The sequence below is a fragment of the Reinekea thalattae genome (assembly GCF_008041945.1).
Lineage (GTDB): Bacteria > Pseudomonadota > Gammaproteobacteria > Pseudomonadales > Natronospirillaceae > Reinekea > Reinekea thalattae.
The window spans coordinates 115,344-230,080 of sequence record NZ_VKAD01000003.1 but is presented as its reverse complement, the minus strand read 5'-3'; the positions used below and the strand labels follow the sequence as shown (position 1 = coordinate 230,080).

At 46.1% G+C, this 114,737-nt stretch carries 126 protein-coding genes, 2 tRNA genes and 1 pseudogene (2 of these 129 cut by a window edge); 45 read left to right on the top strand and 84 right to left on the bottom strand.

Annotated features, from left to right (window positions below):
* From ileS to murJ, 3 genes are all read right to left on the bottom strand, one after another.
* On the bottom strand, positions 1-449 hold the 5' end (the start) of the coding sequence (gene ileS, locus FME95_RS13420) for an isoleucine--tRNA ligase (RefSeq protein WP_147715006.1). Its footprint begins 2,371 nt before the window's first position; the window shows 449 of its 2,820 coding nt (coding positions 1-449); it begins with the start codon at positions 447-449; the stop codon falls past the left edge of the window.
* Between the two features lie 4 nt (positions 450-453).
* Positions 454-1,383 (bottom strand): bifunctional riboflavin kinase/FAD synthetase, encoded by a 930-nt coding sequence (ribF, locus tag FME95_RS13415; RefSeq protein ID WP_147715005.1) that lies wholly within the window; start codon positions 1,381-1,383, stop codon positions 454-456.
* 61 nt (positions 1,384-1,444) lie between these two features.
* Positions 1,445-3,010, bottom strand: coding sequence for a murein biosynthesis integral membrane protein MurJ (gene murJ / locus FME95_RS13410; RefSeq protein WP_246109382.1), 1,566 nt, complete (start codon positions 3,008-3,010; stop codon positions 1,445-1,447).
* A 199-nt stretch (positions 3,011-3,209) separates the two neighbouring features.
* Between murJ and rpsT the strand changes: the two genes are divergently transcribed.
* Positions 3,210-3,476, top strand: coding sequence for a 30S ribosomal protein S20 (gene rpsT / locus FME95_RS13405; protein ID WP_147715004.1), 267 nt, complete (start codon positions 3,210-3,212; stop codon positions 3,474-3,476).
* Positions 3,477-3,584: 108 nt separating this feature from the next.
* On the opposite strand, the gene pepD is transcribed toward rpsT, so the two are convergent.
* Positions 3,585-5,045, bottom strand: coding sequence for a beta-Ala-His dipeptidase (gene pepD, locus FME95_RS13400; protein WP_147715003.1), 1,461 nt, complete (start codon positions 5,043-5,045; stop codon positions 3,585-3,587).
* A 491-nt stretch (positions 5,046-5,536) separates the two neighbouring features.
* Between pepD and FME95_RS13395 the strand changes: the two genes are divergently transcribed.
* Together FME95_RS13395 and FME95_RS13390 are read left to right on the top strand one after the other, a co-directional pair.
* The gene (locus FME95_RS13395) at positions 5,537-7,318 is read left to right on the top strand and encodes a DEAD/DEAH box helicase (protein ID WP_147715002.1); all 1,782 of its coding nucleotides are present in this window, start codon (positions 5,537-5,539) and stop codon (positions 7,316-7,318) included.
* Positions 7,319-7,840: 522 nt separating this feature from the next.
* The gene (locus FME95_RS13390) at positions 7,841-8,641 is read left to right on the top strand and encodes a formate/nitrite transporter family protein (protein ID WP_147715001.1); all 801 of its coding nucleotides are present in this window, start codon (positions 7,841-7,843) and stop codon (positions 8,639-8,641) included.
* A gap of 110 nt (positions 8,642-8,751) precedes the next feature.
* Here the strand turns inward: FME95_RS13390 and FME95_RS13385 are convergent, their stop codons facing one another.
* The 4 genes from FME95_RS13385 to FME95_RS13370 form a co-directional block, all read right to left on the bottom strand.
* Positions 8,752-8,931, bottom strand: a complete 180-nt coding sequence (locus FME95_RS13385; RefSeq protein WP_147715000.1) for a hypothetical protein — start codon at positions 8,929-8,931, stop codon at positions 8,752-8,754.
* A complete protein-coding gene (trpC, locus tag FME95_RS13380) occupies positions 8,931-9,737 on the bottom strand; it encodes an indole-3-glycerol phosphate synthase TrpC (RefSeq protein WP_147714999.1) in 807 nt (268 codons plus the stop codon). Before trpC ends, FME95_RS13385 begins: the two co-directional genes overlap by 1 nt.
* Before the next feature lie 189 nt (positions 9,738-9,926).
* Positions 9,927-10,958, bottom strand: a complete 1,032-nt coding sequence (trpD, locus tag FME95_RS13375) for an anthranilate phosphoribosyltransferase (protein ID WP_147714998.1) — start codon at positions 10,956-10,958, stop codon at positions 9,927-9,929.
* A gap of 14 nt (positions 10,959-10,972) precedes the next feature.
* Positions 10,973-11,569 (bottom strand): anthranilate synthase component II, encoded by a 597-nt coding sequence (locus FME95_RS13370; protein ID WP_147714997.1) that lies wholly within the window; start codon positions 11,567-11,569, stop codon positions 10,973-10,975.
* Positions 11,570-11,701: 132 nt separating this feature from the next.
* Here FME95_RS13370 and FME95_RS13365 point away from each other — a divergent pair, with 132 nt between their 5' ends.
* The 4 genes from FME95_RS13365 to FME95_RS13350 all read left to right on the top strand — a co-directional run bounded on the left by FME95_RS13365 (position 11,702) and on the right by FME95_RS13350 (position 14,766).
* Positions 11,702-11,947 (top strand): Trp family transcriptional regulator, encoded by a 246-nt coding sequence (locus FME95_RS13365; RefSeq protein WP_147714996.1) that lies wholly within the window; start codon positions 11,702-11,704, stop codon positions 11,945-11,947.
* Between the two features lie 8 nt (positions 11,948-11,955).
* Complete coding sequence (locus FME95_RS13360) at positions 11,956-13,335, top strand: anthranilate synthase component I family protein (protein ID WP_147714995.1); 1,380 nt, start codon at positions 11,956-11,958, stop codon at positions 13,333-13,335.
* Between the two features lie 72 nt (positions 13,336-13,407).
* Positions 13,408-14,073 carry an anthranilate synthase component II gene (locus tag FME95_RS13355; protein WP_147714994.1) on the top strand — a complete coding sequence of 222 codons (666 nt, stop codon included), beginning with the start codon at positions 13,408-13,410 and terminating at the stop codon, positions 14,071-14,073.
* Between the two features lie 57 nt (positions 14,074-14,130).
* Entirely contained in the window at positions 14,131-14,766 is a 636-nt protein-coding gene (locus FME95_RS13350) for a LysE family translocator (protein ID WP_222709993.1), read from the top strand.
* Between the two features lie 91 nt (positions 14,767-14,857).
* Here FME95_RS13350 and FME95_RS13345 read toward each other — a convergent pair whose 3' ends face one another.
* The 4 genes from FME95_RS13345 to FME95_RS13330 all read right to left on the bottom strand — a co-directional run bounded on the left by FME95_RS13345 (position 14,858) and on the right by FME95_RS13330 (position 18,544).
* Entirely contained in the window at positions 14,858-15,763 is a 906-nt protein-coding gene (locus FME95_RS13345; RefSeq protein ID WP_222709992.1) for a polysaccharide lyase family 7 protein, read from the bottom strand.
* Positions 15,764-15,952: 189 nt separating this feature from the next.
* Complete coding sequence (gene ppnP / locus FME95_RS13340) at positions 15,953-16,237, bottom strand: pyrimidine/purine nucleoside phosphorylase (protein ID WP_147714991.1); 285 nt, start codon at positions 16,235-16,237, stop codon at positions 15,953-15,955.
* A 126-nt stretch (positions 16,238-16,363) separates the two neighbouring features.
* Positions 16,364-17,626: a serine hydroxymethyltransferase gene (gene glyA, locus FME95_RS13335; RefSeq protein WP_147714990.1), complete on the bottom strand. Its 1,263-nt coding sequence runs from the start codon at positions 17,624-17,626 to the stop codon at positions 16,364-16,366.
* Between the two features lie 219 nt (positions 17,627-17,845).
* The gene (locus FME95_RS13330; protein WP_187265536.1) at positions 17,846-18,544 is read right to left on the bottom strand and encodes a gamma-glutamylcyclotransferase; all 699 of its coding nucleotides are present in this window, start codon (positions 18,542-18,544) and stop codon (positions 17,846-17,848) included.
* A gap of 170 nt (positions 18,545-18,714) precedes the next feature.
* On the opposite strand from FME95_RS13330, the gene ettA reads away from it, so the two are divergent.
* The 4 genes from ettA to FME95_RS13310 all read left to right on the top strand — a co-directional run bounded on the left by ettA (position 18,715) and on the right by FME95_RS13310 (position 22,684).
* Entirely contained in the window at positions 18,715-20,370 is a 1,656-nt protein-coding gene (ettA, locus tag FME95_RS13325) for an energy-dependent translational throttle protein EttA (protein WP_147714988.1), read from the top strand.
* A gap of 157 nt (positions 20,371-20,527) precedes the next feature.
* Positions 20,528-20,612 (top strand) — tRNA-Leu (locus FME95_RS13320).
* Positions 20,613-20,727: 115 nt separating this feature from the next.
* Entirely contained in the window at positions 20,728-21,861 is a 1,134-nt protein-coding gene (locus tag FME95_RS13315) for a hypothetical protein (protein ID WP_147714987.1), read from the top strand.
* Positions 21,862-22,045: 184 nt separating this feature from the next.
* Positions 22,046-22,684 (top strand): NAD(P)H-dependent oxidoreductase, encoded by a 639-nt coding sequence (locus FME95_RS13310; protein WP_147714986.1) that lies wholly within the window; start codon positions 22,046-22,048, stop codon positions 22,682-22,684.
* A 30-nt stretch (positions 22,685-22,714) separates the two neighbouring features.
* Here FME95_RS13310 and FME95_RS13305 read toward each other — a convergent pair whose 3' ends face one another.
* From FME95_RS13305 to FME95_RS13280, 6 genes are all read right to left on the bottom strand, one after another.
* Positions 22,715-23,167: a helix-turn-helix domain-containing protein gene (locus FME95_RS13305; protein WP_147714985.1), complete on the bottom strand. Its 453-nt coding sequence runs from the start codon at positions 23,165-23,167 to the stop codon at positions 22,715-22,717.
* Between the two features lie 52 nt (positions 23,168-23,219).
* Positions 23,220-24,617: a M17 family metallopeptidase gene (locus FME95_RS13300; RefSeq protein ID WP_147714984.1), complete on the bottom strand. Its 1,398-nt coding sequence runs from the start codon at positions 24,615-24,617 to the stop codon at positions 23,220-23,222.
* Positions 24,618-24,683: 66 nt separating this feature from the next.
* Positions 24,684-25,652, bottom strand: coding sequence for an LpxL/LpxP family Kdo(2)-lipid IV(A) lauroyl/palmitoleoyl acyltransferase (gene lpxL, locus FME95_RS13295; RefSeq protein WP_147714983.1), 969 nt, complete (start codon positions 25,650-25,652; stop codon positions 24,684-24,686).
* 167 nt (positions 25,653-25,819) lie between these two features.
* Entirely contained in the window at positions 25,820-26,203 is a 384-nt protein-coding gene (locus tag FME95_RS13290; protein WP_147714982.1) for a RidA family protein, read from the bottom strand.
* 93 nt (positions 26,204-26,296) lie between these two features.
* Positions 26,297-27,181 carry an adenylate kinase family protein gene (locus FME95_RS13285; RefSeq protein ID WP_147714981.1) on the bottom strand — a complete coding sequence of 295 codons (885 nt, stop codon included), beginning with the start codon at positions 27,179-27,181 and terminating at the stop codon, positions 26,297-26,299.
* Positions 27,182-27,406: 225 nt separating this feature from the next.
* On the bottom strand, positions 27,407-27,682 hold the full coding sequence (locus FME95_RS13280) for an HU family DNA-binding protein (protein WP_147714980.1): 276 nt from the start codon (positions 27,680-27,682) through the stop codon (positions 27,407-27,409).
* A 230-nt stretch (positions 27,683-27,912) separates the two neighbouring features.
* On the opposite strand from FME95_RS13280, the gene FME95_RS13275 reads away from it, so the two are divergent.
* The 4 genes from FME95_RS13275 (at position 27,913) to phoR (ending at position 31,565) form a co-directional block, all read left to right on the top strand.
* Positions 27,913-28,482 (top strand): chorismate--pyruvate lyase family protein, encoded by a 570-nt coding sequence (locus tag FME95_RS13275; RefSeq protein WP_246109384.1) that lies wholly within the window; start codon positions 27,913-27,915, stop codon positions 28,480-28,482.
* 109 nt (positions 28,483-28,591) lie between these two features.
* Entirely contained in the window at positions 28,592-29,455 is an 864-nt protein-coding gene (ubiA, locus tag FME95_RS13270; RefSeq protein WP_147714978.1) for a 4-hydroxybenzoate octaprenyltransferase, read from the top strand.
* Positions 29,456-29,541: 86 nt separating this feature from the next.
* A complete protein-coding gene (gene phoB / locus FME95_RS13265) occupies positions 29,542-30,249 on the top strand; it encodes a phosphate regulon transcriptional regulator PhoB (protein WP_147714977.1) in 708 nt (235 codons plus the stop codon).
* Entirely contained in the window at positions 30,246-31,565 is a 1,320-nt protein-coding gene (gene phoR, locus FME95_RS13260; RefSeq protein WP_147714976.1) for a phosphate regulon sensor histidine kinase PhoR, read from the top strand. The genes phoB and phoR overlap by 4 nt, the downstream gene beginning before the upstream one ends.
* A 139-nt stretch (positions 31,566-31,704) precedes the next feature.
* Here phoR and FME95_RS13255 read toward each other — a convergent pair whose 3' ends face one another.
* The 9 genes from FME95_RS13255 to FME95_RS13215 all read right to left on the bottom strand — a co-directional run bounded on the left by FME95_RS13255 (position 31,705) and on the right by FME95_RS13215 (position 39,821).
* Entirely contained in the window at positions 31,705-32,655 is a 951-nt protein-coding gene (locus FME95_RS13255) for a response regulator (protein WP_147714975.1), read from the bottom strand.
* A gap of 141 nt (positions 32,656-32,796) precedes the next feature.
* Positions 32,797-33,687: a S1/P1 nuclease gene (locus FME95_RS13250; protein ID WP_281289430.1), complete on the bottom strand. Its 891-nt coding sequence runs from the start codon at positions 33,685-33,687 to the stop codon at positions 32,797-32,799.
* A complete protein-coding gene (locus FME95_RS13245; protein WP_147714973.1) occupies positions 33,612-33,941 on the bottom strand; it encodes a DUF3392 family protein in 330 nt (109 codons plus the stop codon). Before FME95_RS13245 ends, FME95_RS13250 begins: the two co-directional genes overlap by 76 nt.
* A gap of 193 nt (positions 33,942-34,134) precedes the next feature.
* Positions 34,135-34,210, bottom strand: a tRNA-Thr gene (locus FME95_RS13240).
* Positions 34,211-34,364: 154 nt separating this feature from the next.
* Entirely contained in the window at positions 34,365-35,078 is a 714-nt protein-coding gene (gene phoU / locus FME95_RS13235) for a phosphate signaling complex protein PhoU (protein ID WP_147714972.1), read from the bottom strand.
* A gap of 10 nt (positions 35,079-35,088) precedes the next feature.
* A complete protein-coding gene (gene pstB / locus FME95_RS13230) occupies positions 35,089-35,835 on the bottom strand; it encodes a phosphate ABC transporter ATP-binding protein PstB (protein WP_222709996.1) in 747 nt (248 codons plus the stop codon).
* 121 nt (positions 35,836-35,956) lie between these two features.
* A complete protein-coding gene (pstA, locus tag FME95_RS13225) occupies positions 35,957-37,270 on the bottom strand; it encodes a phosphate ABC transporter permease PstA (protein ID WP_147714971.1) in 1,314 nt (437 codons plus the stop codon).
* Complete coding sequence (pstC, locus tag FME95_RS13220; protein ID WP_147714970.1) at positions 37,263-38,651, bottom strand: phosphate ABC transporter permease subunit PstC; 1,389 nt, start codon at positions 38,649-38,651, stop codon at positions 37,263-37,265. The genes pstA and pstC overlap by 8 nt, the downstream gene beginning before the upstream one ends.
* Before the next feature lie 165 nt (positions 38,652-38,816).
* A complete protein-coding gene (locus FME95_RS13215) occupies positions 38,817-39,821 on the bottom strand; it encodes a substrate-binding domain-containing protein (protein ID WP_187265534.1) in 1,005 nt (334 codons plus the stop codon).
* 200 nt (positions 39,822-40,021) lie between these two features.
* Here FME95_RS13215 and FME95_RS13210 point away from each other — a divergent pair, with 200 nt between their 5' ends.
* The gene (locus FME95_RS13210) at positions 40,022-40,420 is read left to right on the top strand and encodes an acyl-CoA thioesterase (RefSeq protein ID WP_147714969.1); all 399 of its coding nucleotides are present in this window, start codon (positions 40,022-40,024) and stop codon (positions 40,418-40,420) included.
* Positions 40,421-40,518: 98 nt separating this feature from the next.
* Here FME95_RS13210 and rplQ read toward each other — a convergent pair whose 3' ends face one another.
* From rplQ to rpsJ, 28 genes are all read right to left on the bottom strand, one after another.
* Positions 40,519-40,899: a 50S ribosomal protein L17 gene (rplQ, locus tag FME95_RS13205; RefSeq protein WP_147714968.1), complete on the bottom strand. Its 381-nt coding sequence runs from the start codon at positions 40,897-40,899 to the stop codon at positions 40,519-40,521.
* Between the two features lie 30 nt (positions 40,900-40,929).
* Complete coding sequence (locus FME95_RS13200; RefSeq protein ID WP_147714967.1) at positions 40,930-41,931, bottom strand: DNA-directed RNA polymerase subunit alpha; 1,002 nt, start codon at positions 41,929-41,931, stop codon at positions 40,930-40,932.
* Between the two features lie 23 nt (positions 41,932-41,954).
* Positions 41,955-42,575: a 30S ribosomal protein S4 gene (gene rpsD / locus FME95_RS13195; RefSeq protein WP_147714966.1), complete on the bottom strand. Its 621-nt coding sequence runs from the start codon at positions 42,573-42,575 to the stop codon at positions 41,955-41,957.
* An 18-nt stretch (positions 42,576-42,593) separates the two neighbouring features.
* The gene (gene rpsK, locus FME95_RS13190; protein ID WP_008044331.1) at positions 42,594-42,983 is read right to left on the bottom strand and encodes a 30S ribosomal protein S11; all 390 of its coding nucleotides are present in this window, start codon (positions 42,981-42,983) and stop codon (positions 42,594-42,596) included.
* A gap of 40 nt (positions 42,984-43,023) precedes the next feature.
* Positions 43,024-43,380: a 30S ribosomal protein S13 gene (rpsM, locus tag FME95_RS13185; protein WP_147714965.1), complete on the bottom strand. Its 357-nt coding sequence runs from the start codon at positions 43,378-43,380 to the stop codon at positions 43,024-43,026.
* Positions 43,381-43,510: 130 nt separating this feature from the next.
* Positions 43,511-43,627 (bottom strand): 50S ribosomal protein L36, encoded by a 117-nt coding sequence (gene rpmJ, locus FME95_RS13180; RefSeq protein ID WP_147714964.1) that lies wholly within the window; start codon positions 43,625-43,627, stop codon positions 43,511-43,513.
* Between the two features lie 19 nt (positions 43,628-43,646).
* On the bottom strand, positions 43,647-44,969 hold the full coding sequence (secY, locus tag FME95_RS13175) for a preprotein translocase subunit SecY (protein ID WP_147714963.1): 1,323 nt from the start codon (positions 44,967-44,969) through the stop codon (positions 43,647-43,649).
* Between the two features lie 6 nt (positions 44,970-44,975).
* Entirely contained in the window at positions 44,976-45,410 is a 435-nt protein-coding gene (gene rplO / locus FME95_RS13170) for a 50S ribosomal protein L15 (protein ID WP_147714962.1), read from the bottom strand.
* Positions 45,411-45,414: 4 nt separating this feature from the next.
* Complete coding sequence (gene rpmD / locus FME95_RS13165) at positions 45,415-45,600, bottom strand: 50S ribosomal protein L30 (protein WP_147714961.1); 186 nt, start codon at positions 45,598-45,600, stop codon at positions 45,415-45,417.
* A gap of 6 nt (positions 45,601-45,606) precedes the next feature.
* Positions 45,607-46,113, bottom strand: a complete 507-nt coding sequence (gene rpsE / locus FME95_RS13160) for a 30S ribosomal protein S5 (RefSeq protein WP_147714960.1) — start codon at positions 46,111-46,113, stop codon at positions 45,607-45,609.
* 10 nt (positions 46,114-46,123) lie between these two features.
* Positions 46,124-46,474 carry a 50S ribosomal protein L18 gene (gene rplR, locus FME95_RS13155; protein WP_147714959.1) on the bottom strand — a complete coding sequence of 117 codons (351 nt, stop codon included), beginning with the start codon at positions 46,472-46,474 and terminating at the stop codon, positions 46,124-46,126.
* An 11-nt stretch (positions 46,475-46,485) separates the two neighbouring features.
* Positions 46,486-47,019 carry a 50S ribosomal protein L6 gene (gene rplF / locus FME95_RS13150; RefSeq protein WP_147714958.1) on the bottom strand — a complete coding sequence of 178 codons (534 nt, stop codon included), beginning with the start codon at positions 47,017-47,019 and terminating at the stop codon, positions 46,486-46,488.
* 14 nt (positions 47,020-47,033) lie between these two features.
* The gene (rpsH, locus tag FME95_RS13145) at positions 47,034-47,426 is read right to left on the bottom strand and encodes a 30S ribosomal protein S8 (protein ID WP_147714957.1); all 393 of its coding nucleotides are present in this window, start codon (positions 47,424-47,426) and stop codon (positions 47,034-47,036) included.
* 71 nt (positions 47,427-47,497) lie between these two features.
* Positions 47,498-47,803, bottom strand: a complete 306-nt coding sequence (gene rpsN, locus FME95_RS13140) for a 30S ribosomal protein S14 (RefSeq protein ID WP_147714956.1) — start codon at positions 47,801-47,803, stop codon at positions 47,498-47,500.
* Positions 47,804-47,815: 12 nt separating this feature from the next.
* Positions 47,816-48,355, bottom strand: a complete 540-nt coding sequence (gene rplE / locus FME95_RS13135; protein WP_147714955.1) for a 50S ribosomal protein L5 — start codon at positions 48,353-48,355, stop codon at positions 47,816-47,818.
* Positions 48,356-48,366: 11 nt separating this feature from the next.
* Positions 48,367-48,696, bottom strand: a complete 330-nt coding sequence (gene rplX / locus FME95_RS13130) for a 50S ribosomal protein L24 (RefSeq protein ID WP_147714954.1) — start codon at positions 48,694-48,696, stop codon at positions 48,367-48,369.
* Positions 48,697-48,747: 51 nt separating this feature from the next.
* Positions 48,748-49,116: a 50S ribosomal protein L14 gene (gene rplN, locus FME95_RS13125; protein ID WP_147714953.1), complete on the bottom strand. Its 369-nt coding sequence runs from the start codon at positions 49,114-49,116 to the stop codon at positions 48,748-48,750.
* A 16-nt stretch (positions 49,117-49,132) separates the two neighbouring features.
* The gene (rpsQ, locus tag FME95_RS13120; protein WP_147714952.1) at positions 49,133-49,393 is read right to left on the bottom strand and encodes a 30S ribosomal protein S17; all 261 of its coding nucleotides are present in this window, start codon (positions 49,391-49,393) and stop codon (positions 49,133-49,135) included.
* 1 nt (position 49,394) lies between these two features.
* Entirely contained in the window at positions 49,395-49,586 is a 192-nt protein-coding gene (gene rpmC / locus FME95_RS13115; RefSeq protein ID WP_147714951.1) for a 50S ribosomal protein L29, read from the bottom strand.
* Positions 49,586-49,999 carry a 50S ribosomal protein L16 gene (rplP, locus tag FME95_RS13110; protein ID WP_147714950.1) on the bottom strand — a complete coding sequence of 138 codons (414 nt, stop codon included), beginning with the start codon at positions 49,997-49,999 and terminating at the stop codon, positions 49,586-49,588. The genes rpmC and rplP overlap by 1 nt, the downstream gene beginning before the upstream one ends.
* A gap of 11 nt (positions 50,000-50,010) precedes the next feature.
* Positions 50,011-50,697 carry a 30S ribosomal protein S3 gene (rpsC, locus tag FME95_RS13105; RefSeq protein ID WP_147714949.1) on the bottom strand — a complete coding sequence of 229 codons (687 nt, stop codon included), beginning with the start codon at positions 50,695-50,697 and terminating at the stop codon, positions 50,011-50,013.
* Positions 50,698-50,711: 14 nt separating this feature from the next.
* Positions 50,712-51,047 (bottom strand): 50S ribosomal protein L22, encoded by a 336-nt coding sequence (gene rplV / locus FME95_RS13100; RefSeq protein WP_147714948.1) that lies wholly within the window; start codon positions 51,045-51,047, stop codon positions 50,712-50,714.
* Positions 51,048-51,059: 12 nt separating this feature from the next.
* Positions 51,060-51,335, bottom strand: coding sequence for a 30S ribosomal protein S19 (gene rpsS / locus FME95_RS13095; protein WP_132703083.1), 276 nt, complete (start codon positions 51,333-51,335; stop codon positions 51,060-51,062).
* Positions 51,336-51,356: 21 nt separating this feature from the next.
* Positions 51,357-52,181 carry a 50S ribosomal protein L2 gene (gene rplB / locus FME95_RS13090; protein WP_147714947.1) on the bottom strand — a complete coding sequence of 275 codons (825 nt, stop codon included), beginning with the start codon at positions 52,179-52,181 and terminating at the stop codon, positions 51,357-51,359.
* Positions 52,182-52,198: 17 nt separating this feature from the next.
* On the bottom strand, positions 52,199-52,495 hold the full coding sequence (gene rplW, locus FME95_RS13085) for a 50S ribosomal protein L23 (protein ID WP_147714946.1): 297 nt from the start codon (positions 52,493-52,495) through the stop codon (positions 52,199-52,201).
* Complete coding sequence (gene rplD / locus FME95_RS13080; RefSeq protein WP_147714945.1) at positions 52,492-53,097, bottom strand: 50S ribosomal protein L4; 606 nt, start codon at positions 53,095-53,097, stop codon at positions 52,492-52,494. Before rplD ends, rplW begins: the two co-directional genes overlap by 4 nt.
* Before the next feature lie 9 nt (positions 53,098-53,106).
* Positions 53,107-53,739, bottom strand: coding sequence for a 50S ribosomal protein L3 (gene rplC, locus FME95_RS13075; protein WP_147714944.1), 633 nt, complete (start codon positions 53,737-53,739; stop codon positions 53,107-53,109).
* Positions 53,740-53,845: 106 nt separating this feature from the next.
* A complete protein-coding gene (gene rpsJ, locus FME95_RS13070) occupies positions 53,846-54,157 on the bottom strand; it encodes a 30S ribosomal protein S10 (protein WP_147714943.1) in 312 nt (103 codons plus the stop codon).
* 283 nt (positions 54,158-54,440) lie between these two features.
* On the opposite strand from rpsJ, the gene cls reads away from it, so the two are divergent.
* Positions 54,441-55,886 carry a cardiolipin synthase gene (cls, locus tag FME95_RS13065; RefSeq protein WP_147714942.1) on the top strand — a complete coding sequence of 482 codons (1,446 nt, stop codon included), beginning with the start codon at positions 54,441-54,443 and terminating at the stop codon, positions 55,884-55,886.
* A gap of 19 nt (positions 55,887-55,905) precedes the next feature.
* Here the strand turns inward: cls and FME95_RS13060 are convergent, their stop codons facing one another.
* On the bottom strand, positions 55,906-56,565 hold the full coding sequence (locus FME95_RS13060; RefSeq protein ID WP_147714941.1) for an MBL fold metallo-hydrolase: 660 nt from the start codon (positions 56,563-56,565) through the stop codon (positions 55,906-55,908).
* A gap of 94 nt (positions 56,566-56,659) precedes the next feature.
* A complete protein-coding gene (locus tag FME95_RS13055) occupies positions 56,660-57,310 on the bottom strand; it encodes an alpha/beta family hydrolase (RefSeq protein WP_187265533.1) in 651 nt (216 codons plus the stop codon).
* Between the two features lie 80 nt (positions 57,311-57,390).
* Here FME95_RS13055 and FME95_RS13050 point away from each other — a divergent pair, with 80 nt between their 5' ends.
* A complete protein-coding gene (locus FME95_RS13050) occupies positions 57,391-57,654 on the top strand; it encodes a hypothetical protein (RefSeq protein ID WP_147714940.1) in 264 nt (87 codons plus the stop codon).
* 13 nt (positions 57,655-57,667) lie between these two features.
* Here the strand turns inward: FME95_RS13050 and FME95_RS13045 are convergent, their stop codons facing one another.
* Positions 57,668-58,702 (bottom strand): type IV pilus twitching motility protein PilT, encoded by a 1,035-nt coding sequence (locus tag FME95_RS13045; protein ID WP_147714939.1) that lies wholly within the window; start codon positions 58,700-58,702, stop codon positions 57,668-57,670.
* Positions 58,703-58,859: 157 nt separating this feature from the next.
* On the opposite strand from FME95_RS13045, the gene FME95_RS13040 reads away from it, so the two are divergent.
* The 11 genes from FME95_RS13040 (at position 58,860) to FME95_RS12990 (ending at position 67,883) form a co-directional block, all read left to right on the top strand.
* Positions 58,860-59,549 (top strand): YggS family pyridoxal phosphate-dependent enzyme, encoded by a 690-nt coding sequence (locus FME95_RS13040; RefSeq protein ID WP_147714938.1) that lies wholly within the window; start codon positions 58,860-58,862, stop codon positions 59,547-59,549.
* Between the two features lie 60 nt (positions 59,550-59,609).
* A complete protein-coding gene (proC, locus tag FME95_RS13035; protein WP_187265532.1) occupies positions 59,610-60,431 on the top strand; it encodes a pyrroline-5-carboxylate reductase in 822 nt (273 codons plus the stop codon).
* 51 nt (positions 60,432-60,482) lie between these two features.
* On the top strand, positions 60,483-61,067 hold the full coding sequence (locus tag FME95_RS13030) for a YggT family protein (protein ID WP_147714936.1): 585 nt from the start codon (positions 60,483-60,485) through the stop codon (positions 61,065-61,067).
* Positions 61,068-61,206: 139 nt separating this feature from the next.
* On the top strand, positions 61,207-62,376 hold the full coding sequence (gene metX / locus FME95_RS13025; RefSeq protein WP_147714935.1) for a homoserine O-succinyltransferase MetX: 1,170 nt from the start codon (positions 61,207-61,209) through the stop codon (positions 62,374-62,376).
* On the top strand, positions 62,366-62,965 hold the full coding sequence (gene metW, locus FME95_RS13020) for a methionine biosynthesis protein MetW (protein WP_147714934.1): 600 nt from the start codon (positions 62,366-62,368) through the stop codon (positions 62,963-62,965). The genes metX and metW overlap by 11 nt, the downstream gene beginning before the upstream one ends.
* 235 nt (positions 62,966-63,200) lie before the next feature.
* On the top strand, positions 63,201-63,608 hold the full coding sequence (locus FME95_RS13015) for a hypothetical protein (RefSeq protein WP_147714933.1): 408 nt from the start codon (positions 63,201-63,203) through the stop codon (positions 63,606-63,608).
* Between the two features lie 63 nt (positions 63,609-63,671).
* Positions 63,672-64,361 carry a ComF family protein gene (locus FME95_RS13010; protein WP_147714932.1) on the top strand — a complete coding sequence of 230 codons (690 nt, stop codon included), beginning with the start codon at positions 63,672-63,674 and terminating at the stop codon, positions 64,359-64,361.
* 77 nt (positions 64,362-64,438) lie between these two features.
* Entirely contained in the window at positions 64,439-65,053 is a 615-nt protein-coding gene (rdgB, locus tag FME95_RS13005) for an RdgB/HAM1 family non-canonical purine NTP pyrophosphatase (protein ID WP_147714931.1), read from the top strand.
* Complete coding sequence (hemW, locus tag FME95_RS13000) at positions 65,050-66,228, top strand: radical SAM family heme chaperone HemW (protein WP_147714930.1); 1,179 nt, start codon at positions 65,050-65,052, stop codon at positions 66,226-66,228. Before rdgB ends, hemW begins: the two co-directional genes overlap by 4 nt.
* A 3-nt stretch (positions 66,229-66,231) precedes the next feature.
* On the top strand, positions 66,232-67,581 hold the full coding sequence (gene waaA / locus FME95_RS12995; RefSeq protein ID WP_147714929.1) for a lipid IV(A) 3-deoxy-D-manno-octulosonic acid transferase: 1,350 nt from the start codon (positions 66,232-66,234) through the stop codon (positions 67,579-67,581).
* 20 nt (positions 67,582-67,601) lie between these two features.
* Positions 67,602-67,883: a peptidylprolyl isomerase gene (locus FME95_RS12990; protein WP_147714928.1), complete on the top strand. Its 282-nt coding sequence runs from the start codon at positions 67,602-67,604 to the stop codon at positions 67,881-67,883.
* Here FME95_RS12990 and ubiT read toward each other — a convergent pair.
* The gene (ubiT, locus tag FME95_RS12985) at positions 67,880-68,458 is read right to left on the bottom strand and encodes a ubiquinone anaerobic biosynthesis accessory factor UbiT (RefSeq protein WP_147714927.1); all 579 of its coding nucleotides are present in this window, start codon (positions 68,456-68,458) and stop codon (positions 67,880-67,882) included. The two genes, FME95_RS12990 and ubiT, sit on opposite strands and share 4 nt — an antisense overlap.
* A gap of 151 nt (positions 68,459-68,609) precedes the next feature.
* Here ubiT and ubiU point away from each other — a divergent pair, with 151 nt between their 5' ends.
* The 5 genes from ubiU (at position 68,610) to cysK (ending at position 74,086) form a co-directional block, all read left to right on the top strand.
* On the top strand, positions 68,610-69,605 hold the full coding sequence (gene ubiU / locus FME95_RS12980) for a ubiquinone anaerobic biosynthesis protein UbiU (protein WP_147714926.1): 996 nt from the start codon (positions 68,610-68,612) through the stop codon (positions 69,603-69,605).
* Between the two features lie 57 nt (positions 69,606-69,662).
* A complete protein-coding gene (locus FME95_RS12975) occupies positions 69,663-70,541 on the top strand; it encodes a U32 family peptidase (protein ID WP_147714925.1) in 879 nt (292 codons plus the stop codon).
* Positions 70,542-70,618: 77 nt separating this feature from the next.
* Positions 70,619-72,097 (top strand): TrkH family potassium uptake protein, encoded by a 1,479-nt coding sequence (locus FME95_RS12970; protein ID WP_147714924.1) that lies wholly within the window; start codon positions 70,619-70,621, stop codon positions 72,095-72,097.
* A 382-nt stretch (positions 72,098-72,479) separates the two neighbouring features.
* Positions 72,480-72,869 (top strand): flagellar basal body P-ring protein FlgI, encoded by a 390-nt coding sequence (locus FME95_RS12965; protein WP_147714923.1) that lies wholly within the window; start codon positions 72,480-72,482, stop codon positions 72,867-72,869.
* A gap of 281 nt (positions 72,870-73,150) precedes the next feature.
* Positions 73,151-74,086, top strand: a complete 936-nt coding sequence (gene cysK, locus FME95_RS12960; RefSeq protein ID WP_147714922.1) for a cysteine synthase A — start codon at positions 73,151-73,153, stop codon at positions 74,084-74,086.
* A gap of 147 nt (positions 74,087-74,233) precedes the next feature.
* On the opposite strand, the gene FME95_RS12955 is transcribed toward cysK, so the two are convergent.
* Both FME95_RS12955 and gltB read right to left on the bottom strand, forming a co-directional pair.
* Positions 74,234-75,724, bottom strand: coding sequence for a glutamate synthase subunit beta (locus FME95_RS12955; RefSeq protein WP_147714921.1), 1,491 nt, complete (start codon positions 75,722-75,724; stop codon positions 74,234-74,236).
* A 12-nt stretch (positions 75,725-75,736) separates the two neighbouring features.
* The gene (gene gltB / locus FME95_RS12950; RefSeq protein ID WP_147714920.1) at positions 75,737-80,353 is read right to left on the bottom strand and encodes a glutamate synthase large subunit; all 4,617 of its coding nucleotides are present in this window, start codon (positions 80,351-80,353) and stop codon (positions 75,737-75,739) included.
* A 580-nt stretch (positions 80,354-80,933) separates the two neighbouring features.
* Between gltB and FME95_RS12945 the strand changes: the two genes are divergently transcribed.
* The 4 genes from FME95_RS12945 (at position 80,934) to FME95_RS12930 (ending at position 84,373) form a co-directional block, all read left to right on the top strand.
* Complete coding sequence (locus FME95_RS12945; RefSeq protein WP_147714919.1) at positions 80,934-81,857, top strand: Ppx/GppA phosphatase family protein; 924 nt, start codon at positions 80,934-80,936, stop codon at positions 81,855-81,857.
* A 173-nt stretch (positions 81,858-82,030) separates the two neighbouring features.
* Complete coding sequence (locus tag FME95_RS12940; protein WP_147714918.1) at positions 82,031-82,768, top strand: 5-oxoprolinase subunit PxpA; 738 nt, start codon at positions 82,031-82,033, stop codon at positions 82,766-82,768.
* The gene (pxpB, locus tag FME95_RS12935; RefSeq protein ID WP_147714917.1) at positions 82,758-83,438 is read left to right on the top strand and encodes a 5-oxoprolinase subunit PxpB; all 681 of its coding nucleotides are present in this window, start codon (positions 82,758-82,760) and stop codon (positions 83,436-83,438) included. Before FME95_RS12940 ends, pxpB begins: the two co-directional genes overlap by 11 nt.
* Positions 83,435-84,373, top strand: a complete 939-nt coding sequence (locus FME95_RS12930; protein ID WP_147714916.1) for a 5-oxoprolinase subunit C family protein — start codon at positions 83,435-83,437, stop codon at positions 84,371-84,373. Before pxpB ends, FME95_RS12930 begins: the two co-directional genes overlap by 4 nt.
* A 74-nt stretch (positions 84,374-84,447) precedes the next feature.
* On the opposite strand, the gene FME95_RS12925 is transcribed toward FME95_RS12930, so the two are convergent.
* Entirely contained in the window at positions 84,448-85,785 is a 1,338-nt protein-coding gene (locus FME95_RS12925; protein WP_147714915.1) for a TolC family outer membrane protein, read from the bottom strand.
* Between the two features lie 180 nt (positions 85,786-85,965).
* On the opposite strand from FME95_RS12925, the gene FME95_RS12920 reads away from it, so the two are divergent.
* The 4 genes from FME95_RS12920 (at position 85,966) to parE (ending at position 90,244) form a co-directional block, all read left to right on the top strand.
* Positions 85,966-86,577, top strand: coding sequence for an NUDIX domain-containing protein (locus FME95_RS12920; RefSeq protein ID WP_147714914.1), 612 nt, complete (start codon positions 85,966-85,968; stop codon positions 86,575-86,577).
* Positions 86,578-86,731: 154 nt separating this feature from the next.
* Complete coding sequence (locus FME95_RS12915) at positions 86,732-87,202, top strand: DUF1249 domain-containing protein (RefSeq protein ID WP_246109381.1); 471 nt, start codon at positions 86,732-86,734, stop codon at positions 87,200-87,202.
* Positions 87,203-87,299: 97 nt separating this feature from the next.
* On the top strand, positions 87,300-88,103 hold the full coding sequence (cpdA, locus tag FME95_RS12910) for a 3',5'-cyclic-AMP phosphodiesterase (protein WP_147714913.1): 804 nt from the start codon (positions 87,300-87,302) through the stop codon (positions 88,101-88,103).
* Positions 88,104-88,351: 248 nt separating this feature from the next.
* Positions 88,352-90,244 carry a DNA topoisomerase IV subunit B gene (gene parE / locus FME95_RS12905; RefSeq protein ID WP_147714912.1) on the top strand — a complete coding sequence of 631 codons (1,893 nt, stop codon included), beginning with the start codon at positions 88,352-88,354 and terminating at the stop codon, positions 90,242-90,244.
* 105 nt (positions 90,245-90,349) lie between these two features.
* Here the strand turns inward: parE and FME95_RS12900 are convergent, their stop codons facing one another.
* The 17 genes and pseudogenes from FME95_RS12900 to ectA form a co-directional block, all read right to left on the bottom strand.
* Positions 90,350-91,036, bottom strand: a complete 687-nt coding sequence (locus FME95_RS12900; RefSeq protein ID WP_147714911.1) for an ankyrin repeat domain-containing protein — start codon at positions 91,034-91,036, stop codon at positions 90,350-90,352.
* 477 nt (positions 91,037-91,513) lie between these two features.
* Positions 91,514-93,013 (bottom strand): hypothetical protein, encoded by a 1,500-nt coding sequence (locus FME95_RS12895; RefSeq protein WP_147714910.1) that lies wholly within the window; start codon positions 93,011-93,013, stop codon positions 91,514-91,516.
* Positions 93,014-93,276: 263 nt separating this feature from the next.
* Positions 93,277-94,056 carry a hypothetical protein gene (locus tag FME95_RS12890; protein ID WP_147714909.1) on the bottom strand — a complete coding sequence of 260 codons (780 nt, stop codon included), beginning with the start codon at positions 94,054-94,056 and terminating at the stop codon, positions 93,277-93,279.
* 374 nt (positions 94,057-94,430) lie between these two features.
* Positions 94,431-94,874: a DUF3592 domain-containing protein gene (locus FME95_RS12885; RefSeq protein WP_147714908.1), complete on the bottom strand. Its 444-nt coding sequence runs from the start codon at positions 94,872-94,874 to the stop codon at positions 94,431-94,433.
* A 487-nt stretch (positions 94,875-95,361) separates the two neighbouring features.
* Entirely contained in the window at positions 95,362-95,697 is a 336-nt protein-coding gene (locus tag FME95_RS12875; protein ID WP_147714906.1) for a hypothetical protein, read from the bottom strand.
* Positions 95,698-95,804: 107 nt separating this feature from the next.
* Positions 95,805-96,431 (bottom strand): TIGR02391 family protein, encoded by a 627-nt coding sequence (locus FME95_RS12870; protein WP_147714905.1) that lies wholly within the window; start codon positions 96,429-96,431, stop codon positions 95,805-95,807.
* Between the two features lie 107 nt (positions 96,432-96,538).
* The gene (gene poxB, locus FME95_RS12865) at positions 96,539-98,266 is read right to left on the bottom strand and encodes a ubiquinone-dependent pyruvate dehydrogenase (protein ID WP_147714904.1); all 1,728 of its coding nucleotides are present in this window, start codon (positions 98,264-98,266) and stop codon (positions 96,539-96,541) included.
* Between the two features lie 130 nt (positions 98,267-98,396).
* Complete coding sequence (locus tag FME95_RS12860; protein WP_222709991.1) at positions 98,397-98,969, bottom strand: LemA family protein; 573 nt, start codon at positions 98,967-98,969, stop codon at positions 98,397-98,399.
* Positions 98,970-98,980: 11 nt separating this feature from the next.
* Entirely contained in the window at positions 98,981-99,994 is a 1,014-nt protein-coding gene (locus tag FME95_RS12855; protein ID WP_147714903.1) for a DUF3137 domain-containing protein, read from the bottom strand.
* 178 nt (positions 99,995-100,172) lie between these two features.
* Positions 100,173-101,780, bottom strand: coding sequence for a methyl-accepting chemotaxis protein (locus tag FME95_RS12850; RefSeq protein WP_147714902.1), 1,608 nt, complete (start codon positions 101,778-101,780; stop codon positions 100,173-100,175).
* Positions 101,781-101,921: 141 nt separating this feature from the next.
* Entirely contained in the window at positions 101,922-102,905 is a 984-nt protein-coding gene (gene proX / locus FME95_RS12845; RefSeq protein WP_147714901.1) for a glycine betaine/L-proline ABC transporter substrate-binding protein ProX, read from the bottom strand.
* Positions 102,906-103,091: 186 nt separating this feature from the next.
* Positions 103,092-104,168 carry a glycine betaine/L-proline ABC transporter permease ProW gene (gene proW, locus FME95_RS12840; protein ID WP_147714900.1) on the bottom strand — a complete coding sequence of 359 codons (1,077 nt, stop codon included), beginning with the start codon at positions 104,166-104,168 and terminating at the stop codon, positions 103,092-103,094.
* Positions 104,168-105,361 (bottom strand): glycine betaine/L-proline ABC transporter ATP-binding protein ProV, encoded by a 1,194-nt coding sequence (gene proV / locus FME95_RS12835; protein WP_147714899.1) that lies wholly within the window; start codon positions 105,359-105,361, stop codon positions 104,168-104,170. Before proV ends, proW begins: the two co-directional genes overlap by 1 nt.
* A gap of 54 nt (positions 105,362-105,415) precedes the next feature.
* Positions 105,416-106,843, bottom strand: a complete 1,428-nt coding sequence (locus FME95_RS12830; protein WP_147714898.1) for an aspartate kinase — start codon at positions 106,841-106,843, stop codon at positions 105,416-105,418.
* Positions 106,844-106,984: 141 nt separating this feature from the next.
* Positions 106,985-107,389 (bottom strand): ectoine synthase, encoded by a 405-nt coding sequence (locus tag FME95_RS12825; RefSeq protein WP_147714897.1) that lies wholly within the window; start codon positions 107,387-107,389, stop codon positions 106,985-106,987.
* Between the two features lie 76 nt (positions 107,390-107,465).
* Positions 107,466-108,791, bottom strand: a complete 1,326-nt coding sequence (gene ectB, locus FME95_RS12820; protein WP_222709994.1) for a diaminobutyrate--2-oxoglutarate transaminase — start codon at positions 108,789-108,791, stop codon at positions 107,466-107,468.
* Between the two features lie 60 nt (positions 108,792-108,851).
* A pseudogene (ectA, locus tag FME95_RS13685) lies at positions 108,852-109,325 on the bottom strand (diaminobutyrate acetyltransferase); the annotation flags it as partial.
* A gap of 359 nt (positions 109,326-109,684) precedes the next feature.
* On the opposite strand from ectA, the gene FME95_RS12815 reads away from it, so the two are divergent.
* A complete protein-coding gene (locus tag FME95_RS12815; protein ID WP_147714896.1) occupies positions 109,685-110,191 on the top strand; it encodes a MarR family winged helix-turn-helix transcriptional regulator in 507 nt (168 codons plus the stop codon).
* A gap of 54 nt (positions 110,192-110,245) precedes the next feature.
* Here the strand turns inward: FME95_RS12815 and FME95_RS12810 are convergent, their stop codons facing one another.
* On the bottom strand, positions 110,246-111,169 hold the full coding sequence (locus FME95_RS12810) for a LysR family transcriptional regulator (protein WP_147714895.1): 924 nt from the start codon (positions 111,167-111,169) through the stop codon (positions 110,246-110,248).
* A gap of 163 nt (positions 111,170-111,332) precedes the next feature.
* Here FME95_RS12810 and FME95_RS12805 point away from each other — a divergent pair, with 163 nt between their 5' ends.
* Together FME95_RS12805 and FME95_RS12800 are read left to right on the top strand one after the other, a co-directional pair.
* Complete coding sequence (locus tag FME95_RS12805; protein ID WP_147714894.1) at positions 111,333-111,518, top strand: hypothetical protein; 186 nt, start codon at positions 111,333-111,335, stop codon at positions 111,516-111,518.
* Positions 111,515-112,441 carry a sodium-dependent bicarbonate transport family permease gene (locus FME95_RS12800; RefSeq protein WP_147714893.1) on the top strand — a complete coding sequence of 309 codons (927 nt, stop codon included), beginning with the start codon at positions 111,515-111,517 and terminating at the stop codon, positions 112,439-112,441. Before FME95_RS12805 ends, FME95_RS12800 begins: the two co-directional genes overlap by 4 nt.
* 90 nt (positions 112,442-112,531) lie before the next feature.
* Here FME95_RS12800 and FME95_RS12795 read toward each other — a convergent pair whose 3' ends face one another.
* The 4 genes in view from FME95_RS12795 to rimK are tightly spaced (at most 55 nt apart) and all read right to left on the bottom strand, a layout consistent with a single transcriptional unit that may run on beyond the window.
* Complete coding sequence (locus tag FME95_RS12795) at positions 112,532-112,975, bottom strand: ATP-dependent zinc protease family protein (RefSeq protein WP_147714892.1); 444 nt, start codon at positions 112,973-112,975, stop codon at positions 112,532-112,534.
* The gene (locus tag FME95_RS12790; RefSeq protein WP_222709990.1) at positions 112,976-113,479 is read right to left on the bottom strand and encodes a mechanosensitive ion channel domain-containing protein; all 504 of its coding nucleotides are present in this window, start codon (positions 113,477-113,479) and stop codon (positions 112,976-112,978) included. It lies immediately after the preceding gene.
* A 55-nt stretch (positions 113,480-113,534) separates the two neighbouring features.
* Positions 113,535-114,530 carry a succinylglutamate desuccinylase/aspartoacylase family protein gene (locus FME95_RS12785; protein ID WP_147714891.1) on the bottom strand — a complete coding sequence of 332 codons (996 nt, stop codon included), beginning with the start codon at positions 114,528-114,530 and terminating at the stop codon, positions 113,535-113,537.
* Positions 114,531-114,532: 2 nt separating this feature from the next.
* Positions 114,533-114,737: the final stretch of a 30S ribosomal protein S6--L-glutamate ligase gene (gene rimK, locus FME95_RS12780; protein ID WP_147714890.1), read on the bottom strand. It continues 701 nt past the right edge of the window; only the last 205 of its 906 coding nucleotides appear in the window; its start codon lies beyond the right edge, outside the window; its stop codon occupies positions 114,533-114,535.

Genomic DNA, 114,737 nt, shown 5'->3' with positions numbered 1-114,737 from the left:
CAATCGCCAAAAACGCCCATGCGTTTAAATTCTTCACGCTGACCATCGATTTGCTTGTAGGCATATTTACGACATTCGGCGCGAAATTCTTTAAAGTCGACCTTTTCACCTGCTCGGCCGATTAACGACTCAACCTTGTGCTCAATAGGCAAACCGTGACAATCCCAACCCGGTACATAAGGCGCATCATAACCATTGAAGCTTTTCGACTTCATGATAATGTCTTTTAATATTTTGTTAACCGCGTGACCTAAATGCAGCGAGCCGTTCGCATACGGCGGACCATCGTGCAAAATAAACTTTTCTCGGCCCTGACTGGCTTGGCGGATTTTTTTATAAATGCCACTCTTCTGCCATTGCTCCAGCATTTTAGGTTCACGTTTTGCCAAGTCTCCACGCATAGGGAACTCTGTCTGTGGCAAGTTCAGAGTCGATTTGTAGTCAGTCATTTGCTCAGTTCACTTCCGTCGTTTGCTCGAACCATCGATTCGCAGCATTAATGTCGCACTGTATTTGTGTTTTCAGGGCGTCAAGGTTATCAAATGTTTGTATCGCTCGCAGCCGCTTATGCAACTGGATACACAGCCTTTTGCCGTATAAGTTGGCGCTCAGATTAAAAAAATGTACTTCTAACCAATTCCTAGCATCATTCACCGTCGGTTTCGGCCCCAAGTTGGCAACGCCGTAATACTTTTGGCCATCGATCATCGAAGAGACGGCAAACACGCCGTCGGTGGTTAATCTATTGTGTGGCAATAGTAGGTTGGCCGTCGGCACACCGATATTACGCCCCAACTGACGGCCATAAATAACGCGACCGCTCAAACTATAGGCATTGCCCAAATACTTTTCGGCTTGCTGCATTTCACCGGCCGCAAGCAGCTGGCGAATCAGCGTACTGCTGATGCGCTCTTGATCAACACAAAATGAGGGCATATCGACAACATCAAAGTCATAGGGTCGTAAATAGTGCCGTAAAAAATCAATATTGCCTTTGCGATCAGCGCCAAAGCGAAAGTCATCGCCGACCTGTATCCACTGTGCATTTAATGCATCGAGTAACACCTGTTGCACAAACTGCTCAGCCGATAACGAACGCAAACGCTCATTAAAGGGCAGCACCACCAGTTGGTCGACGCCTAATTGCGCTAACTTTTGCGCCTTATCGACCAGCGAAGAGAGTCTCGCCGGCGCCCGCTTAGAATTTAAATACTCACGCGGCAATGGCTCAAAGGTCACCACCACCGACAACAAGCCCTTCTGCTTAGCGCTGGCAACCAATTGCTGAATGATTTTCTGATGCCCAAGATGCACGCCATCAAAGCTGCCGATAGTGACAGCTGATGCGGCTAATTGGGTTAAAGGCAATCGAGAAATGCGCATAGCTAAAAGAGACTGTTTAAATTGGCCGCGCAGTATACAAAAAAGGCGCGGGAGTGTCCCGCTAAGGGTGCTTTAACTCAGAAAAACCTAACCGAGCCACCAGCAAAGCCAGCATGTAACTGCCCGCACCGGCGAAAACTAAGCAAGCAACCACCCGAGCACGACCTAAAATATCGCCCGGCATCTGTAACCATGCGATGTTTTTGAGATACAGCAGCAGCAACGACATCACCAAACAAGCAAACACAATTCGCAGCAGCGTCTTCATCCACAACGGCAAGCTTGGGAATAGACCGCTGCGTCGCAACGACCAAGCCAGTAATCCGGCATTGAGCCATGCCGATAGCGAGGTCGCTAACGCCAAGCCAACATGACCCAATGGGTAGATCAGCAGCAAATTAAACAGCATGTTCCAGAACATCGCTTGAATGCCGATCTTAACCGGCGTTTTGGTATCCTGACGCGAGAAAAACGCCGGCGCTAAAATTTTAATCAGCATAAAGGCTGGCAAACCCACGGCATAAGCCGCCAAGCTCGAGGCACTTTGAATGACATCTTCTGGCGTGAATTGATTGTATTGAAACAACAGGGTTAGCAATACATCCGGCAAAATAATCAACGCTGCCATAGCCGGTAAGCCAATCAACAAGACAATTCGCATTGCCCACGCCAATGTGCGCTCAAAGCGGTCGCTATCATCACTGACATGCAACGCTGAAAGCCTCGGCAACAACACCGTCGCAATAGCAACGCCAATCACCCCTAAAGGCAATTCGGTTAACCGATCCGAATAGTAAAGCCAGCTGACCGAACCATCGACCAGCAAAGACGCCAAGACAGTATCCAATAACAAATTAATCTGGCTAACCGAAACGCCGAACAACCCTGGCAACATCAGCTTAAATATTTTAGCAACACCAGGGTGCGGCTGATAACGAGGCGATAACGACCAGACTCCCGTTCGCAATAACGAAGGCCACAAAAACAGCCACTGCAAAAGGCCCGCAACCAAAACGCCGATGGCCAATCCGGTTTGCGGCACCTGAAACAGCGGAGTTAAAAACAGCGCCGAGGCGATCAAACAGAGGTTCAAAATCACCGGAGTTAAGGCTGGCGCACCAAACTTACCGTAGCTGTTCAGCACTGAAGTCGATAACGCCGTGAGTGAGATAAACCAAAGGTAAGGAAAGGTGAGCCGTAAAAACCGACCGACTTCGGCAAGCTTAGCGCCGTCGTCATGAAAGCCAGGCGCAAACAGCCAAGCGATGACTGGTGCTGCAAGTACCGCAACCAGAGTAACGCCACCGACGACGGCAGCTAAATAAATTTGCACCGCGCGCACCAACTTAGCAACGCTGGCGTCGCCTTCGGCTTGTCGATATTCAGTTAACACCGGTACAAACGCCTGATTAAATGCCCCTTCGGCAAATAAACGACGTAAAAAATTAGGGATTTTAAAGGCAATGACAAAGGCATCTTGCGAACCACCGGCGCCAAAGGATGCCGCGAACACCATATCTCGCACTAGGCCAAGCACTCGAGAGAGCATGGTCGCGGCGGAGAACACGATAGAACTTTTCAGGATCGACTTATTCTTAGACCCACTGACGTCGCTCGCCTTACCCACAAAAGTCCCCTTTTTAACAATGATTAAACGCTAACTAATAAAGCGGCGAGTTTACTGACATGCGACACTAAGAAGAAGCCCTAAGTCGGAGCCATCGGTTAAAATCACGCAGTTGCATTTTTTCGTTGACAGCCGCCAGCCAAGCCAATAGAATCGCGCCCTCGAAATTTACCCACACCAGTTTTTAAAGGAGCATCCTGTGGCAAATTCTGCTGGTTCTCGTAAGCGCGCTCGTCAGGCCCTGGTCCGTCGTAGTCGCAATGCAAGCATGCGTTCAATGGTTCGCACATACGTTAAAAAAGTCGTTGCCCAAATTGAAAGCGGTAACTACGACGAAGCGAACAAGGCACTTTTAACGGCTCAGCCTGTTTTAGATGGCATGGCACGTAAAGGTATCATCAGTAAAGCCAAAGCTGGCCGCACTGTTAGTCGCTTAAACGCTAAAGTAAAAGCCCTAAAAGCTTAATCTTCTGCGTTCAAGTCATAAAAAAGCCGGCAATTGCCGGCTTTTTTATTGCCTTCACTTTATTAAAGCAAAGGCCATGTCCTTATCGATAAGTAGAAATTAACCGCATTAAGCGGCTAATTCTTTCAATAATAGCGTTAGCATCTGCCAAAAAGGCTCAACCGTGCTGATTTCCAAGCGCTCGCTCGGACTGTGTGCGCCACGAATGGTTGGCCCAAAGCTGACAACATCCATATCTGGCTTTTTGCTCAACAAAATGCCGCACTCTAAACCAGCGTGAATAGCCTTCAATTGTGCCTGCTCACCCGTCACCTGCTCTGCAATACCAGCCGCCTGAGCAACCAAGGCGCTATCGAAGTTAGGATTCCAACCTGGGTAATCCAAAATCACTTCCATTTCCAACGCATAGGCTTTGAAAATATTTTCAATCTTATATTTTAAACCGCTGGTTTCATTGGCATTAAAGAAGCGCAAACTGGTTTGAATCGTTAACTGTCCAGCAACTAGATTAACCACCGCCAAATTACAGCTTAAATTGACCAAGTCAGCTGGCTGAGCAAAGCTATAGTTCTGCGCACCATGCGGCATGGCAACCACTAAGCCTAACAGCAGATCGCGATCGGCAACGGACAAAACTTCATGTGACGAGTCCGTAGAGGGTTTCAATGACCAACTTAAGCCTTGATCTGCCTCCGGCAAATAACTCAACCAACGCTGAGAGGCCTGCTCCATACGAAAACGCCATTTACCTTCTTGCGCAGGGTCGATATACACCAAGGCGCTGGCTTCACGAGCGATTACATTGTGAGCCACACCGCCTCTAAAACTTTCTAGCGCCCAGCTTAGATCAGAACAATCGATCAACAGCTCAGCCAGAAGCTGGTTGGCATTACCCAGCTGACGATGAATTTCTAATCCCGAATGACCGCCAGACAGACCCTTAAGGTGAACTAAATAAGGCTTTAATGTGCTGTCGGCACTGTCGATACGGAAGTCGCGTGTTGCTTTATAGCCATAACCACCGGCACAGCCGATATAGACCTCACCCCAATCTTCCGTATCGAGATTGATCATGCGAGTCGCATTTAATAGCGATGCGTCCAAACCACTGGCACCGTACAAACCGGTCTCTTCTTCGACCGTAAAAACAAGCTCCAAGGCAGGATGAATAACCTCTTCATCGGTCATTGCCGCCAATGCTGCTGCCGCGCCGACACCGTTATCTGCGCCTAGCGTGGTACGATCGGCCGTCAACCAACCATCTTCGACCATCAGCTGCAACGCATCCTGCTCAAAGTTATGTTCTTTATCGCCGGTTTTTACCGTCACCATGTCCATATGATTTTGAATCGCAACAGTTTCTGCTGCTTCATGTCCGGGCGAAGCCGGTACATACACCACCAAGTTGCCTGTCTTATCAACTTGATAGTTTAAATTTCGTTGCTCAGCGAGCTGAATAATATAACTACGCACCGCCTGCTCTTTACCCGATGGCCGCGGAATCTTACACAGTTCATAAAAGTGCTGCCAAAGATGGGCTGGCTGTGCCGGTAATTGACTGGTTGTCATGTTTAACACCTCAAATAATCGTGCTATTAGCTTACTTTGCTGACCGCGCTATGGGCAATAACTTGTTAAGTAAGCATTGGCAAAATTCATCTCAGCGACGCTTTTAGTGTAAATATCCAACCAATAAACAGCCATAAATGCTCAATTGGCGACAAATTGGATAAAAACTATACAGACAAAGCCAATTTAGCTCTGTATACTCCGCGCCGCCAAGGTGACTCAGCCTGCAAATGTGCCGCTCAATTGAGCCGTTTTGTTCTTCATTAAGATCGACAGGGTTTTCGCAAACTGAGTTTTATGGCCTACGGTTTCATGCCGTAAAACTTAAGACTTAGGATTGCACACAAGGCGCAGCCTACCTCACCTTCGCGCGGCGATCAGCCGCACCAGCCTAAGCGCTGGACGAGCCTAAAGGCCAAATGGCCTCTGGAATGACCCTTCCGCCTCTTTTTTTACGAAAAAGAGCGGCTTTACTTATTTGAGATCAAAACATGTCTGAAAACATCACCTTTGCTGACTTAGGGTTAGCACCTTCTATTCTTACAACTTTAGATTCGCTAGGTTACGAAACCCCGACGCCAATCCAAAGCCAAGCCATTGCCAGCCTATTGCAAGGCAATGACGTTCTAGGTTTAGCACAAACCGGTACCGGTAAAACCGCAGCCTTCTCTTTGCCATTACTGTGCAAAATTGATGTCAGCAAAAAGCTGCCTCAAGCATTAGTGCTTTGCCCAACTCGTGAGTTGGCTATTCAGGTTGCTGAAGCCTTTCAAACCTATGCTCGCGGCGTAAAAGATTTTTCTGTTTTACCAATTTATGGTGGTGCAGATATGCGCAACCAGTTACGTGCCTTAAAGCAAAACCCACAGGTTATTGTTGGTACGCCGGGTCGAGTTATGGATCACATTCGTCGTAATTCATTAGATTTATCTGACCTAAAACACATGGTTTTAGATGAAGCCGACGAAATGCTACGCATGGGTTTCATTGAAGATATCGATTGGATTTTGGAACACACTCCAGAAGACAAACAAACTGCGCTGTTCTCTGCCACCATGCCGGGACAAATTAAACGTATTACCGATCAATACCAGAAAAACCCAGTAAAGATTGAAATTAAAGCCAGCACTCAAGAACTTAGCCGTATTGAGCAGCTGCACTGGCGTGTACAGGGCATCGACAAACTTGAAGCCTTAACTCGCGTACTTGAAGTCGAAGACTGGAATGCGGTCATTATCTTTGTTCGCACACGAGTAGAATGCCAATACTTGTCAGAAAAACTTTCTGCACGAGGCTACTCAGCGACTGCGCTAAGCGGTGAAGTTGCACAGAAGCAACGAGAAGATATTCTAAACGCAGTACGTAACGGCAAAACTGACATTGTTATTGCTACTGACGTTGCAGCTCGTGGTATCGACATCGAACGTATCAGCCACGTAATCAACTGGGATATTCCAGGCGATGTACAAACCTACACTCACCGTATTGGCCGAACTGGTCGAGCTGGCCGTAGTGGTAAGGCGATCGTTTTTGTAAAACCAAGAGAGCAACGCTTTATTCGCGATGCCGAGCGCGCCACCAAATCGGAATTAAAAGAATACCCAATGCCAACGGCAGAAACACTTGGTGCGCACCGTGCTGAGCAGTTTAAAAACACCGTCTTTGAGCATGTTGAGCAAGATAAGCTGGACTACTTTAAAGCCATGCTAACCAGCTGGATTGACGAAACAGATTCTGAGCTCGAAGACATCGCTGCTGCTCTTGCGCTGATGGCACAGCAAGACAAGCCATTACAGCTGCCAAAAGATCCAGAATTTAAAGCACGTAAACGCGATAACGATCGTGATTCTAATCGTAGCCGCGATCGCGATGGCGGCCGTGATGGCGGTCGTGGCCGCAGCGAACGAGGCGCGGGCAAACGTCGTGAATTAAATTACGATGCGCAAACTTACCGTCTCGATGTTGGTCGCCGCGACAAAGTAGAACCAGGTTCTATTGTCGGTGCCATTGCTAACGAAGGCGGCATTGAAGGTCGCTTCATTAACAATATCTCCATTCGTGAAAACTTCACTCTGGTTGATCTGCCTGCTGGCATGCCAAAAGAAATTTTTGGCCAATTACAAAAGACCCGCGTTAAAGGCCGTCCATTAAACCTACGTGAATGGAAAGATGACGCACCAAGCGAAGGCGCTCGCCCACCACGCGGTGGTGATCGCAAACCTCGTAAAAATACCGAGAAGCGATCACGACGCAGCCCTGCTACTTCGTCTTAAGCGACTTATCTAGCTCGGCTAATCCAGGCTTAAACTAAATAACCGTTTAAGCCTGCGAGCGGTCACTGTAAAGCGCGACATTTAAAAGCAATATTCTAAACAGCCTCTCGGTTTTTCGTTAGGCTGTTTTTTTTTCGCTTTAAATAACAGTTAAGACTCAAAGCCGAACACGCACTTTGTTGACGCACCCTAATGTAAAAAGCATAAACTTAGTGCTTTTATTTATTGCTAAAAAGAACAACAACCATCGCAACTGCCGCTACCAAGGCGCTGAACGCCCTTTTGTAAACTGCATGCTCTTTGGCACTCTGCTTGCTTTTTAATATGCAGAGTCGAAATATCATCAACAGACTCCATGCTCCAAAATCACCAACGGCGGTGATCTCCACCTGAACAAAGCACTATTTTTGCCCTGATGTTCTGTAACGTCCTTGTTATAGATGGGAACCCCCAAACAACTTAAACTCCACTCAATTGCATAATGGCGTGCGTCCTGTGCATGGTTAATTAATGAGGAACAGTATGGCTTATTTAGAACCTAAAGAATTCGTCACTAAGATGGTCGACGCTGGCGAGCAAAAAATATTTATGTCGACTCGAGATACTTTTATTCGCGCCTTTATGGCCGGTGCAATTTTAGCGCTCGCGGCGTTTTTCGCCATTACCGTCATCACCAATACAGGCAATGCATTATTAGGCGCGGTGTTATTCCCTGTCGGCTTTATTATGCTGTATCTGATGAAGTTCGATTTATTGACCGGCGTGTTTACGCTTGTGCCTCTCGCCGTTATCGACAAACGCAAAGATTGCACCATGAAAGGTTTGTTTCGTAACTGGGGCTTGGTTTTTTTAGGCAACTTTGCCGGCGCTCTAACGGTCGCCTTTTTTGCCTCCTATATTTTAACTTACGGCTATCATACTGATGGCGGCGCAGTGGCAGCAAAAGTAAGTACCATTGGTGAGTCACGCACCTTAGGCTATAAAGATCACGGACTTGCTGGTTGGTTTACTATTTTTATTCGCGGCATGTTGTGTAATTGGATGGTCTCAATGGGTGTTGTTGGCGCCATGATTTCAACTTCCGCGGGCAGTAAAATGGCAGCCATGTGGATGCCGATCATGCTGTTCTTTTACATGGCATTCGAGCACTCAATTGTGAACATGTTTTTATTCCCATTCTCAATGATTATGGGCGGCGACTTTACCGTGGTGGATTACTTTATCTGGAACGAGATTCCAACCGCATTGGGTAATCTGGCTGGCGGCTTCTTGTTAGTCGGCTTACCTCTTTATCTCACTCACGTACGAACCAAAACAAGTTAGTTCACTATCTAGGTTCTCTATCTAGTTATTCAACGCAAAAAAAACGGCACATTGGTTATTAAGTTAACCAATGTGCCGTTTTTTCAATACTTAAGTATGCGCCACCGCCTTTAGCCGGTACACATTTTAACCGCAGCCGAAACCATCATCACAACAATTAAGATGCGAATAATATTGCCATACTTGTGCATTTGTTTTTCGGTAACCGGCTTTGCGGTACGTGAGGTAAACATCACTACTGCTAATATCGCCAGAGTTAATACAAGTAAAATCGATACAATGGGTGGCATTAGTTGGCTCCAAATAATTCTGCTAGTTTTTCGCCCGGCTCGTCGGCACGCATAAAGGCTTCACCAACCAAGAAGGCATTAACATCATGCTGACGCATTAACGCCACATCCTGCGGGGTGATGATGCCGCTTTCTGTGACAAACATTCGATCTGACGGCAGCATACTTTTAAGATCGATTGTCGTTTGTAACGAGACATCAAAGGTATGTAAGTTACGGTTATTGACGCCAATTAAAAAATTATCAACCTTTAACGCCGATTCCATTTCAGCTTTATCATGCACTTCAATTAATACATCCATACCGTATTCAGTTGCTTGGGCATGCAAATCTTTCAGTTTGGCGTCATCCAACGCGGCAACAATTAATAATACACAGTCAGCACCGATCGCTTTAGCTTCGGCTATTTGGTAAGAGTCGACTAAAAAATCCTTACGGATTACCGGCAGTTCAACCGACTCTCGAATTTGAATTAAATAGTCTTCGTGGCCCTGAAAGAAATCTCGATCCGTTAATACCGACAGGCAAGCCGCACCGCCTTTTTGATAACTTTCTGCGATCTGCTGCGGTACAAAATTTTCGCGCAATACGCCTTTACTAGGCGACGCCTTTTTCACTTCTGCAATCACCGCAGAATGGCCCGCAGCGACTTTGTTTTTCATCGCCTCAGCGAAGCCGCGCGGCGGCGCATAACGATCGAACTCTTGTTCAAAATCACGTTCGCTAATGTTCTTTTTTCGTTGCGAGATTTCTTCAAATTTTCGATCAATGATTTTTTTTAAAATCGTAGGAGTATCTTTTGTCATTAATACTAACGCTCAAGCCAATAGGGCTTTCTCAATACGACCAATACATCTGGTCAATAAACAACAATGGATCGGCTCTTTCCAGCACTTCACTTAGCTACCGGCATTTAACACCAATACCGAGCATTTAATTCCAGTGCCTAAATTTCAGTACTCGCCAGAAAAGCCCATCCGCTTATAAAACCACGCTTAACCCGCGCTTTGTGTGAACTCAACAAATTCAGCCAGTTTTTCAGCGGCTAAGCCTGTCGATATAGCATCCTCTGCCATTGCAACACCGGCTGAAAAGGTATCGGCTTTACCCGAAACATAAATCGCTGCACCGGCATTTAACGCAATAAGATCGGCGGCACGAGCGCTAATTTCACTAGAGGCTCCGGCGAAGACTGTTTTAATTAATTCCAAACTCATGCCCGCGTCTTGCACATTTAAGCCTGCTAGACTTTGCGTCGCCAAACCAAGATCTTCCGGTGAAATACGATAGGCATTAATTTCACCATCTTTTAATTCAACAACATTGGTTGGCGCTGCGATGCTAAATTCGTCCAATCCATCATCAGAATGCACCACCATGACATGCTGACTGCCGAGTTCTTTTAATGCCCGAGCCAGACGCTCACAAAGCTCTGCGCTGAAGACGCCAACAACTTGGTTTTGCACACCGGCCGGGTTGGTCAATGGGCCAAGCATATTAAAGATGGTACGCAAGCCCATTTCTTTACGCGGACCAATCGCATGCCGCATGGCACTGTGATGCGCTTGGGCAAACATAAAACCAACACCGACGGTTTCAATCGAACGAGCAATCGCATCCGGTGCAATGTCTAAATTTACGCCTGCTTTTTCAAGTAAATCGGCACTGCCAAAACCTGACGAGACACCACGGTTACCATGCTTAGCCACTTGTGCACCGGCAGCGGCGACAACAAAAGCGCTGGCAGTAGAAACATTAAATAGTTTTTGTCCTGCGCCACCAGTGCCACAGGTATCGACTAAATGATCGGCTTGAATCGTTACTTTGGTTGATAAGCTGCGCATCACCGAAGCGGCGCCAACAATCTCTTCGACCGTTTCACCCTTCATACGCAAACCCATCAAAAAAGCACCAATCTGCGAATCGGTACATTGACCCGCCATAATTTGTTGCATAACTTGCTGCATTTCTTGACGACTTAAATGGCCGTGACCGGTAAAGCGAACCAATGCCTGTTTAATATCCATCGTTGCCTCTCCTATTATTTTTTGCTGTTCTTTGCTTGCTGGATAAACTGAGCGAGCAGCGCCATACCTTGCTCGGTCAGTACCGATTCAGGGTGAAACTGAACACCCTCAATAGCGTACTCTTTATGGCGAATGGCCATGATTTCATCAAGATGACCGGCATCGTCTTGCGTCCAAGCGGTAACCTCAATGCAGGGCGGCAAACTCGCCTGCTCAACCACCAGCGAATGATAGCGCGTTACCTGAAATGCATTCGGTAAGCCATTAAATAGGCCAACACCCTTATGGTGAACAATAGACGTTTTACCGTGCATCACCTGCTTTGCTTTGACGATACGGGCGCCAAATGCCTGAGCAATCGCCTCGTGTCCTAGGCAAACACCGAGCATCGGTATTTTACCGGCAAAATGGCGAATCGCTTGTAAACTGATTCCGGCTTCATTCGGCGTACAGGGCCCTGGCGAAAGTAACAACAACTCAGGTGCCAGCGCCTCAATCTGCTCAATACTAAGCTCATCGTTCTGCTTTACTAAAACATCCAAGTCAAAGCACTGTAAGTAATTCACCAACATATGGGTGAAGGAGTCATAGTTATCGATCACTAACAACAAAGCTTGCTATTCCCAACCTCAATGAAGCCTCTGCGGCTTGCCGATATTAACAGTCTAGCGGCTGATAATATCACAACATCGATCATCAATTCGGCATTGACTCTACCGCAAATTGCTATAGCATACTAGTACATGAATACATACGACTCAATGAAAGATGAACTTATCGACTATTTGCTGCAAGCAAAACAGCCTGAGCAAATGGACAACCGCCTACAGCAGCTGCTAACACCGACAGAATATGATGAAGTGTGCAAACGCTTACAAATATTCAAAATGCTGAAACAGGGGATTCCACAACGGAAGATCGCCGAGCAACTCGGGGTTGGCATTGCCACCGTATCACGTGGCGCGCGCGCCTTAAAAGAAGAAGAGTAAACCACCTCATGACCCTTGCTGAAAAATTTGCCTTACCTCGCAAACCGCAATACATAAAAGTCACCGATCAGTGCGATTTTTTTGAACTGTTTAAAAAGGTCGAAAAAAAATTCGATAACTGCATCATGCTGGAGTCGCTTGGCGAAGAAAGCCACATTGCGCGTTATTCCACCATTTGCTTCGACCCAGAAAGAATCATCTACGCCAATGCAAACCAACTCACCATTGAGGAGCGCGACGGTAGCAGCGAGACGATTGACTGCGACAACCCCTATTACCAGCTACGCCAGCTGATGCCGCAAAACATCATCTCACGGATGTACTGCGGCGGTTTGTCTGGTTATTTGGGCTATGACGCTATGAATTACTTCGAGCCGTCACTCAACGTTCAGTCCAGCGAACTGTTTGACGCCTTTCGCTTTGGCTTGTTCAAAGACGGCCTAGTACTCGACAAAATGACCGGTGAAGTTTTTTATTTTTACTACACCGACAACCGCATCGCGCTGGTACAAGAATTATTGACCGCGCCTTATCAGGGTAACGGTGATTTAGAAATATCTAACTTCCACGACGGTATGACTCAGGCTGAACACGCCGAGGCGGTATTAAAAGTAAAGCAAGATATTATTGACGGAAAAATATTTCAGACCGAAGTCGGCTTTAAAAAATACTTCGACATGAAAGGCGACTGCATCAATTTATACGAAAAGCTTCGCGACATTAATCCTTCGCCCATGATGTATTACGTCAAGTTTGGCGAACAAAAAATTATCGGCGCTAGCCCAGAAATTTTATTCCGTTTACGTCAGGGAGAAATGGATACTTTCCCACTGGCAGGAACGACGCTACGCGGCAAAACGGTTGAAGAAGATACCGCTCTTGCACGTAAGCTACTTAACGACCCTAAAGAAATTGCCGAACACAATATGATTGTCGACCTGCATCGCAACGACATCGGTCGAGTCGCCCGCTTTGGCAGCGTTAAGGTGCGCAGCCTTATGGACATTAAACGCTTCAGTCATGTGCAGCATATTTCGAGTGAAATTGTCGGCCTTATCGATGATAAGCACGATATGTTCAGCGCACTAGCAAGCAACTTCCCAGCTGGCACACTTACCGGCGCGCCTAAAATTGAAGCGATGAAAATTATTGATGATTTAGAAACCGACGGTCGCGGCCCATACGGTGGCGCTGTTGGTAATTTTTCTTTTAATGGCGACTGTACTTTTGCGATTCCGATTCGAACCGTTTTTGCCAATGGTGAAAAGGCTTACGTACAAACCTGCGGCGGTAACGTTTACGACTCCAACCCAGCGGATGAATACGAAGAAATTAAACGAAAATTTGCCGGCACTAAAAAAGTACTCGATCTATTCATGAGCGAATAACGTTCAGCTCATTGATCAATTAATAGCTCGATACTTTTTTCAGCCCACTACTTACTTATGAAGCCCATTGTTATGAACATTTTAATTATCGACAACTACGATTCTTTTACTTTCAACCTGTACCAATTTATTGGTGAAATTTTAGAGAGTGAAAAAGCAAACGCGACGCTAGAAAATTTCAGCATCAGCGTAAAGCGTAATGATGAACTCAATATTGATCAGATCAAACAGCTCAATCCCGATAAAATCATTATTTCACCGGGGCCTGGCAGCCCGGATGACCCGGCCTACTTTGGCGTCTGTGCTGAGGTGATATTAGAACTTGGAAAAACCATTCCACTGCTGGGTGTTTGCCTCGGCATGCAAGGCATTGTGCATTGCTTTGGCGGCGAGGTAGTCAAAGCGCCCTTGCCTATGCACGGTAAAATTAGCCCAATCAATCATGATGGCAGCGGTGTTTTTAACGGTTTACCAGACCAACTCGAAGTGATGCGCTACCACTCCTTAATAGCCAATCAACAAACGCTACCAGACTGTCTACGAATAACGGCAACCGTCGGTTCATTGAGTCAAGAAAGCTTTGATGATCGAGAAAAAATAAAACAGGCCAGCAGTGACGACTTCGAAATCATGGGTATTGAACACATCGACTATCCGATTCATGGCATTCAGTTTCATCCCGAGTCGTTCGCGACCGAAGGCGGTAAAGATTTAATCCGTAACTTTTTATTCCTTTAACCTTGTATGAGCTTCGGCTAAAAACTCATTAGGTTTTACAACTTATAGGATTTTATTTTGCCAGCGATCGACTCACTACTCACACTTGCCCTAAGCTCGGTACTATTAAGTTTAGCACCCGGGCCAGATAATATTTTTGTCCTGACTTTATCCGCACTGTATGGCCGTAAATCTGGATTTTTTGTCGTATTGGGTTTATGCACCGGCTTAGTGGTACACACAACGCTGGTTGCCTTTGGTGTCGCCGCCATTTTCCAAACGTCAACAACGGCTTTTAATGGACTTAAAATAATCGGCGCTGCTTACTTACTTTATTTGGCTTGGCAAGCAGTAAAGGCGAGCCAAGAAGATACCAGCAGTAAAACTGCTATTCCAGAGCTCGGCTTTAGTGCGCTTTACCGCCGCGGTATCGTTATGAACCTGACCAACCCCAAGGTGTCTATTTTCTTTTTGGCTTTTTTACCACAATTCGCAAATCCAGAAGCCGCTGCAATTGCACCGCAAATATTTCTTTTTGGTTTTATTTTTATTTTGGCGACGTTCATCGTCTTTAATTTCATCGCTTTGCTTTCTGGCAGTATTAGTCACTGGTTTAGTCGCTCCACACGAGCGCAAAGCTACCTCAATAAAATTGCCGCATTAGTGTTCTTTTTACTGGCTCTGTCGCTTATTGCGCCTATTTTTAGGCAATAAAAAACCCAGAGTAAACGTCTGGGTTTTTAAATTAGAGTAGCTAAGAGATTCGTTTTGGCTAACTAAGCAACTAAAAAATTAAGAAGCTAACTTAGTGAGTTACGTTTAAATCATAGAACGTTGCTTGTACGTAATCGTCTGGGTCGCCCGATTTATTTTGGTTATAAACACCGGCTTTAAAGTACATATAGATGCCGCCTTTATCGTAACCACTTTCGCTCATGTCAGTAACACGAACAACATCAGGCTTACCTGGACGCATCAACGTCACTTTTAATTCATTACCTTTAACATCGATACGGTAGCTGAATTTTTCATCCAGTGCGATGCCATCTGCTGGATCGCTGGCGCTGTTACTCTTACTGCCAACCATCTCAACCCAAATTTCTTTCTTACCCGACTCTTTTGTTGGTTCGTGTGCATAGTAGATAGAACCTTTGCTATTACCTGGCAATTTGCGGTAATACAAACGAATCGGCTCATTATGAGTCGCATGGATCTGACCAATAATCACTCGGCCTATTTGGTAGCCTTCACCACCGGTGGTAACGTGGTTAACTGACAAGGTCGCTTCCATAGAACCATCAACACCACCAGCAGCGGCTAAGTCTTCAGCTGGTGCAGTAGAAAACACCCAGTTGTTACCACCAACACCTTGAGTTTTATGGCTGGTATCTCCTCGGCGAATCATTTCACGTAACTCGGAGCGAGTATAGGTTGTGTTCGCCGATGTTTTAGCACCTTCAATCGGTGATTTAAACACCATGCCACCTTCGTCGTTCAAGTAAAAAAACTCAGGCGATACATAGCCAGAATTCAATGCTTTTTCTTTAATTTGATCAGACTTGCCGTTGCCATCATCATCTACCGGCACACTCAATGTCCAGCCTAAAAGATCGAACTTTGTTGAAGGTGCTTTAGCGTCTGCAGCCATCGATAACCCACTAGTCAAAACAGCCAATAACGCTGTTAAACTGGTCATTACTAATTTTTTCATCTTGTTTCCTTTATTTATTTTTAAATCACCCATAAATGAGTGTAGAAGAAGTGTGGAGTAAAACTAAGATATAACACCATTAGAATGCATCGGCGCTTAAAGACAAACCTTAAGGTCGCCGACACACTAGGTGACTAGCTTGAGAATGGCGATTGCAGCGTTCGTATAAAAACGATCGCTCTAAAAACACTAGCTATAGAAGCAAAGATAAGCCGTTTCTTTTGCAACCTTTACGTCGAAAGATTGGTTCGCAGCGACGTTAAATTCACTGCCTGCAGGAAATTTTTGCCACTGATCGCTACCTGGCAGTTTTACTTCTAACTCACCTTCGATCACTTTCATCAATTCATTTTGGCTAGTACCAAAGGTGTATTCGCCAATCGCCATAACACCGGACGTACAAGGACCGCTTTCTGATTGAAAAGCAATTGAATAAACTTGATCGTTAAAATAACTATTCACTTTAAAAGACATAAAAAACTCCTTTGAAAAATATAGTTTAGAGAAAATTCCAATAAGGATAAACACGCAAAAAAAAGCCGGTCATCACCGGCTTTTTAACGCAATAAAAAATATCGCTACAGCTTATTTATAAACAGGCTATTTATAAACTGGAAAGCGGCTGCAGATTTCTAACACATTATTTTTAACCTGCTCGATCACTGCATCTGAATTGCCGTTTTCTAGGCTATCCAAAACATCACAAATCCAACCGGTTAGCTCTTTCGCTTCTGCTTCTTTAAAGCCGCGACGAGTAATGGCTGGCGCACCAATACGTAAACCAGAGGTCACGAAAGGTGAGCGCGGGTCATTTGGTACCGAGTTTTTGTTCACCGTAATGTTGGCTTTACCCAGTGCGGCGTCTGCATCTTTACCAGAATATTCTTTGCCGATTAGATCCACTAAGAACAGGTGGTCTTCAGTACCGTTAGAAACAATGTTGATGCCACGTTCCATGAAGGTCGCTGCCATTGCTTGAGCGTTCTTGACTACCTGCATTTGGTATTCTTTAAATTCCGGCTCCATCGCTTCTTTAAAGCAAACCGCTTTGGCGGCAATCACGTGCATCAATGGGCCACCCTGACTTTCAGGGAATACCGCGAAATTCAGTTTTTTATTCAGCTCTTCGTCTTTTTTAGCCAGGATCAAACCGCCACGTGGACCGCCTAATGTTTTGTGCGTTGTGGTTGTAACAACATCGGCATAAGGCATTGGGCTTGGGTAAGCGCCCGCTGCAACAAGACCAGCAATGTGTGCCATATCGACAAAGAAGACCGCGCCCACTTCATCGGCAATTTTACGGAAACGCGCCCAATCAATAATTAATGAGTAAGCAGAGAAACCTGCGACGATCATTTTAGGTTTGTGCTCACGAGCAAGTGCTTCAACCTGATCGTAATCGATTTCCCCTGTTTCAGGGTTTAGACCATATTGAACGGCATTATAGATACGACCAGAAAAGGATACCGGAGCACCGTGAGTTAGGTGACCACCGTGATCCAAGCTCATGCCTAAAACAGTATCGCCCGGCTTACAAACTGCCATGTAAACGGCCGCATTGGCTTGTGAGCCCGAGTGAGGTTGTACGTTGGCGTAATCGGCACCGAATAGCTCTTTAGCACGGTCGATAGCAAGCTGTTCAACCACATCAACATATTCACAGCCGCCATAGTAACGCTTGCCCGGATAGCCTTCGGCGTACTTGTTGGTTAGCTGAGAGCCCTGCGCTTGCATGACACGAGGCGAGGTGTAGTTTTCTGATGCAATCAGTTCGATATGTTCTTCCTGACGCTTACGCTCTGACTCCATGGCCTGCCATAGGTCGGCATCGTAGTCCGCAATATTCATGGTTTTTTCAAACATGGGGGCTCTCCACTGTGGTTGGGCAGCAAATTCAGAATGACTGTTACACGCAAATGAATACGTTAAACGGGCTCGCTGCGACCGAAAATTCGTTCAATAAGTCAGGTTTTTCGCTGAAAAACGCGACTTTTTTAAGAGTCGCGTATTGTACACAATGGCCCTAGTTATCCCAGTAACAGATTAGAAATATTTCGCAACAATCTGTTTCGCTTGCTGATCTTAATCAGCCTTGGGCAACGCCAAATGCTCGGCAATCAGTTGTTTTACCCGTTCAGCGTAACGTTCCAGCAAGGCGTCTTCGATCCCCATTTCAGTTAATGATGTCAGCGTATCGAACAGATAATCTGCAGCGCGCCCTAACGACCCTTCACCAAAGGCTAAATCGTGACAACGCTGTTCAAAGCTTAGGTTAGCGGCGTAATGAGGGTAGCTTTTATCCATGATAAAACCGATTCCGTAAAACGGTTCGGCCTGATCAGTAAGCATCGGTAACCAAGTCGGAATATAGGCGCTCGATACCATTTCGCGCGCCCAAAGCAGGCTAAGCTCAGACTCAACCTTTTTTGCAGGTATTTTTAAAGCTTGGCCTTCACAGAAGAGACCATCTTCTAGCCCCAAAACCAACCCCGGCTGCTGTTCACTGCCGCGACCAATGTAAGTACGCAAAGTGAAATCACGATGATAACCCTCAAGCCGGGCATTAACCGTTTGCTCAACGTGAATCGCTGGGTTCCACAACAATGAACCATAGGCAAACACCCAAACAGCACCGTCGGCATTCGGATTTTCCGCCAGCAAACTACGCCAACTGGCTTCACGTTCTTCAGCGGTTGATAGCTTAATTAAGCCCTTGGCTTCGGCGTCGGCAGCTATCTGTTGGAACAAACCCTCTTTAATGGCATCTCGGTTAAACGGCATCATAACTCTTTAAGTCAATATCAAATCCCAACCTTACTGAGCAAGCTCAATAGATACAAGCGCTGTTATGTAGCAGCCAGCTCAGTCAATCACTCGACTTACGTAGATAGTTTGTACCAGCACTGCTAGAATTTGCGCTGTTTTTAACTCTCTAAACTAAGGAATTTTCGGTGGCTCAATACGTTTTCACCATGAATCGCGTCGGCAAAATCGTGCCGCCAAAACGCGAAATCCTCAAAGACATCTCACTTTCATTTTTCCCCGGTGCGAAAATTGGCGTACTGGGTTTAAATGGCTCGGGTAAATCCACGCTGTTGCGCATTATGGCCGGTATCGATACCGATATTATTGGCGAAGCTCGCCCTCAACCGGGCTTGAACATTGGTTACTTACCGCAAGAGCCTGAACTAGACGACAGCAAAACTGTGCGTGAAATTGTTGAAGAAGCGCTGGATCACATCAAAGAAGCGCAAGTGAAGCTGGAAGCAGTTTACGCAGCTTACGCCGAACCGGATGCTGACTTCGACAAACTTGCCGCTGAACAGCAAGAACTCGAAAACATCATTAACGCGGCAGACGGCCATAACATGGAAACCCGTTTAGAGATCGCCGCCGATGCATTGCGTTTACCCGAATGGGACGCCAAAGTGGTACACCTTTCTGGTGGTGAACGCCGCCGTGTCGCACTTTGTCGCTTGCTGCTTTCGAACCCAGAAATGCTATTACTAGACGAGCCGACCAACCATTTGGATGCCGAATCCGTTGCTTGGCTAGAGCGCTTTTTACACGACTATTCTGGCACTGTTGTGGCGATCACGCATGACCGTTACTTCCTTGATAACGTCGCCGGTTGGATTCTAGAACTGGACCGTGGCCACGGCATTCCGTTTGAAGGCAACTACAGCCAGTGGCTAGAAGCGAAAGAAAAACGCTTAGAGATGGAATCCAAGCAGCAATCAGCACACGAAAAAGCCGTTAAGTCAGAATTGGAATGGGTTCGCCAAGGAGCCAAAGGCCGTCAATCTAAATCTAAGGCGCGATTAAAACAGTTCGAGCAAATGAACTCTGCCGAATTCCAAACCCGTAACGAAACCAACGAAATCTATATTCCACCCGGCCCTCGCTTAGGTGACATCGTTATTGAAGCGTCCGACATCAGTAAATCCTTTGATGGCCGATTACTGTACGAAGATATGAACTTCAACATTCCGCCCGGCGCCATTGTCGGCATTATCGGTGGTAACGGTGCCGGTAAATCGACGCTGTTTAAAATGATTGCAGGTATGGAACAGCCCGATACCGGTGCCATTCGCATTGGTGAAACGGTCAAGCCCGCCTTTGTTGGCCAGATGCGTGAGCTGAATGGCGACAAAACCGTCTGGGAAGAAGTCAGCGACGGTATGGATATGATCACCATTGGTGGCTGGGAAACTTCGTCTCGTTCATACATCAGCCGGTTCAATTTTAAAGGCGGCGACCAGCAAAAACTGGTGAAAAACCTTTCAGGTGGTGAGCGTAACCGCTTATTCCTTGCCAAGCTGCTAAAAGAAGGCGGCAACGTGCTGTTGCTCGATGAACCGACCAATGACCTCGACGTCGAAACCTTACGTGCGCTAGAAGAAGCTCTGCTCGCCTTCCCTGGTGTTGCGGTGGTTATTTCGCATGACCGCTGGTTCTTGGATCGTATCTCGACGCACATTTTAGCCTTTGAGGGCGACTCAAAAGCCGTCTTCTTTGAAGGTAACTACAGTGAATACGAAGAAGACCACAAATCGCGTACCGGTAACAGCGGCCCGCAGCGTATAAAATATAAGCGCATTAAATAGCGTTTGCAGCGGGCGGCGCTATTGCCGCCCGCCATTTTGCTGGCTTTGCAGCCAATCGACGACCGATATTGAAAAAAAACCAAATATTTCTAACTTTTTTTCGCTAAGCGCTTGAATCTTAAAAAGAAAATCTCTAATATGCGCCCCACTCAAACGAGCGGACGTGGTGAAATTGGTAGACACGCCAGATTTAGGTTCTGGTGCCGCAAGGTGTGAGAGTTCGAGTCTCTCCGTCCGCACCATTTGATAGAAAGTCCTTTCTATCTTCTAAGCAAGACCCCTTATTTATCCTAATTGCATATATTGAATCCTTAGAATATCGTTAGTAGATATTTAGCTGACGGTTAAAGACATTATATGTTCGACTCTATAAATGACTTTAAAGATTTCCTTAAAGATAGGTTCGCAAGCCCTTTTTGGCTTTCGTTTATACTTTCTTGGTTAATTCTTAATTGGCCGATTACTGTTACCGCGCTTTTCCAATCCCATGATTTCAACCAGCAATTCATCTCTAACTACCTAAACAATACCAGCATCTGGATGCACTTCTTATTTCCGCTTGGTATGGGCTTCTTCTATTCAGCTTTCTCTTCAACTTTACGCGAGTCAATGGAAGTACTTGCCAAATACATAAGAGGGAAAGTAATTAAATTGCTAAACGCTAGAAACCTGTACGAATCAATTAGTCTTAAGCAGCATGAAGAACAAATAAGGCGCTTTCAGATTCAATTTTCTAAGCTGCAAAGAGATAATCAAAAACATGAAGAACTGCTAGATGAAAATAATTCATTAACTCAAGAGGTTAAAGACCTACGTAGCTCTCAAATAAAAATTAGCGATATCATCACTGAAAAAGTACTAAATCAATCTGGCTTAGATGATGTACAAAAGAACCTATTAGTCGAACAGCTAAAGAAAGCTGAATTGCTCATTGCTTATGAGACCGACGAAAAAGAAAGCAACACAATAGATAGTATGGCGACCTCAACTAAAAATCACGTATCAAGCGAGACTTGGTCTGTTGACGGCTGGGCAACTGATAACGAAATGGCTTTAGAAGCCAATTCCAAGTTCAGCATTCTAAAAACACTCCTGTTATTTGAAAGCCCTAATGCATATGGCGGTGCCAAAAGGGCCGATGTAATAAAGATGGACACTGCCACCTTAGAAGAAACCATCCAATTATGCATTTCCGCAAAGTACTTAACCAAACTCGGTAATAGTAGATATTCATTAACTGAGACGGGGAAGTCTGAAATTCAAAAACTAAAGCAAGCTCCTGAGCTTAGCGCATTCAATAAATTTCTGACTGACTTACAAGATACCTCAAAAAAAGAAATCATTAATGCACTTAAAGCTCATCAACTTAAATTAAAGGAACTAGTAGATAAAACGACCTTCAACCCTTCGTTTAGTACTCTTTTAAAAGAGCTATGTGATAACGGCACAATCGAGTTACGTGGTAATATCTACACCCTTGCGACTACGTAATTAATAGCATTAATAAAAAAATAGCCCCTGCGCATTCTTAGTCGAAAGTCACGATTATCACCCACCCTATTGAAGTAACCGCTTTGCAACACCATATAGCGCTGTCTAAATGCATGAGTCTCTTAGCAACGAAGCGATTATGGCTAAATGCATTCGATGTTTTGACGGTACCTAAGGAGCTGTTATGTCGACATTAATTGATAAACTCAACTGGCGTTATGCCACCAAAAAAATGGATCCAAGCAAGGCTGTACCAGAAGACAAGCTACAGCGCATTTTGGAAGCGATCCGTCTAACTGCAACATCAAGCGGTTTGCAACCTTACGAAGTGATTGTGGTCAGCAACCCTGAATTGCGTCAGCAAATTCAGCCAAACGCTTGGGATCAAGCTCAAATTACCGAAGGCTCTCATCTGCTCGTGTTCGCGGCTTGGGATAACTACACCGAAGATCGCATTAACGAGATGTTCGACCTAGTCAACGACGAACGCGGCTTTAAGAACGAAGGTTGGGAAAATTATCGCCAAATGCTGCTCAGCAACTACCCACAACGCAGTGCTGAAGAAAACTATCAACACGCGGCACGCCAAGCCTATATTGGTCTGGGCACTGCACTGATCGCTGCGGCAGAAGAACAGGTCGACTGCACGCCGATGGAAGGCTTTGTACCCGAGAAAGTCGATGAGATTTTAGGCTTAAAAGAACGCGGCTTGCGTTCGGTGATCTTATTGCCTTTGGGCTACCGCGCTGAGGAAGGTGACTGGTTAAAAGATCTGAAAAAAGTTCGCCGTGCGACAGAAGACTTTATTACCGAAATGAAGTAACAACTCGATATCTGCCTACAGCAGGCAGGCTTATTCAATCGCTGCCTGCTGCACTCGCTTAACAACAAAATCATAAGCACTGACCAGATCACACTCGGTAATATCGCAGCATTGCGCATTAATATGCTGGTAAGTCAGCACGGCGACAAGGTCGCGCTGAGACTGAGAAATCCCACCCTGTTGATTACTGTATAACTGACTTAGCTGTTCAATTAATTGCAGCAAAGCAACCGCATCGGTTAATTTTGGCTGTGCTGGGCTGCCTTGGCCAAAGGCCAGCCAATCGACATTTACCGCTGTCTTTTGTGCGATTTTAGCCGCGCGCGATAAGGTCGGTTCGGAGCCATTGAGGTATTTACGGATGAGGCTTTCGTTTAAGCCAACCTTTCTGGCAAAGGCTGAGACACTGGCATTGCCGATTAACACCTTTAAGCGATCGGCAAAGCAGCGAAGCGGTTGCTCGCTGTACTGCACTCTAGTCATAAAGCTATGACCTCCGTTTCGTCAGCTCACTGCCTCGCTAAGAGAGTCTTTGCTAGGCTAATGAACGAATTAACTGCTGCGTTAAACGTACACCAAAACCTGTAACATCGGTAGGAATATGCGCAAGCCCGCCCTTATGTTTTGCCGCCGACAGGTCAATATGAAGCCAATTAACACCCGGCTCAACAAAACGACTGAGAAAACGTGCCGCATCGATATGGTCTGAAGATTTTCCGGGGTTGCATTGCTGAATATCTGCAACGCTACTTTTGATGTGCTCGTCATAATCGACATCTAACGGAAACGGCCAAACCCGCTCACCACTGATTTTTCCGGCCTCAATAATAGGCAACAGCCAATCGTCTTGATTGGTAAAGACGCCAGAATAGCGTGTCGATAAAGCCGCGACGCAAGCACCGGTTAGGGTGGCGTAATCAATCACCAAGCTCGGCGCTTGACGTGAGGCCAGCGTTAGCGTGTCGGCAAGAATCATACGACCTTCGGCGTCGGTATCGACCACCTCAATCGTTGTACCATTCAGTGCTTTCACCCACTCGTTGGCGTGATAAGCATTCGGCCCAATATGGTTGTCTGTAATCGCCAACCAACCGGTTATATTAATCGGCTGCTTCAGCATGGAAGCGGTTAACAAACTCGCAAGCACCGCAGCACTGCCGCCCATATCGCCATTCATACCAAACATTGAGCCGGCTGTTTTTAAGTTATAACCGCCGGTGTCGATCGTCACGCCCTTACCCACCAGCGCAATGTGCTCTTCGGATTCCGGATTACCGCGATACTCAAGCTTCACGATTGCGGCATCTTTATGGTTTGAACCTCGGGCAACACTGATAAAAGCGCCTGCACCAATCAACGCTAGCTCATCGTAATCATAAACCTTGCATTGCCAGCCTTCTGTTTCGGCAAGCTCAAGCGCTAAGCTTTGATACTGTTTTGGATTCAACTCATTTGCCGGTAGCACAGTTAAAAATCGAGCTAAGGCATTGCCTTTGGCCTCGGCCAAGCGTTGTTCTAGCTGAGCGTCACTGATCGGGCCCAGTAGCGTAATTTTTAAATCTCGATTATTGCTTTCTTGGCTGCTAAAGGTCGGCAACTTAAAGTGCGCTGCCAACAAGGCCGAAAGCAACGCATCCAGTAGCGTTTCGTTATCTGCCAGCAGCACCACATGCTGATCATGAGCACGCACGGCACCGCTGCACAATGAACGCGCTAAGGTCAGATATTCAAATGTTTTTAATCTGCTCGATGCACGGCGGTAGCTCCATAGCGCACCATTTGGCAACAGGGTTTGTAAACTACGCTCGCCCTTGAGATTCTGATTAATGAAGGGTTCTACGGATTGCTCACGCCATTCTATAACGCTGTCATATTGCTCTGGCAATTGGCTAACAACGCTAACCTCAAACTGGGGGTAATCAAACTGTCTCATCTTTTATCCTGTTACTGATGACTGATACGCAGCCAAATACATAGCGCCGAACATTTGCTTGATCGATTAATCGTAGAGTGACGCCTCACCCTCAGGCCGAGTTTTAAAGCGCTTATGAAACCATAAGTATTGCTCTGGGTGTTCTGATATACGCGTTTCTAACCACTGATTAATACAGATAGCATCGGCTCGCTCATCACCGCTCGGAATATTTAACGGCGCTTCAAAGCGAATAACAATTTTTCGGCCACCCTCGGTACGATAGGCGCTCATGGGGACTACAGCAGCATCACCTGCTTCGGCCAAGACGCTAGTCTTGGTTATGGTTGCCGCCTGAACACCAAAAAAAGGCACAAAAATAGAAGGTCGACGGCCATAATCTTGGTCTGGCGCGTACCATAACAAACCGCCCTGCTTTAGATTTTTAATCATGCCGCGAATGTCTTTACGCGCTACCAAGCTGGCGGCATAACGTTCACGTGCACGCGTCATAAAATAATTAAACAGCGGGTTGTTATCTTTGCGATACACCGCTTGCACCGAGATATCACTCTGGCCAAGTAAGGCTGCGGCTATATCTAAGGGTGCAAAATGGCCACTCACCAAAATAGCACCGCGGCCTTGGCTACGCAGCGCATCAATGTATTCTCGGCCTTGTATCTCCAGATGCATAGAACGCACCGGCCGACACCAAGCATGGGCAGTTTCGATAAAGGTCATTGCGTAGGAATGATAGGTCGCCTTTAACAGCTGCGCTCGCTGCTGTGCGGTTTTTTCTGGAAAGCACAGTTCGAGGTTTCTTTGCACCACTCGCAAGCGGCGCTTATCTATCTTTTTAAGTATGGCAGCAAGGCCAACACTCAAGCCAGAACGCAAACCTATGGGTAGCCACGCAATGCTATAGAGACCTGCGATGCTGATCCAAGTCTTCCAATAACGGGGGGCTAAAAAATCGCGAAATCGATACACATCCGTGACGTGAGAATCTTTTTGAGTATCGCCAGATGATCGATGTTTTTTATTGGCTCGAGCCATCGAATGAATAACCTACGTTGAATAATAAAGCTGTTTGAAAGCAACGCTGATGCGCGTCTTTTTCAGTCCAATCGTTTTGCCAATAGGCTACCGACAAAACGATAAAAGCTGCCCCAAACGATAACATTCGCTCACGGCAGCGGCGTCGATCTACTTAACGCAGGCGATTAGGCCAATGACATAACGCCATCCATTTCCACCAGCGAGCCTTTTGGCAATTGAGCAACACCAATAGCGGCACGCGCAGGATAAGGCTGTTCAAAGTATTCAGCCATAACTTCATTGACCACAGTGAAATGCGATAAGTCGGTTAAAAAGATATTCAGCTTAACGATGTCTTGCAAAGAGCCTCCGGCCGCTTCACAAACAGCCGTTAGGTTTTTAAACACCTGGTTAACCTGATCGCGAAAATTTTCACCAATAAGTTCCATAGTGCTCGGTAGCAATGGAATTTGGCCAGACAAATAAACGGTGTCACCGACCTTTACAGCCTGTGAATAGGTTCCAATTGCCGCTGGGGCGTTATCGGTAGAAATAATGTTTTTATTCATAGCAAAACTCCGTAAAACCGTTACTGAACTCTGTCGAGAGATCAAAATTTATAACAATAAATTAAATAAATTGAGCGCCTGAAGAGTGCTCGGTTAATTTGAAAGTAAATCCTTCAACACCACGCGTGGTACACCTAAAGCCCGCATAACACTGGTCACTACCGCTTTAATTGATGCTTCTAAATTAAACACCGGGCCTTCGGCTGTTTGATCATAAACTGGCTGATGGGCATCGATCAGTGAGACTCGATCTGAGCCAAGTCGAGTTTTCATATAGTCGACGCTGGGCTGAACATTTTCAATATAGAATTGAAAACGCTTATGCAACGATTCTTCATCGTCATCGGCGCGGCCACGAGCTTGCGCTCGGCTCATCATCTCTTGTCGGCTGATGCTCAAATGCATCACGGCTAATACTGGAATATCCATCGACTCTAAAAAGCCCAACAGGTGTTCCGCTGCTCGCACCGTTCGCGGGTAACCATCTAAAATAAAGGTTTCTTCGCGCGTGGCACGGGCTTGCTCAATGTGTGCCGCAACGAAATTTTCGGTCCAACGGTTCGGCACCAGTAAGCCATTCATGGTACAGAACTCAAGCCATTCAAGTTGCGAGGTGTGCTCAGCCATGCCTGTTTTTTGGAAATACTTTTCTAGGTTTTCGGTGTACGAACGTACTTTATTAGTTAGTGCTTCGGTGGTGTCGATGCAATCAAAGATATTAGTTTCAGCGCTTAGATCGTATTTCGACGCCAACAGCGCAGCAAATTCTGGATCATCCTTTGCGCCACGAAAGGTGCTACGTAAAATTTCACCCATCGACAGATGAGCTTCTGGGCGGATGGATAATGTTCGACAAAGTGCATTAGCAACCTCGCCCTTACCACAACTAGATGGCCCCGTGAGGATAATGACCCCAGGATCTCTTACGCGCACCTTTTCAACATGCACTAAAGATTTTATCTGTTGCTGAACATCCATGAAGTCCTCTCTTAGCTACGATTATGATAAATGACAATAGTAAAAACTGGCGGCAATAATAACGGCTCGACAGCAAAAACATAAGCAGCAGAACGAATCTATGCCGATCAAATACAGAGTTGATCAATAATCGATCAGAACGCCTACTGTTAGCTCGCGCATAAAAAAGCCCGCAACAAATGTAACGGGCTTTTTCAATACGATCATTCAATGTAAAACGCTCAATTACGAATTACAGGCTTCTTTTAGCGCTTTACCAGGCTTAAAGGCAACCGTATTACTGGCTGGAATTTCAATTGCTGCGCCTGTTTGAGGGTTTTTACCCATACGCTTAGCGCGTGAACGTGTTTCAAATGTCCCAAAACCAATCAGAGAAACGGATTCACCTTTCGATACTGTAAGGGTTATTTGATCTAGAAGTTCGTTTAATACTTCGTTAGCTTTGTCTTTAGTTAGATCTGCTCGCTCTGCTAGAGCCGCCGCTAAATCAGGTTTTCGCATGATATACTCCCTTTAAAATTTCGCTTTATAATGTCGTTTTTCTTATAGCTCGATATCTGTAACGCGGTTATTAGCACCGATAAAAACTCAAGTTCAGCTAGGTTACCCAGTCCTAGAGGCTTTTGCCAAGCCTATTTTCCCTCAATCGGTATTATTAAAGACTAGAGAACATTTACAGTCGATCAACCACTACTTAATAATAGTGTCGATTTTTTACGAGGCCATTCTTGATGCCGCTCAGCAAAGACCCTAACAACTGGCTTGATCACTACCAAGACTCCCTGTGGGGCTCGTGTACAGCCATTAAAAAAGACTCATCACTTAGTGCCATGACACTGCAATGGCTTTGTAATACCGAGTCGCTGACGCTGCGATTAAAAGACCGCTGCCAACAATTTTCAGTCAACATCATCCATGAGCGCCTGGCTGAAATTGATCCGCATGAACAACTCAGCCTTGATGTTGCACAGATCTATCCCAATTACTGGGTGCGTGAAGTTTATTTATTGGGTGACGGCCAACCTTGGGTATTTGCACGTAGCGTTATGCCGCTGATCGACAACAGTCCGTTAAGCGAACTGCAAAAACTGAACAATCGCCCCTTGGGTGAACTGCTGTTTGCAAACCCTAGATTAAAAATAGCAGACAGAAGCGCAGCAAAATTGCCGGTCAGTGCTTTAATTAACCCTACAGGTTCAACATCAGCGGATGAGCTTTGGGGGCGACGAACCAAATACTGCCTAGACGACTACCCTGTGGTGGTGACAGAAGTATTTTTACACGACGCGCCCGCCTATTAACTTGTCAACCAGTGAATGATTAGTCAACGAATGGGCGACCAATGATTCACAATAAGCCGCTGCGATACGACCAGACATACATTCTCGATACGGAGTCAGTACCGATTCTATGAATAAAGAATCCTTAAAACACTACATCCATCTCACTCGTTTGAATCGCCCAATTGGCATTTATCTATTGCTCTGGCCGACATTAAGTGCGCTATGGATCGCAGCCGAAGGCTTCCCTGACCCTAAAGTCTTTATCATCTTTATTTTGGGTGTCATCTTTATGCGTTCAGCGGGCTGCATTATTAACGACTACGCTGACCGAAAAATCGACGGCCATGTTAAGCGCACTAAAAACAGACCGATTCCGTTAGGCTTGGTAACCGAAAGAGAAGCATTGTTCTTATTTTTTGGCCTTATTTTAATGTCGTTTTTATTGGTGCTACTAACCAACTGGCGAACGGTACAGCTGTCGCTGGTCGCCGTGTTATTAGCCGCCTGCTATCCATTCATGAAACGCTACACCTATTTGCCGCAAGTTGTTCTCGGCGCGGCTTTCGCTTGGGCGATTCCCATGTCGTATAGCGCTCTTGATGTGCCACTGTCTAACAGCACCTGGTTATTGTTTTTAGCCACCGTACTCTGGACCGTTGCCTACGACACCCTTTACGCGATGGTTGATCGTGACGACGATTTGCAGCTAGGCGTACGTTCAACGGCCATTTTATTTGGTCAATACGATCGACTAATCGTCGGTCTCATCCAGCTATTAGCACTAACCAGCTGGGCGCTATTAGGCCTACAAGCCGAACTCGGGCTATTTTGGTGGATCGGCGTCTCGCTGACAGCCTTACTGTTTGGCTACCAGCAATGGTTGATTCGGCACCGTGATCGTGACGCCTGCTTTAAAGCATTTTTAAATAACCACTGGATCGGTTTATTGCTGTTTACAACTCTCATTCTCCACTACGCTACTACTTTCTGACAGTTGTATGACAGTTGTAGTATTTTTGTCATATATGTCGCGTTAAATAGTGCGATTATTTTCGCTATTTTGTGGAGGACACAGAGATGTCAACGCGGAGCATTTTAATTGTCGATGACGAAGCGGCAATCCGAGAAGTGATTGCAGCGGCTTTAGAGATGGCTGGCTATCACACTATTGAAGCGGCTAACGGGCAAGATGCCCACGGTCTTGTTGTTGACCAAAAACCGGATCTTATTCTGCTAGATTGGATGATGCCGCATGTCAGTGGTGTTGAACTGGCGCGTCGCTTAAAACGGGACCCTCTAACCGCTGAGATTCCAATCATCATGCTCACCGCCAAAGGTGAAGAGGATCATAAAATTGCAGGCTTAGAGGCCGGTGCTGATGATTACATTACCAAGCCTTTCTCACCGAGAGAGTTAGTAGCACGCCTAAAGGCCGTCTTACGGCGCTCTACGCCCGCGGGGATTGATGCCCCGATCGATGTTAACGGTTTACGTTTGGACCCTAACTCACACCGAGTCACCGCTCATAGTGCTGAACTTTCCATGGGCCCAACCGAGTTTAGACTGTTACAATTCTTTATGAGCCACCCTGAGCGCGCCTATACGCGCAGCCAATTGCTAGACCAGGTTTGGGGTGGAAATGTTTATGTCGACGAGCGCACGGTGGATGTTCATATACGAAGACTCCGTAAAGCACTGGGCGACGAATTTAAACCTTTAATTCAAACGGTGCGCGGAACAGGATATCGATTCTCGACCAAGCTAACCGAAATGGATAGTCAATGATTCGCGATATACGGCCAAACTATTACCAAAAACTGATCGTTTCTTTTATCTTAATTTTAACGGTCGGTTACTTGTTTGGCGCGCCCTGGTTATGGGCAACCATGGCTGTAACGGGCTACCTCTTCTGGATTCTCTACCAACAGCACCGCTTGGTCTCTTGGCTGGTTTCTGGTTCTCGTAAAACCCCGCCGGACTCGAGTGGTCTTTGGGGTCTTATTTTTGATCACCTCTATCGCGTACAGCGAGATCACCGTGATCAAATTCGTGAATATCGAGGTGTACTAAAGCGTATTCGCAGTTCCACTGAAGCGCTTAGCGACGGCATTATCATTCTCGACGCCAATGGCGGCATCCAATGGTGGAACAGCGCGGCAAGAGACTTACTGAACTTACGGAAAAACGATCATGGCCAATTGCTGACCAACCTGATTCGTGATCCTAGCTTTATCAAATATTACAATCGGCACGCCACTCTCGACCCGATCACCTTAGAAAACCCGGCTCAGCAACAGGGTTTTATTCAGATCTCATTGACGGTCTACGGTGAAGGTGAGCGTTTACTGTTCTTGCGCGACGTAACACGACTGACTCAACTAGAACAGATGCGTCAGGACTTTGTTGCCAATGCCTCGCACGAGTTAAAAACACCTATTACCGTGCTCAAAGGCCATTTAGAAAACATCCTTAGTTTTTCTGAAAATTTAGCGCCGCCAATCGAAAAGGCGTTAAATACCATGAACAACCAAACCTTGCGTATGGCTAATCTGGTCAATGACCTGTTGCTGCTCACTCGGCTGGACAGCGAACATAATCAAACTGATCACGCCATCAATTTACCCAGCTTTATTGAGCAGGCCGCCGCCGATGCTAGCGAGCTTTCAGCCAGTCAAAACCATAACATTGTTATCGACTGCCAAAGCGATTACTGGTTGCGCGGCAGTCGTAGTGAAGTCCGCTCCGCACTGAATAACCTAGTATTTAACGCCGTTAACTATAGCCCTGCAGGAACGACAGTCACCATCAGCTGGCACAAAACCAAACGCGGTGCCGTGTTAAGCGTCACGGATGAAGGTGAAGGCATTGAACAGCATCATATCCCACGCTTAACCGAACGCTTTTATCGCGTCGATCCTGGCCGCTCGAGCGAACAGGGTGGCACCGGCTTAGGGCTGGCGATTACTAAGCACGCCTTGGCACGCCACGAAGCTCGCCTAGATATTCGCAGTGAAAAAGGCAAAGGATCGACCTTTAGCTGCATGTTCCCTGAATCTCGCTTACTAAGCCCAGAACAGGTAGAAACGGAATATTCCAACTAGCAGTTCTAGCCTAGAGCCTAGCAAACTACCCAAATTAAGCAGTACGGCGGTTTACAGTCGAACAAGAAATAAAAAGAAAAGACAGCCAAAGGGCAGAGAGAAAAAGCCACCAGAAATGATGGCTCGCAGAGCAATGCGCCTATCGGCGCACCTCTGCAACAAAGTAAGTAAGCGCTTCCATCTTATCATTATCGTCATCAACAACATGGATCATCACGTCAGCCTGATGGCAATCAAGCGCCTTCGATGTGAGTCCAACTGATGTTACAAAGGCATTGATACGCGCAATGTCGCGACCTTTAGGCTGAATATCAATAACCACCTGCTCAAGCACCCTCGGTGGTGCCGAACCAGAAAAATCAATCTGTACTGAGGCACCTGTTAGGTTGATATCTCTAAGTATCGCATTCCAACTATTATCCGGAGTACGAATATCAACGTTACCAAGATTTTTCTTACCGCCTTTGGCTGCTGCGCCCCTCGCTGGTGTTTTATCAACGAGCGAATTACTCATAGAGCCGGCAGCTAATAGACCGGCTGATGATTGAGCTGCACTGGTTTTTGCAGGCTGTTTTGCCGCCGGTGCAGCGCCACCTCCTGTTAATAGAGATGCAGAATCATTACTACCGACTCCTGGCGAAGCTGGCGCAAAAGGGTTTTTCTCTTGCGTGCCCGCAACAATGGCGCGAATCAGCTCTTTATGAGTCACCAGTAAGAGTTTGAAAACCTTTTTCAGTAACTGATCTGGGCTAAATGGCTTGCCAATGTATTCTGAAACACCTGCCTGTACTGCGGTAACAACATGCTCTTTTTCACCACGACTGGTCACCATCATAAAAGGCTTTTTAGTGATGCCATTTTCGACTTCATAGCCGCGATACCATTGCAGCAACTCTAAGCCTGACATCTCTGGCATTTCCCAATCACAAAGGATCAGGTCGTACTGATTTTTGGTTAAAAGGGTTTGGCCCTTTTTGCCATTGGCGGCTTCATCAATCTGGCAGTTTTGAAACTGACTTTTCAGCGCTCTTTTCACCAAGTCGCGTATAAAGGAAGCGTCATCTACGATCAGAAAATTGAGCTTCTGCATGTATCCCTCGAAAATGAATAAAATTAACGACGACTAGGACGCGCAAGCTAAGCTTTTCCAGCTTAGCCAGTTATAAACTAATCGATCATAAGAATTATAAGCTTAGCAAGCGTTTAGCAAATAGGTAGGAAATTATCTGACTTATTCACTATCTTCCTGCGTCATTAACTCTGTCGGCTCAGGATGCATTTTATTGAGTAAAAAAGCCGTTCTATAGGCCGCCTTCATCAATTGCAGTTCCAATATTTTCTGGCCTTCGTTCATTAACTCGGCGGAATAACGGCCTTCGGCAGCCAACGGATAAGCTTGCTCAACGGCTATACGGTTGGTTTCGTAAGCCCAATCTTGAGGCCTGTCGGATTCGACCCAGCTATCTAAATCTTCCATGGCGCGCATTTCGCGATACAGTTCTTGAGCAAAACCGAACCAGTGCGCATCTAACCGTCGATACAGGTCATAGTTCCAAATAAACGACAGGTTAATAGGCTGTAACGATTCACCATCCAAAAAGATCTTTTGGCCACCTTCGTCACGAATAAGCCCGCTATTCATTGGAATGTGCAGCTCTAAGGTGTAATGCATTAAATATTGCAGCGCTTCGCGTTTTTCCCGAACCGAGTACGAACTGATCTGCAAGACTTGCTCTGACTCTAAAATGGCACCAACCGAACAGACCGCATTAGGACAATGCTTAGCAGGGTCGAAACCCTCGTCATCAACATCGAATAGGGTGAACTGCAAAGCTCGAAGGTGTGGCTTAGATGGTCGCGTCATTTCAGCTTCTACCGAAGCCGCATTACGCACCAGACTGCGCTGCCAATTATCACCAAGCAGGCGCTGCATTTCTGCCTGAGCACCGCTGTTCAGGTAAGGAATCATCAGCTGTGCCACCATCTGGTGGCCACTTTGTTCAAACGCAAACAGTGCTGGAGCTAAGCTCAGCCCAAGGGCTGCGATTACTCTTTGCGACTGTGCTTTTCGGCCAGATAGCCAATGAAAGCAAAGCTGACGACGATCAGTACACCAAGCCACATGTGACCGGAGAACAGAAACAGTTCTTCGACTATAGGTAAGCAATAAACAGCGATAGCGCCGTATCCAAACGTACATAAAGCGACAAAGACCAAGGTTCGTATAACAAAATGAGCATTTCCTACTAAAGCCCAAATGGCTTTATTCAAATGCCCGCCGTAGATCGTCAAGATGGTTGCAATAAGAGCTGACGATATAAAGGTTAAATGCGGTCGGAAGAAATCCGAAAACTGTACCAGTAAATCAGTAATCATGAGCTACTACTCTGTATATGTAAGGATAAGTAAATAAATAACTTAGGCTATTGAGCCATAAATCATCAAGCGGTGCGAGAGCAAAAAAGCTGGAATCTGAAGATTTGAGATCTAGTTTTAAAAATAATCCATTTATCACTAGCCCATAATGACGAAAGCCCCGTAACCAAATGGTTACGGGGCTTTCTATGTTTGGTGCCGACACCAAGAGTCGAACTCGGGACCTACTGATTACAAGTCAGTTGCTCTACCAACTGAGCTATGTCGGCTAACGGAGGCGAACTATATAGATCCGTTACAAAAAGGTCAACAACTATATGATAAATAACAGCTTTTTATTTTTAGCTCGGTTTTCTAGGCAGAAAAAAGCCGCGCGGATTGCTCGTTGCGGCCTTAATAATCGAGAATTAGCGGGAACCTTGCTTACTTGTTCAGCGTTTCTTCGATTTTTTCTAGTTTCTTGTGGCGTACGTCCTTGCCCTTAACGAGATAAATAACGTTCATGGCAATGTTGCGGGCATGATCACCAATACGTTCGAAGGCACGAAGTGACCAAAGAACGTTGATCGCGCGAGTGATGGTGCGTGGATCTTCCATCATTTTGGTGACTAGCGTACGTACTGCGGTGTTGTACTCTAAATCGACCTTTTTATCTTGCTGCAACACTTCAAACGCGGCATCGGTATCCAAACGCGCAAAGGCATCAAGCGAGGCCTGTACCATTTCTCGGACTTTTTCACCGATGTGACGCAATTCGACATAGCCTTGAGGGCCGGCACCATCTTTAGATAGCTCGATCGACTGCTGGGCGATTTTTGAAGCTTCGTCACCAATTCGCTCTAAATCATTGACTGTTTTCGAAACAGAAATGATAAAGCGCAAATCGGTTGCCGCCGGATGGCGTTTCGCCAAAATCTGAGTCGTTTCCTTATCGATTTTGACTTCCATCTTGTTGACTTCTTTATCCATCTTGATGGTTTTTTCAGCCAACTCGATATCAACATCAATCAATGATTTCAGTGCGATCTCAATTTGCTGCTCTACAATTCCACCCATTTCCATTAGGTTTTTGCGAGCTTCTTCTAGCTCTGCGTTAAACTGCGCAGAGGTGTGTTGATCTATTGAAAAATTAGGCATTGCTCTCTCCTTAACCGAAACGACCCGTAATGTAGTCTTCTGTTAAACGATGTTCTGGTGCGGTAAAGATTTTATCGGTATCACCGACTTCAACGAGGCGACCCAGATGGAAGTAAGCTGTTCGCTGAGATACGCGAGCAGCCTGTTGCATACTGTGTGTCACAATCGCAATGGTGTAGTTTTCTGCTAGCTCGGTAATCAACTCTTCAATCCGTGCGGTTGCAATCGGATCAAGTGCAGAACAGGGCTCATCCATCAGAATAACTTCTGGTGAAACGGCAATAGTACGGGCAATACAAAGTCGCTGTTGCTGACCGCCCGATAGACCCGTTGCTGGTTGATCTAAACGATCTTTAACTTCATCCCAAATACTGGCTTTACGCAGCGCTGTTTCAACCACTTCATCCAGCTCGGCTTTACGAGTTACCAAGCCATGGATACGAGGTCCGTAGGCAACGTTGTCGTAAATGGATTTAGGGAATGGGTTTGGCTTTTGGAATACCATACCTACTCTAGCTCGAAGATTCACAACATCCATTTTTTTACCATAGATGTTTTCTTCGTCGAGCTTAATTTCGCCTTTGATCTGGCAGATATCAATCGTATCGTTCATGCGATTCAGCGTACGCAAGAAAGTCGATTTACCGCAACCCGAAGGTCCGATCATTGCCAATACTTGGTTTTTGCCGATGTCTAAATCGACGCCAAAAATCGCTTGTTTATCGCCGTAAAATACATCGACTCCGCGCGCACTCATTCGAGCGTTACTGGCTAACGTTGGCTTACCAACGGTCTCTGTCCAGCCTTCGAAGATTTGAGCTATTTCATTACTGTTATTTGTGGCCACAATTAAACCCCTTTAAATATTCTGACTGGTCTTACCAAGTTTTCTCAAATTTCTTACGTAAATACACGGCCAACAGGTTCATGACGGCTAAGAAGCCTAGCAACACCATGATGGCACCTGACGTTTTGGCGACGAAAGCGCGCTCTGGTAAGTCGGACCACAAATACACTTGCACCGGCAATACGGTCGCCGGATCAAGTGCGCCGTTAGGCACATCGGCAATAAAGGCAACCATACCAATCATCAATAATGGCGCTGTTTCACCTAACGCTTGCGCCATGCCGATGATCGTTCCGGTTAACATACCCGGCATCGCCAAAGGTAAAACATGATGCATCACCATCTGCATTTTCGATGCGCCAAGACCTAATGCCGCTTCGCGGATAGAAGGCGGCACCGCTTTAATAGCAGAGCGCGAAGAAATAATAATGGTTGGCAATGTCATCAACGTCAGCACCAAACCACCAACAACCGGAGCTGATCGCGGCAAGTGAAATAGGTTGATAAACACGGCTAAACCCAGCAAACCAAAGACAATAGAAGGCACTGCTGCTAAGTTATTAATGTTCACCTCAATAATTTCAGTGAATCGGTTCTTAGGAGCAAACTCTTCTAGGTAAATCGCTGCTGCAACACCAATCGGGAACGACAGCATCAAGGTCACTAGCAAGGTATAAAAAGAACCAATCATCGCGCCGCGAATACCGGCCTGCTCAGGTTCACGAGAGTCTCCCGCAGTAAAGAAGATGGTATTAAATTTCTTTTTAATGTCGCCACTTTCTTTTAGATCATCGATCATTGCCAGCTGTAAGTCTGTGATACGACGCTCGCTCTCAGCAACCGTGCGATCAACCTGGCCTTTCATCACGGCATCGATTTCATCATCGGCAACAATCCAAAGCTCTTCAGTGGTGCCTAATAACTCTGGATGAGCCAATAAGCGATCGCGTATCTCATACTCAGCGATGCTACTGATCAACGCATTACGCTGACGAACTTGCTGGCGACCGCTGACATCTGGAAAACGTTCAGCCAATGATGTAGTTAGCAAACCACGCCAATCCGCCCAAGCCAACTCTTCTTCGTCAGTCAGATCGGTAACACCAATTACATCGGCATCGTAGTTAATCGTTAGCTTGATTTCAGTCGTAATGAACGAGGATGTACCACCATAAAAAATCGTACCTAACAGCAAAGCCAAGAAAGCCATACCAATACAGATGGATGCAATTCCATAAGCCTGAAAACGTTTTTCTTTGGCATAACGCTTGGTTAGGTTTTTAGCCATGCGCTCATTTTTAGTTTCTGCCAAACGCTCAATAGCATTCATTGATTGATCAGTCATATTGTTCTCTAAACCTCTTAACCACGGCCAATGCGATAACGTTTAGCATCAGCGTTACAAAGAACAGCATTAAACCGAGAGCAAAAGCAGCTAGGGTTTTGGCACTGTCGAACTCTTGGTCGCCAACTAACAAAGTCGCGATCTGAACGGTTACCGTTGTTACTGCATCTAAAGGATTAGCCGTTAGATTTGCAGCCAAACCTGCAGCCATAACCACGATCATGGTTTCACCAATGGCTCTTGAAGCGGCTAGCAATACGCCACTGACGATACCCGGCAAGGCGGCAGGAAAAATAACCTGCTTAACAGTTTCACTTTTTGTTGCACCTAAACCGTACGAGCCATCACGTAACGAGCGAGGCACGGCATTAATAACATCATCCGCAAGACTCGATACAAAAGGGATAATCATAATGCCCATAACAAGGCCTGCCGCTAAGGCGCTTTCTGATGAAACACCGTCGACGCCAAAGCCTTCAAAGAAGCTTTTCAATTGCGGCGCCATAGTCAAGGCTGCAAAAAAACCATAAACAACCGTTGGGATACCGGCTAGGACTTCAAGTAATGGTTTTACGATAGAGCGCACTTTTGAGCTGGCATACTCAACAAGGTAGACCGCTGTCATTAAGCCAATCGGCACTGCAACGAGCAGTGCAATCGCAGCAATCATCAAGGTACCAACAAATAGAGGGATCGCACCAAAGGCACCAGAAGAACCTGCCACCTCGGCATTAATAGCAATTTGTGGGCTCCATTTCAGGCCAAAGACGAACTCATGAAACGGAACTTTATGGAAAAATCGAATAGATTCAAACACCACCGAAAACACAATACCGACAGTGGTTAGAATGGCGATCATAGAACTCGCCAATAGTAGTACTTCAAGCACTTTTTCGAACTGGTTGCGCGCACGCTGTTCAGGCTTAATCAGACGCCAGCCCCATACACCACCTAACACAGTAAGGGCTATCACTAGAATAGTTTTACCCATTCGGCTGCTTGCCATCAAATTATTAAGTGCGTCGACGACAACATAAAATGCAGGGTCAGATGCTTCGGTTAAAATGCCGTTCTGTAAATTGTATATCTCTGCCCAAACCAGCTCCAAATCCGAACCGGTTAATGTGAGGTAACTCTCTGGCAACAAATGAGTGACAGAACTTTGGATGATGACGTCCTGAAACACACTCCATAAGGCCAATAAAAGCACCCCAGGAATAGCAGCCCAAGCTGCGGCCATAAGACCGTAATAGTTTGGCAACGAATGCAGATATCTGATGCCACCGACCGACTGAGCCATCTCTAACGAACGTTTTCGTCCGAAAATAAATGACACTACGACAATAGCGATCAGCAACAAAAACAAAGACGACGTCGTCATGTTGGCTCCTGAACAACCACTCCCTATCACCTTAAAGCGGGTTAACTAATTAAATTAACCAGGGAGTTAACGTTTATTTATGACCAGAATTTCTCTGGCCCTGTAACACAAAAAAAGAGCCAAGCATGTGCTGGGCTCTTCCTCTATATCTTAACAAAGCTTACGTTATTTAATAACTAGAACGTTCTGCTTCTTAAGGTCGTTACGGTATTTCTTAAGCTCTGCAGCACCTAGAGGGATCAAACCTTTCTCTGCTAGGTAGCCGTCTGCTGATTGTGCAGCTGGGCTTAGGAATAACTCTGCGTATTCAACGATACCTGGAACAACGCCAATGTGTTGCTTCTTAATGAAGAAGTGCAATGGGCGAGAAACAGGGTAAGAACCATCAGCAATGTTATCGAAAGAAATATCAACACCGTTGAATGAAGCACCTTGTAATTTATCGCTGTTTTGGTCTAAGAAAGAGTAACCAAAGATACCGTAAGCGGTAGTGTCAGCAACAAGCTTCTGTACGATTAGGTTGTCGTTTTCACCAGCTTCAACGAATGCACCGTCTTCACGCATAGAACTACATACTTCATCGCTTAGACCTTCGAATGCTTCACAACCTTCTTCCATTACAAGCTCAACAAATGCTGCACGAGTACCTGAAGTTGGTGGTGGACCTAAAACACGAATCGCAACAGCTGGAAGTGAAGAGTTAACATCTTTCCAAGTTTTGTTCGGATTAGGGATAAGCTTACCACTTGCATTTGGAACTTCAGCAGCTAGAGCCAAGAACAAATCTTTTTGGCTAACGTCTAACTTAACGCCTGCCTTGCTGTTTGCTAGAGCAATACCGTCATAACCGATTTTAACTTCGATAATGTCGATGTTTTTCTCTGCACATGCTTCGTACTGAGATTTTTTGATGTAGCTAGAAGAGTTAGTGATGTCTGGCGTGTTTTCACCAACACCTTCACAGAACAACTTCAAACCACCACCAGAACCTGTAGATTCAATAGTTGGTGTCGCGTAAGAAGTTGACTTACCAAAACGCTCTGCAACGACAGTCGCGAACGGATAAACTGTAGATGAACCTACAATGCTAATTTGGTCACGTGCAAAGCTTGGCATTGCTGCCATTGTTGCAGTTGTCGCTAGTACAGCAGCAAGAATCGTTTTTTTCACAGGATTTCCTCCAAAAATTTAGGTCTGAGCCTTCAACTCGGAAAGCATCGTAGTCACCACTAATGACAATCATATGAAATAATTATGTCAGTTATGTTACAGGCATCAGTCAACGAATTCATTAAGCTATGGGAAAATTATAATGGCCTGCGTATACTGATTCACAATAATACCAACAACTAAAATTCTAATGGCAAGCTATGAAGAAACTAGACGAATCCAACCCTGAACCACGCGGCGACCTACAGTTACGTGTATTGGCTATGCCATCTGATGCTAACCCTATTGGTGATATTTCAGGTGGTTGGCTTGTCACTCAAATGGACTCTGCCGCTAGCATCGTGGCTAATAGAGCTACCCAAGGCCGTACCGCTACCATGGCTATTGGTGACATGAGCTTCATTCGACCAATAAAAGTCGGCTCTGTTGTCTGTTGCTACACACACATTAATTCGATCGGCAGAAGCTCTATCAGAATCTCAGTAGAAGTATGGAGCAGAATGCCAGAAGACGATGAACGCCAAAAAGTAACAGAAGCGGAATTCGTTTATGTGGCAATTGATGAAAATAGACGGCTTCGATCTATTAAAGAATCATGACACTTTAATGTCACTGGGCTGCTAATTTTTAGCCCGATTTTTTTAAGCCAGAAAACAAAAAACCCAGCAAAGGCTGGGTTTTTTTATACATCCAGAGATTAGTCTTCTACTTCTTCGACTACTGGACGATCAACTAGCTCAACAATAGCCATTGGTGCGCTATCTCCAGCACGGAAACCGCACTTAAGAACACGCATATAGCCACCTGGGCGCGCTTCATAGCGAGGACCCAATTCGTTGAATAATTTACCTACAGACTCTTTTGAACGAGTGCGGTCGAAAGCCAAACGACGATTAGCAACAGAATCTTCTTTTGCTAATGTGATAAGTGGCTCAGCTACACGTCGTAATTCTTTAGCTTTAGGTAACGTCGTTTTAATAACTTCATGCTCGAATAGGCTGTTTGCTAGGTTCTGCAACATAGCCTTACGGTGAGCGCTGGTGCGATTAAAGTGACGTCCACTTTTACGATGACGCATTTCTATATTCCTTACCAGTCAGACTAAAGGTTAAACAAGAACCTTGTCGTCATTCTTTAAACTTGCAGGCGGCCAAGCTTCTAGAACCATTCCTAGAGACAGGCCTTTGGATGCCAATACATCTTTAATTTCAGTGAGAGACTTCTTACCTAAGTTAGGTGTTTTCAACAGCTCAACTTCTGTGCGCTGAATCAGATCACCAATGTAGTAGATGTTCTCTGCTTTTAAGCAGTTCGCACTACGTACGGTAAGCTCAAGATCATCAACAGGACGTAGCAGAATAGGATCGATTTTATCTTCTTCCTTCTCCTGAACGGCTTCTGCCTGATGGTCTAAGTCAACGAACGCAGCAACTTGCTGTTGAAGAATTGTCGCTGAACGACGAATAGCTTCTTCAGGGTCTAGCGTACCGTTGGTTTCTAGCTCTATCACTAATTTATCCAGGTCGGTACGTTGCTCAACACGTGCATTATCAACACTGTAAGCAACACGGCGAACTGGACTAAATGTCGCATCTAACTGCAAGCGACCAATTGGTTTACTCTCGTCTTCTTCGCTGCCTCGGGCTTCTGCTGGAACATAGCCTCGACCCAATGACACTTTCAGTGTCATGTTTACATCTGCGCTAGTGCCCATGTGAGCAATAACGTGAGATGGGTTGGCTATTTCAACACCGTGATCGAGTTGAATATCACCAGCAGTCAGTGTGCCCGCACCTGATTTTTTCAGGGTCAGAGTACACTCATCGCGATCATGAAGCTTAACAGCAACGTCTTTCAGATTAAGCAGGATTTCTTGTACATCTTCCTGCACACCTTCAATTGAGCTGTATTCATGCAAAACACCGTCTATTTCAACTTCGGTGATCGCTGCGCCTGGCATTGAGGACAGCAGAATACGACGTAACGCGTTACCTAGAGTATGACCAAAACCACGCTCAAGCGGTTCTAGTGTTATTTTTGCTCGGTTGGCGTTTACTTCCTGTACATCAATATGACGTGGTGTCAAAAAGTCGTTTGCTGAACGCTGCATAGATGCCCCTATTTGCAGTGAGATTACTTAGAGTACAATTCGACAATCAAGTTTTCGTTGATATCAGCTGAGATGTCAGCACGATCTGGAACAGATACGAACTTGCCTTCTAGCTTTTTAGAATCAACTTCAACCCAAGAAACCGGATTTCTTGAAGAAGCCACATCCAATGCGTTTTTAATACGCAATTGGCTTGCAGATTTTTCACGAATAGAAATCACGTCACCTGTTTTAACCTGATATGACGGAATGTTTACCGATTGACCATTCACAAGGATAGCTTTGTGTGAAACCAATTGACGAGACTCAGCACGAGTCACACCAAAACCCATTCGATAAACAACATTATCTAAACGACTTTCAAGAAGTTGCAAAAGGTTTTCACCTGTTGCGCCCTTGATACGAGCCGCTTCTGAATAGTAGTTACGGAATTGCTTTTCAAGCACACCGTACATACGACGAACTTTCTGCTTCTCGCGAAGCTGTACACCATAGTCGGATAAGCGACCGCGACGAGCACCGTGAACACCTGGTACAGTCTCGAGCTTACATTTCGAATCTAGTGCGCGTACACCACTCTTTAGAAATAAGTCAGTGCCTTCACGACGAGACAGCTTACACTTAGGACCAATATAACGTGCCATTAATCTCTGTCTCCTTTATTAAACGCGACGCTTTTTAGGCGGGCGACAACCGTTATGTGGGATAGGGGTAACATCTGTAATATTGCTAATTCGATATCCCACTGCGTTTAATGCGCGTACCGCAGATTCGCGACCTGGACCTGGACCTTTAACTTCCACGTCTAGATTCTTAAGACCATATTCCTGTGCAGCTGTACCAGCGCGCTCTGCAGCGATCTGTGCTGCGAAAGGGGTGCTCTTTCGCGATCCACGGAAACCGGAGCCACCAGCAGTTGCCCAACTCAGGGTATTGCCTTGGCGGTCCGTGATTGTCACGATGGTGTTATTAAAAGAAGCGTGGATGTGCGCAATGCCATCCGCTACTTGCTTTTTCACCTTCTTACGTGACTTCGTACCTGGCTTTGCCATCTTCGATTTCCTATGTAAATTTAGTTAATGCAATTCAAACTTAACGTTTGATCGGCTTTTTAGGACCTTTACGGGTGCGTGCGTTATTCTTCGTATTCTGACCTCGAACAGGCAGATTACGACGGTGACGAATACCACGGTTACATCCCAAATCCATCAAGCGCTTAATATTCATCTGTACGTCACGGCGTAGATCACCTTCAACAGTGAAATTTCCGACTTCAGCGCGAATCTCATCTAGCTTAGCTTCGTCGAGACTCGATACTTTAGTTGTTGGATCAATACCAACAGACTGACAGATTGCATTAGCACGGGTGCGACCAATACCAAAGATATAGGTCAGGGAAATCACCGCATGCTTATTGTCAGGTATATTGACGCCTGCTATACGGGCCATTCAACTTACTCCGTCTATAATAAGATCGATAAGCGACATGCCTATCGATATGCTTACATGCCCCCAAAACGAGGGCGCGAAAGAATAGCGCTTGCGACTGCTAAAAGCAAGCACTACTCCGATTATAAAGTTAACCTTGACGTTGCTTATGCTTAGGATCAGAAGAACAGATCACACGCACAGATCCGTTTCTACGGATAACCTTACAGCTACGGCAGATTTTCTTCACAGATGCACGTACTTTCATGTTTAACTCCAATTACCGGTTAAAAAAGATTACCGGAAGATTTTAAATTCGACTTTTTCATCAGAGAGGAATACTGATGTGACATTAAATGACTCTGCACTTGCGCCATAAAGTCCATGACAACTACAACTACGATTAGCAACGAGGTTCCACCGAGATAGAACGGCACGTTCGCCGCAACAACGAGACCCTGAGGCAACAGCGAAACCGCTGTAATGTATAGCGCGCCGAAGAACGTCAAACGAGCTGATACACCGTCGATATAGCGAGAGGTTTGTTCACCTGGACGAATCCCTGGAATAAACGCACCTGAACGCTTTAGGTTCTCTGAAACTTCTTTCGGGTTAAAAGTAACCGCAGTGTAGAAGTAGCAGAAGAACACAACCGCCGCCGCAAACAACACGAGGTATAAAGGCTGGTTAGGACCCAGCAAGATTGCTAAGTCTTGCAACCACGCCATACCTTCTCTCTGGCCAAACCAGTTTCCTAGCGATGCAGGGAATAGAAGGATACTTGAGGCAAAAATTGGCGGAATTACACCGGCCATGTTCACCTTAAGTGGCAAGTGACTGCTTTGAGCCTGAAAAACCTTACGACCCTGTTGTCGTTTGGCATAGTTAATAGTAATACGTCGCTGACCGCGTTCGATAAAGACAACAAACGCCACTACTGCTACGGCAAAAAGACCGACAAGTAGTAAGGCGATAGCGCTTATCTCACCTAGTCGTGCAGACTCGAAACTTTGTCCGATCGCACCTGGTAAGCCTGCGACGATACCAGCAAAGATAATCAAGGAAATACCGTTACCAATACCCCGCTCTGTAATCTGCTCACCGAGCCACATCAAAAACATGGTACCGGTTGTAAATGTAACAACAGAGACGAAGTAGAAGCTAAAGCTAGCTGCAAAAGCAATACCTTGGCTGGCAAGACCGGCCGAGATCGCTAAAGACTGAACAATGGCTAATACCAAAGTTAAATAGCGGGTGTATTGAGACATCTTACGACGCCCTGCTTCACCATCTTTTTTCAACTGTTCTAGCTGCGGACTAACAACGGTTAAAAGCTGCATGATAATAGAAGCACTGATATACGGCATAATGCCCAATGCAAAAATACTCATACGCTCAAGAGAACCACCAGAAAACATATTGATCATGCTTAAAATGGTATCTTGGTTACGCTCAAACAACGCTGCCAACTGGTCCGGGTTAATACCAGGAACTGGGATGTGTGCACCGATTCGATAAACTAGCAATGCCAGCAATACGAAACGTAGGCGAGCCCAAAGCTCGCCTAGCGCACCACCACCGATTCCTGAAGGTAATCCTTGATTGGTCATTAGTGGTTATTCCTCTACCTTGCCGCCTGCCGCTTCAATTGCAGCTTTAGCGCCTTTGGTAACTTTTAAGCCTTTAACGGTAACCGCTGATTTGATCTCACCAGAAAGAATAACGCGTGCACGTTGAATCTTTTCACCGATGATGTCCGCTTTCTTAAGCGCTTCAAGATCAACTGTATCGCCTTCAACTAGCGCTAATTCGTTCAAACGAATTTCTGCAACCAATGCTGCTTTACGCGAGTTAAAACCAAACTTAGGCAAACGACGCTGCAAAGGCATTTGACCGCCTTCGAAGCCTGGCTTAACGGAACCACCAGAGCGAGACTTCAAACCCTTGTGTCCGCGACCACCGGTTTTACCTAAGCCTGAGCCGATACCACGACCGACACGCTTAGCTGAAGACTTAGCGCCTTCCGCTGGGCTGATAGTATTTAAAAACATTTCGTTACTCCTCAATAACACGAACTAGATAGTTCACTTTATTGATCATACCGCGAACCGCGGGCGTATCTTCGAGTTCACGAACCTGATTGATCTTTGACAGACCTAAACCTTTTACCGATAAACGGTGCTTAGGTTGGCAGCCAATTGGGCTACGAACTAATTGAACTTTTACTGTTTTCTTAGCCATGGTTATTTACCCCAGAATATTTTCAACAGACAGGCCACGCTTCGCAGCGATCTCATCTGGTGAACGCATCATGGATAAACCCTTAACCGTTGCACGAACAACGTTCGCTGGGTTTGTAGAGCCATAACACTTAGCAAGAATATTATGTACACCTGCAACTTCCAGAACAGCACGCATCGCACCGCCTGCAATTACACCAGTACCTTCTGATGCCGGTTGCATGTATACCTTTGAACCACCGTGACGAGCGCTTACAGGGTACTGTAATGTGCCATCAACGATATTAACTTCGACAATGTTTCTGCGTGCAGAATCCATCGCCTTCTGGATAGCAACAGGAACTTCTTTCGCTTTACCGCGACCGAAGCCAACTTTACCGTTGCCATCACCTACAACTGTTAAGGCTGTGAAGCCGAAAATACGACCACCCTTAACAACTTTTGCTACTCGGTTAACCTGAACTAACTTTTCTTGCAGATCACCGCCAGCTTGAACTTGATCATTATTCGCCATCATTCACACCTTAGAATTTCAGGCCGCCTTCACGGGCCGCGTCTGCCAAAGACTTAATACGACCATGGTATTTAAAACCAGATCGATCAAAAGCCACCTGTTCGATACCTGCTGCTTTAGCGCGCTCTGCAATAAGAGCACCTACTTTAGCGGCAGCATCAGCATTACTAGTTGCACCTTTACGCAGCGATTCGTCCAATGTCGATGCATTGGCGATAACTTCGCTGCCATTCGGCGCGATGATTTGCGCATAAATATGCTGGTTTGTACGGTTTACACACAAACGATGCATACGCAAATCGCGTATTTTTACGCGGCTGCGAAGAGCACGGCGTAAACGGGAAATTTTCTTTTCGCTCATAACCTATGCCCTTACTTCTTCTTAGCTTCTTTACGACGAACGTATTCGTCAGCGTAACGTACACCCTTGCCTTTATATGGCTCTGGCGGACGGAATGCGCGGATTTCTGCGGCAACCTGACCTAGCAACTGCTTATCAGCACTTTTCAGTACGATCTCAGTGTTGCTTGGCGTTTCTGCGGAAACACCCTCTGGCAAGTCATAATCCACTGGATGTGAAAAGCCAAGAGTTAGATTGACGGACTTGCCCGCTGCTTTTGCACGGTAACCAACACCGTTAAGTACCAGTTTCTTTTCGAAACCTTGTGATACGCCAACAACCATGTTGTTAACAAGCGCGCGCATAGTACCAGACATCGCATGAGCAATTTTGCCACCGTCACGCGGGACAAAAGTAAGAGCTTCACCTTCTTGTTTAATTTCAACAGAAGGGTGCTGAGCCTGAGTTAAACTTGCCTTACCGGCTTTAACTGTAATAGCTGAACTATCCAGTTTTACTTCAACACCAGAAGGAATAGTCACAGGAGATTTTGCTATTCGAGACATGCTAAATTAACTCCTTAGAAGACTTCACAAAGCACTTCACCACCAATTGCTGCAGCTCGGGCTGCGCGATCAGTCATGACGCCTTTAGAAGTGGAAATAATAGCAATGCCCAAACCGCCTGATACACTAGGCAGATCCTGTGCGCCACGGTATTGACGTAAACCAGGACGGGAAATTCGCTTAATCGATTCGATTACCGGCTTGCCTTCGAAATACTTCAGCTCGATAGTCATAACTTTCTTAACATCACCTTCGACGTTAAAACCAGCTACATAACCTTCGGCTTTCAATACTTCAGCAACTGCAACCTTCTGCTTAGAAGAAGGAAGTGCAACTGCAGCATGACCGGAACGCTGTGCATTACGAATACGTGTGAACATATCCGCAAGCGTGTCTTGCATACTCATTGAATATAACCTCTATTATCAGCTAAAACGCGGTAGCCGGAGCGTTATTGCTCCGGCCCTGGCCGTTTTGCTTACCAACTTGCTTTTTTAAGCCCCGGAACATTGCCTAACATGGCTTGTTCACGAAGTATGTTACGAGATAGACCAAACTTACGGTAAACCGCGTGTGGACGACCCGTCACTTGACAACGGCGCTGCATTCTAACAGGACTTGCGTCTTTTGGAAGCTTTTGCAACGCTATTTGTGCTTCCCATACATCTTCGTCAGAAGAAGCTGGGTTTTTGATAATTGCTTTTAACTTCGCTCGCTTCTCAGCAAACTTAGCAACTAGCTTGGCACGCTTAGCTTCGCGAGCCTTCATACTCTCTTTAGCCATGAACCTTACCCCTTAGCTTTTGAATGGGAAGGACAACGCTTTCAATAGAGCGCGGCCTTCGTCATTGGTGCGAGCAGTTGTAGTGATGGTAATGTCCATACCACGCAACTTATCCACTTTATCGTATTCGATCTCTGGGAAGATGATCTGCTCTTTAACACCCATGCTGTAGTTACCACGCCCATCGAATGACTTAGGGTTAATACCGCGGAAGTCACGTACACGAGGTAAAGAAATGTCAACCAAACGATCCAAGAATTCCCACATACGTTCTTTACGTAGTGTTACCTTGGCACCAATCGGCCAACCTTCACGAACTTTAAAGCCTGCAACAGATTTACGAGCCTTGGTCACAACAACTTTTTGACCAGAGATCGCTTCTAAATCTTTAACAGCACTTTCCAATTGCTTTTTGTCGCCTAACGCTTCACCGACACCCATGTTCAAAGTTACTTTGGTGACGCGTGGCACTTCCATGACGTTTGCGTAACCGAACTCTTTTAAAAGCGCGGGCACAACATCAGCTTTGTATAGATCTTTAAGTCTAGACATAGTCGTATCCCTTATTCACCGATAACTTTGTTAGTGGATTTGAAGATGCGAACCTTAGTTCCGTCTTCATTCGTCTTGAAGCCAACACGGTCACCTTTATTAGTTTCCGGGTTGAAGATAGCAACATTAGAAACTGCAATTGGAGCTTCTTTTTCAATGATGCCGCCCACGACTTGCGCCTGTGGGTTTGGCTTCTGGTGTTTTTTAATCATATTGACACCAGACACTAAAAACTTGTCGCCTTTCTTAGCGTCAAAAATTACCGAAGTAATTTTGCCGCGCTTACCTTTATCCTTGCCAGCGATAACTACAACTTCATCGCCTTTAATTAACTTACGCATTATTTGTCTCCACTTCCTGCTTCCGTCTCATACGAAAGCCCCGTAAGGGGCTTAAAGTACTTCCGGTGCCAGGGAAATGATTTTCATGAATTTTTCAGTACGTAGTTCACGAGTAACAGGACCGAAGATACGAGTACCTACCGGAGCGTTAGACGCGTTCAACAATACTGCTGAGTTCGTATCGAAACGAATGATAGAACCATCCGGACGACGAACACCTTTTTTAGTGCGAACAACAACTGCGTTCATCACTTGACCTTTCTTAACTTTGCCGCGAGGAATTGCTTCTTTCACGGAAACTTTAATCAGGTCGCCAATGTGAGCATAACGACGGTGTGAACCACCCAAGACCTTAATACACTGGACTCGTTTGGCACCGCTGTTGTCTGCTACATCCAATACGGATTCTGTTTGGATCATCTCTCAAACTCCCGAATTAAACGCGGACTGCGCGTTCGTCGATACTTACCAACCGCCAGGTCTTAGACTTGGACATCGGACGGCACTCTTCGACAGTCACAGTATCACCCAAACCACAGTCATTATTTTCATCATGAGCGTGGATCTTGGTTGAACGCTTAACGAATTTCCCATAAATAGGATGCTTCACTTTGCGCTCAAGCAATACTGTGATTGTCTTGTCAGCTTTATCGCTGACGACTTGACCAGTTACGGTACGAGTTGTTTTCTCAGACATATCAAGCACCTGCTTTCTCGTTTAGTACAGTTTTAACACGAGCAATGTCCTTGCGGACTTGCGGAAGCAAATGCGTCTGAGTCATCTGACCCGTCGCCTTTTGCATGCGATATTTGAATTGATCGCGTAGCAAGTCCAGCAGAGTGGTGTTCAACTCGTCTACAGATTTTTCACGAAGATCTTTAGCGTTCATCACATCACCTGTCGCTTAACGAAAGTGGTAGCTACTGGAATCTTCGCAGCAGCTAAGCGGAATGCTTCGCGTGCGATCTCTTCGTCAACACCTTCCATTTCGTATAAAACCTTGCCTGGCTGAACCTGGCAAACCCAGTATTCAACATTACCTTTACCTTTACCCTGACGAACCTCTAGAGGCTTACGAGTAATCGGCTTGTCCGGGAATACACGGATCCAAATTTTACCACCACGCTTAACGTGACGGGTCATTGCACGACGTGCTGCCTCGATCTGGCGAGCCGTAATACGACCGCGACCGGTGGCTTTTAGCGCGTATTCACCGAAGCTAACTTTACTTCCGCGTTCTGCCAGACCACGATTGCGGCCTTTCATCATCTTGCGGAATTTTGTACGTTTTGGCTGTAACATCTACGTACCCCTTATCGCTTCTGGTTTTTCTTAGGAGCTGCTTTAGCTTGGGCACGAACTTGTTCGATACCACCTAAAACTTCACCTTTGAAAATCCAAACTTTTACACCGATAACACCATAAGTGGTGTTCGCTTCTGCAGTCGCGTAATCGATATCGGCACGTAGTGTGTGCAACGGAACTCGACCTTCTAAGTACCATTCAGAACGAGCAATTTCTGCACCGCCTAAACGACCACTTACTTCAACACGAATACCTTCAGCACCTGAACGCATTGCATTTTGCATCGCGCGCTTCATAGCACGACGGAACATAACGCGACGCTCTAGCTGACCTGCAATAGACTGAGCAACTAACTTGCCGTCTAAATCAGGCTTACGAATCTCTTCGATGTTGATGTGGACAGGAATACCCATCATCTTCGTCAAATCTTGACGAAGAACTTCCACATCTTCACCTTTCTTACCGATCACAATACCTGGGCGAGCGGTATGAATAGAGATTTTTGCGTTCTGCGCAGGACGTTCAATAACAATCTTGCTTACAGAGGCTTTCTCTAGTTTCTTTTCTAGATAGCTACGAACTTCGATGTCGTTCAATAGCTTATCTGAATAAGTATCTGAACCTGCATACCAGACCGAATTATGGTCTTTAGTGATGCCGAGTCGGATACCAGTCGGATGAACCTTTTGACCCATTTGATTGACTCCTCTTAATTCTGCTCGGCAACTTTGACCGTAATGTGGCTCGTACGTTTTAAGATACGATCCGCACGACCTTTCGCACGTGGGCGAATACGTTTCATTGTCATGCCTTCATCTACGAATACAGTCGACACAGTTAACTCGTCGATATCAGCACCGTTGTTATGCTCAGCGTTAGCAATGGCAGACTCTAAAACCTTCTTGAAAAGGTCAGCACCTTTTTTCGGGCTAAAAGTCAAAATATCCAAAGCTTCAGCGACCGCCTTACCACGGATAAGATCCGCAATTAGACGACCCTTCTGAGCAGACAGACGCGCACCGCGCAATACAGCTTGTGTTTCCATCTCATCTACTCCTTAACGCTTCGCTTTTTTATCCGCAGCATGACCCTTGTAAGTACGAGTTAATGCAAACTCGCCCAACTTGTGTCCAACCATATCTTCGGTTACAAACACAGGCACATGTTGACGGCCATTATGGACTGCAAAGGTCAACCCAACAAAATCTGGGAAGATTGTGGAGCGACGCGACCAAGTTTTAATTGGACGCTTTTCGCCTGCTTCCAGTGCAGCCTCTACCTTTTTCATCAAGTGCAGGTCAACAAATGGACCTTTCTTAAGTGAACGTGGCACAGCCTTTTCCTCTTAATTCAATTATTTAGAGCGACGACGAACGATATACTTGTCCGTGCGCTTGTTTTTACGAGTCTTGTAACCTTTTGTAGGCACACCCCAAGGTGTAACAGGGTGACGACCACCAGAGGTACGACCTTCACCACCACCATGTGGGTGATCTACCGGGTTCATTGCAACACCACGAACTGTTGGACGAACACCACGCCAACGAGTTGCACCGGCTTTACCTAACTGGCGTAAGCTGTGCTCGGAGTTACTAACTTCACCGAGAGTTGCACGACAATCTGACAACACTTTGCGCATTTCGCCTGAACGAAGACGCAAGGTTGCGTAAGAGCCTTCACGTGCAACCAATTGAATTGATGTACCGGCTGAACGAGCCAGCTGACCACCCTTACCAGGCTTCAATTCAACGTTGTGTACAACCGAACCTACAGGAATGCTACGTAACGGCATGCTGTTACCAATTTTAATTGGTGCATGTTCGCCAGAGATAATTTTATCTCCTGCTTTTAGACCGTTTGGCGCGAGAACGTAACGACGCTCACCGTCCAAGTAACAAACCAACGCAATGTGCGCAGAACGGTTTGGATCGTATTCAAGACGCTCAACTTTCGCTTCAACACCGTCTTTGTTGCGTTTGAAATCAACAACACGGTAATGGTGCTTATGACCACCACCAATGTGACGAGTTGTAATGCGACCGTTGTTGTTACGACCACCAGTTTTAGACTTTTTCTCAACTAACGCAGCATGAGGAGCACCTTTGTGTAACTCAGCATTAACTACTTTAGTTAGGTGACGACGTCCTGCTGACGTCGGTTTTGCTTTGACAATTGCCATTGCTCGACACCCCTACCTTATTCTGCCGCCAGGAAATCAATTTCCTGACCTGCTGCTAGACGAACGTAAGCCTTTTTAACGTCGTTACGCTTACCCATACCGCGCTGAGTGCGCTTGGTTTTACCCTTCTGGATAAGTGTGCGAACGGATTCCACTTTAACGTCAAACAATTGCTCAACAGCCTTACGAATTTCAGGCTTAGTGGCATCGTTTGCTACGCGGAATACATATTGGCTGTTATCTTCAGCTACGATAGTCGCTTTTTCAGAGATGTGCGGTCCGAAAACGACCTGATAGATGCGTTCCTGATTCATGCGAACACCTCCTGTAGTTTTTCAATCGCAGCAACAGTTACCACTACTTTTTCGTAAGCAACAAGATTCACTGGGTTAACACCAGCAACATCGCTAACTTCTACGTGTGGTACGTTACGTGCCGAAAGATAAAGATTTTGATCAACCTCATCCGCAACAATCAAAGCATTAGAGACATTGAAATCTTTCATTTTTGCCAAGAAAGCCTTAGTTTTTGGTTGATCGAACTTAAGATCTTCAACCACAACCAAACGCTCCTGACGAACTAGCTCAGACAAAATAGATTTCATCGCACCGCGATACATCTTTTTGTTTACTTTCTGAGTCCAGTTTTGTTGAGAGCGAGCAAAAGTATGACCACCGCCAACCCAGATAGGTGAACGAATAGTACCTGCACGAGCACGGCCCGTACCCTTTTGACGCCATGGCTTAGCACCGCCACCAGCAACCGCAGAACGGTTTTTAGTCGCAACAGAACCCTGTCGCGCGCCCGCCAAATAAGCGGTCACTACCTGGTGCACTAAAGCTTCATTATATTCTTTACCAAAGGTTGCATCGTTTAATTCAACCTTTGACTTAGCGTTTGCAACTTGAATATCCATTGCTACCCCTTAGCCTTTAACTGCTGGTTGAACAAAAACGTGTGAACCAGTTGCGCCCGGAACACCACCTTTAATAAGTAACAAGTTACGTTCTGCATCAACACGTACGACTTCAACAGATTGAACCGTCTTACGCTCTGCACCCATGTGACCTGCCATTTTCTTACCTTTCCAGACACGACCAGGCGTCTGACACTGACCGATAGAACCGGGAGCGCGGTGAGAAAGCGAGTTACCATGAGTTGCATCTTGCATGTGAAAGTTGTGGCGCTTAATGCCACCAGCGAAACCTTTACCCTTGGAGGTACCGATCACATCAACTTTCTGACCCGCTTCAAATAAGGCTACAGTAAGCTCTTTACCTGCTTCAAACTCTGAAACATCCGCTACTCTAAACTCACGAGTCAACGTACCCATTTCAACATTAGCTTTTGCAAAGTGACCTGCCTCTGCTTTGCTAACGTGATTAGCACGCTTTTTACCAGCGGTTAGCTGGACGGCAGAATAACCATCGGCATCTTCAGTTTTAACCTGAGAAATGCGATTTGGCTCTACCTCGACAACCGTTACAGGTATTGAACTACCTTGCTCGGTAAAAACCCGAGTCATACCTGCTTTACGGCCAATTAAACCAATTGACATTTTTAACATCCTCTATGTACGGGGCTAAAACCCGCTATGGCCGCCCCAACTTTCATCAGGGCCGTTACAGTAGAGATTTCTACTTTTTACTACTTCTCAATTCGCATTAGCCAAGACTAATTTGAATATCCACACCTGCTGCCAAGTCCAACTTACGCAGTGCATCGACTGTCTTTTCAGTTGGCTCAACAATATCTAGCATGCGCTTGTGAGTACGAATTTCGTACTGATCACGGGCATCCTTATTCACGTGCGGAGAGATCAGCACAGTGAAGCGTTCTTTTCGTGTAGGCAGTGGAATCGGACCACGCACCTGCGCGCCTGTACGCTTCGCCGTGTCGACAATTTCTTGAGTCGACACATCGATCAATCGATGATCGAATGCTTTCAAGCGAATTCTGATCTTTTGGTTCTGCATGTGACCAAAGCTCCAAGATTGTTAAACAGCGTTAAGACCCTCAAATTTGAGGGAGGCGTATTGTATTTATCTGGTGCAACCCTGTCAATCACTAGTTTCCGTGGGAAAACAGACTTAAAAACAACAACTTAAATCCATTAGCCTGTCAGAAATTACAATTCGTTACATAATTCACAAATAACTCGACTAAGCACTCGACCAATGGCGCACCAAAAACCGCTCGCTATCACCTGCAAGTGAAAATCGATACACTGATGCAAATACTTCAAATAATGTAACCCTTATGAACTGGCAATGGTTGGTCAGCATAGGTCTCTGGCTTTATGCCGCGGCCTTAATCGCACTGACACTGCGTATCCTTATGAAGCGCCGCCCAGTTGGCGTTTCACTCGCATGGCTGTTATTTCTTTATATTATTCCTGTCGGCGGAATATTCGCTTACCTGTTACTCGGTGAACGCTACCTTGGCCATTTAAGAGCCAAACGCGCTGACGAGCTGTTCAGCTATTATTCGCATTGGCTTGAACATATCTTACTGGAACAACAAAACCTCTCGCCCGCCCGTCCTGTGCTGCGCCCAGTGATGGAATTGACCCGCGGCAGCCTAGGCATGCCAATCATTGTCGGCAGTCGCTGGTCACTGCACTGCGAAGCCAGTGATGTCTTCGAGCGACTGATTAAAGATATCGATCAAGCACAGCACAGCATTTTCATGGAGTTTTATATCGTCGAAGCTGAAGGCGCGCTATTGCCAGTACTCACAGCGCTGCAGCATGCTAGTCGACGCGGTGTTGATGTCTACATGATGCTCGACAGTGTCGGCTCGAATCGGTTTTTGCACTCTAAACATGCTAAACAACTTATCGCGGCAAGGGTGCAACTGGTCGACGCTCTGCATGCCAACCTATTGCGCATGGCCTTTCGCCGACAGGACATACGCCAACATCGCAAACTGGTGTCTATCGACAACAGCATTGCTTACACCGGCTCGATGAATCTTGCCGATCCTAGCTACTTTAAAACGCAATCTGGTGTTGGGCCTTGGGTCGATATGATGGTCAGGCTTGAGGGCGACATCGCCAAAGTTATCCAGGGGACGTTAATCTTTGATTGGGAAATGGAGACCGGCAAACGCCTAGAAAAACACCTGCAAGCGCCAGAATTCAAAGCCGTCAAAGACGATAACCTCATGCAACTGTTACCAAGCGGGCCTGCGCTGGATGACGAAGTGCTGTTGCAAGTGCTGCTTACCGGCATTCACAACGCCCGAGAGTCGGTCATGATTACGACGCCTTACTTTGTGCCGGATGAAGCATTACTGCAAGCACTTAAGTCGGCGGCAAAAAGAGGCCTAGACGTTACCATCATAGTGCCGGCAAAAAACGACAGTCGACTAGCCGATTACGCTGGTCGTTCGTTTTATCTCGAGTTACTGCAAGCCGGTGTCAGACTGCTGCTGTTTAAGGACGGCTTGCTGCATACCAAAACCGTCATTGTTGATCGACACCTGGTGCTGATCGGCTCGGTCAATCTCGACATGCGCTCCATCTGGCTAAACTTTGAAGCGACCCTGATTGTTGATGACGAGGATTTCTCTGCTGAAGTGCTGAGTCAAATCGAGCAATACCGCGAGCGCTCCGACCACCTAACGATAGGCCAATGGCAAAAACGACCGCGCTATCAGCGACTACTCGAAAACCTAATTCAGTTAGCCAGCCCTCTGCTTTAGCCAACTGATAAACAGCCCACTAAGCGTTGCGCGCGGCCAAGGCAGCTAAGCTGACATAAGGGTTAGATTGCTTCTGTTCAGCGAAGGTCGATTCAGGGCCATGACCCGGAATAAAACGATACTCATCGCTCAACGGCCAAAGCTTCTCTGCAACGGAGCGAATAAGGTGTTCATGATTACTGCGCTCAAAATCGGTTCGACCAATCGAGCCAGCAAATAACACATCACCAACCCAAGCCAGTTTTTGCTGGTCATGAATAAAGGATAAATGACCCGGCGTATGACCCGGCGTTTGTAATACTGTTAATCGATGATTACCAACCACCAGCTCATCGCCTTCGGCTAAATAACGGTCGGTGCTGACATTACGCAAGCCACTGAGACCAAACATCTGGCATTGCTGCTCTATCGACTGCAGCAGAAACTCATCTTCAGGGCCAGGACCAATCACCGGAACCGAAAGCTGTTCACGAATAGTTTGCGCTCCACCAGCATGATCAAGGTGGCCATGCGTTAACCAAATAGCCGTCAGCGTCAACCCCTTATCCTCAACTGCCTGCATTAGACGATCAGGCTCGCCGCCCGGATCAACCAACACCGCTTCATTGGTTTCATCGCACCAAACCAACGAGCAGTTTTGCATAAGCTCAGTGACGGGAATGGTCATATATTGCAACATTGATGGCTTCCTTAATTTATTTCTTTAATTAATCTGACTGATCGATCGCACAGAGCTGCTGAGAATCCAGCTTTATACGCACTGCTTTATAGCGTTATACGCATTCTTTTATAAAACCAGCAACCGCTTCAATCGCGCTCTGCATATGTTGTTCATGAGTCAAGCCGCTAGCCTTACGCGGTTTGAGGTCGTGATCGCCATCGGCAAACCACTGCACCCTGATCTGAGCCGGTAAATCGTATTCGGCAACCTCTAAAGCATTACCCATTGGGTCTCGCTCGCCCTGACAAATAAGTACCGGGGCAGACAGATCTGCAAAGTGCTCAACTCGCAACTTATCGGGTTTGCCCAACGCATGAAAAGGGTAACCTAAGACTGCAACGCCAGCGACATCTCGTTCGGCAGCTAACAACGTTGCCATGCGACCGCCCATCGACTTACCACCAATGACAACAGGCTCATCCGCAGCAGCCTCATCGATAACTCGTTGGAAACAGGCTAGCAATTTATCGGCACGCTCCGGTGGCCGCTTTTTACCGGTCTGCCGCCGTTGGTACATATAGTCAAACTCGAAACGCAGAACTCGAATACCTTGCGCCACCAAACCTTCGGCCATGGCATTCATAAAGGGCGAATCCATCGGCGCACCGGCGCCGTGCGCCATAATATAAAGCGGACAACCCGAGTCACCCTGTAGCAATCGTTGCGTCACACAAACCTCTATTCTCTTACCTTGATTAGACATACCTTTCCTCGCTGCCGCCGAATGCATTAAGCTGACAATCTATTAAGCTGACATAAGACATAGATAGAGGAGAGCTTTTTATGTCGTTTATTTCCATCGGTATTATCATGCTGACTATTGTATTGATTCAATACTTGCGCACCTTTAGTAGAAGGCGTCCAGTAAAGCCGAGCAAATCTGAAATTGATGCGATTATTGAAAAGGTGGCCGTGTTTGAAGCGCTAGCCAAAGATGCCGAAGCGCTCAACTATCTAGAAAAAGAACTTAAACAGCACCCTAACAATCAAAAACTGACTGCAAAAAAACAGGCGCTGCTGGCACGAATGAGCGATCAACAAGGCTAGAACTTAACAACCACTAGATCGACTCTGGCTGTTTCGCCTTAGCTTTGGCTGCGTCTAAGCTAATCACCCCTTGAGCCACCAGTTCGGATAAATGCTGATCCAACGTTTGCATACCAAACTGAGCTCCGGTCTGAATGGCCGAATACATCTGCGCTACTTTATCTTCACGAATCAGATTACGAATAGCCGGCGTACCGAGCATAATTTCCCGAGCCGCGACTCGGCCACCTTCTGGCTTTTTCACCAGTGTTTGAGAGATTACCGCCATCAGTGATTCTGACAACATGGAGCGCACCACCGACTTCTCTTCGGCAGGGAAAACATCAATAATCCGGTCGATCGACTTCGCCGCCGACTGAGTATGCAAGGTGGCAAACACGAGGTGTCCGGTCTCAGCGGCTTCCAAGGCTAAGCGAATAGTCTGCAAATCTCGCATTTCGCCAACCAATATCACATCTGGATCTTCACGTAATGCGGCGCGCAAAGCCTCACTAAAACCTAAGGTATCGCGATGCACTTCTCGCTGATTAACCAGACACTTTTTCGACTCATGAACAAACTCAATTGGATCTTCGATGGTGAGAATATGCTCTTGTCGAGTCTCGTTAATGTAGTTAACCATCGCGGCCAAGGTTGTCGATTTACCAGAACCTGTCGGCCCGGTTACTAAACAGATACCACGCGCGGTTTGGCAAATCTGCTCAAACACTGGGCCCATCTGCAAATCGCTCATCGTTACAATCTGATTAGGAATGGTTCGAAAAACCGCACCAACGCCTCGCTGCTGATGAAAGGCGTTGACTCGAAAGCGCGCAACGCCTTCTAGATCAAACGACAAGTCCAACTCTAAGCTGGCTTTAAAGTCCTCAATCTGTTTGTCCGACATCACCGAATAGATCAATTTTTGGGCATCGTCATTTGAAAGCACAGGCGCATTAATTTTTAACACGTCACCATCGACCCGTATCATGGGCGGCAAGCCAGCCGAAAGATGTAAATCGGAGGCGCCCTGTTTCACACTAAACGCCAATAAATCGGTAATTTCCATTCGTTACTCCACATTAACCCATGATCTAAGTGCTGTGCTTTCTGATAGAATAGTCAGACAAATGAGCTTAACACGGCCAGTGACTCTGGCTAGGTAGAAATTTAGCCCTAGTGTAATTTATTAGCCCTGCTGTAATTCAATAACGTAGAGAACTATCATGTCAGCGCCTCAGCTTGAATCTCAACTCGCATCCGTCAATCAACGCATAGTCGAAGCTTGCAGCAAAACAAAGCGAAACTGCGATGATGTCGCGCTATTGGCGGTCAGCAAAACCAAACCGTTAGCCGACATCATTACCCTGTACCAAGCAGGTCATCGCCAGTTTGCCGAAAACTACGCCCAAGAAGGTGTCGAAAAGTGCCAGCAAGCCCCGTTTGACGACGCCATCTGGCACTTTATTGGCCCACTACAGTCTAACAAGACCAAACTCATCGCCGAGCATTTTGATTGGGTGCACACCATCGATCGTGAAAAAATCGCACGCCGACTCAGCGACCAACGCCCACCAGAAAAGCCGCCATTAAATCTGTTGATTCAGGTAAACATCAGTCAAGATCCGGCAAAATCTGGTGTCACCGCGGCGCAGGCAGTCACACTGGCCAAACAGATATCAGTACTGCCAAATGTTCGGCTACGCGGACTGATGACTATTTTAGAAGCGCAGCTCAGTGAACAGCACAGGCTGGCGCAATTCCAAGAATTGAAAAAACTGCAACAAGCCCTTATTAAAGAGCATCCAGATTGCAAAGAATTATCGATGGGCATGAGCAGCGATTTTGAACTCGCCATCCAAGCTGGCGCAACGATGGTCAGAGTGGGCAGCGATATTTTTGGCAAACGTAGTTAGCTTAAGACTTCGACCTCGATGACCCAAGGCAGCACTCAACAACGACTCAGGAGCAGTGCATTGAAGCAACAAAAACTCGGATTCCTCGGCGGCGGCAACATGGCCAATGCGATAAATAGCGGCTTAATCGACAGCGGCTACAACCCCGAAGCAATCATGGTGTGCGACCTCAACGAGGCTCAACTTGAGCGCTTTAGCGCGCGCGGCTGCCATACAACTCAGGATGCAGCGGAGCTTTTCGCTTGGAGCGATGCCATTGTGCTTGCCGTTAAGCCTCAAGTACTCAAAAGCGTACTGGAGCCATTGGCCGAACTGGCGCAACAACAGCGTCCACTGATTCTCAGTGTCGTTGCCGCCATTCCATCCAGCAGTATTGATCAATGGTTGGGTGGCGAACTGGCTATTATTCGCACCATGCCAAACACACCCGCGCTGGTCAGCGCTGGCGCCACTGGCTTATTTGCAAACCCGTTAGCGAACCAACAGCAACGAGCCTTTGCCGAACATATTTTTCAAGCTATTGGCGAATTCTGCTGGGTAGCAGAAGAAGATTTATTGCATGCAGTGACAGCCGCGGCAGGTAGTGCTCCAGCCTATTTTTTTCGCTTTGCCGAAGCCATGACCAAAACCGCACTGGCGCAAAATTTAACCGAACAGCAAGCTCGACAGCTAATTGGCCAAACCATGCTGGGTGCCGCTAAAATGATTCTACAAACGGACGAAAGCATTAGCCAAATGTGCCAAAATGTATGTTCTCCAAACGGCACCACTGAACGAGCTATTCGTAGTTTTGAAGCAAATAACATCGATGAGTGGGTCGACCAAGCGATGAGTGCCTGTTATGACCGATCGGTTGAGCTGTCCGATCTACTGGCAAAATAAAGCACGGACAGAAAAAACAATCATTAGACCAACCTATATTGGAGTATTTCCATGTTTCTTATTCAAATGATTCTAAGCATCGCCTTTAACATTGTCTTAGTCTCTTTAGTGGCTCGCTTTTTAGCACAGATGGCGCGCGCCGATTTTTATAATCCACTGGCGCAAACCGTGGTTAAAATTACCGATCCATTTTTAAAACCCGCGCGCCGAATTATCCCCAGCGTTGCAGGCTTGGATATGGCCTCGCTAATATTGATCATCCTTGGGCAGCTACTGTATTCGGTTTTAATTTTGCTCATTAACGGAGTGAATCCGTCAACCTATATTAGTACTCTGGTTATCGGTAGTTTGATCGCTAGCGGTGTTCTAATCCTTTGGGTTATTTACTGGTCGATGATCATTGTCGCTATCGCAAGCTTTATCTTAATGGGCCAACACAATCCTTTTGTTTATTTTATTTCTCAAATGATTGAGCCTTTCGTTGGCCCGTTTCGTCGCTTAAACTTACAAATTGGCGTGCTTGATCTTTCCTTTATTCTGGCGATCATTGTGATCTATTTGCTCAAAGACTTTTTGCTACTGCAAACCATTGGTCCTGTCGTCGGTTATACACCTCGTTTGTTTGTTGGCGGCTAATCCACCACTATACTGGCCAGCGCTCATTCGCTGGCCTTCTATTAACAGCAAAAAGCTATTGCCAGTAAATTGATAGCGAGCCTCGGATTAACAAGCCACCAAACAACGAACCACTTAATAACAAATAAAGAGCAATTCAATGCCTACAGAAATCCCGGCAGACAGTGTTGGCCTAGTCACACCACAGATCGCCCAGTTTGATGAGCCACTGACGTTACGCAGTGGCCGCGTACTGGAAAGCTATCAGTTAGTGTATGAAACCTACGGCACTCTAAATAAAGATCACAGCAACGCCATTCTAATTTGTCACGCCCTCAGCGGTCATCATCACGCCGCTGGCTATCATTCTATGGACGACAAAAAACCCGGTTGGTGGGATTCAGCTATTGGTCCGGGTAAGCCTATTGATACTAATCATTTCTTCGTTGTAGCACTGAACAACTTAGGCGGCTGTCACGGCTCTACTGGGCCGACTTCAATTGACCCAACAACTAACGAACCTTACGGCCCGGAATTCCCAATTATGGCTGTGCGTGATTGGGTCACCAGCCATGCACGCTTAGCCGACCGTTTAGGGATTAACTGCTGGCATGCGGTTGTCGGTGGCTCGTTAGGCGGCATGCAAGCATTGCGGTGGTCAATAGACTACCCAGAACGGTTAAAAAAATGCGCCGTCATTGCAGCAGCACCGAAGCTCACCGCACAAAACATTGCCTTTAACGAAGTAGCGCGACAAGCGATTACCAGCGATACCGAGTTTCACCAAGGCTACTATTACAAGCACGATACACTGCCACGCAAAGGCTTAGCTTTGGCGAGAATGCTCGGCCACATCACCTACCTGAGTGATGACAGCATGCGCGATAAATTTGGTCGTGAATTAAAAACCGGCAAACTTAATTTTAACTATGAAATCGACTTTGAAATTGAAAGCTACCTGCGTTATCAGGGTAAGCGATTCTCTGACATGTTCGATGCTAATTCCTATTTGTTGATGACCAAGTCATTAGACTATTTTGATCCCGCCAGCGACTTTGACAACGATTTGAGCAAATGCCTCAGCCGTAGCCAATGTAAATTCATGGTGACTTCGTTTTCTACCGATTGGCGTTTTGCACCGGAGCGCAGTAAAGAGATCGTCGATGCTTTAGTACGTGCGCAAAAGCCGGTGTCCTATTTAGAAGTTGATGCCCCTCAAGGCCACGATGCCTTCTTGTTCCCCATTCCTGAGTACTTCAGTTTTTTACGGAACTTCTTGAACCCTGCCGAATTAGGCACGACTGAAGGAGCAGCGCCGCATGCGTCATGATCTAAAATACATCGCCAATTGGGTTAGCACTAACGACCGAGTACTCGACCTAGGTTGCGGCGACGGTGAATTACTGGCCTATCTAAGCGCTGAGAAAAACACCAGCGGCTACGGCATGGAAATTAATATCGATGAAATAATTGCCTGTACCGAGCGCGGCGTTGATGTTATTCATCAAGACCTTAATGACAGTTTGGACTACTTGGATGATGCCAGTTTCGACACGGTGATGATGACGCAATCATTGCAACAGACTCGTCACCCAGAAATTTTGCTGAACGAAATGGTGCGTATTGGCAAACGAGCCATCGTCACCTTTCCTAATTTTGGCCATTGGACCACGCGTGTTTATTTAGGCTTAAAAGGCATGATGCCGATGTCTAAAACCTTCCCTTTTCGTTGGTATAACACGCCCAACATCCATAACTGCACCTTTAAGGATTTTGAAATTCTCTGTAAGGAGCAAGGCATTCGTATTATTCAGCGAACGGTTGTAAATACCGACCTTGAAGAAAGCTGGGCCATTAAATTGATGCCCAACATCTTAGGTCAGGTCGCGCTTTATCATATTGAAAAACAAGAACGCTAATTTTCAAAAAGGTAATTTCTACAGCCTACTATCACTTCGCACCTTCTAGTCTTTGCCGAGTAGAAGGTGCGATTGATTTACCAGCAGTTCAACTGCCGTAATTTTTATTCTTCACAAAACATTAGCGAACAATAGATTCAAAACACCAATTAACTTCGCATAATGCCAACCATTGCCTATAGGTTTGCAAAGATGGCAGAATGTTCTGTTATATCAAAAATCAAGAGAAATTATTATGAAGCAATTGGTCGCGGTCGGCGTATTAGCCTTATTAGCCGTAGGGTGTACAACAACCGGAACTCGCATCAACAACACTATATCTGAATACCAAGCACCTCCGGAAACAGCAGCCGATCGTAATGCTATGAGGCCTGAATTAAATGAATGGTGTGACAGTTATAAAGAGAGCGTTCGAGGTCTTACCATTACATGTTCAATGACTGAAGACGTGTTTGTTTTTTATACAAGACTTAAACCTCGATATGAATGGACTCGGGACGGAGTCAGTTCAGTTATCGCCAATTTCGAAGCTTGGGGCTGTGACTCTCTAAAACCCGAGTTGGAAGCGGGTTTCGCTATGGTCACTAAGTTAACAGATACGACTCACTACAATTTCACCACAATAGAAGATTGTAATATTTAGCGATTACATCTAATTCTGCTGTTTGAAAGATAGCAGCAAGAACCTTCACAAAGGACAGTACTGATGAGCAAGGACGCTCTGTTGTCACGATTACCGCTGTTGTGCCCAGCCTGCTTACAAAGTTCACCGCAAGGCTTATTGTGCGAGGTGTGCCACAGTTATCTTGCTGTCATTAATTCACCTTGCCCTCGCTGCAGTGAACCAGACTGTTTCGATTTAATCTGTGGACAATGCCTAAAAAAACCGCCCGTTTGGCAACACAGCCGAATTGCGTGGCACTTTCAAGATTTAAGCCGCTACCTCATTCATCGTTTTAAATACCAAGCCGACTTCGCCGCTGGGCGTGCTTTAGCCGCGGCTTGGATAGAGCATTTTGAGCAATCCACTCACTCAACCTATGTTTTACCCGAGGCTTTGGTGGCTGTGCCGATGCATCATCGGCGGCAATTTAAAAAGGGTTTTAATCAGGCACAGTGGCTAACTGACTACTTTGCTAAGCATTACCAACTTGCGGTTTGGCGGGGTTTAAAGCGCAGCATGGCAACCGAATCGCTAGAAGGTTTAACAAAAAAACAACGCCGCCTCGCATTAAAAGGTGCCTTTACGGTGGCAGAGAAGCCGCCACGCCATATTGCCATTGTCGATGATGTTTATACCTCAGGTGCAACGGTGAACGAAATTGCTCGTCTGTTGGCAAAATCAGGCGCCGAGCAAATTGATGTTTGGGCATTGGCGCGGACACCATTACAATAGCGCCCTTTTTATCAAACCTAGGTCTGGTAAATGACCATTCACAACTCTGCGCCAACGCGCAGCGAGAGGATTTTTACATGTATTGTCAGCGCCAGTGGGTACTCGCCTCGAATAACGCCGGAAAGTTAAAAGAGTTTAATGAATTGCTTGCACCGATGAACATCGAGATCAAAGCGCAACGTGAATTCGGTGTCGAAGACGCGGTTGAAGACGGCCTCAGCTTTATCGAGAACGCCATTATTAAGGCTCGCCATGCCGCCAAAGCTACCGGACTTCCGGCTTTATCTGATGATTCCGGTCTAGAAGTAGACTTCTTAAAGGGCGCGCCAGGTATTTACAGCGCGCGCTATTCGCAGATGAACGGCGGTGAAGCTGGTGATTTAGCCAACCTCAACCTCGTATTAGAGCAAATGAAAGGCGTCGCGCCGGAGCAGCGCATCGCTCGTTTTCATTGCGTGCTGGCCTTTGTTCGCCATGAGCTAGACCCAACGCCGATTATTATTCAAGGCACTTGGCAAGGTACTTTGCTGGAAGCAGCGCGCGGCGAAAATGGTTTTGGCTATGATCCTATTTTTTGGGTCGAAAGCGAGCAATGCAGCTCTGCTGAGTTAAGCAAAGAACGCAAGAACCAACTCAGTCATCGCGGTCAGGCGGTACGACAATTCAAAGCCAAGATGGAAACCCTACTTTGAGCTTTGAATTAACCACGCAAGCAACGGCTGAATTGCCAAAACTTTCAGCCTATGTGCATGTGCCTTGGTGTGTTCGTAAATGCCCGTACTGCGATTTCAATTCGCATGCCGCCGATGCAGACAATATTCCCGAGGCTGAGTTCTTACAACGCATCGAACAAGACATCAAACAGGATGCAGGCTTAGCTCAAGGGCGAAAGATTGAGTCATTGTTTTTTGGCGGCGGTACGCCGAGCTTATTAAGTGCGCAGGCCATCGGCCGCATCATTGAATTGTTGGCGCAGCATGTCGGCTTTAGCGACGGTGCTGAAATCACCCTCGAAGCAAACCCGGGTACAGTAGAAGCCGATCGCTTTATTGGTTATCGCAAGGCCGGAGTTAATCGACTTTCGATGGGTATCCAAAGTTTTAATGATGATCACCTTAAAGTACTGGGCCGCATTCATTCCGCCGATGAAGCCAAAACAGCATTTGCACTGGCGCGCGAAGCAGGCTTCGACAACATAAATCTCGATCTAATGCATGGCTTGCCGGAGCAAACCTTGCAGCAGGCATTAGCCGATCTCAACAGCGCTATTGAGCTAGCACCAGAACACCTGAGTTGGTACCAACTTACCATCGAAGCAAACACCGAGTTTTATAACAAGCCACCGGCGATTCCAGACGACGATCGGCTCTGGGAAATCCAACAAGCAGGACAAGAACGGCTGGCCGAAGCAGGCTATAACCAATATGAAGTTTCTGCCTACGCCAAACAACAGCGCCAATGTCGACACAACCTGAACTACTGGCGCTATGGTGACTATCTAGGCATTGGCCCGGGAGCCCACGGTAAATACAGTCATTGGCAAGCAGATGAACTGCACATCACACGGACGCGAAAAACTCGCTTACCGCGTGATTACCTCAATCAGCAAAAGCCGCTGGTTCGCCTTGAAGAAAGCGTGCCTTTAGAAGACCGCCCGTTCGACTACTTTATGAATAGCCTTCGCTTGCGCGAAAGCACCGACTTGGCCGACTTTATTAACTTTACCTCGGTACCACTGGCGCACATAGAACCGACCTTGCAACTGCTACAAGAAAAGGGTTTTATAGACTGGCAGAGCAATTCTATCGTCACAACCACCAAAGGTTACCTATACTTAAACGAAGTATTGGCGTGCTGGCTGGAGTAAATTATGAAACAACGTCTCGCCCTAAGTGGCTACTCACTTCTTTGTTGGCTCCTAACACCCTTAGTTTTCATTCGCCTTTGGCGCAAGGGCCGCAACCTGCCAGACTACCGCAAGCGTTGGTCTGAACGGCTCGGTCATTGGCCAGAAATTCCAACCGGCTGCTTATGGATTCACGCCGTCAGCGTCGGCGAAACCATTGCCGCGCAAAACCTAGTGCAGCAATGGCAACAGAAACACCCGGGCATTGCTATCGTGATCAGTTCGACCACTCCGACCGGCTCGCAAACCGTGCATAAACTGTTTGGTCAGTCGGTTTATCACGCCTATTTGCCGTGGGATATCAGCTACATTCAAAGCCGACTGGTGAAGCAGCTGAAGCCGCGCATGCTGGTGATTATCGAAACCGAACTTTGGCCCAACCTAATTCATGCTTGCCATAAGCAACAGGTGCCGGTGCTTTTAGCTAACGCCCGGCTGTCTGAAAAATCGAAAAAGGGCTATCAGCGTTTTAGCGCACTGACAGAGCCAATGCTGAATAAATTAACCGCCATCGCGGCGCAACACACGCCCGATGCCAACCGCTTTATTGAATTGGGCTTCGACGAGAAAAAGCTGCAAGTCACCGGTTCGATTAAGTTCGATATCTCGCTCGACCCAGAGGCAGCACTGGAAACTAAAAAATTAAAACAGCAACTCGGCAACCGCCCAATCTGGATTGCCGCCAGCACTCATGTTGGTGAAGAAGAACAGCTCATTGCCATCCAAGCCAAGCTACGGGTTAAAATCCCTGACGTATTGATGATTTTGGTACCGCGTCACCCTGAACGCGCCGATGCCGTTGGTGGCCTGCTTTACAATAACCATTTAGAGTTTGCGCGCCGCTCACACGAGCAAATTCCGAGCGCCGATCAATCGGTATTTTTAATCGATACTCTGGGCGAGATGATGACTTTTTTCGGTTTGGCAGACGCCGCCTTTATTGGCAACACCCTGCTCGAAACGGGCGGTGGCCATAACCCAGTTGAACCAGCAGCACTGGCAAAACCGGTGTTAATGGGCGAGCACTACGTCAACTTCCAATCGATTGTTGAAGCCATGCACAGTGAACAGGCGGTGATCATCACACACGGCAACGAAGATTTACTGAGCCGACTCACTGGCTTGCTGCAATCGAAAGACCTACGCGACACCTACGGCCAACGCGCCTATTTGTTCCATCAAAAACAACAGGGCGCATTAAAACGCCTGATCAGCTGGATTGAAACGCTTGCCGATATTTCGCCTTCGGCACCGGCCAACACCATTCGCTTTCGCCGTGTTGAACAAAAAAGCGATGACAACTTTCCGATCTAAATAACAAGGACTCAAGCTTCATGGCAAACACCGCCTGCGCCCGACACATTCTGGTTAAAAGCAAAGAGCAAGCTGAAGAGATTTTAGCCAAACTCAACAAAGGCCAAGATTTTGGCAAACTGGCTAAGCAGTATTCCACCTGCCCTTCAGCTAAAAAGGGCGGCGACCTTGGCGAGTTTCGCCGTGGCGATATGGTGAAAGCATTCGACGATGTAGTCTTTAAAAAGAAGGTGCTCGATATTCACGGCCCAGTAAAAACCAAATTCGGTTTTCATATTATCCAGACCATTTTTCGTAACTAACCAATACCCACAGCGGACTCAAACGCCACCAGCCGACGTAACTGCTTGATCATCGCTTGCCAAGCTTTTGGCAACTCATCTTCATCGAGTGCATCGAGCAAATTCTTAATGGTTAAACCCATTTCAACATCGCCTTCGATGGCTAGCTGGCGCTGAAAAAACAGCGTGTCAGGGTCAACGCTTTGGCTGACCAAACTCAAAAAAGCGGCGGCTGTTGCACTGATGGTGACATCGGGTTGCAAGCTGGCATCTACAATTAAAGCCTGTTCAGCAAAGCCAATGTGCCAACGCTGTTGGTTGTCTTTTGATTCGTCTTTTAATTCAATGGCGCAACAACGCTGGGCTAAAAAGTCGAGTTCGCCGTTATCGATTTGCTCCGCCAATGCTTGGTTCAGTAGCCGAGCCAACAACTTAGCCTGCAATGGTTGCGGTAATTTGGCAAACAGCCAGCTGCTGGCGAGTAGGCTTTTTTCGAGTGGTTTAGTCTGTATTGCTAGACGATGCACGCTGGGTGCTAATGCATCTTTTGCGTTGTCTAAGCATTGTTTCGGCGAAGGTATTCGGTTCAAGATCATTCGGTAGACTCTTAATTTCAATAAATAATTACAATAAATAATAGCGATAAAAACGCGACACTACGGGCTCTGGCCCCGAGCGACATTGATATTCATCAATGCACGGCCAACCAAGCGGACTACACTCTGCTGTTTTTTTGGAGCCAACAGTATGGAGCTTGTCTGTCCCGCCGGTAGTCTCAATGCCTTTAAAGCCGCGGTAGAAAACGGTGCCGATGCGGTGTATTTAGGGTTCAAAGATGAAACCAACGCTCGGCATTTTTCTGGCTTAAACTTTAACGACAAGGCGGCGCAAAAGGCGCTTCAATTGGCGCGAGACAAGGGTGTAAAACTCTTTGTCGCGATCAACACTTACGCCAACGACGAACACTGGAGCAAATGGCAACAGGCGGCAGACTCTGCCGTTGAGCTGGGCGCCGACGCGATTATCGCAGCCGATCCTGCTGTACTTGGTTATCTAAGCACGCGACACCCAGAGCAAACATTACATCTTTCGGTGCAAGCTTCTGCCACCAACGCTGCGGCACTGGCGTTTTATCAGCGACATTTTAATATTCAACGCGCTGTGTTGCCGCGCGTACTTTCATTACCGCAAGTGGAAGCGTTAGCCAAAAGCAGCCCTGTTGAGTTGGAAGTGTTTGCCTTTGGCAGCCTCTGCGTGATGGCCGAAGGCCGTTGCTACTTAAGTTCATACCTGACCGGCGAATCGCCGAATACGGTCGGCGCTTGCTCTCCAGCCAAATACGTTGCTTGGCAAAATGATGGCACAACGCTCAAAGCGCGGCTAAACGATGTACTGATCGACCAATACAGTGAAGCAGAAACCGCAGGCTACCCAACACTCTGCAAGGGTCGATTTCAGGCACTGGGCAAGCAATTCCACGTGCTAGAAGAACCGACCAGCCTTAATACTTTGGATATTTTGCCTCGGCTACATGCCTCTGGCATTAAGGCATTAAAAATTGAAGGCCGTCAGCGCAGTCCGGCTTACGTCGCGCAAGTGGTTCGTGTTTGGCGACAGGCGATTGACCATTACCTCAGCCACCAAGAAAGCTTTAAGGTCGACAGCCAATGGCAGCAACAATTATTGGCCGTCTCCGAAGGCTCGCAAATCACCCTTGGCGCTTATGAACGAAACTGGCAATAAACCGCTCAGCTTTATCAAGCCATTGCGATAACACCCTCTATTGATCTGGACTTATGTATGCAAATTACTCTGGCACCCATTCCTTTTTACTGGCCGAAAGAAACCGTTTTCCAGTTTTATAAGCAGGCAGCAGAATGGCCTGTGGATCGAATTTGTCTGGGCGAAACCATCTGCTCTAAACGCCGAGAACTACGTAATGAAGACTGGCTAAACCTAGCTGAGCAGCTCAGCGACGCAGGCAAGGAAGTCGTCATGAGCACATTGGCATTGGTAGAGGCAGAGTCAGAACTGAAAGCCATTAAAAGCCTGTGCAAAGACAGCGACTATTTAATAGAAGCTAACGATCTGGCGGCGGCAGAATATTGCTTTCAGCAACAAAAAACCTTTATTGGCGGGCCCTATTTAAACCTCTATAACATTGAAAGCCTCAAGCAATTACAGGCCGATGGCATGAGCCATTGGACTTTGCCGGTCGAGCTGGGGCAGCAACCGCTACAACGATTATTAACTGAGATTAATCAACACCAACTGCCGCTGCGCACCGAAGTGATGGTGCACGGCTATTTACCGTTGGCGTTGTCTGCTCGTTGTTTTACAGCACGAGCACACGAGCGAGAAAAGGATGCCTGCAAAAAAATCTGTATCGACTACCCTACTGGCATTGCGGTTGATAACCGTGAACAACAGCGCCTATTTAATCTAAACGGCATTCAAACTCAGTCGGGTTTAATCCTTGATTTGCTCGATCAGGTTACGACCCTAGATGAAATGGGCGTTGATTCGATTCGCATATCGCCCAGCCAAATCGATATGGAAGGCATCGTCACAGCCTACGCTCAAGCCATTGCTGGCAATACTGGGCTGCAAACACCAAACTCTTCAGCACCCTATTGCAATGGCTATTGGCATGGCAAAGAAGGCATGGCACACTTTTGACCCTTCATTCCAGTCACGAAAACGCTCAACGAGCCGCGCCATCCCAACTAGGTTCGAGAGATCATTGGTGTAAGTATATGGTCGGTTTTAGCACGAATCGTACGCCCTTCAATTTGCTCAGCATCGTGTCATTGTCGGTTTTACCACTGGCAATCATCGGTACGGTGTTTATCGTATTTGGTTATCTATCGCTGTTTGTTTTTGCCGACCATCTAAAAAACACCTTTGTTGTTCCTGGTATTCAATTACTGGCGGTGGCTTTTACTCTTTGGCTCGTCTCGCATAAAAAGCCGATCATTATTAAGGGCCGCACGGCGCCATTTTTTGCCGTGTTAGCCTGGCTCATTATCGGTTTTTGCGCTGCCATTCCTATTGCTGAAGTCACCCACGTATCGGCAGTCGATGCTATTTTTGAGTCCTTCAGTGCATTAACAACCACTGGCGCGACAGTGTTAACTGGGCTGGACAGCATGCCGCACAGCTTCTTGTTGTATCGACAATTTCTGCAGTGGCTCGGCGGTTTAGGTATCGTCATTTTTGTCGTCGCGGTTTTGCCAACACTCAACGTCGGCGGCATGAAGCTATTAAAGGCTGAAGTGCCAGGGCCGATGAAAGACGACAAATTAGTTTCCCGTACCGTACACACGGCGCAGTACTTATGGATTGTCTACAGTGCCATTACCATATTATGTGCTATTGCTTACTACCTAGCAGGCATGAGCTTTTTCGATGCCATTAGCCACAGCTTTTCGACCGTATCGACCGGCGGCTTTTCCACCCACGATGCCAGCTTGGGCTATTTTGAAAGCGAATTAATCTATCTTATCAGCGATTTTTTTATGATTGCCGGCGCAGTTAACTTTGCGCTGCATTACCACTTTTTTCGCGTTAAACGAGTTTCGCCCTATTTAAAAAATGAAGAAACGCGCGCTTTCTTTGGCATTCTGCTGTTTCTTGGCTTGGCTATCTTTGCGGTTATTTTAACCGCCAGCCATGATCCTTCGATGTTACGAACACTGAATCATGCATTTTTTATCCTGATCTCGTTTATGACCAGTACCGGCTTTGGCGGTGAAAACTTTACCGCCTGGCCATTGGCGGCGCTATTTTTGTTGCTTGTTAGTGGTTTTTTTGGCGGTTGTGCAGGCTCTACCGCTGGCGGCAGTAAAATCATCCGCATTGTTATTTTATTCAAATTAGTCCGCCGCGAAGTGCGCCGACTCATTCACCCTGGCGGCGTCTTTTCGATACGCTACCAAGGCCGCCCCATTGAAGATTCTGTTATTCGCAATACGCTGGCATTTATCCTCTTTGTTATTGTCTCCAATGTTGTGCTATCGATAGCATTAATGATGACCGGTTTAGACCTGTGGTCTTCGGTTAGCGCTGTGGCATCCTGCCTAAATGTTGTTGGCCCAGCGTTTGGCCAGCTGAGCAATAACTTTATTCCGGTCAGCGACGCCGGTACCGCCTTGCTGACCTTCACCATGTTATTAGGCCGTTTGGAATACCTCACCATCCTAGTGCTGCTTATCCCCAAATTTTGGCAATACTGACGCTCTAACGTGGAACAACGACTACTCTAATTTGGCAAGTGTTTTATCATCACATCGACAAAAAAGTTACACACTGATTCTGTGGATAACTCTGTGAACAAACTTTTGAGAACTGACTCCAAGCCTTATGGAATGGGACTATTAATGATTGCGTTTATTTTATCCAGCATGAATTTTGACCAAAAAACTTCAATAAAAACAGTCACTTACAAACAACTTCTAATCTTGATTAATAAAACTGTCTTTTAAAATCTGTCAAGAGGGTCTGGCGATTTAGTTGGTGGAAAAATCCGGCCTGTGATCTATCAGTGACAAACAATTAGCTGCACAGTATGGTGTCGTTGCTAGACTTGAAACCAGATTCAACTAAGAGAGATCTGCTATGCGTGCAGCCATCGTTTTATTACTTCTAACCGTCGCTTTAATGGCCGAAGCCAGACCATTACTTCATATGGTAACTGTCGACGACGGCTTAACGGCAACACCGATCACAATACCTAGCGAGCCCAATGAGGGCGAAGAGCAAACTGCTCCAGCCACCAGCCAATACAGCACAATGCCGGAGGTGAGTGATTACATTCGCTTAACCCTGCACGCACCAAGCTATGGTTTGATCGCACAGATTGACCAAGCGATCACCGATTGGCTTGGCCCAAACATGACTCGGATTGAAAACAGCCAAACGCTATTGGTTCAAGCGCCACGCGATAGCAGCCAACGAGTTCGCTTTATAGCAGCACTGCTTAAGCTCGACATTCAAGCTGATAGATAGCTCCAGCCAAATAGATAGCCAACCTGATAGATAGCTCCAACCAAATAGATAGCCAACCGATAGCCTAACCAAATAGATAACCAACCCGAACGATAGCGCTACCGTTCTTCTTAAATAAACAGTTCATGTTCTAAATAACCATTCGCTACATCGCTAGCCAATAAGATTATTTAGATCGGCGTAAGAAACTGGTTACACTGAATGCTCATAATAAGCTCGCTAAGCTTTACGCTCTGGGAGCCATAACTCTCTACTGTATGAATCAGTGAATGGAGATCGATATGCGCATCGCAAATAACGTCACCGACCTAATCGGCAACACCCCTCTTGTTAAACTCAACAGATTGACCAAAGATTGCAAAGCCACGGTTGTCGCCAAGCTCGAATACGTTAATCCGGGAAAATCCGTTAAAGACCGAATCGGCTTCGCCATGATCGAAGCAGCTATAGAGTCCGGCGCATTAAAAGAAGGCATGACCATCGTTGAACCAACCTCCGGTAACACCGGCATTGCATTGGCAATGGTCGCCGCGGCCAAAGGTTTCAACTGCATTTTAACTATGCCAGAAACGATGTCGAAAGAGCGTCGCCAATTACTGAGAGCCTACGGTGCTGAATTAATTTTAACCCCTGGCCCAGAAGGCATGGGCGGTGCAATCGCTAAAGCCAAGTCGCTGGCAGAAAGTGATCCGGCGCGTTATTTCATGCCGCAACAGTTCGAAAACGCTGCCAATCCTGCGGCTCACGCAGCAACAACAGCAGAAGAAATATGGAACGATACCGACGGCCAAGTCGATATTCTAATCTCCGGCGTCGGCACGGGTGGCACCGTTACTGGTACCGCGAAAGTTTTGAAGCAGCGCAAAGCCGATGTTAAAGCCATTGCCGTAGAACCGGCAGCTTCACCTGTGTTGTCCGGCGGCGATAAAGGTCCTCACCCGATCCAAGGTATTGGCGCGGGCTTTGTCCCTGAAGTGCTCGATACCGAGCTGCTTGATGAAATTATCCAAGTTGAAAACGAAGACGCTATGAGTACCGCGCGTGCAGCCGCAACCGACGAAGGTTTGTTAGTGGGTATTTCCTCTGGTGCAGCCATTTGGAGTGCCATTGAGGTCGCCAAGCGTGAAGAAAACGCTGGTAAGCTGATTGTTGTTATTATTCCATCCTATGGCGAACGCTATCTTTCAACTCCGTTGTTTGCTGATCTGGCTGACTAATCCGGCACTCAACAACGACCTAGACCAAGCATAAAAAAAGCCGTCACCGATAATACGGTTGACGGCTTTTTTGCTTTGTGATTAACAAAGCAACTTATAGTGCCATTGCGCTTCGCTGCCGGTAATCACCGACAGCTTCAACGCACATTATTTAGGCAAGTATGAATGGCCCATTAGGTATTTATCAGCCGCTTGTGCTGCACCACGACCTTCATTGATCGCCCATACAATCAGGCTCTGACCACGACGAGCATCGCCACAGGCAAAGATACCTTCAACGCTGGTATCGAACTCACCATACTCAGCTTTTGCATTGGAGCGCATATCTTTTTCGACACCTAAGTCATCTAAGATTTTTGCTTCTGGACCTAAAAAGCCCATCGCTAACAAGACAAGATCGGCAGGGTAAACCTTTTCTGATCCGGCAATTTCTTGCGGTACCATTTGGCCTTCAGGGTTCTTCTGCCATTCAATGTTAACTGTATGAACCGCTTTAACATTGCCTTGATCATCGGCCTCAATCTTCTTAGTCATTACTAAGTAATCACGCGGATCACGACCTTGCGTTGCCACTGACTCCTCTTGGCCATAATCAACCAATAGGCGTTTTGGCCACTGCGGCCAAGGGTTATTTGACTGACGCGACTGTGGCGGTTGCGGCATAATTTCTAACTGCACAACAGACTCACAACCATGACGAAGCGAGGTACCAACACAGTCGGTACCCGTATCACCACCGCCGATCACGACAACGTGCTTACCTTTTGCACTGATGTAATTACCGTCTTTGTGTTCGCTGTCGAGTAGGCTCTTGGTATTTTTTGCCAAGAACTCCATAGCAAAGTGAACGCCTTTGGAGTTACGACCTTCAACTGGTAAGTCACGCGGCACTGTCGCACCGGTTGCAATCACGACGGCATCGAAATCATCGTTTAAACGATTTGCCGATAAGTCTTTGCCAATCTCGGTATTGGTTACAAAGTTAACGCCTTCTTGACGCATGATTTCAACACGACGCTCAACGACTTCTTTCTGTAACTTCATGTTTGGAATACCGTACATCAATAGACCACCAATGCGATCTGCTCGTTCATATACAGTAACAGTGTGACCAGCTGAGTTAAGCTGAGCAGCTGCCGCTAAGCCTGCTGGGCCAGAACCGACCACGGCAACGGTTTTTCCGGTGCGTGTTTTCGGTGGATTCGCAACAACCCAACCTTCCGCGAAGCCTTTTTCGATAATCGAGACTTCGTGATGCTTAATGGTGACAGGGTCGGCGTTAATACCTAAAACGCAAGAACCTTCACACGGCGCTGGACAAACTCGACCAGTAAACTCAGGGAAGTTATTGGTCTTGTGCAAACGCTGTAACGCTTCTTTCCAGCGGCCTTGGTAGACCAAGTCGTTCCATTCTGGAATCAAGTTATTGACTGGACAACCGGCTACGGCTGGCGCGTACTGAGACTTACCAGACATACAAAATGGTACGCCACAGTCCATACAGCGAGAAGCCTGTTCACGAATTTCTGCCTCTGGCATGTGTTCGTGAACTTCTTTCCAATCAATAAGACGATCTTTTGCGTTACGGTCTTCAGGTAGCTTACGCGCAACGTCGATAAAACCCGTTGGATTTCCCATGAATAGCCCTCCTTAAACCGTCGATTTAGCCGATTGCTTCGGCTTTTTTAAATTTTCGATGTGCATTTCGAACGCAGCGGCCGAAACATCTTCTTCTGTTTCGTATTTGCCACTGTCGCGAGCCGTTTGCATGTACTGTTGGATACGCTTGTAATCAACAGGCATTACCTTAACAAACTGGCTGAGCGCACTTTGCCAATCGGCCAGTAGCGCTTGTGCGACATCGGAACCAGTGCTTTGTGCATGCTCTTCGATCAAGGCTTTTAAACGCGCCTGATCTTCAGGCTCCAGTGCTTCGATCTCTACCATTTCCATGTTGCACTTATCGGCAAGGCTTTGGTTTTTATCCCAAACGTAGGCAACACCACCGGACATACCTGCAGCAAAGTTGCGTCCCGTTTCACCTAAGATCACAGCGCAACCACCGGTCATGTATTCCAGACCGTGATCACCGACACCTTCGACAACAGCAGTCACACCTGAGTTACGAACACAGAAACGTTCGCCAGCTCGGCCTCGAATAAAGGCACGACCATCGGTACCGCCAAAGAAGGCTACGTTACCAATGAGGATATTTTTGCTTGGCTCGAATGGCGCTTTTTTGTCTGGGTAAATCACCAACTTGGCACCAGACAAACCTTTACCGCAGTAATCGTTTGCATCGCCTTCTAGCTCAAAGGTGACACCTTTGGCTGCGAACGCCGCAAAACTTTGACCCGCAGAACCGTTAAATTTAACGCTGACGGTATCTTCCGGTAAGCCATCGGCGTGATAGCGTTTAGAGATTTCATTCGACAACATCGTGCCCACCGAACGGTCGGTGTTACGAATGCTGTAGCTTAAGTCTACGCGCTTGGCGTTTTCTAACGCGTCGGCGGCATCGCTAATCATTTTCCGATCGATGATGTCGTCGATTTGATGCTTCTGTTTGATCGATTGATACAGCGTATCTTCGGCAAACATTGGCACTGCTTTGTAGAGTACAGGCTTAAGGTCAACGGTTTGGAATTTCCAATGATCAACATCGGTACGCGGCGCTAAGCACTGCACTTGACCGACCATTTCGTTGATACTGCGGAAACCTAACTCAGCCATAATTTCACGTAAGCCTTCGGCCATCATAGTGAAGAAGTTGACTACGTTTTCGACCTTACCTTGGTAGCGATCACGCAAACGCTTATCTTGCGTCGCAATACCGGCTGGGCAAGTATTTAGGTGACACTTACGCATCATGATGCAGCCTTCAACAACCAATGCAGCGGTTGCAACGCCCCATTCTTCGGCACCTAATAACGTAGCGATGGCAAGGTCGCGTGGCGTTTTCATCTGGCCATCAGCCTGCACAACAATGCGCGAACGCAAACCGTTTTGTACCAAAGTTTGGTGAGTTTCGGCCAAGCCTAGTTCCCACGGTAAACCTGCGTGTTTGATCGAACTCAATGGCGAAGCACCGGTACCACCATCGTGGCCGGCAATCAGCACCACGTCGGCAAAGGCTTTACAAACACCCGATGCAATGGTGCCAACACCAGCTTCAGAAACCAGCTTAACGTTGATACGCGCATCGCGGTTGGCGTTTTTCAGGTCGTAGATCAGCTGGGCTAAATCTTCGATTGAATAAATATCGTGATGCGGCGGCGGTGAAATCAAACCAACACCTGGCGTCGAACCACGAGTACGACCAATCCAAGCATCGACTTTATGGCCTGGCAACTGCCCGCCTTCACCCGGTTTTGCACCCTGCGCCATCTTAATTTGTAGCTCTTCGGCGTTAGCAAGGTAATGAGAGGTGACACCAAAGCGACCAGAAGCAACCTGCTTGATCTTGGAGATCATGTTGTCGCCATTCTCAAGTGGCTTAAAGCGAATAGGATCTTCGCCGCCCTCACCTGAGTTCGACTTACCACCAATACGGTTCATAGCGATGGCGAGTGTTGTGTGCGCTTCCCAAGAAATAGAACCGAACGACATTGCACCCGTTGCAAAACGCTTAAAGATTGACTCTACGGACTCAACTTCAGCCAATGGAATCGATTGACGATCCGACTGGAACTTCAATAAACCACGTAGAGTGTACATCTCTTTCGACTGATCGTCGACGTTGCGGCAATATTCTTTAAATTGCTCAAGATCGTTTTGTTCAGTCGCGTGCTGCAATAAACGAATCGTGGTTGGGTTAAATAGGTGGCGCTCACCATCGTGACGCCAAGCATATTCACCGCCAGACTCTAATGCAGGCTCAACAAAGATACGATCGTCGGCCGGGTAACCTTCGCGATGTTTGGTCAGCGACTCTTGCGCTATTTCATCCAAACCTAAACCTTGAATACGCGTTACCGTACCGCAGAAATAACGGTCGACAACGGCTTGATTAATACCCAAAGCTTCAAAAATTTGCGCGCCTTGATAAGACTGTAATGTTGAAATCCCCATTTTAGAGAAGATTTTCAACAAGCCAGAACTTACCGCTTTAGCATAGCGATCAAACACTTCGGTATCGGTCAGTTCAGAATCGATGATGTCTTCGTTGCGCAACTCTAATAGCGACTCGATGGCAATAAATGGATTCACCGCCGAAGCACCAAAGCCTAATACTGTGGCAAAGTGATGCGTCTCACGGACATCGCCAAATTCACCAACAATGTCGCAATCAGCGCGTAAACCAGCCTTAATAAGGTGGTGATGCACGGCTGCGGTTGCCAATACGGATGGAATTGCAACGTGGTCGGTATCGATATCACGGTCCGACAAAATAAGAATTTGGAAACCATCATTCACTGCATCGGCTGCATAACGACAAATTCGCTCCAACGCTCGCTCTAGCTCTCCAGCTTTACCCGTCGCACGGAAGGTTGTTGGAATCGTGCGCGTTTGGAAATGCGAGTGATCGATATAGCGAAGCTTCATCAGCTGTTCGTTATTTAAGATCGGTTGTTTGATTTCCAACTTATGACAATGCTTGGCCGACTCTTCGAGTAGGTTTAAATCACCACCAATATAGGTACGCAGAGACATCACCATCTCTTCGCGAATCGGGTCGATTGGCGGGTTAGTCACCTGAGCAAACAACTGCTTAAAGTAGTGCGATAAATGCTGAGGACGATCCGAAAGAATCGCAAAGGGTGTATCGGTACCCATAGAACCAAGCGGTTCTTTTTTGGTGCCAACCATATCGGCCAGAATCAGATGCAAATCTTCGGTGCTATAACCAAAGGCACGCTGACGTTTCTTCAAGTTATCAACTAATGGATGCTCAACCTTCACTTCTGGTGTTGGCAATTCATCCAAAATGATTTTTTCTTGCTCTACCCACTTCACGTAGTCTTGGCGCGAGCAGATATCGGCTTTTACTTCTTCGTCAGAAATAATACGACCTTCATTAAGATCGCAAATGAAGATTTTACCCGGCTGCAAACGGCCTTTTTCGACCACTTTAGATTGATCAACAATCAGAGCGCCAGTTTCTGAGCCCATAACTACCATGTCATCGTCGGTCACTAAATAACGAGACGGACGCAAACCGTTACGGTCCAAAGTCGCACCAATGATATTACCATCGGTAAATGAAATAGAGGCTGGGCCATCCCAAGGTTCCATAATGCAGGCGTGATATTCATAGAACGCACGCTTAACTGGGTCCATGTCTTCTTGAGTTTGCCAAGCTTCTGGTACCACCATCATCATGGTATGCGCCAAAGGTCGGCCAGCTAAGACCAGCAATTCAACCATCATGTCGAGGTTGGCAGAGTCGGACATGTCACGATCAAAGATCGGCATTAACATATCCATTTCTTCGTTAGTAAAACGAATCGATTCAAATAACGCTTGGCGTGCCTCTAACCAGTTAACGTTGCCCTTAACTGTATTAATTTCACCGTTGTGCGACATATAACGGAACGGCTGGGCGCGACGCCAATGCGGGAAGGTGTTGGTAGCAAAACGCGAATGGAACATCGCCATTGCAGAGACGCAACGCTCATCCTGTAAATCTAAGTAATATTGACGCACCTGAGCTGTTGTCAGCTGGCCTTTGTAAACCAATGTACGCGATGACATCGACGCGATATAAAAATCTTCGCCAATGTTTGCCACCGTTTCCGCCACCAAATGACGGGTGTAGTTACGCAACACATAAAGCTTACGCTCAAACTGTTGCTGCGTTTTACAGTTGTGATTCTGAATAAAGACCTGTTCCATTTGCGGTTCTTGGTCTTTAGCTGCTTGGCCGATCATGCTGTTATCCACAGGTACAACTCGGTAACCTAATAGACGCAGACCTAAGCGACTCATGTTCCGTTCTAGCAACTCGCGGCATTCTTGGCGCTTGCTTTCATCGGATGGGAAAAACACCATGCCGACACCATATTCGCCATTAGCAGGTAAATTAAAGCCTAGCTTTGTGGTCTCTTCTTCAAATAGCTCATGTGGAATTTGAATCAATACACCTGCACCATCGCCGCTGCTGGTATCAACACCGGTACCACCCCGGTGCTCCATGCAGCTAAGCATGGTCAGCGCGTTTTCGATAATGTCGTGTGACTTACGGCCTTTTAAATTGGCAACAAATCCGATACCGCAGGCATCGTGCTCAAATTCGGGCCGATATAGACCAGAGTGCATGTTAGTCATAGTCTCTTCCAATTCATTTTTTATTCGTACCGATACCCGCCAAAAAGCATTTCTAGCGCGATCCTTTATAGGTCGGGTGTTTAATCGGTAAGTTAGAGAGAAGTCGCAAAAATGAAAATGCGATGTCGATTCTCGAAACTCCCATACTAATGATTAAATAGCCGGAGGCAATCCTTATGCTGATCATTTTACCACCTATTTTGTTACACAAACTTACATTTTGCGCACTTTAGTCTAGCTTTTGACTCATTCTCTGGTCCAAAACTGCCGAGAAAACCGCATACCACCGACACCTAACTAATGCTTCAACTTGGTGCACAAAACCGACCTTGTGCGTCATATTTACCCCGACAAAAATGTCGATTCGTTAATTGATTTTTTCGACAGACAGTCTTTCATTTTTTTATATTCTGTTTTTTAGATCGAAAAACACAAAAACCATAAAAATACAGATCATAATAATCTAACTGATCAACAAAAACGACCAATCCTGACAGCTTATTGGTCCAAGCTACGGGTTTACTTGGCTTTGCCAGCGAATAAAAGTTATATTCAAAAGCAAAGTAATGAACACTGAACTATGTTAGGCCCAGAATACGTAGCTGCAATAGATTTAGGCTCCAATAGCTTTCATCTAGTCATCATGAAACACGAAAACAAAAAGCTGACGTCTGTCGACTGTCGGCGCGAACTGGTGCGTCTTGCAGCTGGCATTAGCAATGGTCGAATCAATAAAGAAACCAAAACTCGCGCCTTACGTTGCCTAGCTCACTTCCACGATCACCTTAAGAGCCTGCCAAACGTCAGCATTGCGGCAGTCGGCACCAGCGCCTTTCGGCGAATCTATAATGACCCCAGCTTCATTGCCGAAGCCGAACGCGCATTGCATCACCCTATTCGCATTATCAGTGGCGACGATGAGGCTCGCTACATCTATTTAGGCGTGTCGCAAAACGAAGCGGACCGCTCAAGATTAGTACTCGACATCGGCGGTGGCAGCACCGAGCTGATCGTCGGCAAGGGCCGACAACCACAAGTGCTGACCAGCCTAGAAATTGGTTGCGTCACCTTAACGGCTCAATTTTTAGACTACGACACCCTATCCGAAGCCCAGCTTGTTGAGTGCATGGACTATGTCGATCAACAACTCGACAGCGTTATGCCATTATTCAAAGATCTTTCATGGCAAGAAGCGATAGGCTCTTCAGGCACTATTAAAGCTATTAATTGGGCCATGACTAATTTACATATAGCCGAAACCGGTACGATCCATCGCGATCAACTGGATCGGCTATTACCGGTACTCACTCAAGCCGACAGTCAGCGACAACTCTCACAGTTACTCGAGTTAAGCCCGCGCCGCATTTCGGTCTTTGCAGCTGGCTACGTTATTGCACATAGAATTTTTCATCGTTTCGATATTAAAGAGTTACGCTTATCGCCACGGGCGATCCGCGAAGGTCTGATTGAAGAATTAATCTCACCGCCAGAACCAGTTACCTAGCAAAGTTTTTAACCATAAAACCTTTAGTTAACTCAGCGTTTGTTAGTTAGATTAGTTGCACTTTACAACTACCCAGTGACAATCACACAGCTCGGCGTCGAATGACGATTTAAAATTCAGTAAGCGGCTTTCACAGCCATTGTTATAAACAGTCGAGAAGACAAGAGATATTGATGAAATTAAACTGCGATCTAGCTGAAAGCTTTGGTTCTTGGAAAATTGAAGGTGAAGAGCAGGTGATGCCTCTGATCGACCAAGCCAACATTGCCTGTGGCTTCCACGCTGGTGACCCGGTCACCATGAGTAAAACCTTAGCACTGGCTAAACAGCATCAGGTATCTGTTGGCGCGCATCCTGGCTACCCAGACCTAAACGGTTTTGGTCGCCGCTCGATGGCGATGTCAGAGTTGGAATTAAAAACCTGCGTTCAATATCAAATTGCCGCCGTTGCAGGCATGGCCTCGATACAGGGGCTTACGCTAAGTTACGTCAAACCGCATGGTGCGCTGTACAACGACATGATGCGCGACGACAAAGTTCGAGCCACGATAATGCAAGCCGTGGCTGACTACCCGCTGGCTCTGCCACTGATGCTGCAAGCGACTGAACAGCATCAACAACATCAAGCAGAAGCCGACCAATATGACCTGCCATTACTGTTTGAAGCCTTTGCTGATCGCGGCTACACCAACCAAGGGCTATTGGTGCCTCGCAATCAAGCCGGGGCGATGCTTAACGGTGAGCAGATGTTAGAGCGAGTAAAGTCACTCTGCGAACAGGGTGTCATCTATTCGGTCGATGGCGCTGCATTAACCTACCCAGTCGATTCGCTGTGTGTTCATGGCGACAACGCTGAGTCGGTTGCTCACATTCAAGAAATTCAATCTCTGATGAGGTGTTATGAAAACTGAATTAGCTTCGGAACGATCTGTTATTGTCTATCATGATGAGCCCATTGGTGCACAGACTACGGCTCAGCTGCAATATCTTGGCAAACAGATTAAATCGGCATTAGGCGAACAACTGTTAGACTTGGTGCAATCGTATCAATCGTTGCTGGTTATCTTTAATCCGCGCCTAAGCAGCCACCCGTCTGTTATCAAGATCATCGAGCAATGCATCGAAAACCTACCGACAGGCAGTATGGCAACTCATCAACAGCTGGTGCGATTACCGGTTTATTATCACGAAGAAGTCGGCCCAGATTTAGAACGTATTGCCAGTCATCATAAGCTCACAATTGAGCAAGTGATTGAACGCCACTGCTCGCAAGCCTATCAGGTTTATGCCATTGGTTTTGCGCCGGGCTTTGCCTATTTGGGCGAAGTGGCCAGCGATATTGCCATGCCACGACTTAAGTCACCGCGACCTAAAGTCGCCAAAGGCTCGGTCGGTATTGCCGATCAACAGACGGCGATCTATCCAGCAGCGTCACCTGGAGGCTGGAACCTGATTGGACGCTGCCCAATTGAACTGTTTAATCCAGAGCAAACACCAGCGATGCCTTTTAATGTTGGCGACAACGTGCAATTTAGTGCCATCAACAAAGACGAATTTATTAATCTTGGAGGTATTTTATGAGTACCTTTAGTGTTGTATCCCCCGGTCCATTAACCACCTTTCAGGACGCTGGCCGCATTGGTCACCACGCTATTGGCCTCACCGAAGGTGGCCCGATGGACTTCCGCTCGTTCGCTATCGCCAATCGGCTGGTTGAAAACGACATCAACAGCACCGCATTAGAAATCACCTTTGGCGGCCTCATTCTAAAATGCCTTAAGCCAACAACCCTGTGCTTAACGGGTGCTTACGCTCCTTTATTTATTAATGGCAAAGCCAAACCACTTTGGCAAACGCATCAGGTAAACAGTGGCGACGAAATCAAAATCGGCTTTGCTGGCATTGGTGTACGCAGCTATTTGGCGGTCAGTGGCGGTTTTGACAGCCCTCGTTGGTTCAACAGTAGCGCTACGGTAATTCGCGAAAGCCTCGGCCAAGCCTTGCAGAAAGGCGATAGCCTAACCGCTCTTGGTAATGCTAAGCCTGCCAATCGATTGCACTATTTGAAGCAAGCCAGTCTGCGCAAACAGATTACCTTACGCTTTATTGCTGGCTACCAATGGCAACATTTAACGGCCGCCGAGCAGGCTAAATTTTTGGCTTGCGATTATCAGATATCGCCACGCAATGATCGCATGGGTTATCAGCTAGAGGGCGACGCCATTGATTCCGGTATCGAAAAAATCTACTCAGAAGGCATCAGCAAAGGGACTATTCAGCTGCCTGGTAATGGTCAGCCGATTATCCTAATGAACGATAGGCAAACCATTGGCGGCTATCCAAAACTCGGCTCGGTAATTTCAGCCGATCTGGATCGTTTATCGCAGCTCACTGCAGGTGCGAGCGTTCGCTTTATAGCGATTAGCCCTGAGCAGGCTATCCGCGAGTTCAATGCTTATAGCGATGAGATCGAGCACATCCGATTCGAGGCTCTTACCCTGTCACAATCGGCATAAAACGGGTCTTCGCAAAACGAAAAAAGCAGTGCCAAGGCACTGCTTTTTTTATCCCATCGAGAAGCTTAAACCGCTTATTCTGCAATCAAGTATTGGTCGATGCTTGCAAGATCTTGAAATGCTAACAGACCTGTTTCTTTTTTAAGGTTTAACAGATCAATCAGATAATCATACCGTGCATTATTTAGGTTATTTTGCGCAGAAAATACCGCCAGCTGAGAATCCAATACTTCCACGATATTTCGAGTACCGACATCGTAGCCAACTTCCGTTGCTTGCAGTGCGCTTTGGCGTGACTTCAATGCCTGCTGTTGCGCCGCTACGTTTTGAGCATCGGCCTGCACTGAGTTAAATAGATTGGCAACCGTTACCGCCTTGCCACGCTTAAGCAACTCAATTTGCTGCTCGACGATGTTATTCTGAATGCCTTGTTTCGCAATGGCAGAGTTATTCGCACCACCGGTAAATAAATCCATGCTCACTTGAACACCAACGGCAACGCTCCAGTTGTCTTCATCGTCGTTGTTGTAATAGTCGTAGTTATAGATGTCGTCATAATCGAACGAAATAGAAGCACCAACAGTCGGTAAACGATACTGCTGCGCCAACGCACGCGCAGTCAGTTGGCCTACTTGCAAACCTCGCTCGGCGACAATAATGTCTGGATGCTGAGTAATCGCCAGCTCGATCCATTGCTCTTGTAAGCTCTCGTCGAGTTGTGTAATTGGAATGCTGTCGCTGATATCCAAAATACCGTCTGGCGATTGGCCAGTGGTTATCGAAATATTTTGCAGCGCGATATTATAGCTAGAGTTTGCACGAATTAGGCTGACTTTGGTTTCATCTAACGTTGCTGTTGCATCAAGCACATCGGTGATTGGAACCAAACCAACATCGTAACGCTGCTCTGTTTGTTCAAATTGGCGCTCGACTGCTGCCAACTGTGCCTTGGCAACATCCAGTGCGTCCTTAGCTCGTAACGCATTCAGATAGGCTTCGGCAACGCGCACCATTAAATCTTGTTCGGCATAGGCAGCTTCAATATCTTCAATCGATGCATTCACCTTAACGGCCTCGTAGGCGGTAAAGGCAGCGAGTGCAAAAACATTTTGCGTGATATCTAACGAACCATTAATGGCTTGGAAGTCACTGTCTAACGCTAGGCTTTCTTCACCGTCCATCGATGCATCATTACCAATACCGTAGCTGGCACTGGCAGAAACATTAGGTAACACATTAGATAAACCATTGGTGACATCTTGTTGCGCACTTAAAACCGCTAACTGAGCCATCTGCAACGTCGGGTCGTTCTGTGACGCCTGTTCATAGGTTTCAATCAATGATTGCGCCGCATTGGCATAGACAGAAGAAAGGGTAAACAACACACATATTATCGGTAATTTTTTTAGCATAAGGGCGTCTCGAAACTTGCATTTAAAGGGAGGCAGGATTCATTATGCGCGCAGAGCATTCAATCCTAAAGTTTAATATCAGACTAGCTAGCCATTATTTCAACAAATACGGCAAAATAAACTGCATCGAAAGTCACTATATTTCAAAAAAACACTGTTCTATTCAAGGTTTAATCCACTATGAAGCGAAACACCGATCTTTTTAAGTTTGATATTAAGCACAGTGAGCCGCTCTATCAGGGCTTTAACCAAATGGACAAGCTCACCATTACTCATCAGCGTTTCGACGGTGGCGAGCTAACCATTGAGCGCGAACTGCTAAAGCGCACAGAAGCGGTTTGCTTACTGCTGGTCGACTTTAATGCCGACAGCTTTGTCATGATCGAGCAGTTTCGCTGCGGCGCATTGCGTGAAGCCAACCCTTGGCTTATTGAATTGGTGGCAGGCATGATCGATACCGATGAAAGCCCTGAGCAAGTCGCCCGAAGAGAAGCTCAAGAGGAAGCCGGTGTCGAGGTTGGCCGAATGGAGTTTATTTGTCGTTACCTGCCTTCACCAGGCGGCACCAACGAGCGCATTCACCTCTATGTCGGTGAAGTCGATAGCCGCTGCGCCAGTGGCGTGCATGGCTTAGATTACGAAGGTGAAGACATTCAGGTATTAACACCCAGCTTTGACGAAGGCCTGCAATGGCTCGAACAGGGTGTTATTAACAACGCCGCCAGTGTTATTGCTCTGCAATGGTTTGCCTTAAACCAAGCAACCTTGCGACAAAAGTGGCAAACCGCCTAATTTGGCTCTACTGATCAACCAGCATGCTTTAGTATTCCAGTAAGGCGAGAGCCGGTTATCGCTTTACAACCTCCGATTTAGAACCTCTAATGCAGCAGCTAAACTAAGCTTTAAGCAATTCAGTGATATTTAAAAAATAACGACGAGTAACCTTTTGATTATAAAACGCTACATCCCCGACATCGCCAAACACGGTCAGCTTTGCGAAGCCAACTTTGTACGTTTGGAGCGATTGCTCAGAGACAAAAAGGCCGACCACTTTGAGTTTGGCTGGCATGACAACGACAACGAAGTCGCTGTCAGCATCGACGTGGTCGAGCGCTTTAAATACACCACAACCTTACAGCTAACCAAAACCTTCAGTCACTTTCCCGAGCCGCTAAATGTCGTCGAATTGACTGTTCGGCTCTATTCCGATGCTCGCATGGCGGAAGTCGTAACACTAAAGCAAGGCAGCCAGCTAAACGGTGTTTACCGCTACCCGAACGACATGATGTACCAAATTGATGAAAAAGAGCAGGCCAACCACTATTTGGCCGAATGGCTCAGCCACCTACTAAACCACGGCAGCGTTCGAACTGTGTGGCAACCCGCAAAACTGGAAAATGACCCAAACACGCCTTAATTTTGTCGATCAGTTCCTTCTTTGAGCAAATTAAACCCCATACAATTCTGCGACGTATTTGAAAAGCCCAACCCGAAATACTCTGCATTGATGTGATATGGCGGTAATGATGGAACAAAGCTACACCCTGCTTCAAATTACAGATCCTCACCTGCATGCCAGCAAAGAAGGTACCTTGCTTGGCATGAATACCTATGACAGCCTGCAACAGGTGATAGGTCAGGTTCAGCTATGTGGCAGTAATATCGATCTGCTATTGGCGACGGGTGATATCTCACAAGACGGCAGCCAACAGGCCTATCAGCATTTTTTGAACAGCGTGTCGGCGATCGACGCGCCCATGTATTGGATTCCCGGCAACCATGACTGCCCTCGCGGCATGAGCCATTCGAGCAAAGGGTTTAACCATGAGCAATCGGTGCTCGAATTGGGTTCGTGGCTTATTGTGCTGCTCGATACTCACGTTTGCGATGAAGTCCATGGCGAGCTCAGCCACACCGAACTAGACCGCCTAGAGCGAGCGCTAGAACAGCACCCGAATCATCATGTCCTGATCAGCTGCCACCACCACCCAATCAATATTGGCAGTGCTTGGATGGATAAAATCGGCATTCATAATGGCGATAAACTGCAAGCCATTATTCGCTGTCACAACAACGTGCGTTGCGTTCTATTTGGCCATGTTCATCAACAAAGCGACCGAACCCTAAACGGCGTTCGCTACCTTTCTACGCCATCGACCTGCGTGCAGTTTTTGCCAAACAGCGATGAATTTGCCACCGACAGCCAACCGCCGGGTTTTCGTGTGCTCAAACTCAAAGCTAACGGTCAGATAGAAACCCGAGTTAGTCGAGTGTCGCACTTTAAAGTAGAGCTCGATGAAACGCTCACCGCTTACTAAGCTTTGAATCCTGAGCCCTGAGCGCTCATTCAAACATCGCCGACAAGCCCCAACTTTCTGCTAGCTAGCAAATAAACCCAACAAATAACCACACTTAAGCTTATGCTTTGGCAGCACAGCTGTAGCGAGGCACTGTAAAAGCTACGACAACGACGCTAAGTGATCGCACATCGGCGATTTTCTGTTATCCTAAGTCATTATTTTTATTCAAGTTTTATCATCGAGTTTATAAAGAGGTGCATGCGCCCATGACTAACAATTATTCGGCAGAAGCCATTGAAGTGCTAAGCGGTTTAGAACCCGTTCGAAAACGACCTGGCATGTATACCGATACCACGCGGCCCAATCACCTAGCGCAAGAGGTGATCGATAACTCGGTGGACGAAGCCCTAGGCGGCCATGCAGACCAAATTGATATCGCCCTGTTTAAAGACGGCTCACTGAGCGTCACCGATAACGGCCGAGGCATGCCGGTTGATATTCACCCTGAGCACGGCATACCCGGCGTCGAGTTGATTCTTACAACGCTGCACTCCGGCGGTAAATTCTCTGGCAAGAACTATCAGTTTTCCGGTGGTTTGCACGGTGTTGGTGTTTCGGTTGTTAACGCCCTCTCTAAGGTGTTAGAAGTTTCGGTAAAACGCGACGGTAAAATTCATCGCATGGGCTTCCAAAATGGCGATAAAGCTATGGATATGGAAGTGGTCGGCGAGTGCAAAAAACGCGAAACCGGCACCACGGTACGCTTTTTACCGGACGAGTCCTACTTCGATACCGGCAAGTTTTTAGTCAGCCGTTTGCGCCATGTACTTCGAGCAAAAGCAGTATTGTGCCCTGGCTTACGCATTAACTTTTATAACGAAGAGAAAGACGAAACCGAAACCTGGTTCTACGAAGATGGCCTAAAAGATTATCTAATCAGCCACACCAAGGTTTATGAAACATTACCAGAAGCGCCTTTTACCGGTTCTTTTTCCAGCGAAACCGAAGCTGTCGATTGGGCGTTGCAATGGCTACCCGAAGGTGGCGAAGGTCTGTTCGAAAGCTACGTTAACCTGATTCCTACAGCGCAAGGCGGCACCCACGTTAACGGTTTGCGCCAAGGCTTGCTCGATGCCATGCGCGAATTCTGTGAATACCGCAACTTACTACCGCGCGGCGTAAAACTTGGCCCAGAAGATATTTGGGACAGGTGCTCTTATGTGTTGTCCTTTAAGATGCAAGATCCACAATTTGCCGGCCAAACCAAAGAGCGGCTTTCTTCGCGCCAAGCCTCAGCCTTTATTGCTGGCGTGGTCAAAGATGAATTTGCACTCTGGCTTAACCAGCACACCGACATTGCCGAGCTGCTCGCAGAACTGGCAATCTCAAACGCTAACGCGCGTATGCGCAAAGCTAAAAAAGTCGCCCGTAAAAAAGTCACTTCAGGCCCAGCACTGCCGGGTAAATTAGCAGACTGTTCCGGCAACGATGCCATGAAAGGCGAACTGTTTTTAGTGGAAGGTGATTCGGCAGGCGGTTCTGCAAAGCAAGCACGCGACCGAATTTTCCAAGCGATCATGCCGTTGCGCGGTAAAATTTTGAACACATGGGAAGTCGACAGTAACGAAATTCTTGCCAGCCAAGAAGTTCACGACATTGCCATTGCACTGGGTGTTGACCCAGACAGCCAAGACATCGAAGGCTTACGTTACGGTAAAATCTGTATCCTTGCCGATGCTGACTCAGACGGTTTGCACATTGCTACATTGCTGTGTGCACTCTTTGTTCGCCACTTTAAAACCTTGGTGCAAAAAGGACACGTCTACGTTGCCATGCCGCCGTTGTATCGAATTGATATTGGCAAAGAAGTTTATTACGCACTCGATGATGAAGAGCGCGAAGGCATTTTAAATCGCCTTGAAGCAGAGAAAAAACGCGGCAAAGTTCAAGTCACTCGCTTTAAAGGCTTGGGTGAAATGAACCCGATACAGCTGCGCGAAACCACCATGGACCCAAATACCCGTCGCCTAGTGCAACTGACTATCGAAGAAGGTGACGACACCATGGAAATGATGGACATGTTGCTGGCGAAAAAACGCAGCGGTGATCGTAAAACTTGGCTAGAAAGCAAAGGCAGCCTCGCCGAAGTCGTTTTGTAATTCGCGCTCTAACAACTCTGAAAGTAATGCGGTAAGCAAGCACCTCTAGTCTCCAGTTAAACTAGCTAGAGGTGTTTGTTAGGCGCGGTAAGTACCGCTTCGATTTTATGAGTTCTCCTCAATTAATCGAATGATTTTCTGATTCTCTTGCCTGTTGGCCAAATCAATTAAAGTTTCATTGTCTCTCGACACGACGTTTAAATCAGCGCCTTTATTTATAAGGTGCTCCACGCACTCAACATTTCCTTTTAATACAGCCCATTGAATAGGATTGTATGCTTGCTCACCATAATTTGTAGAAACTGTCATAACATGCGACATATTTATATCCCCGCCATACTCTAGCGCGAGATCGATAAGCTCCGGTTTACAGACAATGGCATACCCACTCATAACCGAAATTCCAAAAGAATTAGCATGGTTCACATTTGCTCCTGATTTAATTAAAAAGGTAGCAATATCAAAATTTCTGGCTTCGCTTGCTCTTAGTAAAGCTGTACCTCTATAAGAGACTATCCCATCTATCTCAACACCTTGACTTAAAATGTATTCGACTATGTCTAGATTTCCGTATATGGATGCATATGCCAACGCTTTATTTACCATATTAGGTTGAGTTGGCGGATCTAAGTCCACTACACCTCTTTCTACGATTACTTGAACCTGAGACAAATTTTTATCCCTAATAGCCTCAAATAGCATCTGTCGTTCCTGCTCCTTTTGAGTATTAGTAGTAGCACATCCAAAAATTAGTGCAGAAAGAATAACTAGTAAAAAGTTCTTCAAAGTCATCTATAAAATCCCTCATAAAGCCCACCTAAACAGTGAGCCACTTGTTTGCTTTGGATATCAGGCTGATAACTCATTTTAACCGCTCTGATTTTAAATTCTTTTGAATATTCCCAGTTTTTAGATTTTGGCATAAGCACCTCTAGTTAAACTAGCTAGGGGTGTTTGTTAGGCGCGGTAAGTTCCGCTTCGATTAGTTATTCTTGCGATAAGCGAATAAAATAAAGAGCTGATTGCGAAAAATCCAAGACTCTGATCTCTTTAAGTAACATAAAATTCAAACATAATTCAGCGCCGTCATCCGTTGTTGGAAAATACCGTTGATCCACGTCCATCAGAGCTCATGCCAATCATTGAATTCAAGCGCCAATTGAACACGCTCTGCAATAGAGGGCCCAGTACCTGACCCATCAACTTAAAATGGATATCCCTTTTATTTCTGGACTCTTAAAGCCTACATTAAAAAGTTAAAATATAAATTTAACAACCGCTCTTTGCATAAATGGATTGTATTTGATAGAAGTAATGCCTGTACCTTAAATAAGCCGCCGGTAAATACACCACAGTGGTGACAATGATAATAACGAGTGTTAAACCAATGAATAGCCAGATACCTAGAGTTGGATATGAATATCTAGCATCTACATTTATTGTTAAGTAACGATCGTAAGAATAACGAGCGCTAGGATCAGCAAGCCGAGTTACCGCGCCGACCTTATTATGAGTTGAAATAAAGTGTATATCATCGATTATTTTTTGATATCGCTCACTAACCTCACCGCTAAGAACATCCTCTTTTAACATATAACCAATTGCTAGATATCTATCTAAACCGCTAATTCTAAATGATGTATTTACCTCATAACCAAACAAAGCATCAATCTCTTTATTAAAGTTTTCATACTCATCATACAACAGATAGAACTTTAGTTTTTTTTGTAAATCCGAGTCCACTAGGTTATTTTCGATGTCGTTTAAAACACTTCTAAAGTTAGGATTTAGTGATAACACAGGTAATGTTTTATCAATCATTTCTGTATTAAGATTTTCACGCGTAAGTTTTTTAAACGTTAAATACTCTTGCTCTTTTATATGCCATGATTTTTGTAATGCTTGAAGTTCTATGACTAGGCCATTGACCGATTTTCCTGGAATAGTCCGATATTTAGACATGCTAACTGACTTTTCATAATAGCCGATGTCCATCTCAGAAATCTGCACTCGACGATTAAGTTGTGGCCCATCCTCGATAAGGCTATTTATATCTGAATATTGCAACGGCTGATAAATGACCAACTCAGCAAAATTACTAATGGAGCCATATTTACTGTTTGTTTCTGCAATGTACAAAACACTTGAAGGAATGGAGAGTATGAATGCTAAAAGCAAGAGAACCATAAACTTTAGCTTTACCGGCTTATAACTGATGGCTTTTTCTGTTTCGATTGAATATTGATTAAGGCGAGTAACAACAAAAATTTGATTAGACTTATAGTGAGTCTTTAGAGTGCCATTGAGCGGAATATAAACACCTTCACACTTAACGCTCTCGTTATAGGTGATGAAATTATTATTTTTCCAAGTACTAGGTATCAGAGAAAGATCTTTGTCAATATAGTCGATAGCTTCACGGCGATAGTAAAAAGGAGGACCAAATCTCATTGAAAGTTTTTCAATTATTTTAACCTCTAGCAGGCCTTTCTTAACCTCTTTATGTAAAGCGACCTCTTCTTTAGGTTGATACTTATTAACCCTCCTGAAAATTTCAAAAACTAGCAAAGGAAGTCCAAAAAAAGCGATTAGTTGCCCGATACCTTTACCATCTAACCAAAAAAGAACCATCAAGCCAGCCATTATTAACTCGCTGAAGAGGAATATGCCGTAAATTAACTGGCGAGTATCGTTAAGTTTTTTTTGTATTGATAAGACATAGCTCTTTTCAGCCTCGGTCAGTATCGATTTTGAAATCTCGTTTTCCATAAATCATCACTTACACATTAATATTGATATCGAATTTATTTAATCAGTCATCCCAACTTTATCATAATATCTTTTCTTCAGACTAACGAGGACAGCCACTCAAATTTTTATAAATACACAAGCCGATTAATTGCACATTGAAATGATTTTTTGTTAGTCGTTATAGTAACCATCGGTTGTTTATCGCTGGAAGTAGTTAAACTACTGTCGCGTTAACAAAATAAAAAAACCTAACCCCTTTGATTCCAAAACGCTTATAAAAATCAAATATACTTATTAACGAAAAACTCCCGCCGGTTAATTGCTCTTAGTAAAACAAAACGTTCAAATGTATTTTTTCGAGAAGATAAATATGTCAACATAAGTGCAATTGACATAAATTTTAAAAATTCAGGATTACCTGAATTATAAATATAAAAAAAATCTGGAAATATATATAACAAGACTGGTATTTTAAAAAATAAAAAAACCAAAAAAAACCGAGTTAAAAAACCAAAATTAGTTGAATAAAATAGCCTTTCGCTTCCTGTACTTCTAATAAGAACACCTTCTTTATCTCTTTTATTTAAACTTAAAATGCATCTTCCATCTTCAGTTTCAATGAAAATCCCACCCATAAAATCATCTATTTCATGACCACAAACTCTTAAAGAAGCAAATATAACAAGAGAGTTTGCCACAAAAAAATCAAAGATCATTAAAATATAAAACCAATAATTAAACCCATACATACTAGCCCATGCAAATGAACCAAGAAAAAAACAAATAAAAACAACAAACTCTGGAAGCATTATATAGAGATGTATTTTCTTATATAAAAAAAGTAGTAAAAAAGAAAAAACACTAGGAATGTAAATCAATGTAACTATGAAAAAACCACTTAACAAATCTATTTCTTCTCCAAAATAAAAAACTAATGGAAAAAAAAGAAATGCCATTAAGGATAAAAAAGGACCAAAAAAATGAACAATTAAAAAAAATTTTCTCCCACCATATTGCATATAAAGCCCTTCAAAGTCAGGCTCAATTATTTTTTTAATCATAATAAAAACTCTAATGTACTAAGAAAACTTACTGCACCCCCTTTAAACTCTTCAATTTTCAGGGTTGTAATGTGGGTAGCATGGTTAATTTAACCAAAATTTATTATCAAGCTTCTTAGATAAAACCACTTCATTTTAAGTGGCTTGTTATATCATAAAAACAAAGGAATTTGGTCGCCTTCTTTAGGATTATTTTTAATTTCCGGAAATTAAGAAAGCTCTAACGATTAGCATTATTCTTATCATTTTCGTCCTCTCCCCAACCTTCCATGCCACCTACATGCCCAAATGGTTTTGATTACGAGCATCGCAGAAGCTGAAATGAAGTTCGTTACTTGCTGAATTAGCCAGACTATTTACTTAAATTGGGTTGCCTAATATTTACGGTAAGTTCTGTTTCGATTAGTTATTCTTGCGATAAGCGAATAAAATAAAGAACTGATTGCGAACCCTAAAAATAAAAAGCAGCCAGCAATTGTGTATGCTAGGCCATCATAAAGCCCAAACCAAACATCGCTAAACTTAAAAACAACCAACTTCCCCGGTGGTTTGGGGTCATATTTTACTTCTACTTCATCGCCAACCCTGGGGGATGGAGTGTATGTGTTTAGCTCTAACGATTTCATTTCGCCATCGATTTCCAGAAGTACCGTTACATCATGTTTCAATATTTTATTTGTTGTGCGTGTAGCTAAAGTAACCCACTCGCTATCAACTCGAATGATGTAAGCGGTATGTTTTTCTAATGAAGCAACATGCACGGTTTGGAAAGTATTCACAATAACAGTAATGATTAATATCAAAATACCGATACCCATTAGGCATCGAGAAATTAATTCTTCCTCTCGGCCTGTTATTGGTTTTATCAAACCGTCATTTCTATCCTTGAAAACTACCATTTAGAAATATATGCCATAAACCAAACAAGCGAAATAACTAGAAAAATCTTTCTTTTCGAGGCGTATCGAACCTCGCTCTTGATATAAAAAAGTATAGGTCCCAATTTTTGGATAATCATTTAAACAATAATATCCATCATAGGTTTTCAGTTCAGTGTGTCCCCAACAGTTATTTTTGAAATGCTCTACAAGTATTAAATGTATCTCAGCATTTTCATCTGCTATTGAAATCAACTCTTCTTTTGTCTTTATGTTGTGGGTAGACAATACGTCTCGGAAATTCTGCAAAGCTTTTAGCTTCGAATCTTTAACTGACTTTTCCATAAGTATGTGAAGGAGTCCTATAGCGGCGAATTGCTGAATCAGTCTGACTGCTTTTTTAAAGTGGCCGGACTAATAAATTTTTCTAGCCTTTAGGTCGATTCATCAACCTAGACTTAATTAAAGCATTCATTTTCGCTGACCACTCTATTAATAAATCTGCAACTTCGATATAGCTGACGGCCAACTCTGATTTAATATAGCCCTCCATATTCGCTGCCTCAGAAGGATACCCAGCATAAAGCCCAAGCACATCAGTTGCTAAACTAAGAGAATCGAGATTAGTTTCAGGGTTATTTCCGCTGCGCATATCTTCAATAAACTTATTTATATGGGCATTCGCTTTCTCAATTTCATCCAAAGCATCTATTGGATCGAAAACTTCACCTGAATATTTTTCATATTCGCTTGGAATAACCATATAGAATCACCTTAGTTTTTATTTAGATACGCGGTTCGCATGTCACAAGTCGCAAACACATAAAAATAGGGGCGTAACGAGTAATTTTTTCCGCTTGATTAGTTTTGTTATATCTTGAGTTCTGCATCTTCAATAGTCTTTAATAAGTCACTTGCAACTGCAATTCGATCAAATGCGGTGACAAAGTCTAATTCAATATCCCTATGGGTGCTCGAATTACGATAGAAACTAAAAGCACCGGTTATATAGTTAAGAAAAGAAAAGCGTTCCGATTTGGGAAGGTTGTAGTTAGTAAGTACTCCTTCATCGGGGTTGAAAGCTTTTTTCAGTAACCGTTCTCCGAACATATCGTCTGGTGCTCCAATCTTCTCACGAGTAGTAGTCTCTATTGCTTTGAAAGCCTGTATAACTGCGCTCTCAAATTCTCCGCTATTTAGCAATGAAAAACATTTTTTAACAATCACAGGATGAACGTAACTTTCGGGCATCAGCGCGTATTTCTTTATTACACGACGAAATTCAGACTCTGGTAACCTAACGCCTACCTTTGTTGGGAAGTATTGCTCCTCTTGTTCGTCATCGTAACCCCGTTGAAATCGCCTAATGTCGATATGAGCAGTTGGACTAGCTTTGTATTTTACACGTGTAAACCTCACTGGCTGATATCCACCAGGATTGGCTTCACCAATTTCTTGTTGATACTCAATTTTTGCTTCGATCTCTGCTTTAGACATAAGCTTCCTTGATTACATATAACGTTTTTGGCGAACGGTAATGATTCCATAGCCCGCCGCCTGCGCGGCTTTTCATAGTGCGATATAAAAGCTTTAGTACCAACACACTAACGCAACCAATTGGTTTTACCGAGATCGACAATTTCATCGCCACGGCCGTTTAAAATCGCCTTCATCATATACAGGCTAAAACCTTTGGCTTGCTCTAAGTTAATTTGCGGTGGCATTGCTAATTCTTGCTTGGCGGTATCCACTTCTAATACCACTGGCCCTGGGTGATTGAGTGCTTCCGTGACCGCTGCCGAAAGTTTTTCTGGTTCGCCAACATGAATACCTTTGATGCCACAGGCTTGGGCTATTTTTGCGAAGCTTGGGTTATCTAGGTCGGTGTCGTCCGAAACATAGCCACCGGCTTTCATTTCCATGGCGACAAAGCCGAGCGAGCGGTTATTAAAAACCACCACCTTGATTGGTAATTCTAATGGTTTTAGCGATAGCAGATCGCCCATGAGCATTGAAAAACCACCATCACCACACAAGGCGATGACTTGCCGGTCGCGATCTAACGATTGCGCGCCCATGGCTTGCGATAACGCATTGGCCATAGAACCGTGACTGAACGAACCGATTAAACGGCGCTGGCCATTCATTGCCAAATAGCGCGCTGCCCAAACTGTTGGTGTGCCGACATCACAGGTAAAGACGGCATCGTCGTTGGCTTGCTCGCTGATTAATCGTGTTAAATACTGCGGATGAATAAGCCCTAAGCCGCTGTCACCGCTAGCTAATTTATTTAAATCTTGGCGTGCCTCTTGGTAATTTTTCAGGCTTTTTTCTAAGTGTTTCGACGATTCGTTTTTTTCCACTAACGGCAATAACGCTTGCAGGGTTTGTTTGCTGCTGCCTAATACACCGAGATCAATTTGCGTATGTCGGCCAAGCGACGCCGGATTGTGATCGATCTGCAATACCTTCGCCTTTTCAGGATAAAAAGCACGGTACGGAAAACCACAGCCAATGAGCAACAGCACATCCGCTTCTCGCATTGCATGGTAACCAGAAGAAAAACCAATTAAACCAGTCATGCCGACATCAAACGGGTTATCGTATTCAATGTATTCTTTGCCACGTAAGGCATGAACAATTGGTGCTTGCAGTTTTTCTGCTAAGGCGATCAACTCTTGGTGCGCGCCCTTTGCACCTGCGCCCGCCATGATGGTGACTTTTTTCTGCCCTTGCAGTGCCTCTGCCAGTTGATTGAGCTCACTAGCTTGCGGCATTAAAACAGCAGGTTTTGGCAGGCTCCAATTTTGTTTGCTATTGCTCGGCATCGGTTCTAGTGCGACATCACCGGGCAATACCAGCACCGCAACGTCGCTGTGCAAAATGGCCTGACGCATTGCGGTTTCTAGCAACAACGGCATCTGTTCTGGATTAGAAACTAATTCGCAAAAAACACTGCATTCTTTGAATAATTCTTGCGGATGAGTTTCTTGGAAATATTGACTGCCAATTTCTGACGATGGAATGTGAGACGCGATGGCAAGTACCGGAACTTTATTACGATGACAATCGTACAGGCCATTCATTAGATGCATGTTACCCGGGCCACAAGAACCGGCACAAACGGCAAGCCGTTCGCTTACGTGGGCTTCCGCTCCGGCAGCAAAGGCTGCGGCCTCTTCGTGTCGAGTGCCTAACCATTGGATACCACCAACGTTATTGAGGCTATCACTTAGACCATTCAGCGAGTCACCCGTGACTCCCCATATTTGTTTTACACCGGCCTGTTTTAAGGTTTCGGCAATATAGTACGCAATACTTGGCTGGCTCATCGTATAACCTCCAGTTAGTTAAATTAATTATTATCTTAACGTCGGTCTATGAATCAGACCCCATCACTAAGTAATGGGGGTAGTGCAAAAATATAACGTCTTTATGCTGTCGTTATATTGTCATCAGTCTTTAAAAATTCGGTTTATAGTCGAAACCCTGTTCTGCTTCGCTGTCGGTGAAGACATCGATTTTATTGGCTTTGTTGAAGTGCTTGTTGATGATGCTATTTGGGAACACTTCAATCGTTGAGTTAAACAGTTCAACGTTTTGGTTAAACAGGCGTAACGCCGCACCGATGTTTTCTTGTTGCTCGCTGATCTCTTTCATTAGGTTGTTCATCAAGTCAGCGGTCTTTAATTCTGGGTAAGCTTCTACGGTTAGTTGGAAACCGCTCATGACTTTTTGCGATTGCGCTTCAACACTTTTTAGTTTGTTAATGTCGACATTGCTGTCAGACAGTTCACCCATCATTGAGCGTAGTTTAGTAATGTCGCTAAGCACGCTACTTTCAAATTCTTTATGTTGTTCTACAACCTTTTCTAACTCGGGTAAGATTTTGTTTTTCTGCCGTTCTTGCGTTATCACTCCGGCCCATGCGCGCTCGACCGTATTTTTAGAAGTGATAATTTTATTGTAGATGCTAATGCCCCAAACAACGACAATAACGGCAACGACGGCAATAATAATCAGGTTCATATCCATGTTCTGCTTCCTTAAAAGTTTGAGTCTGTATGTTTCATAACTTGGTGGATAAATTCTAGCGCTGTATTGAGTTTAACCAGATCGGTATGTCCGGCTAATTCATCATAAAAGGCTTGTGGCTCGGTTAAGTCTTTTTCTCGTGTACCATTGAGTAAATCGCTGTTATCGAACGATAAGCAAAGGTTGCCATTATCCGGAATCTCTAGGTTGATGCGTTTAAACTCTTTGCCAAAGTCTTCGAAGGCGACAATGATCGACGGTTTAAAAAATTTAGCCGCATCAAGATCGTCGTCACAATAGACCGTTAAGTCTTTATTAAAAACTAAAGAGTCGGTTTTGTATTTTTTCTCATAATCGCCTCTCATGCCCCTACTGACAATGTGCAGATTTTTGGCAAACTCATACGGCATGATCAAACCATAGCGGTCGTAATGGTCATAAACGATACGGGTTTTAGTGACCGTTTCACCCTTGGAGTTGGTGGTTGTGTAGGTTTCTCGGCGTCTATCAACATAATGAAAGCGATAATAGAAATAATGGAAGCTATGTTCTGAGCCTTCATATTCGCCGCGGTACCAATCCCAAATTTCACGCTTGTGATTACCCTGATTAAACTCGGTATATTGCTGAGCCAATTCCCGAGCCGAAGGTGCTGCTTGCTTAGATAGTTTGTTATCCAACAAAGAATCTATCTGAAAGGCCTTGTCAGAAACCTTACGCAACCGTTTTTTGGCCAAACCTGCAACGACCATAGGAACGATACCGGCGATAAACAATAGCATGCCAACTAATACTGCCGCGTCCGTTGCATCGCTTGGCTCATATTGAAAGCCATAGGTAAGCAAACCAATCGCGATTAGCAACAATACGCAACCAATAAGGATGGGTTTAAAATAGTTAAAGCGGACAGGCGCACCAAAGCTCACCGCTAAAGACACCGCGTTCAGCACATCCTCCGAGCTGGTTGCTTGGTCAAGCTGTTTGTCGATGCTCTTTAATAGCTGTTTAATTGCCGAATTACTCAAGCCAATCTCCTTGCTTAGGTTTAAAGCCGTTACTTTAAGGCTTATTAGCTACTTAAGGCAAAAATATATGCTGCTATGTTATCTGTAACGCTCTAGGCCATATTTTATGGGCATAAAAAAGCCGCACTCGGTGCGGCTCTTCATATAAATGGTAATCGTAAGCCATGCTCATCAATGGCTACATTCGGAACTTTGCCAAGCTCTGCGATAGGCTGTCAGACATCTTACCTAAGTTACTGGCCGAGTCGGCAACAGTGCCTATATCATTGTTAATCTGTTTTGCACTGGCAAAGATGTTGGCAACATTCCTGCTGATGTCGCTAGCGGCCTGGCTTTGTTGTTCTGAGTCTTCGGCTATATTGCTGTTCATTGCTAAAATCTGATTAGCCGAGTCGATAATTTTGTACAGGCTTTCACTGGTTTGGTTAGCCAGCTCTGATGTATTTTCTGCTTTGCTGTAGTTTTGGCTCATTTTTTCGACCGCATTAACCGATTCGGTTTGTAGCTGCGAAATCGTCTTTTGAATCACCTCAACGCTGTCTTGCGTTTTTGATGCTAGGTTGCGAACTTCGTCGGCAACGACCGCAAAGCCTCGGCCATGTTGACCCGCCCTTGCCGCTTCAATTGCAGCGTTCAATGCCAATAGATTAGTCTGCTCTGAAACTTCACTGATGATGTTTAATACATCGCCAACGTTCATGGTTTCTTCTTTCAACTGCTTCAGCGTTTCGCTGACTTCACGAGTATTTTTAACCAGATCTTCTGCTTGCGAATTTACCTGACGGATGGCGTCGTTGCCTTCTACAGCATGCTCGCTGGCCTCGGTTGCGCCGCTTCTGGCTTGTTGCGCATTCTGTGCGACATTATTTACCGTCGAAGACATCTGATCGACCGCCGCCGTTACCTGTTCAAGGTTACTGGCTTGCTCGGATGTAGCATGACTAAACTGTTCAACCAGCCTTTGCATATCGCTACTGGAATGCGTTACCGATTCAACCGCTTGGCTAATATTAGCAATAAGGCCTCTCAAATTATCGCGCATGGAGAGCATTTCTCGGCCCAGATGGTCAATCTCATTATTATTTTTGGCGGAGATTTTAGAACTGAGGTCGCCGCGCGAAATTTGCTCAGAAAACACCACCAAGCGTTGCAGTGGTCGCACGATACTCTGCGCAATCAGGTAACCAATAATGATAAATAACAACACTGCAACAATGGCAACCCACAAAGCAATACTGAAAGATTGCTTCACATTGGTATGAACACCGTCGTAAAACATATCTAAGTTGCTGTCCGCAGCCTCTCTGACATAAGCAATGCGTTCAGTTAATTCTTTAACCAGTATGACACCTCGGGCAATCACCGGGCCAAGCTCATCACTTGAACCACCCTGATTAATTTCTAACACTTTGCGCCAAACCTGAGTCCAATCTAAGTAGTATTGTTCTAGCTCTTCAATATCGCGCTTATCACCTAAAAAGCGATCTTTCATCACGGCAAAGTTGGCCAACGCGTCTTGATGCGCTTGTTCAATGGCATTAATGGCAGCATCATAATCGCGCCCCAAAGCAATACCTTTCATTTCGCGGTCGATAATCACGATGTCGTAATCGACATTTTTAATAGCATTGGCAACGGCGATTGGGTGGTTGTACATGTTATCCACCAAATCTTCGATAACACTGAATTTATAGATTTGATACCCAGAGGTGGCCAGCAGCGTTAACACCGAAAATAGAATAATTAAAATAATTCGCAGCTTTAAACTGAGTTTTTCTAACAACATGGTCTGGCTCCGGCCTTAATAAAGTATCGCTCTTATGAGGTACTTATTGATTTAAAGGCCTCAGACCGAGCTAAACAATATAAGTTCAGCCAATAAAAAAGCCGCACTCGGTGCGGCTCAGGGTTTACAGCTTTATGGTTATTATTTTGCCGCTGCTAGAGCTTGCTCTATCCATGAATCAAACGTCGCTTGGTTTGCCTTAATCCAATTTTCGGCATGCGCTTCGATTTGTTGTTGTGAGTCTTCACCATTGGCGATCAGCATGTTTTCTGCACTGACATGGTTGATCGGCAGCTTCGCCACTTCAAACAGTTTGGCCGCTGCTGGGTTTTCCATAGCGAATTCTTTGTTGGCTAAAATACGTTCTTGGTTAATTTCAAAACCGTAGTTTTTGCCGTTTGGTAGAGTTGTGTCGGTGCCATTCGGGTTGGCAGAGAACGGAACTTCTAGCCAAACCACATCTTTACCCGGAACCAGTTTTCCTGAAACCCAGTAAGGCGTCCAGGTGTAATAAAAGATAGGCTGACCTTCGTTATAACGCACAATGGTGTCCGAAATAATCGCCGCGTACTGGCCTTGGTTATGGTTGATGTTGTCGCGTAACTCAAAGGCATCGAGTTGGTGTTCAATCACACCTTCACAACCCCAACCGGCTTGGCAGCCTGTTAAGTCGGCTTTGCCGTCACCATTGGTGTCGAACAGGGCGGCGATTTTAGGGTCTTGCAGATCATTGATATTAGTAATGCCGTACTTGTCGGCTGTCTTTTTATCAATCAGATAACCTTGCGCAGCGCCTTCAATGTAAGCGCCTTTGCGATAAAACACCTCGTCACCGCCAGCACTTTCAAACATGCCGTTGTGCAATGGGTACCAGTTCACGGCCATGTAAGTCGCATCGCCATTAGCAATCGAAGTGTAGCCTGCGCTGTAGTCGACCTCTTTAATGTCTTGAACATCGTAACCGAGCTGCTCCAGCGCTTTGTTAATAACAATCGTTTGGAAGCTTTCTTCTGCAATGGCGCTCTGTACTGGTGTCACTTCGACACCTTTACCCGGCATATCATCGGCTATCGCATTAAGTGACAGGCTGGTTGCGGCTGCTACGGCTAATATTGATTTGTTCATGTTTACTCCTCAGCGTTCTATAAAATATTGTTTTGTGACTTTGCTCTTGCTAATTTTTTGCTAGCTCTTTCTAAACTTTCTAGCTACTTCTAGCTCTTTCTAAACTTTCTAGCTTTTCTAAATTCCTCTAAGCCTGTTGAAACATTTCTAATTGCTTAGAAGTTTTTGGCAGGCTTACAGCTGCGATTATTTTTTGCTTTCAACCCTGTTTGAATGAAACAGTTTCAGCAACAAACCAATTGGGCCGCTTTGATACCAGTGGCGAGTACCTCTGCCGCGAGCATCCTGACCTAGAGATTGCGTCATGCGATCCAAGACAATGGCGAGAATCACAATGCCAATACCACCAACGGTTGCTAAACCAATATCTAGTCGACCAATACCGCGTAGCACCATTAGGCCGAGACCGCCTACTGAGATCATCGAAGCGATGACCACCATCGAAAGGCCGAGCATCAAGGTTTGGTTAACACCTGCCATAATGGTTGGCATGGCGAGTGGCAATTGAACTTTAAATAGCTTTTGCCATTTGCTGGCACCAAAAGAATTGGCGGCTTCGATTAGGTCTTCGGGTACTTGGCGAATGCCTAAATTGGTGAGTCGTATTACTGGCGGCACGGCAAAAATAATGGTCACGACAACGCCGGGCACATTACCGATACCGAACAGCATCACCACCGGCACCAAATAAACAAACGCCGGAGTGGTTTGCATGGTGTCTAGAATGGGCCGCACGATTTTCCCTGCGCGATCACTGCTGGCCATGCCAATGCCCGCAGGAATACCGACCACCATACAAAACAGCACAGAAGTCACCACTAATGACAGCGTTGTCATGGCTTCTTGCCAAGCGCCAATGGCACCAATAAAGCTCATACCCACAAGTGTGCCGATAGCCACTCTGCGCCCAGTTAGTTGCCAAGCTAATAACGCCAACAGGGCGATCATCATTAACGGTGGCACTGCGTTAAAGGCGACATCGACAGCCTGCAAGGTGGCGTCGACTGGCGCTTTAATCAGCGAGAAAAACGGCCGGAAGTTGCTGACCAACCAATCGATAAAATATTCAACCCAAGTCTGTAGCGGGATCAGTTCGTGATCGAACGGCTGACTCAGAGAAAAACTATGTTCTGGTGCGGACTCTGCTGCCGACATAAAGGCACCGGCGTCGGCATCGGTTTGAGTTCCCCACGGATCTGAACCGGTCGTGCTGGTATCGCTGGCGGGTGTTGACCAAGGGTCACTAACAGTTTCGCTCGACATTATGAATTCTCCCTATCTAAGGTTTCTAACAGACGAGTACGGCTGATATAGCCTTGATACTTACCCTGCTCATCCACGACAGGCACAGGGCAAACCATCTGCGCCACGATGCTCATGATTTCACTGATTGGGGTTTCTGCTTGAATCGGTTTTATGTCATTTAACAAGGCGTTCTCAAATGGCTCATCCTGCTTAATAACCTGATGCAGTGATTCAGCCGAAACAACGCCAATAAATTGATTGGTTTTAGACACCACGTAACCAAAATCTCGGTCGTTATCACGCAACACTTTTAGGCCGGTGCGCAGGCCTTTGTCGGCGTCTTTTTTAACAATGGTGGTTTGTAGATGCAGGGCGATATCTTTTGCGGAAAACACATTGGCAACATCGACCCCTTTAAAGAACGACTTAACGTAATCGTTAGCCGGTTGATTTAAAATTTCATCCGGAGTACCGACTTGCACAACTTCACCGCCTTGCATGATGGCAATGCGATCACCAATGCGCATGGCTTCATCCAAGTCATGAGAAATAAAGACTACTGTGCGTTGTTGTTCTGCTTGTAAGCGCACTAATTCATCTTGCATCTCGGTTCGGATTAACGGATCCAATGCCGAAAAGGCTTCGTCCATTAATAGAATATCCGGGTCGTTGGTCAGCGCTCGCGCCAAACCAACACGCTGTTGCATGCCGCCGGAAAGTTCATCGGGATAACTTTCTGCGTGGTTCTCCAAACCCACTTGCTCCAATGCCTGCATCGCCTTTTCATGGCGTTGATCAACATTGACACCGGCCAGCTCCAAACCAAAGGCGGCGTTATCTAAAACATTCATATGTGGCATCAATGCAAACGACTGAAACACCATTGAAATTTTTTGCCGACGAACGTCACGTAATTGTTTTTCATTAATGTCGAGAATGTTTTCACCGTCGATCAACACCTCGCCGCGCGATGGTTCAATCAGCCGATTAAGCAAGCGAACCAACGTCGACTTACCGGAGCCAGACAAACCCATGACAACAAAGATTTCACCCTCTTCAATTGCAAGGTTGGCATCTTTAACACCCACCGTCATTCCGGTGGATTCAAAAATACTGTCCTTATCACTGCCCTGATCGAGTAGCGCTAACGCTTTTTGAGGGTTAGCACCAAACACCTTATATAAACCCTTTACTTCTAATTTAACGCTCATGTTTAAACCTAATTCGTTACAATGAATTGCGAGTAATATCGATATCACTCGCCGTTAGGATGCTAAGCAGATCGCTCTGCCATGATCGAACACCTCAACAAAAGCAGCGTGTAATGTTTTTACCGCCTGCTGATAATCTTGTTCGTTAATAACAAATTGCACTTCTACCTGACGCATGCATTGATGCACCGCCAGAATATCAATACCGGCATCGGCTAAAGCGCTGCTGGCACTGGCAAGCATGCCGCTGATTTTTAAATCCGAACCAATAGCCGAAACCACGGCGACTTTCTTTTGGTCGATTTCTGCTTCAACAAAAAGCGATTCCAACTTTCTGCGAATGCGGTTAACGGTTTTTAAATTGGTTGATAAATAGTGCGTCACTGTATTGGCGTTGATATCTTTAGAAACGATGTGCGCTCTATATTCTTTAATCACCTGAATGATCTTTGCATCGTAGCTATGAAACAGACCGGCCATATCCTGATCAAAAACCTCCAACGCATACACGCCTTGAGTACCGGCGATAATTTCAACGCATGGCGTTTCACTAACGTATTCACCCGTAATCAAGGTGCCGTAGTGTTGAGGCTCAAAAGTATTTTTTACCCGCAATGGAATATTATTTTGGCGCAAACCTTTTGCCGCTTTAGGGTGGATCGCTTCCATGCCCAAATTAGCCAGCTGGTCGGCGACATCATAATTGGTTCGGCCAATGGGCACCGCGTTGCCTTCACCGACTAAACGCGGGTCGGCGCTGGAAAGATGAAACTCTTTATGAATGATCGCTTCTGCTGCGTGGGTTACCACCGCCAAACGACTGAACGTCATTTCACTGTAACCACGATCGAAGGTGGTCATTAGCCCTTCACTGGTGTGCGCGTAGCCAGTAACAATGGGTAATTCTTTATCGAGGTCGACTGTTTCAAACGCTGCGACAATGCGTTCGTCGAGTGTGGTGTGATGTTGTGCGCGCCAGCCGCTCAGATCAACAAAGCGTGCGTTAATGCCGTCACGTTGCAACAGCTCAGTCATGTTCCAAGCACTGTGTGCTTCGCCAATACTAGCGAGCATTTCACGCACGGTATGCAGGTGCGTATCCAGTGAAAAGTGACCATGCCGACACAGGCTTTGTAAATCGAGCAAACATTTTTTTGCATCCAGCAAACGCTCATTAACAAAATGATCTGCTAACGATGGATCATTAAAAAATTCTGCGTTGAGCTGATGCATCGCCTGCTGCACCTGTTCTAATGCAGCCAGCCAACTGTCATCCTCAACACTGCTGGAAAAAAGCTGGTATACACCAGGCTGACCATTTTTTTTGTGGCTTAATAATTTATCGGTAATACCACCATACGCAGAGACAACAAATACTCGATTGTAATAGCCGTCGCCAGTACTGGGTTGCAGTACAATATTGTCCCGAACCGATGAGTAATCACTCATCGAGGTACCACCAATTTTTTCAACGGTATGCATTATAACCTTCTCGGTTCTTTCTCTATTTAATAGGTTGTTGTCGATTTTTCGACGCCAACGGCTAACCGTTAATGCGCCTAATGTTGTAAAAAAATGGGCAACGACAACAGACGAGTGCCCATCGATTGGAATTTATCTCGATCAGAGATCTAACGCGTCGGCTTCAAGCTCATAGGCGCCTTCGGCGTTATGAACTTCACTGCCAGACAGAGGCGGGTTGAATACGCAGGCCATTTTCATTTCGGAAAAGGCGCGTAAAAAATGCTGGTCGTGCTTATCTAAAATATAAAGCGTGCCCGGTTTAATCGGGTACACCTTGCCGTCGGCGACGGTTTCAACTTCACCTTCGCCACTGATGCAGTACACCGATTCCAAATGATTTTGGTAATGCATGGCAAAGTCGGCACCTTTATAGATGGTGGTAATGTGGAATGAAAAACCCATCTGGTCATCTTTTAATAACATTCTGGTGCTATCCCAATTACCATCGGGAGAAATAATTTTACGGCCATTCTGCTCTGCTTGTTGCAATGTTCTAACTATCATTTTTGTCTCCTAGATCGTTAAATAAAGATCAAACGTTTAACGTTTTTTTAAGCCAGTACTATCCGTTAAATTCGCACTAGCCGACCCACTTAACATCGTCGTCGACCTGAACATGATCGAAATAGTCGCCATCATCAGGCAACGAATTGAGACTTTGGCAAACCTGAGCAACGGCCTTTTCTAAAATATCCAAGCCACGCTTTAAGTTGCCTTCGCTGATCGTTAACGGGCAGAAAATCTTCACCACCTGATCTTCTGCACCACTGGTTTCGATCACCAAACCATTTTTAAAAGCATGCTTAGTAATGCTCGAAGCAATGTCGCCATCGATACAGTTAATGCCTAAGAACATGCCTCGACCACAAACACTAAAGCTGCCTTGGCTGTATTTTTCGGCCATCGCGTTGAGTCGTTTTTCAACGTACTGACCTTTTTTAATGACACTGCGTGAAAACTCAGCATCGCGCCAATAATGTTCGAGCGTCGCCTTGGCAGTGACAAAGGCTAGGTTGTTGCCACGAAAAGTACCGTTGTGCTCACCCGGCTTCCATTGGTCCAGTTCTGGTTTCATCAACACAACCGCAAACGGCAAGCCATAACCACTCAGCGATTTCGACAGCGTGACAATGTCAGGTTCGATTCCGGCACCTTCAAAACTAAAGAAGCTACCGGTGCGACCACAACCGGCTTGAATATCATCAACAATCAACAACACATCGTGCTTACGGCAAACTTCCTGCAAACCTTGCAGCCATTCAAAGCTGGCAGCATTAACACCGCCCTCGCCCTGAACCGTTTCAACCATCACCGCCGCTGGCGTATCGATGCCGCTGCTCGGATCCGACAAGACCTTGTCGAGGTAAGCATTGGTATCAACATCGTCACCTAAGTAACCATCGAACGGCATACGGCTAACACCCGAAAGACTAACGCCTGCGGCACCACGGTGATGCGAATTACCAGTTGCGGCTAACGCACCCATGCTGACGCCATGAAAACCATTGGTGAACGAAATAATATTTTCACGGCCGGTAACATTGCGCGCCACCTTAAGCGCCGCTTCAACAGCATTGGTACCAGTCGGGCCAGTAAACTGCATGACATAGTTTAAATTTCGCGGCTGCAAAATAATGTCGTTAAAGGCTTCTAGAAATTCCGCCTTGGCTTTGGTGTGCATATCCAAACCATGACTGATGCCATCGCGTGCAATGTACTCAAGCAAGGCTTCTTTTAAGGCTGGATTGTTGTGGCCGTAATTAAGTGTGCCGGCACCGGCTAAGAAATCGAGATATTCGCGGCCTTCGTTGTCACGCAAAATTTCGCCTTGCGCTTGGTCAAACATATTGGGGAATGATCGTGAATAAGAACGAACTTCTGATTCAAACTCTTCAAAGATTTTCATGGTCTCTCCTACGAATGACGTTGACTGATTCTGATAATTTGAGCGAGCAATAGGGCCAATACACACCAGCCATTCGCTGTCGTGTTCGCCGTTAAAGTGCTCATTAGATTGGTAGTGCTCGGTGGCATTAAGCGGACTCTCTAAGCGTGTTGCATAACGCTTAAACAGTGCCCAAGAGGCTGCATTATTTTTGGTAATGGTGGTTTCGATATAGGCGATGTCAGCCAGCGATTCACGCTCTAACAAAGAACCTAATAGCCGAGTGGCAAGGCCTGTGCCTCGCTCACTCTGATCGACGGCAACTTGCCAAACAAAGAGTGTTTCGGGGCGATCAGGCACAACATAGGCGCTGATAAAGCCGACCACCTGTTGATCTCGCTTAGCGATGATCGAGGTATTGGCAAAGTGATCACATTGCAACAGGTTGCAATAGGTTGAATTGGTATCCAGTGGCTGGCACCGAGCAATCAGTCGGTTAACCCACACACCATCTGTCGGTTTCGGCGATGACAAAGTCAATTGACCTCTAGACATCGCCTGACTATGCGAAGTTTCCATTGTGTCAGTATTTTCCATGCTGTACGAATATTTTGTTTACTATGCAAATAAACTTAACATCCAGCTTATGTATCGCTACAAGGCCCATAAAAACCAGAAAAGTGGCGATAGATAAGATGAATATATTCATTGTACACAATGGATTATGAAATAAAAGTTACAATTCAAAATAAAATATCCATTGATTACATGGATTTTTTAAATAAAACCCGCCAACGCTAGTAACAAAGCGGCTTTCAGACGTATACTAAATACTTAGTATTCAATAGATTAAAAAATGCTTTTTCAGCTAAAAAGTGCTTTTTAGGATTAATAACGCAAATGGAAACCGATTCATGGAAAACATCGATGAAGTCCTCGTCGCCTTACGGCGAGTGATTCGAGCCACCGATTTACACTCCAAACATTTGGCCAAAACCACCGGCCTCACCGCGCCTCAATTATTGTTATTGCAGATTTTGCGCGACAAAGGCAGCCAGACCATTGGTGAATTAGCAGGCAATATGAGCCTAAGCCAAGCGACGGTGACGTCGATTATCGATCGTTTAGAAAAGCGCGAACTGGTTGTGCGTGAACGTTCAACCACAGACAAGCGCAAGGTTTTTGCGCTACTCACAGACGAGGGTGTTGAGGTACTAAAGGATTCACCAACACCACTACAGGAACAGTTTGCTCGACAATTTGGCGACTTACAGCAATGGGAGCAAACCATGATCATTGCCTCGTTGCAGCGCATTGCCCACATGATGGACGCTCAGCACATCGATGCTGCGCCGCTATTAGATGTCGGCACGTTAGATCGCCAAAGCACCGCCACCGAAAAGCCCGAAGCCTTTAAATAAGCCATGCTTTAAAGCACTGAACAAGCAGCGTTGTCGATTCCACAGGCAACGCTGCTATTTAGCTAAACGCATCAACAGCTGCTTACCTTCTTGCTGCATATAGTCGTGAAAGGTTTTAGCCAGTGTCGATAACGCCCGCTTCCGGGCATGCACCAAGTACCATTCACTAACAATGGGAAAGTGCTCAACATCCAAACGCACAAAGCCAGAAATATTGGTGTAGTCGAGTGTGTGACGACTCAGAATCGCCAAGCCCAAACCCGACGCCACCGCATGTTTAATCGCCTCATTGGTCTCAATTGTCATGCGCTCGGCAAGGTGAATATCGTGCTGCTGGCAAAACAGCTGAATACTGCGTCGCGTGCCAGAACCAGACTCACGCATCACAAAAGGATGTTGCTGCAAATCGGTCAAACCAATCTTCGACTGCTGCGTTAGAGCGTGCTGTTCCGGCGCAATAACGATCAGCGAGTTATCCATAAAGGGCTCTTTAACGATGTCTAAATCTTCTGGGCAATGGCTGAACAGATAAAAATCATCTTTATTTTGCTGCAACCGACTGATTACCGTTTCGCGGTTAGCAATGGTCAGCTGCACATCGATATTGGGATAACGCTGGTAAAACGGCCCTAACACAATGGGCATAAAATACTGCGCCGTTGATACCACCGCTAGCCGCAAAGTACCGGCCTGTAAGCCCTGCAAGGCAGCCAACTCGCTAAACATATTATCGATATTGGCATCGATCTCTTGTGCGCAGCGGTATAGCACCTGACCGGCTTCGGTAATCTGCACTTGTCGGCCTTCTATTCGGTACAGCGGCGTACCAACCAATTGCGCCAGCTTTTTTAGCTGAATAGAAACCGACGGCTGAGAGATAAACTCCTGTTCGGCAACCTTAGAGATGCTCTGCGTTTCGACCAGTGCTTTAAGCAACTGCAATTGCCGCATACTGGGTTTATGAGTCGATCTATTCATAAATTAAAATCTATACTGTTGATAGTTTATATATATTTTTAATTATAAACCGGCTCCGTAATATGTCGCAAAGCTTAAATGACGGCCCTGCTCTGCAGGCGTTATTTACTGGCGACCCAGAACGTTTTTAAAGTCTGTTAATACTATTAACTAAGGAGTCATTATGACGTTTCTATTTTCCGTGCTTACCCTACTGGCCTTACTGGCGGTAACCCTCGTTGCTCAGAGCACCGGCATGATGGTCAGCAATTACTTTGCCCTACTCGGCGCTTTGGCGTTTTATGTTGTATGGCAAGCGCGCAAACAAGGCTCTTTTCAGCCAACTAAAAATAAGAGATCGGCAGCATGAGTTCATTTTTACCCGATATCCTCGCGCTGTTCTTTTTAGCCAGTTTAATTATTCGCAGACTGGGCGTAGACCTAAGCTTCCAGCCAGCCACCTATCAGCTGCTCACCTACATTCTGTTATTAACCATCGGCCTAAAAGGCGGCCTCGCGCTGACCTCAGAATTCACCTTAGGATTGATCGGCAACAGCCTTATTGTTGTGTTACTCGGCGTGGTATTAACGCTGGTCGCCATGCTGGTGATTAAATTTTTCAGCCCGCTGAATCAGGCTGACCGCGTTACATTAGCGGCGCATTACGGTTCGGTCAGTGTCGGGACCTTTGCCGTGGCGATCAGTTTTTTACAGCTCAAAAATATCAGCTACGAAGCAGAGCTTAATCTGTATGTTGCGCTGCTCGAATTGCCGTCTATTTTAGTTGGGCTGTGGTGGTTAAACCGCAAAAAATCCCATACCTCATTAAAAACAATTTTTGGCCATCAAAGCTTAGTACTATTACTGATTGGTTTGGTGATCGGCGCGCTCTATGGCGATATTGCACAGCCGATGATCAAGCAGCTGCAACCACTATTTGCAGTCATGCTCGCGCTTTACCTAATTCACATGGGCGCTATTGCTGGCGGCAAGTTTGGCCAGTTTGGTAACAATGCATTGTTCCTGATTAGCTTTGCTATCTTCATGCCGATATTGGCGGCAATGATTGGTCTGGGCACGTCACTGTTATTAGGTTTGAGTGTTGGTGGCGCAACGCTACTGATGACATTGGCGGCCAGTGCTTCGTACATTGCCGTACCGGCGGTCTTTGAGCAGGCGCAGCCACAAGCGAATGTCGCGCAAGCCTTGGTTGCTAGCCTCGCGATCACCTTCAGCTTTAATGTCATTTGGGGCATTCCGCTGTACCACCACCTAGCTAATGTGGCGATCTAAACGCTATAAACAGGGCTCTGTAATTCAAAGGACTCCGATTCAAAAAGCTCTGATTGGAAAAAAGCTGGCAGCCAATGGCTGCCAGTTTTGTTAATCCTGAGGGTGGTTTATTAAAAACCGCTTAGAAGGGTCGACTAACACTCGATCACCCATGCCTTGCCGGCCAAATAACATCAAGTAGGTCATTTCGCTGCGATCAGTTAGCGACAGCTGAATCGGCCATTGCTGATCGGCAATGCCAAAGGTTGTTTTAATGATGATGCGTTCATCGACACCACCGTTAGAACTTTTAATACGCCGAATATCATAGATCGGTGCTTCGCAGGCAATCACTTCGGTCACGTTATGAATATTCGGATGAATATTAAAACGCACCCACGGCTTACCCGCCTTATGAAATGGATGAATTTCATCAACATGCAACGACGATGTTTTCGCGCCTGTGTCGACTCGAACGGTTAGGGTTTCGATGCCCAGCTCGGGCAATGCACACTCTTCAATGGTGCCAATAATCAGTTTTTCTGTTGTGCCCATCTAAACCTCCGAGCCATGTTTTGCATTCACCGTCACGGCCTTTTGAAAGATCAATGAGGTGGGAAAGGTAATGGTACTGCCGTTTTCACTCGACAAGATAACGTGAAACAAAGCAATCTCTTTTATTGTGCCGTGCACACTGTTTTCTGAGTCCAATATGGTGATGCTATCGCCGACCCGATACGGGAAAAAGAAAAAGATTAAAATACTCGCCGTGGCGTTGCTCAGTATTGACCACTGAGCAAACAGCGACACGCCCAGCACCGCGATAATAGAGCCTAAAAACACGCCCAAGTCATCAACATCCAAACCGGCATAGGTCAGAAAAACAATAAAACAGCCGATGATAAACAGGCCATCGATGCTGCGTAATACATAATAGAGCCGCTTCTCGTTAACCGCCTTTTTAATCGCAGAACTTTTCACCAAACGCCGTAAAGACGCTCGGCTAAGCAATGCGAAAACGACGCCCGCAATCGGCAACATAAAGCCAGAAATAGACACGATCTTTTTACCTCCAGATCAATCGAATCTTGCTACTACTTTCTAATACTTGCTATTAAGAAGTGAGCTCTTGCGCCATTGAATCAACCGCGCCAGCCACCTCTGCTATATTTTCTTGAAAGAATGCAACGTGATACATCGCTTCACCTTCGTGCGTCAGCGGAATATTTTGCTTGCCAATAACAATGCCTTCACGACTGGCGCGCACTTCGTCCAACACTTCACCCATTGGACTACGGATGACAGCCAACAGATCTCCGGCTCGCACGCGATCACCCAACTGCACTATGTGACTGACAATACCGCTGTCTCCCGAACGTACCCAAGCACTGCTGTTGGCAATAAAGGGCGTACGCTCACGCCTCGACTTTGAACGACGATACATGCCCAAAGCGGCCAAAACATTTAACACGCCTTTAACACCAGCACGAATAGAGACCTCATCGAAGCGCAAAGCTTGGCCTGCTTCGTAAACCAAAAAGCGGCTGCCCATATCACCTGCGGCTTGACGCAATGAGCCATCGCGCAGCTCAGAGTTAATCAATACCGGCGCACCAAAACTCTGGGCAATGCTCAAGGTCTGCTCATCGTCCAGATTGGCGCGAATTTGTGGCAGATTACTGCGGTGAATCGCGCCGGTATGCAAATCGATGCCGTAGTCACACAACGAGACGATGTCGGACATAAACTGCTCGGCAACACGACCGGCAAACGAGCCTTTGGCCGAGCCCGGAAAGCTACGGTTTAGGTCGCGACGATCGGGCAAATAACGGCTTTGGTTAAGCACGCCATAAACGTTCACCATGGGCACCAAAATCAAACTGCCTTGCGATAAACGCAGCGACTTCATTTGGATCAGCCGACGCACAATGTCGATGCCATTTAACTCATCGCCATGAACCGCGGCGCAAACCAACACCACCGGGCCCGGTTTTTTAGCGCGAATAACATGCACCGGCATGTTCACCTCGGTATTGGTGTATAGGCTAACCACCGGCAGCTGAACGCTGGTGCGACTGCCGGGTTTAAATTCGTAATCCGCTATTTTCATGTTCAACCCTTACCTTTTGTCCGGGTGTTATTTGGCTTGGCATTTTCTTCAATAAATTTAAACACCAAACCGGCAATGTCTTTTTCGGTGGCGACTTCAATGCCTTCTAAACCCGGTGATGAGTTCACTTCCATAACCACTGGGCCGCTGTTGGCTTGTAAAATATCCACACCACAGACATTCAGGCCCAACACCTTGGCGGCCTTA

Bases quoted from the DNA above. Each gene is read 5' to 3' on its own strand.
- ribF (WP_147715005.1), bottom strand. From the start codon at position 1,383: ATGCGCATTTCTCGATTGCCTTTAACCCAATTAGCCGCATCAGCTGTC.
- pepD (WP_147715003.1), bottom strand. From the start codon at position 5,045: ATGACAACCAGTCAATTACCGGCACAGCCAGCCCATCTTTGGCAGCAC.
- FME95_RS13395 (WP_147715002.1), top strand. From the start codon at position 5,537: ATGTCTGAAAACATCACCTTTGCTGACTTAGGGTTAGCACCTTCTATT.
- FME95_RS13390 (WP_147715001.1), top strand. From the start codon at position 7,841: ATGGCTTATTTAGAACCTAAAGAATTCGTCACTAAGATGGTCGACGCT.
- FME95_RS13385 (WP_147715000.1), bottom strand. From the start codon at position 8,931: ATGCCACCCATTGTATCGATTTTACTTGTATTAACTCTGGCGATATTA.
- trpC (WP_147714999.1), bottom strand. From the start codon at position 9,737: ATGACAAAAGATACTCCTACGATTTTAAAAAAAATCATTGATCGAAAA.
- trpD (WP_147714998.1), bottom strand. From the start codon at position 10,958: ATGGATATTAAACAGGCATTGGTTCGCTTTACCGGTCACGGCCATTTA.
- FME95_RS13365 (WP_147714996.1), top strand. From the start codon at position 11,702: ATGAATACATACGACTCAATGAAAGATGAACTTATCGACTATTTGCTG.
- FME95_RS13360 (WP_147714995.1), top strand. From the start codon at position 11,956: ATGACCCTTGCTGAAAAATTTGCCTTACCTCGCAAACCGCAATACATA.
- FME95_RS13355 (WP_147714994.1), top strand. From the start codon at position 13,408: ATGAACATTTTAATTATCGACAACTACGATTCTTTTACTTTCAACCTG.
- FME95_RS13345 (WP_222709992.1), bottom strand. From the start codon at position 15,763: ATGAAAAAATTAGTAATGACCAGTTTAACAGCGTTATTGGCTGTTTTG.
- ppnP (WP_147714991.1), bottom strand. From the start codon at position 16,237: ATGTCTTTTAAAGTGAATAGTTATTTTAACGATCAAGTTTATTCAATT.
- glyA (WP_147714990.1), bottom strand. From the start codon at position 17,626: ATGTTTGAAAAAACCATGAATATTGCGGACTACGATGCCGACCTATGG.
- FME95_RS13330 (WP_187265536.1), bottom strand. From the start codon at position 18,544: ATGCCGTTTAACCGAGATGCCATTAAAGAGGGTTTGTTCCAACAGATA.
- FME95_RS13315 (WP_147714987.1), top strand. From the start codon at position 20,728: ATGTTCGACTCTATAAATGACTTTAAAGATTTCCTTAAAGATAGGTTC.
- FME95_RS13310 (WP_147714986.1), top strand. From the start codon at position 22,046: ATGTCGACATTAATTGATAAACTCAACTGGCGTTATGCCACCAAAAAA.
- FME95_RS13305 (WP_147714985.1), bottom strand. From the start codon at position 23,167: ATGACTAGAGTGCAGTACAGCGAGCAACCGCTTCGCTGCTTTGCCGAT.
- FME95_RS13300 (WP_147714984.1), bottom strand. From the start codon at position 24,617: ATGAGACAGTTTGATTACCCCCAGTTTGAGGTTAGCGTTGTTAGCCAA.
- lpxL (WP_147714983.1), bottom strand. From the start codon at position 25,652: ATGGCTCGAGCCAATAAAAAACATCGATCATCTGGCGATACTCAAAAA.
- FME95_RS13290 (WP_147714982.1), bottom strand. From the start codon at position 26,203: ATGAATAAAAACATTATTTCTACCGATAACGCCCCAGCGGCAATTGGA.
- FME95_RS13285 (WP_147714981.1), bottom strand. From the start codon at position 27,181: ATGGATGTTCAGCAACAGATAAAATCTTTAGTGCATGTTGAAAAGGTG.
- FME95_RS13280 (WP_147714980.1), bottom strand. From the start codon at position 27,682: ATGCGAAAACCTGATTTAGCGGCGGCTCTAGCAGAGCGAGCAGATCTA.
- FME95_RS13275 (WP_246109384.1), top strand. From the start codon at position 27,913: ATGCCGCTCAGCAAAGACCCTAACAACTGGCTTGATCACTACCAAGAC.
- ubiA (WP_147714978.1), top strand. From the start codon at position 28,592: ATGAATAAAGAATCCTTAAAACACTACATCCATCTCACTCGTTTGAAT.
- phoB (WP_147714977.1), top strand. From the start codon at position 29,542: ATGTCAACGCGGAGCATTTTAATTGTCGATGACGAAGCGGCAATCCGA.
- phoR (WP_147714976.1), top strand. From the start codon at position 30,246: ATGATTCGCGATATACGGCCAAACTATTACCAAAAACTGATCGTTTCT.
- FME95_RS13255 (WP_147714975.1), bottom strand. From the start codon at position 32,655: ATGCAGAAGCTCAATTTTCTGATCGTAGATGACGCTTCCTTTATACGC.
- FME95_RS13245 (WP_147714973.1), bottom strand. From the start codon at position 33,941: ATGATTACTGATTTACTGGTACAGTTTTCGGATTTCTTCCGACCGCAT.
- phoU (WP_147714972.1), bottom strand. From the start codon at position 35,078: ATGCCTAATTTTTCAATAGATCAACACACCTCTGCGCAGTTTAACGCA.
- pstB (WP_222709996.1), bottom strand. From the start codon at position 35,835: ATGAGTGCGCGCGGAGTCGATGTATTTTACGGCGATAAACAAGCGATT.
- pstA (WP_147714971.1), bottom strand. From the start codon at position 37,270: ATGACTGATCAATCAATGAATGCTATTGAGCGTTTGGCAGAAACTAAA.
- pstC (WP_147714970.1), bottom strand. From the start codon at position 38,651: ATGACGACGTCGTCTTTGTTTTTGTTGCTGATCGCTATTGTCGTAGTG.
- FME95_RS13210 (WP_147714969.1), top strand. From the start codon at position 40,022: ATGAAGAAACTAGACGAATCCAACCCTGAACCACGCGGCGACCTACAG.
- rplQ (WP_147714968.1), bottom strand. From the start codon at position 40,899: ATGCGTCATCGTAAAAGTGGACGTCACTTTAATCGCACCAGCGCTCAC.
- FME95_RS13200 (WP_147714967.1), bottom strand. From the start codon at position 41,931: ATGCAGCGTTCAGCAAACGACTTTTTGACACCACGTCATATTGATGTA.
- rpsD (WP_147714966.1), bottom strand. From the start codon at position 42,575: ATGGCACGTTATATTGGTCCTAAGTGTAAGCTGTCTCGTCGTGAAGGC.
- rpsK (WP_008044331.1), bottom strand. From the start codon at position 42,983: ATGGCAAAGCCAGGTACGAAGTCACGTAAGAAGGTGAAAAAGCAAGTA.
- rpsM (WP_147714965.1), bottom strand. From the start codon at position 43,380: ATGGCCCGTATAGCAGGCGTCAATATACCTGACAATAAGCATGCGGTG.
- rpmJ (WP_147714964.1), bottom strand. From the start codon at position 43,627: ATGAAAGTACGTGCATCTGTGAAGAAAATCTGCCGTAGCTGTAAGGTT.
- secY (WP_147714963.1), bottom strand. From the start codon at position 44,969: ATGACCAATCAAGGATTACCTTCAGGAATCGGTGGTGGTGCGCTAGGC.
- rplO (WP_147714962.1), bottom strand. From the start codon at position 45,410: ATGTTTTTAAATACTATCAGCCCAGCGGAAGGCGCTAAGTCTTCAGCT.
- rpmD (WP_147714961.1), bottom strand. From the start codon at position 45,600: ATGGCTAAGAAAACAGTAAAAGTTCAATTAGTTCGTAGCCCAATTGGC.
- rpsE (WP_147714960.1), bottom strand. From the start codon at position 46,113: ATGGCGAATAATGATCAAGTTCAAGCTGGCGGTGATCTGCAAGAAAAG.
- rplR (WP_147714959.1), bottom strand. From the start codon at position 46,474: ATGAGCGAAAAGAAAATTTCCCGTTTACGCCGTGCTCTTCGCAGCCGC.
- rplF (WP_147714958.1), bottom strand. From the start codon at position 47,019: ATGTCTCGAATAGCAAAATCTCCTGTGACTATTCCTTCTGGTGTTGAA.
- rpsH (WP_147714957.1), bottom strand. From the start codon at position 47,426: ATGAGTATGCAAGACACGCTTGCGGATATGTTCACACGTATTCGTAAT.
- rpsN (WP_147714956.1), bottom strand. From the start codon at position 47,803: ATGGCTAAAGAGAGTATGAAGGCTCGCGAAGCTAAGCGTGCCAAGCTA.
- rplE (WP_147714955.1), bottom strand. From the start codon at position 48,355: ATGTCTAGACTTAAAGATCTATACAAAGCTGATGTTGTGCCCGCGCTT.
- rplX (WP_147714954.1), bottom strand. From the start codon at position 48,696: ATGCGTAAGTTAATTAAAGGCGATGAAGTTGTAGTTATCGCTGGCAAG.
- rplN (WP_147714953.1), bottom strand. From the start codon at position 49,116: ATGATCCAAACAGAATCCGTATTGGATGTAGCAGACAACAGCGGTGCC.
- rpsQ (WP_147714952.1), bottom strand. From the start codon at position 49,393: ATGTCTGAGAAAACAACTCGTACCGTAACTGGTCAAGTCGTCAGCGAT.
- rpmC (WP_147714951.1), bottom strand. From the start codon at position 49,586: ATGAACGCTAAAGATCTTCGTGAAAAATCTGTAGACGAGTTGAACACC.
- rplP (WP_147714950.1), bottom strand. From the start codon at position 49,999: ATGTTACAGCCAAAACGTACAAAATTCCGCAAGATGATGAAAGGCCGC.
- rpsC (WP_147714949.1), bottom strand. From the start codon at position 50,697: ATGGGTCAAAAGGTTCATCCGACTGGTATCCGACTCGGCATCACTAAA.
- rplV (WP_147714948.1), bottom strand. From the start codon at position 51,047: ATGGAAACACAAGCTGTATTGCGCGGTGCGCGTCTGTCTGCTCAGAAG.
- rplB (WP_147714947.1), bottom strand. From the start codon at position 52,181: ATGGCAATTGTCAAAGCAAAACCGACGTCAGCAGGACGTCGTCACCTA.
- rplW (WP_147714946.1), bottom strand. From the start codon at position 52,495: ATGAATCAGGAACGCATCTATCAGGTCGTTTTCGGACCGCACATCTCT.
- rplD (WP_147714945.1), bottom strand. From the start codon at position 53,097: ATGGATATTCAAGTTGCAAACGCTAAGTCAAAGGTTGAATTAAACGAT.
- rplC (WP_147714944.1), bottom strand. From the start codon at position 53,739: ATGTCAATTGGTTTAATTGGCCGTAAAGCAGGTATGACTCGGGTTTTT.
- rpsJ (WP_147714943.1), bottom strand. From the start codon at position 54,157: ATGCAGAACCAAAAGATCAGAATTCGCTTGAAAGCATTCGATCATCGA.
- cls (WP_147714942.1), top strand. From the start codon at position 54,441: ATGAACTGGCAATGGTTGGTCAGCATAGGTCTCTGGCTTTATGCCGCG.
- FME95_RS13060 (WP_147714941.1), bottom strand. From the start codon at position 56,565: ATGTTGCAATATATGACCATTCCCGTCACTGAGCTTATGCAAAACTGC.
- FME95_RS13055 (WP_187265533.1), bottom strand. From the start codon at position 57,310: ATGTCTAATCAAGGTAAGAGAATAGAGGTTTGTGTGACGCAACGATTG.
- FME95_RS13050 (WP_147714940.1), top strand. From the start codon at position 57,391: ATGTCGTTTATTTCCATCGGTATTATCATGCTGACTATTGTATTGATT.
- FME95_RS13045 (WP_147714939.1), bottom strand. From the start codon at position 58,702: ATGGAAATTACCGATTTATTGGCGTTTAGTGTGAAACAGGGCGCCTCC.
- FME95_RS13040 (WP_147714938.1), top strand. From the start codon at position 58,860: ATGTCAGCGCCTCAGCTTGAATCTCAACTCGCATCCGTCAATCAACGC.
- FME95_RS13030 (WP_147714936.1), top strand. From the start codon at position 60,483: ATGTTTCTTATTCAAATGATTCTAAGCATCGCCTTTAACATTGTCTTA.
- metX (WP_147714935.1), top strand. From the start codon at position 61,207: ATGCCTACAGAAATCCCGGCAGACAGTGTTGGCCTAGTCACACCACAG.
- metW (WP_147714934.1), top strand. From the start codon at position 62,366: ATGCGTCATGATCTAAAATACATCGCCAATTGGGTTAGCACTAACGAC.
- FME95_RS13015 (WP_147714933.1), top strand. From the start codon at position 63,201: ATGAAGCAATTGGTCGCGGTCGGCGTATTAGCCTTATTAGCCGTAGGG.
- FME95_RS13010 (WP_147714932.1), top strand. From the start codon at position 63,672: ATGAGCAAGGACGCTCTGTTGTCACGATTACCGCTGTTGTGCCCAGCC.
- rdgB (WP_147714931.1), top strand. From the start codon at position 64,439: ATGTATTGTCAGCGCCAGTGGGTACTCGCCTCGAATAACGCCGGAAAG.
- waaA (WP_147714929.1), top strand. From the start codon at position 66,232: ATGAAACAACGTCTCGCCCTAAGTGGCTACTCACTTCTTTGTTGGCTC.
- FME95_RS12990 (WP_147714928.1), top strand. From the start codon at position 67,602: ATGGCAAACACCGCCTGCGCCCGACACATTCTGGTTAAAAGCAAAGAG.
- ubiT (WP_147714927.1), bottom strand. From the start codon at position 68,458: ATGATCTTGAACCGAATACCTTCGCCGAAACAATGCTTAGACAACGCA.
- ubiU (WP_147714926.1), top strand. From the start codon at position 68,610: ATGGAGCTTGTCTGTCCCGCCGGTAGTCTCAATGCCTTTAAAGCCGCG.
- FME95_RS12975 (WP_147714925.1), top strand. From the start codon at position 69,663: ATGCAAATTACTCTGGCACCCATTCCTTTTTACTGGCCGAAAGAAACC.
- FME95_RS12970 (WP_147714924.1), top strand. From the start codon at position 70,619: ATGGTCGGTTTTAGCACGAATCGTACGCCCTTCAATTTGCTCAGCATC.
- FME95_RS12965 (WP_147714923.1), top strand. From the start codon at position 72,480: ATGCGTGCAGCCATCGTTTTATTACTTCTAACCGTCGCTTTAATGGCC.
- cysK (WP_147714922.1), top strand. From the start codon at position 73,151: ATGCGCATCGCAAATAACGTCACCGACCTAATCGGCAACACCCCTCTT.
- FME95_RS12955 (WP_147714921.1), bottom strand. From the start codon at position 75,724: ATGGGAAATCCAACGGGTTTTATCGACGTTGCGCGTAAGCTACCTGAA.
- gltB (WP_147714920.1), bottom strand. From the start codon at position 80,353: ATGACTAACATGCACTCTGGTCTATATCGGCCCGAATTTGAGCACGAT.
- FME95_RS12945 (WP_147714919.1), top strand. From the start codon at position 80,934: ATGTTAGGCCCAGAATACGTAGCTGCAATAGATTTAGGCTCCAATAGC.
- FME95_RS12940 (WP_147714918.1), top strand. From the start codon at position 82,031: ATGAAATTAAACTGCGATCTAGCTGAAAGCTTTGGTTCTTGGAAAATT.
- pxpB (WP_147714917.1), top strand. From the start codon at position 82,758: ATGAAAACTGAATTAGCTTCGGAACGATCTGTTATTGTCTATCATGAT.
- FME95_RS12930 (WP_147714916.1), top strand. From the start codon at position 83,435: ATGAGTACCTTTAGTGTTGTATCCCCCGGTCCATTAACCACCTTTCAG.
- FME95_RS12925 (WP_147714915.1), bottom strand. From the start codon at position 85,785: ATGCTAAAAAAATTACCGATAATATGTGTGTTGTTTACCCTTTCTTCT.
- FME95_RS12920 (WP_147714914.1), top strand. From the start codon at position 85,966: ATGAAGCGAAACACCGATCTTTTTAAGTTTGATATTAAGCACAGTGAG.
- cpdA (WP_147714913.1), top strand. From the start codon at position 87,300: ATGGCGGTAATGATGGAACAAAGCTACACCCTGCTTCAAATTACAGAT.
- parE (WP_147714912.1), top strand. From the start codon at position 88,352: ATGACTAACAATTATTCGGCAGAAGCCATTGAAGTGCTAAGCGGTTTA.
- FME95_RS12900 (WP_147714911.1), bottom strand. From the start codon at position 91,036: ATGACTTTGAAGAACTTTTTACTAGTTATTCTTTCTGCACTAATTTTT.
- FME95_RS12895 (WP_147714910.1), bottom strand. From the start codon at position 93,013: ATGGAAAACGAGATTTCAAAATCGATACTGACCGAGGCTGAAAAGAGC.
- FME95_RS12890 (WP_147714909.1), bottom strand. From the start codon at position 94,056: ATGATTAAAAAAATAATTGAGCCTGACTTTGAAGGGCTTTATATGCAA.
- FME95_RS12885 (WP_147714908.1), bottom strand. From the start codon at position 94,874: ATGGGTATCGGTATTTTGATATTAATCATTACTGTTATTGTGAATACT.
- FME95_RS12875 (WP_147714906.1), bottom strand. From the start codon at position 95,697: ATGGTTATTCCAAGCGAATATGAAAAATATTCAGGTGAAGTTTTCGAT.
- FME95_RS12870 (WP_147714905.1), bottom strand. From the start codon at position 96,431: ATGTCTAAAGCAGAGATCGAAGCAAAAATTGAGTATCAACAAGAAATT.
- poxB (WP_147714904.1), bottom strand. From the start codon at position 98,266: ATGAGCCAGCCAAGTATTGCGTACTATATTGCCGAAACCTTAAAACAG.
- FME95_RS12860 (WP_222709991.1), bottom strand. From the start codon at position 98,969: ATGGATATGAACCTGATTATTATTGCCGTCGTTGCCGTTATTGTCGTT.
- FME95_RS12850 (WP_147714902.1), bottom strand. From the start codon at position 101,780: ATGTTGTTAGAAAAACTCAGTTTAAAGCTGCGAATTATTTTAATTATT.
- proX (WP_147714901.1), bottom strand. From the start codon at position 102,905: ATGAACAAATCAATATTAGCCGTAGCAGCCGCAACCAGCCTGTCACTT.
- proW (WP_147714900.1), bottom strand. From the start codon at position 104,168: ATGTCGAGCGAAACTGTTAGTGACCCTTGGTCAACACCCGCCAGCGAT.
- proV (WP_147714899.1), bottom strand. From the start codon at position 105,361: ATGAGCGTTAAATTAGAAGTAAAGGGTTTATATAAGGTGTTTGGTGCT.
- FME95_RS12830 (WP_147714898.1), bottom strand. From the start codon at position 106,843: ATGCATACCGTTGAAAAAATTGGTGGTACCTCGATGAGTGATTACTCA.
- FME95_RS12825 (WP_147714897.1), bottom strand. From the start codon at position 107,389: ATGATAGTTAGAACATTGCAACAAGCAGAGCAGAATGGCCGTAAAATT.
- ectB (WP_222709994.1), bottom strand. From the start codon at position 108,791: ATGAAAATCTTTGAAGAGTTTGAATCAGAAGTTCGTTCTTATTCACGA.
- FME95_RS12815 (WP_147714896.1), top strand. From the start codon at position 109,685: ATGGAAAACATCGATGAAGTCCTCGTCGCCTTACGGCGAGTGATTCGA.
- FME95_RS12810 (WP_147714895.1), bottom strand. From the start codon at position 111,169: ATGAATAGATCGACTCATAAACCCAGTATGCGGCAATTGCAGTTGCTT.
- FME95_RS12805 (WP_147714894.1), top strand. From the start codon at position 111,333: ATGACGTTTCTATTTTCCGTGCTTACCCTACTGGCCTTACTGGCGGTA.
- FME95_RS12800 (WP_147714893.1), top strand. From the start codon at position 111,515: ATGAGTTCATTTTTACCCGATATCCTCGCGCTGTTCTTTTTAGCCAGT.
- FME95_RS12795 (WP_147714892.1), bottom strand. From the start codon at position 112,975: ATGGGCACAACAGAAAAACTGATTATTGGCACCATTGAAGAGTGTGCA.
- FME95_RS12785 (WP_147714891.1), bottom strand. From the start codon at position 114,530: ATGAAAATAGCGGATTACGAATTTAAACCCGGCAGTCGCACCAGCGTT.